General features: G+C 41.6%; 119 protein-coding genes, 2 tRNA genes and 2 pseudogenes (1 of these 123 running past the window's edge). 54 read left to right on the top strand and 69 right to left on the bottom strand.

Features of this window, described 5'->3' with window-relative positions:
• Both FTU72_RS05960 and slyD read left to right on the top strand, forming a co-directional pair.
• Positions 1–337: the 3' end of an NAD(P)/FAD-dependent oxidoreductase gene (locus FTU72_RS05960; RefSeq protein ID WP_180011663.1), read on the top strand. The gene continues 950 nt to the left of window position 1, outside the view; only the last 337 of its 1,287 coding nucleotides appear in the window; the start codon falls outside the window, past its left edge; the stop codon is at positions 335–337.
• A 136-nt stretch (positions 338–473) separates the two neighbouring features.
• Positions 474–956: a peptidylprolyl isomerase gene (slyD, locus tag FTU72_RS05955; protein ID WP_004784172.1), complete on the top strand. Its 483-nt coding sequence runs from the start codon at positions 474–476 to the stop codon at positions 954–956.
• Between the two features lie 138 nt (positions 957–1,094).
• On the opposite strand, the gene FTU72_RS05950 is transcribed toward slyD, so the two are convergent.
• The 5 genes from FTU72_RS05950 to FTU72_RS05930 form a co-directional block, all read right to left on the bottom strand.
• Positions 1,095–1,868 (bottom strand): M48 family metallopeptidase, encoded by a 774-nt coding sequence (locus tag FTU72_RS05950; RefSeq protein WP_125279059.1) that lies wholly within the window; start codon positions 1,866–1,868, stop codon positions 1,095–1,097.
• A gap of 112 nt (positions 1,869–1,980) precedes the next feature.
• Positions 1,981–2,289, bottom strand: a complete 309-nt coding sequence (locus FTU72_RS05945) for a hypothetical protein (RefSeq protein ID WP_180011665.1) — start codon at positions 2,287–2,289, stop codon at positions 1,981–1,983.
• 93 nt (positions 2,290–2,382) lie between these two features.
• Entirely contained in the window at positions 2,383–3,168 is a 786-nt protein-coding gene (locus tag FTU72_RS05940; RefSeq protein ID WP_179993213.1) for a M48 family metallopeptidase, read from the bottom strand.
• Positions 3,169–3,297: 129 nt separating this feature from the next.
• Positions 3,298–4,617 (bottom strand): adenylosuccinate synthase, encoded by a 1,320-nt coding sequence (locus FTU72_RS05935; RefSeq protein WP_004784184.1) that lies wholly within the window; start codon positions 4,615–4,617, stop codon positions 3,298–3,300.
• Positions 4,618–4,696: 79 nt separating this feature from the next.
• Positions 4,697–5,863 (bottom strand): ATP phosphoribosyltransferase regulatory subunit, encoded by a 1,167-nt coding sequence (locus tag FTU72_RS05930; protein ID WP_159123236.1) that lies wholly within the window; start codon positions 5,861–5,863, stop codon positions 4,697–4,699.
• Positions 5,864–6,402: 539 nt separating this feature from the next.
• Between FTU72_RS05930 and FTU72_RS05925 the strand changes: the two genes are divergently transcribed.
• Together FTU72_RS05925 and FTU72_RS05920 are read left to right on the top strand one after the other, a co-directional pair.
• The gene (locus FTU72_RS05925; protein ID WP_373684719.1) at positions 6,403–7,083 is read left to right on the top strand and encodes an AzlC family ABC transporter permease; all 681 of its coding nucleotides are present in this window, start codon (positions 6,403–6,405) and stop codon (positions 7,081–7,083) included.
• Positions 7,080–7,379 (top strand): AzlD family protein, encoded by a 300-nt coding sequence (locus FTU72_RS05920; protein ID WP_179993211.1) that lies wholly within the window; start codon positions 7,080–7,082, stop codon positions 7,377–7,379. Before FTU72_RS05925 ends, FTU72_RS05920 begins: the two co-directional genes overlap by 4 nt.
• A 36-nt stretch (positions 7,380–7,415) precedes the next feature.
• Here the strand turns inward: FTU72_RS05920 and FTU72_RS05915 are convergent, their stop codons facing one another.
• Positions 7,416–7,712 (bottom strand): hypothetical protein, encoded by a 297-nt coding sequence (locus FTU72_RS05915; protein WP_005236433.1) that lies wholly within the window; start codon positions 7,710–7,712, stop codon positions 7,416–7,418.
• Positions 7,713–7,891: 179 nt separating this feature from the next.
• Positions 7,892–8,920, bottom strand: a complete 1,029-nt coding sequence (locus FTU72_RS05910) for a type I glyceraldehyde-3-phosphate dehydrogenase (protein WP_179993210.1) — start codon at positions 8,918–8,920, stop codon at positions 7,892–7,894.
• 409 nt (positions 8,921–9,329) lie between these two features.
• Here FTU72_RS05910 and alaS point away from each other — a divergent pair, with 409 nt between their 5' ends.
• From alaS to csrA, 3 genes are all read left to right on the top strand, one after another.
• The gene (gene alaS, locus FTU72_RS05905) at positions 9,330–12,023 is read left to right on the top strand and encodes an alanine--tRNA ligase (protein ID WP_180052528.1); all 2,694 of its coding nucleotides are present in this window, start codon (positions 9,330–9,332) and stop codon (positions 12,021–12,023) included.
• Positions 12,024–12,087: 64 nt separating this feature from the next.
• Positions 12,088–13,368 carry an aspartate kinase gene (locus FTU72_RS05900; RefSeq protein WP_159123232.1) on the top strand — a complete coding sequence of 427 codons (1,281 nt, stop codon included), beginning with the start codon at positions 12,088–12,090 and terminating at the stop codon, positions 13,366–13,368.
• Between the two features lie 248 nt (positions 13,369–13,616).
• Complete coding sequence (gene csrA, locus FTU72_RS05895) at positions 13,617–13,874, top strand: carbon storage regulator CsrA (RefSeq protein ID WP_004784202.1); 258 nt, start codon at positions 13,617–13,619, stop codon at positions 13,872–13,874.
• 79 nt (positions 13,875–13,953) lie between these two features.
• On the opposite strand, the gene rnhB is transcribed toward csrA, so the two are convergent.
• The 6 genes from rnhB to yaaA form a co-directional block, all read right to left on the bottom strand.
• Positions 13,954–14,544 (bottom strand): ribonuclease HII, encoded by a 591-nt coding sequence (rnhB, locus tag FTU72_RS05890; protein WP_004784204.1) that lies wholly within the window; start codon positions 14,542–14,544, stop codon positions 13,954–13,956.
• Between the two features lie 57 nt (positions 14,545–14,601).
• On the bottom strand, positions 14,602–14,982 hold the full coding sequence (locus FTU72_RS05885) for a hypothetical protein (RefSeq protein ID WP_159123230.1): 381 nt from the start codon (positions 14,980–14,982) through the stop codon (positions 14,602–14,604).
• Positions 14,983–15,165: 183 nt separating this feature from the next.
• On the bottom strand, positions 15,166–15,510 hold the full coding sequence (locus tag FTU72_RS05880; protein WP_180011669.1) for a hypothetical protein: 345 nt from the start codon (positions 15,508–15,510) through the stop codon (positions 15,166–15,168).
• A gap of 82 nt (positions 15,511–15,592) precedes the next feature.
• The gene (locus tag FTU72_RS05875) at positions 15,593–16,594 is read right to left on the bottom strand and encodes an adenosine deaminase (RefSeq protein WP_180011671.1); all 1,002 of its coding nucleotides are present in this window, start codon (positions 16,592–16,594) and stop codon (positions 15,593–15,595) included.
• A gap of 77 nt (positions 16,595–16,671) precedes the next feature.
• A complete protein-coding gene (locus FTU72_RS05870) occupies positions 16,672–17,994 on the bottom strand; it encodes an NCS2 family permease (protein ID WP_004815389.1) in 1,323 nt (440 codons plus the stop codon).
• 1,101 nt (positions 17,995–19,095) lie between these two features.
• A complete protein-coding gene (gene yaaA, locus FTU72_RS05865; RefSeq protein WP_180011673.1) occupies positions 19,096–19,878 on the bottom strand; it encodes a peroxide stress protein YaaA in 783 nt (260 codons plus the stop codon).
• Positions 19,879–20,000: 122 nt separating this feature from the next.
• Here yaaA and FTU72_RS05860 point away from each other — a divergent pair, with 122 nt between their 5' ends.
• Positions 20,001–20,633, top strand: a complete 633-nt coding sequence (locus tag FTU72_RS05860; RefSeq protein ID WP_159123226.1) for an alpha/beta hydrolase — start codon at positions 20,001–20,003, stop codon at positions 20,631–20,633.
• A gap of 33 nt (positions 20,634–20,666) precedes the next feature.
• Here FTU72_RS05860 and FTU72_RS05855 read toward each other — a convergent pair whose 3' ends face one another.
• From FTU72_RS05855 to pheA, 5 genes are all read right to left on the bottom strand, one after another.
• On the bottom strand, positions 20,667–21,212 hold the full coding sequence (locus FTU72_RS05855; RefSeq protein ID WP_180004051.1) for a GNAT family N-acetyltransferase: 546 nt from the start codon (positions 21,210–21,212) through the stop codon (positions 20,667–20,669).
• Positions 21,200–21,565 (bottom strand): hypothetical protein, encoded by a 366-nt coding sequence (locus tag FTU72_RS05850; protein ID WP_166136040.1) that lies wholly within the window; start codon positions 21,563–21,565, stop codon positions 21,200–21,202. Before FTU72_RS05850 ends, FTU72_RS05855 begins: the two co-directional genes overlap by 13 nt.
• A 100-nt stretch (positions 21,566–21,665) precedes the next feature.
• Positions 21,666–23,912 carry a bifunctional prephenate dehydrogenase/3-phosphoshikimate 1-carboxyvinyltransferase gene (locus tag FTU72_RS05845; protein WP_180011675.1) on the bottom strand — a complete coding sequence of 749 codons (2,247 nt, stop codon included), beginning with the start codon at positions 23,910–23,912 and terminating at the stop codon, positions 21,666–21,668.
• A 3-nt stretch (positions 23,913–23,915) separates the two neighbouring features.
• Positions 23,916–25,007 (bottom strand): histidinol-phosphate transaminase, encoded by a 1,092-nt coding sequence (hisC, locus tag FTU72_RS05840; RefSeq protein ID WP_179993203.1) that lies wholly within the window; start codon positions 25,005–25,007, stop codon positions 23,916–23,918.
• A 66-nt stretch (positions 25,008–25,073) separates the two neighbouring features.
• The gene (gene pheA, locus FTU72_RS05835) at positions 25,074–26,183 is read right to left on the bottom strand and encodes a prephenate dehydratase (protein WP_125279073.1); all 1,110 of its coding nucleotides are present in this window, start codon (positions 26,181–26,183) and stop codon (positions 25,074–25,076) included.
• A gap of 487 nt (positions 26,184–26,670) precedes the next feature.
• Here pheA and FTU72_RS05830 point away from each other — a divergent pair, with 487 nt between their 5' ends.
• Positions 26,671–27,189: a DJ-1/PfpI family protein gene (locus tag FTU72_RS05830; protein WP_180004045.1), complete on the top strand. Its 519-nt coding sequence runs from the start codon at positions 26,671–26,673 to the stop codon at positions 27,187–27,189.
• Positions 27,190–27,271: 82 nt separating this feature from the next.
• Here FTU72_RS05830 and FTU72_RS05825 read toward each other — a convergent pair whose 3' ends face one another.
• Both FTU72_RS05825 and FTU72_RS05820 read right to left on the bottom strand, forming a co-directional pair.
• Positions 27,272–28,414, bottom strand: coding sequence for an acyl-CoA dehydrogenase family protein (locus tag FTU72_RS05825; RefSeq protein ID WP_180011677.1), 1,143 nt, complete (start codon positions 28,412–28,414; stop codon positions 27,272–27,274).
• 167 nt (positions 28,415–28,581) lie between these two features.
• Positions 28,582–29,925, bottom strand: coding sequence for a dicarboxylate/amino acid:cation symporter (locus tag FTU72_RS05820; protein ID WP_005236469.1), 1,344 nt, complete (start codon positions 29,923–29,925; stop codon positions 28,582–28,584).
• Positions 29,926–30,339: 414 nt separating this feature from the next.
• On the opposite strand from FTU72_RS05820, the gene FTU72_RS05815 reads away from it, so the two are divergent.
• Positions 30,340–31,341 carry a glycosyl transferase family protein gene (locus FTU72_RS05815; RefSeq protein WP_180011679.1) on the top strand — a complete coding sequence of 334 codons (1,002 nt, stop codon included), beginning with the start codon at positions 30,340–30,342 and terminating at the stop codon, positions 31,339–31,341.
• Positions 31,342–31,400: 59 nt separating this feature from the next.
• Here FTU72_RS05815 and FTU72_RS05810 read toward each other — a convergent pair whose 3' ends face one another.
• Together FTU72_RS05810 and FTU72_RS05805 are read right to left on the bottom strand one after the other, a co-directional pair.
• Positions 31,401–31,673 carry a YeaC family protein gene (locus tag FTU72_RS05810; protein WP_180011681.1) on the bottom strand — a complete coding sequence of 91 codons (273 nt, stop codon included), beginning with the start codon at positions 31,671–31,673 and terminating at the stop codon, positions 31,401–31,403.
• Between the two features lie 2 nt (positions 31,674–31,675).
• Complete coding sequence (locus FTU72_RS05805; RefSeq protein ID WP_125279078.1) at positions 31,676–32,614, bottom strand: NAD(+) kinase; 939 nt, start codon at positions 32,612–32,614, stop codon at positions 31,676–31,678.
• A gap of 191 nt (positions 32,615–32,805) precedes the next feature.
• Here FTU72_RS05805 and mrcB point away from each other — a divergent pair, with 191 nt between their 5' ends.
• Together mrcB and FTU72_RS05795 are read left to right on the top strand one after the other, a co-directional pair.
• Positions 32,806–35,196, top strand: a complete 2,391-nt coding sequence (gene mrcB / locus FTU72_RS05800; protein WP_180011682.1) for a penicillin-binding protein 1B — start codon at positions 32,806–32,808, stop codon at positions 35,194–35,196.
• Between the two features lie 14 nt (positions 35,197–35,210).
• The gene (locus FTU72_RS05795) at positions 35,211–35,759 is read left to right on the top strand and encodes a tetratricopeptide repeat protein (RefSeq protein ID WP_125279080.1); all 549 of its coding nucleotides are present in this window, start codon (positions 35,211–35,213) and stop codon (positions 35,757–35,759) included.
• Positions 35,760–35,800: 41 nt separating this feature from the next.
• On the opposite strand, the gene FTU72_RS05790 is transcribed toward FTU72_RS05795, so the two are convergent.
• Positions 35,801–36,700, bottom strand: a complete 900-nt coding sequence (locus FTU72_RS05790; RefSeq protein WP_125279081.1) for an NUDIX domain-containing protein — start codon at positions 36,698–36,700, stop codon at positions 35,801–35,803.
• A 138-nt stretch (positions 36,701–36,838) separates the two neighbouring features.
• On the opposite strand from FTU72_RS05790, the gene hemP reads away from it, so the two are divergent.
• Entirely contained in the window at positions 36,839–37,009 is a 171-nt protein-coding gene (hemP, locus tag FTU72_RS05785; RefSeq protein ID WP_004784247.1) for a hemin uptake protein HemP, read from the top strand.
• Positions 37,010–37,095: 86 nt separating this feature from the next.
• Here hemP and FTU72_RS05780 read toward each other — a convergent pair whose 3' ends face one another.
• From FTU72_RS05780 to FTU72_RS05765, 4 genes are all read right to left on the bottom strand, one after another.
• Positions 37,096–38,421 (bottom strand): HAMP domain-containing sensor histidine kinase, encoded by a 1,326-nt coding sequence (locus FTU72_RS05780; protein WP_180011684.1) that lies wholly within the window; start codon positions 38,419–38,421, stop codon positions 37,096–37,098.
• Positions 38,418–39,089, bottom strand: coding sequence for a response regulator transcription factor (locus FTU72_RS05775; protein ID WP_180011686.1), 672 nt, complete (start codon positions 39,087–39,089; stop codon positions 38,418–38,420). Before FTU72_RS05775 ends, FTU72_RS05780 begins: the two co-directional genes overlap by 4 nt.
• 138 nt (positions 39,090–39,227) lie before the next feature.
• Complete coding sequence (locus FTU72_RS05770) at positions 39,228–39,593, bottom strand: NirD/YgiW/YdeI family stress tolerance protein (RefSeq protein ID WP_034170733.1); 366 nt, start codon at positions 39,591–39,593, stop codon at positions 39,228–39,230.
• Positions 39,594–39,688: 95 nt separating this feature from the next.
• Positions 39,689–41,446: a GspE/PulE family protein gene (locus tag FTU72_RS05765; RefSeq protein ID WP_180011689.1), complete on the bottom strand. Its 1,758-nt coding sequence runs from the start codon at positions 41,444–41,446 to the stop codon at positions 39,689–39,691.
• A gap of 212 nt (positions 41,447–41,658) precedes the next feature.
• Here FTU72_RS05765 and FTU72_RS05760 point away from each other — a divergent pair, with 212 nt between their 5' ends.
• Positions 41,659–42,924 (top strand): MgtC/SapB family protein, encoded by a 1,266-nt coding sequence (locus FTU72_RS05760; RefSeq protein WP_179993303.1) that lies wholly within the window; start codon positions 41,659–41,661, stop codon positions 42,922–42,924.
• Between the two features lie 130 nt (positions 42,925–43,054).
• Complete coding sequence (locus tag FTU72_RS05755; RefSeq protein WP_179993302.1) at positions 43,055–44,047, top strand: hypothetical protein; 993 nt, start codon at positions 43,055–43,057, stop codon at positions 44,045–44,047.
• 102 nt (positions 44,048–44,149) lie between these two features.
• On the opposite strand, the gene tsaA is transcribed toward FTU72_RS05755, so the two are convergent.
• Positions 44,150–44,860, bottom strand: coding sequence for a tRNA (N6-threonylcarbamoyladenosine(37)-N6)-methyltransferase TrmO (gene tsaA, locus FTU72_RS05750; RefSeq protein WP_179993301.1), 711 nt, complete (start codon positions 44,858–44,860; stop codon positions 44,150–44,152).
• A gap of 105 nt (positions 44,861–44,965) precedes the next feature.
• Between tsaA and FTU72_RS05745 the strand changes: the two genes are divergently transcribed.
• The 3 genes from FTU72_RS05745 to FTU72_RS05735 all read left to right on the top strand — a co-directional run bounded on the left by FTU72_RS05745 (position 44,966) and on the right by FTU72_RS05735 (position 49,391).
• Complete coding sequence (locus tag FTU72_RS05745; RefSeq protein ID WP_005236496.1) at positions 44,966–45,745, top strand: ferredoxin--NADP reductase; 780 nt, start codon at positions 44,966–44,968, stop codon at positions 45,743–45,745.
• A 265-nt stretch (positions 45,746–46,010) separates the two neighbouring features.
• On the top strand, positions 46,011–46,757 hold the full coding sequence (locus FTU72_RS05740) for an IS5 family transposase (protein ID WP_179993300.1): 747 nt from the start codon (positions 46,011–46,013) through the stop codon (positions 46,755–46,757).
• 219 nt (positions 46,758–46,976) lie between these two features.
• Complete coding sequence (locus tag FTU72_RS05735; protein ID WP_180011693.1) at positions 46,977–49,391, top strand: membrane-bound PQQ-dependent dehydrogenase, glucose/quinate/shikimate family; 2,415 nt, start codon at positions 46,977–46,979, stop codon at positions 49,389–49,391.
• Positions 49,392–49,459: 68 nt separating this feature from the next.
• Here the strand turns inward: FTU72_RS05735 and FTU72_RS05730 are convergent, their stop codons facing one another.
• The 3 genes from FTU72_RS05730 to FTU72_RS05720 all read right to left on the bottom strand — a co-directional run bounded on the left by FTU72_RS05730 (position 49,460) and on the right by FTU72_RS05720 (position 50,725).
• Positions 49,460–49,642 carry a hypothetical protein gene (locus FTU72_RS05730; RefSeq protein ID WP_166136002.1) on the bottom strand — a complete coding sequence of 61 codons (183 nt, stop codon included), beginning with the start codon at positions 49,640–49,642 and terminating at the stop codon, positions 49,460–49,462.
• An 18-nt stretch (positions 49,643–49,660) separates the two neighbouring features.
• Positions 49,661–49,852 (bottom strand): hypothetical protein, encoded by a 192-nt coding sequence (locus FTU72_RS05725; protein ID WP_227607384.1) that lies wholly within the window; start codon positions 49,850–49,852, stop codon positions 49,661–49,663.
• A 249-nt stretch (positions 49,853–50,101) separates the two neighbouring features.
• Positions 50,102–50,725 (bottom strand): cation transporter, encoded by a 624-nt coding sequence (locus tag FTU72_RS05720; RefSeq protein ID WP_166135996.1) that lies wholly within the window; start codon positions 50,723–50,725, stop codon positions 50,102–50,104.
• An 85-nt stretch (positions 50,726–50,810) separates the two neighbouring features.
• Between FTU72_RS05720 and FTU72_RS05715 the strand changes: the two genes are divergently transcribed.
• From FTU72_RS05715 to FTU72_RS05705, 3 genes are all read left to right on the top strand, one after another.
• Positions 50,811–51,221 carry a Cd(II)/Pb(II)-responsive transcriptional regulator gene (locus FTU72_RS05715; RefSeq protein ID WP_180011695.1) on the top strand — a complete coding sequence of 137 codons (411 nt, stop codon included), beginning with the start codon at positions 50,811–50,813 and terminating at the stop codon, positions 51,219–51,221.
• 133 nt (positions 51,222–51,354) lie between these two features.
• Positions 51,355–52,764 (top strand): tRNA 5-hydroxyuridine modification protein YegQ, encoded by a 1,410-nt coding sequence (yegQ, locus tag FTU72_RS05710; RefSeq protein ID WP_179993296.1) that lies wholly within the window; start codon positions 51,355–51,357, stop codon positions 52,762–52,764.
• 3 nt (positions 52,765–52,767) lie between these two features.
• On the top strand, positions 52,768–53,022 hold the full coding sequence (locus tag FTU72_RS05705) for a YfhL family 4Fe-4S dicluster ferredoxin (RefSeq protein ID WP_159123203.1): 255 nt from the start codon (positions 52,768–52,770) through the stop codon (positions 53,020–53,022).
• A gap of 248 nt (positions 53,023–53,270) precedes the next feature.
• Here the strand turns inward: FTU72_RS05705 and ahpF are convergent, their stop codons facing one another.
• The 4 genes from ahpF to FTU72_RS05685 all read right to left on the bottom strand — a co-directional run bounded on the left by ahpF (position 53,271) and on the right by FTU72_RS05685 (position 57,959).
• Complete coding sequence (gene ahpF, locus FTU72_RS05700) at positions 53,271–54,836, bottom strand: alkyl hydroperoxide reductase subunit F (RefSeq protein ID WP_180011699.1); 1,566 nt, start codon at positions 54,834–54,836, stop codon at positions 53,271–53,273.
• 226 nt (positions 54,837–55,062) lie between these two features.
• Positions 55,063–55,980: a hypothetical protein gene (locus tag FTU72_RS05695; RefSeq protein WP_166135984.1), complete on the bottom strand. Its 918-nt coding sequence runs from the start codon at positions 55,978–55,980 to the stop codon at positions 55,063–55,065.
• Positions 55,981–56,017: 37 nt separating this feature from the next.
• Entirely contained in the window at positions 56,018–57,151 is a 1,134-nt protein-coding gene (locus tag FTU72_RS05690; RefSeq protein ID WP_179993421.1) for a toxic anion resistance protein, read from the bottom strand.
• Between the two features lie 16 nt (positions 57,152–57,167).
• Positions 57,168–57,959, bottom strand: a complete 792-nt coding sequence (locus FTU72_RS05685) for a tellurium resistance protein (protein ID WP_159124512.1) — start codon at positions 57,957–57,959, stop codon at positions 57,168–57,170.
• A gap of 399 nt (positions 57,960–58,358) precedes the next feature.
• Here FTU72_RS05685 and FTU72_RS05680 point away from each other — a divergent pair, with 399 nt between their 5' ends.
• Positions 58,359–58,847, top strand: a complete 489-nt coding sequence (locus tag FTU72_RS05680; protein WP_005236522.1) for a TIGR00645 family protein — start codon at positions 58,359–58,361, stop codon at positions 58,845–58,847.
• 63 nt (positions 58,848–58,910) lie between these two features.
• On the opposite strand, the gene rnk is transcribed toward FTU72_RS05680, so the two are convergent.
• From rnk to FTU72_RS05665, 3 genes are all read right to left on the bottom strand, one after another.
• Entirely contained in the window at positions 58,911–59,315 is a 405-nt protein-coding gene (rnk, locus tag FTU72_RS05675; protein WP_034171243.1) for a nucleoside diphosphate kinase regulator, read from the bottom strand.
• Between the two features lie 393 nt (positions 59,316–59,708).
• On the bottom strand, positions 59,709–60,962 hold the full coding sequence (gene glyA / locus FTU72_RS05670) for a serine hydroxymethyltransferase (RefSeq protein WP_004784306.1): 1,254 nt from the start codon (positions 60,960–60,962) through the stop codon (positions 59,709–59,711).
• A 154-nt stretch (positions 60,963–61,116) separates the two neighbouring features.
• The gene (locus tag FTU72_RS05665) at positions 61,117–62,346 is read right to left on the bottom strand and encodes an alpha/beta fold hydrolase (RefSeq protein ID WP_179993420.1); all 1,230 of its coding nucleotides are present in this window, start codon (positions 62,344–62,346) and stop codon (positions 61,117–61,119) included.
• Between the two features lie 351 nt (positions 62,347–62,697).
• On the opposite strand from FTU72_RS05665, the gene FTU72_RS05660 reads away from it, so the two are divergent.
• Together FTU72_RS05660 and FTU72_RS05655 are read left to right on the top strand one after the other, a co-directional pair.
• Positions 62,698–63,396: a putative quorum-sensing-regulated virulence factor gene (locus FTU72_RS05660; RefSeq protein ID WP_179993419.1), complete on the top strand. Its 699-nt coding sequence runs from the start codon at positions 62,698–62,700 to the stop codon at positions 63,394–63,396.
• 293 nt (positions 63,397–63,689) lie between these two features.
• Positions 63,690–64,040, top strand: coding sequence for a hypothetical protein (locus FTU72_RS05655; protein ID WP_159124509.1), 351 nt, complete (start codon positions 63,690–63,692; stop codon positions 64,038–64,040).
• 261 nt (positions 64,041–64,301) lie between these two features.
• Here FTU72_RS05655 and FTU72_RS05650 read toward each other — a convergent pair whose 3' ends face one another.
• The 4 genes from FTU72_RS05650 to FTU72_RS05640 form a co-directional block, all read right to left on the bottom strand.
• Positions 64,302–64,526, bottom strand: a complete 225-nt coding sequence (locus FTU72_RS05650; RefSeq protein WP_179993418.1) for a hypothetical protein — start codon at positions 64,524–64,526, stop codon at positions 64,302–64,304.
• A 620-nt stretch (positions 64,527–65,146) separates the two neighbouring features.
• Complete coding sequence (locus FTU72_RS16365) at positions 65,147–65,407, bottom strand: hypothetical protein (RefSeq protein ID WP_257218383.1); 261 nt, start codon at positions 65,405–65,407, stop codon at positions 65,147–65,149.
• Between the two features lie 151 nt (positions 65,408–65,558).
• Positions 65,559–65,801 carry a hypothetical protein gene (locus tag FTU72_RS16360; protein ID WP_257218381.1) on the bottom strand — a complete coding sequence of 81 codons (243 nt, stop codon included), beginning with the start codon at positions 65,799–65,801 and terminating at the stop codon, positions 65,559–65,561.
• 134 nt (positions 65,802–65,935) lie between these two features.
• Complete coding sequence (locus FTU72_RS05640) at positions 65,936–66,124, bottom strand: hypothetical protein (RefSeq protein ID WP_159124506.1); 189 nt, start codon at positions 66,122–66,124, stop codon at positions 65,936–65,938.
• Positions 66,125–67,155: 1,031 nt separating this feature from the next.
• Here FTU72_RS05640 and FTU72_RS05635 point away from each other — a divergent pair.
• Positions 67,156–67,329: a hypothetical protein gene (locus FTU72_RS05635; protein ID WP_179993406.1), complete on the top strand. Its 174-nt coding sequence runs from the start codon at positions 67,156–67,158 to the stop codon at positions 67,327–67,329.
• 62 nt (positions 67,330–67,391) lie between these two features.
• Here FTU72_RS05635 and FTU72_RS05630 read toward each other — a convergent pair.
• Positions 67,392–67,467: transfer RNA gene (locus FTU72_RS05630), tRNA-Arg, on the bottom strand.
• Between the two features lie 189 nt (positions 67,468–67,656).
• Between FTU72_RS05630 and FTU72_RS05625 the strand changes: the two genes are divergently transcribed.
• The 7 genes and pseudogenes from FTU72_RS05625 to FTU72_RS05595 all read left to right on the top strand — a co-directional run bounded on the left by FTU72_RS05625 (position 67,657) and on the right by FTU72_RS05595 (position 73,735).
• Positions 67,657–68,592 (top strand): ABC transporter ATP-binding protein, encoded by a 936-nt coding sequence (locus FTU72_RS05625; RefSeq protein ID WP_180052529.1) that lies wholly within the window; start codon positions 67,657–67,659, stop codon positions 68,590–68,592.
• Positions 68,589–69,362, top strand: coding sequence for an ABC transporter permease (locus tag FTU72_RS05620; RefSeq protein ID WP_159124083.1), 774 nt, complete (start codon positions 68,589–68,591; stop codon positions 69,360–69,362). The genes FTU72_RS05625 and FTU72_RS05620 overlap by 4 nt, the downstream gene beginning before the upstream one ends.
• Entirely contained in the window at positions 69,362–70,177 is an 816-nt protein-coding gene (queF, locus tag FTU72_RS05615) for an NADPH-dependent 7-cyano-7-deazaguanine reductase QueF (RefSeq protein WP_179993404.1), read from the top strand. The genes FTU72_RS05620 and queF overlap by 1 nt, the downstream gene beginning before the upstream one ends.
• Positions 70,178–70,196: 19 nt before the next feature.
• Entirely contained in the window at positions 70,197–70,850 is a 654-nt protein-coding gene (locus FTU72_RS05610; protein WP_004784477.1) for a hypothetical protein, read from the top strand.
• 290 nt (positions 70,851–71,140) lie between these two features.
• Positions 71,141–72,142, top strand: coding sequence for a lytic murein transglycosylase B (gene mltB, locus FTU72_RS05605; protein WP_159124080.1), 1,002 nt, complete (start codon positions 71,141–71,143; stop codon positions 72,140–72,142).
• A 289-nt stretch (positions 72,143–72,431) separates the two neighbouring features.
• Complete coding sequence (locus tag FTU72_RS05600) at positions 72,432–73,046, top strand: septal ring lytic transglycosylase RlpA family protein (RefSeq protein ID WP_004784482.1); 615 nt, start codon at positions 72,432–72,434, stop codon at positions 73,044–73,046.
• Between the two features lie 232 nt (positions 73,047–73,278).
• A pseudogene (locus tag FTU72_RS05595) lies at positions 73,279–73,735 on the top strand (DUF962 domain-containing protein).
• A 45-nt stretch (positions 73,736–73,780) separates the two neighbouring features.
• Here the strand turns inward: FTU72_RS05595 and FTU72_RS05590 are convergent.
• The 3 genes from FTU72_RS05590 to rpsB all read right to left on the bottom strand — a co-directional run bounded on the left by FTU72_RS05590 (position 73,781) and on the right by rpsB (position 76,125).
• Positions 73,781–74,287, bottom strand: a complete 507-nt coding sequence (locus FTU72_RS05590; protein WP_179993402.1) for a DUF3465 domain-containing protein — start codon at positions 74,285–74,287, stop codon at positions 73,781–73,783.
• Between the two features lie 74 nt (positions 74,288–74,361).
• Positions 74,362–75,237 carry a translation elongation factor Ts gene (gene tsf / locus FTU72_RS05585; RefSeq protein WP_004784491.1) on the bottom strand — a complete coding sequence of 292 codons (876 nt, stop codon included), beginning with the start codon at positions 75,235–75,237 and terminating at the stop codon, positions 74,362–74,364.
• A gap of 141 nt (positions 75,238–75,378) precedes the next feature.
• A complete protein-coding gene (rpsB, locus tag FTU72_RS05580) occupies positions 75,379–76,125 on the bottom strand; it encodes a 30S ribosomal protein S2 (RefSeq protein ID WP_004784492.1) in 747 nt (248 codons plus the stop codon).
• 207 nt (positions 76,126–76,332) lie between these two features.
• On the opposite strand from rpsB, the gene map reads away from it, so the two are divergent.
• The gene (map, locus tag FTU72_RS05575; protein WP_004784494.1) at positions 76,333–77,160 is read left to right on the top strand and encodes a type I methionyl aminopeptidase; all 828 of its coding nucleotides are present in this window, start codon (positions 76,333–76,335) and stop codon (positions 77,158–77,160) included.
• 253 nt (positions 77,161–77,413) lie between these two features.
• A complete protein-coding gene (locus FTU72_RS05570; protein WP_005236666.1) occupies positions 77,414–78,649 on the top strand; it encodes a pyridoxal phosphate-dependent aminotransferase in 1,236 nt (411 codons plus the stop codon).
• A gap of 44 nt (positions 78,650–78,693) precedes the next feature.
• Here the strand turns inward: FTU72_RS05570 and FTU72_RS05565 are convergent, their stop codons facing one another.
• Both FTU72_RS05565 and FTU72_RS05560 read right to left on the bottom strand, forming a co-directional pair.
• On the bottom strand, positions 78,694–79,956 hold the full coding sequence (locus FTU72_RS05565) for an MATE family efflux transporter (RefSeq protein WP_373684508.1): 1,263 nt from the start codon (positions 79,954–79,956) through the stop codon (positions 78,694–78,696).
• A 479-nt stretch (positions 79,957–80,435) separates the two neighbouring features.
• Positions 80,436–80,846, bottom strand: coding sequence for a GFA family protein (locus FTU72_RS05560; RefSeq protein ID WP_159124076.1), 411 nt, complete (start codon positions 80,844–80,846; stop codon positions 80,436–80,438).
• A gap of 161 nt (positions 80,847–81,007) precedes the next feature.
• Between FTU72_RS05560 and FTU72_RS05555 the strand changes: the two genes are divergently transcribed.
• Complete coding sequence (locus FTU72_RS05555) at positions 81,008–81,451, top strand: PaaI family thioesterase (protein WP_166138298.1); 444 nt, start codon at positions 81,008–81,010, stop codon at positions 81,449–81,451.
• A 12-nt stretch (positions 81,452–81,463) separates the two neighbouring features.
• Here the strand turns inward: FTU72_RS05555 and FTU72_RS05550 are convergent, their stop codons facing one another.
• On the bottom strand, positions 81,464–81,907 hold the full coding sequence (locus tag FTU72_RS05550; protein ID WP_180052530.1) for a hypothetical protein: 444 nt from the start codon (positions 81,905–81,907) through the stop codon (positions 81,464–81,466).
• Positions 81,908–82,143: 236 nt separating this feature from the next.
• Between FTU72_RS05550 and FTU72_RS05545 the strand changes: the two genes are divergently transcribed.
• A tRNA-Asn gene (locus tag FTU72_RS05545) sits at positions 82,144–82,219 on the top strand.
• 356 nt (positions 82,220–82,575) lie between these two features.
• Here the strand turns inward: FTU72_RS05545 and FTU72_RS05540 are convergent.
• From FTU72_RS05540 to FTU72_RS05490, 11 genes are all read right to left on the bottom strand, one after another.
• Positions 82,576–83,229 carry a tRNA-(ms[2]io[6]A)-hydroxylase gene (locus FTU72_RS05540; RefSeq protein WP_180010719.1) on the bottom strand — a complete coding sequence of 218 codons (654 nt, stop codon included), beginning with the start codon at positions 83,227–83,229 and terminating at the stop codon, positions 82,576–82,578.
• 15 nt (positions 83,230–83,244) lie between these two features.
• The gene (gene pdxJ / locus FTU72_RS05535) at positions 83,245–83,970 is read right to left on the bottom strand and encodes a pyridoxine 5'-phosphate synthase (RefSeq protein WP_180010717.1); all 726 of its coding nucleotides are present in this window, start codon (positions 83,968–83,970) and stop codon (positions 83,245–83,247) included.
• Between the two features lie 16 nt (positions 83,971–83,986).
• On the bottom strand, positions 83,987–84,694 hold the full coding sequence (locus tag FTU72_RS05530) for a DNA repair protein RecO (RefSeq protein WP_180010715.1): 708 nt from the start codon (positions 84,692–84,694) through the stop codon (positions 83,987–83,989).
• Between the two features lie 11 nt (positions 84,695–84,705).
• Positions 84,706–84,903, bottom strand: a complete 198-nt coding sequence (locus FTU72_RS05525; protein ID WP_034593121.1) for an NF038104 family lipoprotein — start codon at positions 84,901–84,903, stop codon at positions 84,706–84,708.
• A gap of 18 nt (positions 84,904–84,921) precedes the next feature.
• Positions 84,922–85,950 carry a GTPase Era gene (gene era, locus FTU72_RS05520; RefSeq protein ID WP_004784513.1) on the bottom strand — a complete coding sequence of 343 codons (1,029 nt, stop codon included), beginning with the start codon at positions 85,948–85,950 and terminating at the stop codon, positions 84,922–84,924.
• The gene (gene rnc / locus FTU72_RS05515; protein WP_004784515.1) at positions 85,950–86,648 is read right to left on the bottom strand and encodes a ribonuclease III; all 699 of its coding nucleotides are present in this window, start codon (positions 86,646–86,648) and stop codon (positions 85,950–85,952) included. Before rnc ends, era begins: the two co-directional genes overlap by 1 nt.
• A complete protein-coding gene (locus FTU72_RS05510; protein WP_034171224.1) occupies positions 86,620–86,991 on the bottom strand; it encodes a DUF4845 domain-containing protein in 372 nt (123 codons plus the stop codon). The genes rnc and FTU72_RS05510 overlap by 29 nt, the downstream gene beginning before the upstream one ends.
• 24 nt (positions 86,992–87,015) lie before the next feature.
• Complete coding sequence (lepB, locus tag FTU72_RS05505; protein ID WP_159124070.1) at positions 87,016–87,843, bottom strand: signal peptidase I; 828 nt, start codon at positions 87,841–87,843, stop codon at positions 87,016–87,018.
• 21 nt (positions 87,844–87,864) lie between these two features.
• Positions 87,865–89,682, bottom strand: a complete 1,818-nt coding sequence (gene lepA, locus FTU72_RS05500) for a translation elongation factor 4 (RefSeq protein ID WP_004784519.1) — start codon at positions 89,680–89,682, stop codon at positions 87,865–87,867.
• Between the two features lie 260 nt (positions 89,683–89,942).
• A complete protein-coding gene (locus FTU72_RS05495) occupies positions 89,943–90,428 on the bottom strand; it encodes a thioesterase family protein (RefSeq protein WP_179992701.1) in 486 nt (161 codons plus the stop codon).
• A 127-nt stretch (positions 90,429–90,555) separates the two neighbouring features.
• The gene (locus FTU72_RS05490) at positions 90,556–91,941 is read right to left on the bottom strand and encodes a Do family serine endopeptidase (protein ID WP_125279350.1); all 1,386 of its coding nucleotides are present in this window, start codon (positions 91,939–91,941) and stop codon (positions 90,556–90,558) included.
• Between the two features lie 236 nt (positions 91,942–92,177).
• On the opposite strand from FTU72_RS05490, the gene nadB reads away from it, so the two are divergent.
• Positions 92,178–93,806, top strand: coding sequence for an L-aspartate oxidase (nadB, locus tag FTU72_RS05485; RefSeq protein WP_180010713.1), 1,629 nt, complete (start codon positions 92,178–92,180; stop codon positions 93,804–93,806).
• 118 nt (positions 93,807–93,924) lie between these two features.
• Here nadB and FTU72_RS05480 read toward each other — a convergent pair whose 3' ends face one another.
• The 4 genes from FTU72_RS05480 to pabC all read right to left on the bottom strand — a co-directional run bounded on the left by FTU72_RS05480 (position 93,925) and on the right by pabC (position 96,934).
• On the bottom strand, positions 93,925–94,365 hold the full coding sequence (locus FTU72_RS05480) for a PaaI family thioesterase (RefSeq protein WP_180010738.1): 441 nt from the start codon (positions 94,363–94,365) through the stop codon (positions 93,925–93,927).
• A gap of 91 nt (positions 94,366–94,456) precedes the next feature.
• The gene (gene tmk / locus FTU72_RS05475) at positions 94,457–95,056 is read right to left on the bottom strand and encodes a dTMP kinase (protein WP_125279347.1); all 600 of its coding nucleotides are present in this window, start codon (positions 95,054–95,056) and stop codon (positions 94,457–94,459) included.
• A 2-nt stretch (positions 95,057–95,058) separates the two neighbouring features.
• Entirely contained in the window at positions 95,059–96,117 is a 1,059-nt protein-coding gene (gene mltG, locus FTU72_RS05470; RefSeq protein ID WP_180010711.1) for an endolytic transglycosylase MltG, read from the bottom strand.
• A gap of 1 nt (position 96,118) precedes the next feature.
• On the bottom strand, positions 96,119–96,934 hold the full coding sequence (gene pabC, locus FTU72_RS05465) for an aminodeoxychorismate lyase (RefSeq protein ID WP_180010709.1): 816 nt from the start codon (positions 96,932–96,934) through the stop codon (positions 96,119–96,121).
• Between the two features lie 161 nt (positions 96,935–97,095).
• Here pabC and FTU72_RS05460 point away from each other — a divergent pair, with 161 nt between their 5' ends.
• The 8 genes from FTU72_RS05460 (at position 97,096) to FTU72_RS05425 (ending at position 105,112) form a co-directional block, all read left to right on the top strand.
• Entirely contained in the window at positions 97,096–98,106 is a 1,011-nt protein-coding gene (locus tag FTU72_RS05460) for a sulfate ABC transporter substrate-binding protein (protein WP_034703949.1), read from the top strand.
• A 173-nt stretch (positions 98,107–98,279) separates the two neighbouring features.
• The gene (locus FTU72_RS05455) at positions 98,280–99,305 is read left to right on the top strand and encodes a sulfate ABC transporter substrate-binding protein (protein WP_179992694.1); all 1,026 of its coding nucleotides are present in this window, start codon (positions 98,280–98,282) and stop codon (positions 99,303–99,305) included.
• A 20-nt stretch (positions 99,306–99,325) separates the two neighbouring features.
• Positions 99,326–99,931: an alpha/beta hydrolase gene (locus FTU72_RS05450; RefSeq protein WP_180010707.1), complete on the top strand. Its 606-nt coding sequence runs from the start codon at positions 99,326–99,328 to the stop codon at positions 99,929–99,931.
• 86 nt (positions 99,932–100,017) lie between these two features.
• The gene (cysT, locus tag FTU72_RS05445) at positions 100,018–100,851 is read left to right on the top strand and encodes a sulfate ABC transporter permease subunit CysT (protein ID WP_004784537.1); all 834 of its coding nucleotides are present in this window, start codon (positions 100,018–100,020) and stop codon (positions 100,849–100,851) included.
• Positions 100,848–101,741: a sulfate ABC transporter permease subunit CysW gene (cysW, locus tag FTU72_RS05440; protein ID WP_180010705.1), complete on the top strand. Its 894-nt coding sequence runs from the start codon at positions 100,848–100,850 to the stop codon at positions 101,739–101,741. Before cysT ends, cysW begins: the two co-directional genes overlap by 4 nt.
• An 11-nt stretch (positions 101,742–101,752) precedes the next feature.
• Entirely contained in the window at positions 101,753–102,814 is a 1,062-nt protein-coding gene (locus tag FTU72_RS05435; RefSeq protein ID WP_159124059.1) for a sulfate/molybdate ABC transporter ATP-binding protein, read from the top strand.
• 52 nt (positions 102,815–102,866) lie between these two features.
• Entirely contained in the window at positions 102,867–103,790 is a 924-nt protein-coding gene (locus tag FTU72_RS05430; RefSeq protein WP_004784546.1) for a CysB family HTH-type transcriptional regulator, read from the top strand.
• A gap of 119 nt (positions 103,791–103,909) precedes the next feature.
• Positions 103,910–105,112, top strand: coding sequence for an outer membrane protein transport protein (locus FTU72_RS05425; protein WP_180010703.1), 1,203 nt, complete (start codon positions 103,910–103,912; stop codon positions 105,110–105,112).
• Between the two features lie 63 nt (positions 105,113–105,175).
• Here FTU72_RS05425 and carO read toward each other — a convergent pair whose 3' ends face one another.
• Entirely contained in the window at positions 105,176–105,910 is a 735-nt protein-coding gene (gene carO, locus FTU72_RS05420; protein WP_180010701.1) for an ornithine uptake porin CarO, read from the bottom strand.
• Between the two features lie 299 nt (positions 105,911–106,209).
• Here carO and dapD point away from each other — a divergent pair, with 299 nt between their 5' ends.
• The 5 genes from dapD (at position 106,210) to FTU72_RS05395 (ending at position 109,603) form a co-directional block, all read left to right on the top strand.
• Positions 106,210–107,031 carry a 2,3,4,5-tetrahydropyridine-2,6-dicarboxylate N-succinyltransferase gene (dapD, locus tag FTU72_RS05415; RefSeq protein ID WP_004784553.1) on the top strand — a complete coding sequence of 274 codons (822 nt, stop codon included), beginning with the start codon at positions 106,210–106,212 and terminating at the stop codon, positions 107,029–107,031.
• 131 nt (positions 107,032–107,162) lie between these two features.
• Entirely contained in the window at positions 107,163–107,873 is a 711-nt protein-coding gene (queE, locus tag FTU72_RS05410; RefSeq protein WP_159124056.1) for a 7-carboxy-7-deazaguanine synthase QueE, read from the top strand.
• Between the two features lie 33 nt (positions 107,874–107,906).
• Positions 107,907–108,575 (top strand): 7-cyano-7-deazaguanine synthase QueC, encoded by a 669-nt coding sequence (queC, locus tag FTU72_RS05405; protein WP_180010699.1) that lies wholly within the window; start codon positions 107,907–107,909, stop codon positions 108,573–108,575.
• A 27-nt stretch (positions 108,576–108,602) separates the two neighbouring features.
• Positions 108,603–109,064: a hypothetical protein gene (locus tag FTU72_RS05400; RefSeq protein WP_034171206.1), complete on the top strand. Its 462-nt coding sequence runs from the start codon at positions 108,603–108,605 to the stop codon at positions 109,062–109,064.
• 80 nt (positions 109,065–109,144) lie between these two features.
• A complete protein-coding gene (locus tag FTU72_RS05395) occupies positions 109,145–109,603 on the top strand; it encodes a peroxiredoxin (protein ID WP_180010697.1) in 459 nt (152 codons plus the stop codon).
• 75 nt (positions 109,604–109,678) lie between these two features.
• Here FTU72_RS05395 and FTU72_RS05390 read toward each other — a convergent pair whose 3' ends face one another.
• A complete protein-coding gene (locus FTU72_RS05390; protein WP_166138351.1) occupies positions 109,679–110,278 on the bottom strand; it encodes a LysE/ArgO family amino acid transporter in 600 nt (199 codons plus the stop codon).
• Positions 110,279–110,385: 107 nt separating this feature from the next.
• On the opposite strand from FTU72_RS05390, the gene FTU72_RS05385 reads away from it, so the two are divergent.
• A complete protein-coding gene (locus tag FTU72_RS05385; RefSeq protein WP_180002801.1) occupies positions 110,386–111,288 on the top strand; it encodes a LysR family transcriptional regulator ArgP in 903 nt (300 codons plus the stop codon).
• A 46-nt stretch (positions 111,289–111,334) separates the two neighbouring features.
• Here the strand turns inward: FTU72_RS05385 and FTU72_RS05380 are convergent, their stop codons facing one another.
• Positions 111,335–111,898 (bottom strand): YceI family protein, encoded by a 564-nt coding sequence (locus FTU72_RS05380; RefSeq protein WP_180010736.1) that lies wholly within the window; start codon positions 111,896–111,898, stop codon positions 111,335–111,337.
• Positions 111,899–111,945: 47 nt separating this feature from the next.
• Entirely contained in the window at positions 111,946–112,515 is a 570-nt protein-coding gene (locus FTU72_RS05375) for a nicotinate-nicotinamide nucleotide adenylyltransferase (RefSeq protein WP_004784571.1), read from the bottom strand.
• 101 nt (positions 112,516–112,616) lie between these two features.
• Here FTU72_RS05375 and FTU72_RS05370 point away from each other — a divergent pair, with 101 nt between their 5' ends.
• The 3 genes from FTU72_RS05370 (at position 112,617) to FTU72_RS05360 (ending at position 115,132) form a co-directional block, all read left to right on the top strand.
• Entirely contained in the window at positions 112,617–113,417 is an 801-nt protein-coding gene (locus FTU72_RS05370; protein ID WP_180010693.1) for an enoyl-CoA hydratase, read from the top strand.
• Between the two features lie 73 nt (positions 113,418–113,490).
• Positions 113,491–114,285 (top strand): nitroreductase family protein, encoded by a 795-nt coding sequence (locus FTU72_RS05365; protein WP_180010692.1) that lies wholly within the window; start codon positions 113,491–113,493, stop codon positions 114,283–114,285.
• Positions 114,286–114,538: 253 nt separating this feature from the next.
• Positions 114,539–115,132: a hypothetical protein gene (locus FTU72_RS05360; protein ID WP_180010690.1), complete on the top strand. Its 594-nt coding sequence runs from the start codon at positions 114,539–114,541 to the stop codon at positions 115,130–115,132.
• A gap of 100 nt (positions 115,133–115,232) precedes the next feature.
• On the opposite strand, the pseudogene FTU72_RS05355 reads toward FTU72_RS05360, so the two are convergent.
• A pseudogene (locus tag FTU72_RS05355) lies at positions 115,233–115,343 on the bottom strand (IS701 family transposase); the annotation flags it as partial.

Genomic DNA, 115,343 nt, shown 5'->3' with positions numbered 1-115,343 from the left:
GCCTGAAGCAGATCAACCGGTTTTAGGCCCCCGTGCACAGGTCGCCAGCCAGCAGGCCGCTTTTCTGGTCAGAGCCTTAAAAGCACGCATTAATGGTGAAAGCTATTTACCGATGTTCAAGTTTTCTGACAAAGGCTCATTAGTGTCTTTAAGTCAAAACAGTGCTGTCGGTGAATTATTGGGTCAGGTCAATGTTCAAGGCTTTGTCGCGAAATCCATGTATGTATCCCTGTACCGGATTCATCAGGCCACCATTCATGGCTATACCCATGCTGGCCTGTTAACTGCCAAAGACTTTGTTACACGAAAAATTGCACCCAAGCTGAAATTGCATTGAAATTGTAAATATTGTCCTCATATATGAAAAAATCGTCATTAAACATGTCAAATTGCATTTTTTTGCTATTTTTAGTCTACAAAAATACAATTTCACTTTATGATGTACCCTTAAAAAATTGAATGGATCAATTAATATGACTGCTATTGCAAATAACCTCGTGGTTTCTTTCCACTACACATTGACTAACGCAGAGGGTGAAACTCTCGACAAATCTCAAGGTGAACCACTTGCCTATTTGCACGGTGCAGGTAACATCATCCCTGGTTTAGAAAAAGCTTTAGAAGGCAAAACTGTTGGTGAAAAATTCACTGTAAATGTTCCTGCTGCTGAAGGCTATGGCGAATATAACCCAGAGCTAGTGCAAGAAGTGCCTAAACAAATGTTCCAAGGCGTAGACAACATCCAGGCAGGCATGCAGTTCCAAGCACAAACTGATGACGGCGTTCAAATCGTAACTGTTAAAGCAGTTGAAGGTGACAACGTAGTTGTTGATGCTAACTTCCCGCTTGCTGGTCAAGATTTAACTTTCGAAGTTGAAATCGTGTCTATCCGTGAACCTTCTCAAGAAGAACTTGATCACGGTCACGTACACGGTGCGGGTGGTCACCACCACTAAGACTTCCCGGTCTTTAGCACAAAAAGGCAAAGTGAAAACTTTGCCTTTTTTATTGCCTTAAGATTTTAAATATAAAAAAGCAGGACTACTGCCCTGCTTTTCATCATTAAAATCGCGAATCCCTCAAATTATGCAATCTTAACGTTTGTTATAGATCTGCATTGCTGCTGGCAGATTTTGACGCATTGCTGCGATACGCTGACTGTTCGATGGGTGAGTAGACAGGAAAGTCGCGCCAGTGCTACCACCTTCAAGCTTGTTCATTTTTTCCCAAAGAGTAATCGCTGCATTCGGGTTATAGCCAGCACGCGCCATGAGAGTTAAACCGCCCTGATCAGCACGGCTTTCCAGGTTACGTGAGTAAGGCAAGCCGATACCAATCTGGCTACCCAATTGTGCCACTGCAGCACCACCTTGTCCTACGCCCGCTGCATTTAAACCAATACCCAATGCCAGATCAGTCAGGGCTTGTGCACCAAGTTTCTGTTTCGCATGCTCTTCCAGGGCATGGACCATTTCATGACCCATAATGGCTGCAATTTCAGCATCGGTCAGATTCAGCTTGTTCACGATACCGGTATAGAACACCACTTTACCACCAGGTGCCACAAAAGCGTTGACCTGATCAGATTTCAATACGGCCAACTGCCATTGGAATGCAGTACCCGTCTGGTTCAGCTGGTTGGCATAAGGTTTTAAACGGTTAAAAACAGCATTAATACGACTGTATGTCGCTGAACTGGTATCCAGCTGGCCTTTCGCTTTAGCGTCTGCCACCATGGCATTGTAGCTTTGGCTGGCTGAAGCATTTAAAGTCGCAGTATCTGCACCTGCAATATCGGCAATAGTTGTACAACCAGACAAAGTAATGGCTGCGGCTGCACCCATACCTAACAAGAATTTATTTTTCATTATAGTGACTCCACCATAAGCAAAAGGTTAATTTACATTGTAAAAAATTATAAGTTAAAGGCCGGATCAACTAAATGTACAATTACTTCATCTTGTTATATTTTATGTAATTTTAACCCCAATACTGTATCGCAAGCCAATAAATCAGACAGACAATATTTAAACCTAAATATAAATAACACAAAGGTTTAATTTTTTCTTCTAAAATTTCACTTTTACGCTTAAAAAATAGAAAAGCATTCTGTAACAAGATGACCGGTACCAATACACAGGCAATGATCACACTCAAGCCAATAAATGCACCGTAAATAATGTCAGGATCCCGAGTTTGGGCACGGATAATCAGCATCGCAATGGTCGGTGCGCCACCCATCGCGAATAACAAGGAATAGAACATCGTTCCCGAGATATTTTTATGCATCCTGCATACTCATATTTTATTTTGTTTTATTCTAGCAAGCGCCATGCCACTGCACAGCACTTGCCGTTAAGACTTTAGTCCTGAGTTTCGAAATTATTTCTTAGCCTTATATACCGTCATCGCTTCAGGCATCAGCTGTTGCAAGGCTGCAATTCGGTCATCATTCGTTGGATGCGTAGAAGTAAATTTATTCAGGACGCTATTGCCACGGCTGTCTTGTGCATTCATTTTTTGCCACAACGTAATCGCTGCATTCGGGTTATAGCCTGCTCGTGCCATCAGCATGAGCCCGCCTTTATCGGCACGGCTTTCCAGATTACGTGAGAATGGCAAGCCCACACCAAATTGAGCACCCATATCCAGCAGTAGCCCGCCATAACCACCAGCGGACTGCCCGACGTACTTGCTACCGATACTTACTGCCAGATCAGTCAGTGCTTGCGCTCCTACCTTATTCTTAGAATGTTCCTCAAGCGCATGCACCATTTCATGTCCCATGATGGCAGCAACTTCATCGTCTGTAAGTTTTAGTGTGTCGACAATACCCGTATAGAACACCACCTTGCCACCTGGTGCGACATAGGCATTAATCTCGTTAGATTTGATCACAGCCACTTGCCAGTCAAACTTCTGCCCAGTCTGATTCAGTTGATCCGCATACGGCTTCATTTTCAGGAAAACCCGATTTACTTTTTTATAGGTGGCAGAAGTCGTATCCAGAATCTGTTTCTGCTTGGCCTCTGTCAGCATCTGATTATAGCTTTGTGCTGCACTCAGATTTAATGTAGCTGAATCAGCTCCCATCAAATCTGCAACCGTAGTACACCCCGTTAATGTGGTCGCAATGACCATCCCCGCCAATAAATTTTTATATTTCATGACCTTCTCAAATATATAAGGTCAAAACATCATAAAGAATCCAAACAGGTTTTCAATCATTTTTATAAGCTTTTCCAAATAAAAAACCCTGTGAAATCACAGGGTTTTTATCATTTTCAGCTTAAAGGATTAAGCATCAAACGGATGGCGAAGAATAATGGTTTCTTCACGGTCTGGACCAGTTGAAATGATGTCGATTGGACATTCAATCAATTGTTCAAGACGTTTCACATAGTTAATTGCCGCTTGTGGCAATTGATCTAGTGATTTCGCACCGAAAGTAGATTCTTTCCAGCCTGGCATAGTCTCGTAAATTGGTTTTAAAGTTTCAAATGCAAGCGCATCAGAAGAACCAACACAGCCAGAATCAGCAGCTTCGTAACCTACACAGATTTTCACTTCTTCCAAACCGTCAAGAACGTCAAGTTTAGTCAAGCAAATACCAGACAGTGAGTTCACTTCTACTGAACGACGCAGGATTTCAGCATCGAACCAGCCACAACGACGTTGACGGCCAGTAGACGCACCAAATTCTGAACCTACAGTACCCAGGTGTTTACCAATTGCATCACCTGTATCTGTTGCAGCGTCATACACCAACTCAGTTGGGAATGGACCTGAACCTACACGAGTAGTATACGCTTTAGTAATACCAAGAACGTAGTCAAGGTGTAATGGACCAAGACCTGAACCTGAGCTTACGCCACCAGCAGTCGTGTTTGAAGAAGTCACGTACGGATATGTACCGTGGTCAACGTCAAGCAATGAACCTTGTGCACCTTCGAACATGATTTTCTTGCCAGCTTTACGGTAAGCGTGAAGTTCACCAGTCACGTCCATAACCATAGGCTCGATCACTTTGCGCCATTCGTCGCAAAGCGCAAGTACGTCTTCAACTTTAACTGCTTCAACACCGAAGAATTGAGTCAATTGGAAGTTGTGGTATTCAAGCAATTCTTCAAGCTGAGCTTTCAGATGTTCGCCACCACGTACCAGGTCAGCAACACGGATTGCACGACGCGCTACTTTATCTTCATAAGCAGGACCAATCCCACGACCAGTTGTACCGATTTTCGCATTACCACGTTTTTTCTCACGAGCTTGGTCAAGTGCGATGTGGTGTGGAAGAATCAATGGACAGTTTGGAGAAATGCGTAGACGTTCACGTACTGGCACGCCTTCTTTTTCAAGAATATCCATCTCTTTGATGAGCGCTTCAGGTGAAAGAACCACACCATTACCAATTAAGCACAATACGTTTTCACGTAAAATACCTGATGGAATGAGGTGTAATACAGTTTTCTTACCACCAACCACGAGAGTATGACCTGCGTTATGTCCGCCTTGATAACGAACTACTGCAGCCGCTTGATCTGTGAGCAGGTCGACGATCTTACCCTTACCTTCGTCGCCCCATTGGGTACCAAGTACCACAACATTCTTGCCCATAATAGCCTCATTACATCATGCTGTTAAAGTTGAAAGTCCCACTCAGCGACATGAACACTGAGTAAAACAATTAAAGCGATTAAATCGTTTTGATGGTCCACTCACCGTCCACATTCACCAGCTGGTGAGTTGCATACGGTACTGAGTTTAAATCATCATTACCTAATAACTGAATTACACTTAAGCCTTGTGCACGGGTTGCCTGAATCGCATTTAACAGCGCAGCATCTGTACCCTTAGGTGCTACCACAACTTTAGCTGTAGCAAACTTGCCTGCACTTAAAGCATATAAGTCACAAGAGAAACCAGTTGCCGGACGTGCACGACCAAAATGCTCACCAATGCCATCATAACGGCCACCTTGTGCCAGTGCCGCAGCACGGTTTGGTGCATAAACTGCATACATCAGGCCGGTGTGATAATGGTATGAACGTAACTCGACGACATCAATCCCAATATGCAGATTCGGCCAGCGCACCTGAACTTCATTTTTGGTGGTTTGCAGTGCATCAAATGCCTGTTTGAAGGCTGGATTTTCTAATACTTCAGCACTTAAATTCGTTTTTAAGGCATCCAGATCACTTGCAAAGCGGCCAAGCGTATAGAAGTCTGAACCAAACTTAAGATTTGCAGTAAATTCAGCTAATTCTGGCAACGCTTTACGTTGATAAAGATCAGACAATTGGCGTTCGGTTGCCTTACTTAAACCCGCTTGTGCAATCAGACTACGGAACAGCCCCACATGACCTAAATCAAGGTGGATACCGTCGGCCAGACCTGCTTCCTGAATCAGGCTGATCATCAAGTCAACCATTTCCACGTCAGCGTCAATGCTGTCTGAACCAAATAATTCTGCACCTAACTGCAATGGTGCACGTGTGGTATTAAATCCTTGAGGTTTCGTATGTAAAACCGTACCCGCATAACAATAACGAGCCACACCTTCCACTGGATGTACATGCGCATCGATACGAGCCACTTGTGGTGTCATATCGGCACGCACACCAAGCAAGCGGCCAGACAGCTGGTCGATCACTTTAAAAGTGGCTAAGTCTAAATCCTGATTCGATTCTGAGAGAGAAGATAGAGATTCAATGTATTCAATAAATGGCGTGTACACCAGCTGATAACCTCGAGATGCGAGGAAATCCAGTGATTGACGGCGCAGGCTTTCGATGACTTGCGCTTGTTCTGGTAATACATCAGCTACACCATCAGGTAATAACCATGTCTCTGAAATGGGCATGTTGTAAACCTAAATTCTTGTCAGCGCGGAATAAACCGCATAAAAAAATCGGGAGCACACCCGATTTCTCCTAGTCTAGCACGATCGTTTAGGCTGTGCATCGCAATTTTGATAATTTTCTCTGACTGAACAAAGGACTTAGATAGATAAACCAAACCATCTCCCTCTTATCAAGAGAAAATAGGCTGAATAAAATTTAATAACCAACATATCAACTTGATTTTCTAATATATTTCCCTAACCAAAACAATGACGAAAAACTTATTCTTGATTCAATCCTCATCTATCCAAGGGTAAAAATTTATAAGATATCAGTACTAGATGCTTAAAAATAATCCTATACAAAAACCTAATATGGGAACTTAAATGACCAAGAAAACAGCACCATTCTGGTAGAGTTTAAAGGGACTGCAAAGACTTCTGTATTTCTTATAAACTTTCCTTCTCCTTCTAGAATAAAACCCGATCATCTCATGCCTCCCTTTCAGCCAAGTATAACGCCTTCTGATGCCACTCCTCTGAGTGAATTCTAGCGTGGTGTGAAAGACTGCATACCTTTATTATTAGGTGTAATTCCTCTCGCGCTAGTCTTGGGCGCAACAGCAGCACAAAAAGATTTTAGCCTGCTTGAGGTTCCCTTGCTGACCGGGCTGAACTTTGCTGGCGGTTCCGAGTTTGCAGTTTTAGAAGCCTGGACTGATCCACCGCATCTGCTTACCTTAATCTTTATTAGTTTTCTCATTAACAGCCGCTATATTCTGCTCGGTGCCAGTTTAGTACCTTATTTAAGACATCTTCCAAATCGAAAAGTCTTTCCGGCATTATTCTTTATGGTCGATGAAAACTGGGCCTTAAGCCTGACCGATGCACAGCGTCGACTGGCACAGTTTGGTTATCGATATGCTTTTAGTCTGCCTTATTATGCCGGGCTATGTATTGTTCTTTATCTGGCCTGGGTCGGCTTTACGACACTCGGTGCCCTGCTTGGACCTGTGCTAGGTGATATTAACCGTTTTGGTTTTGATATGGCTTTCCCCGCCATTATGCTGGTTTTGCTGAAAGGTATGTGGAAAGGCTTTATTGAAGCCAGACCTTGGCTAATCAGTTGTATTTGTGCTGCACTGGCTTATAGCTATCTACCGGGAAACTGGTATGTGCTGATTGGTGCGCTTGCAGGCATTGCCTCTGCCTTCTGGCTCATTCAGGAGAATGAAGCATGATCCAGATGAGCACTTTTATCGCCATCTTATTGGTGGCGCTAACGACTTACTGCACTCGGATACTTAGCTATGTCCTACTCAAAAATAAAACTTTGAGCAAACGTCAGCGTAAAATTCTGGAAGTGATTCCGGGTTGTGTACTGATTTCGATGATCACCCCATATTTTTTACGAGATGATCCAGCTGATCTGATCGCTATAATGGTGACACTATTCGTTGCATCACGCTTTGGCATGCTGCCGACCATTTTGATTAGCATGGCCTCGGCAGTTATTTTAAGAACGTTACTGGTTTAAATCCTTTATATAAGGCTAGGCCAGCATAAAAAGGTCTTATGACTTTGGTTCTACTACTTTAGCGAGCAGATTTACCAGTTCTGCATTTTGCAGTTCAACTTTTTGCAGTTTGGCTGTAGTCTGATCCAGTACTTCCTGCTGCACATGCATCTTTTTCGCCAGATCCTGCATAATTTCCAAGGTCTTTTTTAAATTTTCTTCCAGATGCGCCACTTTTTCCTCAACTGGCACGCCTTCCACACTTTGTGAACTCTCATTATTATTAAATTGCAGCCAGATCAAAAAGATTACAGCCAAGGTTAGTAATATAATAAATCCCCAGATCAACATCATGTGCTTGCTCTTATTCCATTTAATTATCTTTATCTTAACGAAAAAATATCCAGATCATAGAAATATTCGGCATAAATCCGGAGCTTTTCGATCAATTACGTCCAAGTTCTTATTCATTTTCCTCTAATTTTTTAATCTTGCATAAAAAAGCACCCCATTTGGGATGTTTTCAAAATAGCTTAATCTGTATAAAAGGATTCACAGAGATCCAGTAACCGATTGGCATAACCCCATTCATTATCATACCAGGCAAATACTTTAGCCTGATGCCCCACCACCATGGTCTGGGTCAGATCCACAATCAATGAGTAAGGCGAATGATTAAAATCGCTAGAGACCAAAGGCTCATCTGTCACAGACATGATTTCAGCAAAATCCTGACGTGCAGCGTTCATTAATACTTCATTCAACTGATGATCAGTAATGGGTGACTGAGAAATAAAAGTCAGATCAATTGCTGCGACATTAATGGTTGGCACGCGAATCGAATAACCATCAATCCGGTTCTCCATCTTCGGCATTACGCGTTTTAAAGCACCCAAAGCTGAAGATGTGGTTGGAATAATATTTTGCCCGGAAGCACGGGCACGTCTTAAATCACGATGGGCATGATCCAGTACTGACTGATCCGCTGTCACCGCGTGAATTTCAGTCATCAGTGCAGTTTCAATCCCAAAGGCATCATCAATGATTTTGACTAGCGGTACCAATGCCTGCGTAGTACAGGAAACACTGGAAATAATCTGGTCACTTTCTTTGACATCTCGATGGTTGACGCCATAGACAATTGCGGCATCCACTGTATCAAACGGTGCAGCACCGATAATGACCCGTTTTGCCCCGGCAGTAATATGCTGAGTCGCAGCCTCACGCGAACGGAACAGGCCGGTACATTCCAATACCACATCAATATTCAGTTCATGCCAAGGCATTTCTATTGGATTGGCTTGTCTTAAAACCTGAACTTTCTGATAAGCATCGCGATAAGTGACATGCAGGTAGGCATACTCATCTTCATACGTCAGATCAACCTGCCCCGGGAAACGACCATGAGTAGAATCATATTTAAATAGATGCAATAAGGTTTCAACGTCGGCAACGTCATTAATGGAAACGATGTCAAAATTAAAATCTTTCGGATTCTCAAACCATGCACGCAACACATTGCGTCCGATTCGTCCAAAACCATTAATTGCGATACGTTGCATCGACGTTCCCTACTGCGGCATAAAACTTTGTGCGCCTATATTAATGGAATTATCCAGCTGACTGATAACTATTCAGCTAAATCCACTAAAAATTACACAGAATGTCCAATATTTCATCGAAAAATTCATGCTTTGCTTGAAGTAATCCAGTCTTTCTATCAGCGAGAATTAAGATAAATTGCTGTAATGACAATAGCTTTTGATTTTGCAGGGCATTTTTCTGATTTTTCTAATATTCATTCCTTATAGTTTTATGATCTATAAATATGAAAATCATTGGTTGAACAGGCATTTTCCGTTATAATTTGGCGTTTTTAAATATTTAAGCCCCGCATTGCAGCAGAGAACCAACCTTCTTGTCAGACTGTGATGTTTTTAGCCAAATCGGAAATTATGGAGTGACTTGGTTGTGAGTACTCGTTTTATGACATCAGCTGAAATTCGCGAAGCTTTTTTAAGCTACTTTGAATCGCAAGGGCATACACGTGTCGCGTCGAGTTCTCTGGTTCCTGCCAACGACCCAACATTATTGTTTACCAATGCTGGTATGAACCAGTTTAAAGACTGCTTCCTGGGTCTGGAAAAACGTGACTACGTTCGTGCAACATCTTCACAAAAATGTGTACGTGCAGGTGGTAAACACAACGACTTAGATAACGTTGGCTACACAGCTCGTCACCACACATTCTTTGAAATGCTGGGTAACTTCTCGTTTGGTGATTACTTCAAACGTGATGCGATTAAATTTGCCTGGGAATTTCTGACCGGCGACAAATGGCTGGCACTGCCTAAAGACAAATTGTACGTAACTGTGTATCACACTGATGACGAAGCGTTTGATATCTGGAATAAAGAAGTTGGTCTAGATGCCAGCCGTATTATCCGCATTGGTGATAACAAAGGCGAAAAATACGCATCAGACAATTTCTGGGCAATGGGCGATACTGGTCCTTGTGGTCCATGTTCTGAAATCTTCTATGATCACGGTGAGCACATTTGGGGTGGCCTGCCTGGTACACCTGAAGAAGATGGCGACCGTTTCATCGAAATCTGGAACAACGTATTCATGCAGTTCAACCGTACTGCGGATGGCGTCCTGCACCCTCTTCCAGCACCTTCTGTTGATACCGGTATGGGCCTTGAGCGTATTTCTGCGGTTCTGCAACATGTCAACTCTAACTATGAAATCGACCTGTTCCAAAATCTGTTAAAAGCTGCTGCTGAAATCATTGGTCTAGATACTTCAGACATTGAAGCGAAAGCACAAGCTGAAAACAAACCGGTTGAATACCCTGCTTCTCTTAAAGTGGTTGCTGACCATGCACGTTCATGCTGCTTCCTGATCGCAGATGGCGTGAACCCTTCTAACGAAGGCCGTGGTTATGTACTGCGTCGTATCATTCGTCGTGCAGTTCGTCACGGTAACAAACTGGGTGCGACTGGTTCATTCTTCCACAAAATGCTTCAGCCTTTAATTGATGTGATGGGCGCAGCTTATCCTGAACTTGAAGCAAACAAAGCACGTATCGAAGCCGCTTTGCTGAAAGAAGAAGAACAGTTTGCTAAAACACTTGAGCAAGGTCTGAAATTGCTTGAAGGCGAACTGGCAAATCTGAAAGGCTCTGTGATTCCGGGTGAAATCGTATTCAAACTTTATGACACTTATGGCTTCCCAACTGACCTTACAGCAGATATCGCACGTGAACGTGACTTAACCATTGATGAAGCTGGTTTTGAGAAAGAAATGGCTGCACAACGTCAACGCGCACGTGATGCAGGTAAATTCGCAATCGACTATAACAGCGTTGTTAAAGTTGAAGGCGAAACTCAGTTTGAAGGTTATGACGCAACAGCAGGTCAAGGTCAAATCATCGCAATCTATAAAGATGACGAACAGGTTGACGAAGTGGTTGAAGGCGACGAAGCATTAATCGTTCTTAACCAGACTCCTTTCTATGCAGAAAGCGGTGGTCAAATCGGTGATACAGGACTCTTCAAAAACGATACCGGTATTTTCGAAGTTCAAGATACCAAAAAATCTGGTGGTGCATTCGTTCACCAAGGTATCGTGACTATGGGTAACTTGAAAGTTACTCAAAACGTGGAAGCAACGGTTAAAGCCGACATTCGTGCCGCAACTGCACGTAACCACTCTGCAACTCACTTGCTACACGCTGCCCTACGTCAAATCCTGGGTTCACACGTACAACAAAAAGGTTCATTGGTTGCGTCTGACGTATTACGTTTCGACTTTGCTAACGATCAGCCTGTAACGTTTGAGCAACTGCAAGAAATTGAACGTCTGGTAAATGCCGAAGTGATTGCCAACACGCCTGTTACCACTGAACTGCTCGACATCGAATCTGCGAAAGCCAAAGGTGCGATGATGCTGTTCGGTGAGAAATACGGTGAAGAAGTTCGCGTATTGTCTATGGGTTCAGTGATTGACGAAAAAAACTTCTCAATCGAGCTGTGTGGCGGTATTCACGTGAAACGTACAGGTGACATCGGTCTGTTCAAAATCACTTCTGAAGGTGGTGTCGCAGCAGGTGTACGTCGTATTGAAGCCGTAACCGGTACTAAAGCGGTTGAAGCCGTACAGAAAGTCGATCGTGATGTTCAATATATCAATGGTTTGTTAAAAGCACAGAACCATCAAACAGTCGAAAAAGTTGAAGCTGTGGTGGACACTGCGCATCAATTGCAAAAACAGATCGAACAGCTGAATCAAAAATTGGCAAGCCTACAAGCCGGTGAACTTTTAAGCCAGGTTCAAGAGCTTGCTGGTCGTAAAACATTAATCACGACTGTTCAGGGTATGGATGCGAAAGCACTACGTAACCTGCACGATGGTGTGAAATCAAAATTAGAAAATGCAGTCATTGTTCTTGCAGGTGTAGAGGGTGACAAGGTTAGCTTGATTGCATCTGTAGCTAAAGACTTTACTGCTTCTATTAAAGCGGGTGACATCATCAAACACTTGGCAACTGAGCTAGGTGGTAAAGGTGGTGGTAAACCTGACTTGGCACAAGGTGGCGCGCCACTTAACGAGAAGTTTGCTCCAGTGATGGCTGATTTAGCAGCTTGGCTTGAAGCAAAATAAAAACTTCATTTTGTGTAACTGACCCTGATCGGAAAATCAGGGTCATGGTTTATATGGAACAACTATGGCATTAATCGTTCAAAAATATGGCGGTACCTCAATGGGTACTCCCGAGCGCATTCTCAATGTTGCTCGTCGTGTGAAGCGCTGGCATGACCATGGCCACAAGATGGTTGTAGTCGTATCTGCTATGAGTGGTGAAACCAACCGCTTGCTTGCTCTCGCGAAAGCCATTACCGAAACCCCTGACCCACGTGAACTTGACCAAATGGTTTCTACGGGTGAACAGGTAACGATTTCCATGTTAGCTATGGCGCTGAATTCAATTGGCGTTGAAGCTAAATCTTTAACTGGTCGCCAGGTTGGTATTAAAACTGACAGTGCATTCACCAAAGCACGTATCGAATCTATTGATACCGATGTATTGACTGAAAACCTGGATGCAGGCCGCGTGATCGTGGTGGCTGGTTTCCAGGGCTTTGATGCTGATGGCAATACCACAACTTTAGGCCGTGGTGGTTCTGATACTTCAGGTGTCGCACTTGCTGCAGCGCTTAAAGCGGATGAATGTCAGATTTACACAGACGTTGATGGCGTATATACGACTGACCCTCGTGTTGCGCCTAAAGCGAAAAAAGTAGACCGTATCTCTTTCGAAGAAATGCTGGAAATGGCATCTTTAGGTTCTAAAGTTCTTCAAATTCGCTCTGTAGAATTTGCAGGCAAGTACCAAGTGCCTTTACGCGTACTCTCAAGCTTCGATAATGACAATGATGGCGCATTTGACGAAGACTTCAAAAACAACGTCGGAACTCTTATTACTACTGAACTGGAAGACAACATGGAACAGCCAATTATCTCTGGTATCGCGTTCAACCGCGACGAAGCTAAACTGACTATTCTGGGTGTTCCAGATGAGCCAGGTATTGCATCTAAAATTCTTAAACCAATTGGTGATGCCAATATCGAAGTGGATATGATTATCCAGAACGTTGAAGAAGATGGTACAACTGATTTCACGTTTACTGTAAACCGCGGTGAACTTGCTAAAGCCAAAAAAATCCTTGAAGAAACTGCTCAAGCGATTGGCGCACGTGAAGTTGCAACTCGTGATGACATCGTAAAAGTGTCTATCGTAGGTGTAGGTATGCGTTCTCACGCTGGTGTAGCGAGCAAAATGTTCACTGCCCTTGCTGATGAAGGCATCAATATCCTGATGATCTCTACTTCTGAAATCAAGATTTCAGTAATTATCGAAGAGAATTATCTTGAGCTTGCAGTTCGCTCACTTCACACTGCGTTCGGTTTAGACCGTGAACATGGTGAATCTAGCGCACGCGCTTAAGAGAACTACAAAATACCGTCATTGTCTGACAGTATTTCATTAAATCTCTACAAAAATGCAGGGCCACTATAGTTTTTTTTATAGTGGCTCTGTTATATTAAGCCTAAGGATTTTCAACAGCCTGGATAGTTAACCTCTTCATTTCATGGACAGGACTTTCTATTCAAACTTTAATTATATAATTTTAGGTTGTGTTTTTTTATTACATTCAATAGATTGCAGGTTTTGCATTTTGCAAGGAGAGAAACATGCTGATTTTGACTCGACGCGTCGGGGAAACTTTAATGATCGGAGACCAAGTCAGCGTGACTGTACTTGGTGTAAAAGGCAACCAGGTTCGTATTGGGGTAAATGCTCCGAAAGAAGTCTCTGTACACCGTGAAGAGATTTACCAGCGTATCCAGCATGAACGTGCAATGCATGAACATCTTCAGCATATTGACCAGGATTATCAGCCTTCTTCTTATGAAGATGATAACCAGACACAAAATAACTTTAACCGTTAATTTTGTATGAATATAAAAGCGGCGTTTAAGCCGCTTTTAATTTGCCTAATTTTCAACTGCATAGCAAAATAATCAGACTTTATCCCGCCTGCTGCTGATCAAGTAACGCTGCCAGCACTTTTTTCACCGGTCCAAAACTACGACGGTGCTCATCAATTACCCCATGTAACGCTATCGCTTCAAAATGTGCTTTGGTCGGATAACCCTTATGCTTGGCAAAGCCAAATTGCGGATACTTCTGATCCATCTCCACCATCTGGCGATCCCGGGTCACTTTTGCCAGAATACTGGCTGCCGAGATTTCAGGATGCAAGGCATCCCCACCTACGACGGCATCACAGCTCATCGCAAGGCCTTGAGGAATCTTGTTGCCATCGACCAGTACATGTTCCGGCTGAATGCTTAATGCTTCCACAGCGCGGCGCATTGCCAGCAAAGAGGCCTGCAAAATATTATGCTCGTCGATTTCTGCCGCAGAGGCTTCAGCGATGGCCCAAGCCAGTGCTTTTTCCTGAATCTCAATAAAAAGTTTTTCGCGCTTCTTCTCGCTTAGCTTCTTGGAATCATTTAAGCCCTCAATCGGGTTATTCGGATCCAATATCACAGCCGCAGCGACCACCGATCCTACTAATGGCCCACGCCCTGCTTCATCTACACCAGCAATATTCATTTTATTTCCCATAAAAAATAGGCTGAACCAGTCAGCCTATTCAAATTTGATTTTGACTTAGTTTACCGCTTCAGCCACGCAAGCGTTAATAGTATTTGCAACGACATTGCCTACAATAGTTGCACGTGCTGCTGGGTCAATTGCTGCAGTCGCCAAATCTACCGCAGTCACGTTTTGTGGTGCCTTTTCACTCACGCAACCACAAATTTCAGACTGGATATTCTGTTTTTGTGTTTCTGTCATTAAACGTGTTGCAGTTTGCCAAGCCGGAATATTATTTAGTTCAGTAACACATTTTGCATTGATGGCAATTTTAATGGCTGCAGAACCGAGTTGCTGACCTGTACTTGCTTGAGTTGGGGTGCCTGTACCTTGGGGTGCTACGCAGGCAGAAAGAACAAGTGCTAATGGAGCAACAACAGCCAATAATTTTTTCACGGATTTTATCCTTTTTTCAACTTTTAAAATATGCAGCTATTGTGCCGAAGTTTATCGCAATAAGAAATCTAAAAATGCGCCATGATGTCTAATCTGCGCACAGCCAGATTCACAGCCATCACAGAAAGAAGACTCACTATTAATTTAAGGGTAAGGCCTGAATAAGCCAGCACCCAAAAATCCTTAATTGATAAACTCGCCCATACAGCCTTTTAAGCTATTGGCAATTGCTTTACGGGTCAGCTCTTTTTTAGTTTCTTCATCAACGGTTGCTTTTAACAGGGTTTTAGCCGGAACACCTTCCAAGGCATGCTCACCTACACAGCCACATACTTTTTGCTGTAAATGCTGTTTATTGGCTTCAGCCATGAAATAAGTACCCATTTTCCAGACTTTGGAATCTTTCAGCTCTTGGCCACACTGATATTCAATCACAGGTTTCAGGGCTTTCTGAGTCATTGAGGTATCTGCACAAGCAGGATTGATTAAGCTAACAGCCAGAACAGGCCACAGGAATTTTAATTTCATCTTTGGTTCACAGATCAGATTAAATAAAAAGGCAGAGCGAACTCCACCCTCTTTGGGCTAACAAATTTACTGGAATGATATTTTAAACGAGTGCCTGAATCAGGCTGATCCATTTCTGTTTTTCAGCATCAGAAATAAATGAAGCTTCAAAAGAATTGATCGCCAGCTGTTTTAGCTCATCATTGCTTAGGTCCAAAGCTTCAGCAATGGCAATGAAATTGTCATTCATATAACCACCGAAATACGATGGATCATCTGAATTCACCGTGACATGCACGCCCTGCTGCAACAGGCGACGGATATTATGCTGCTGCATATCATCTACCACACACAGTTTCAGGTTTGAAAGTGGACATACTGTAAGCGGCATCTTCTCTGCAATCAAACGCTGCATCAATTCTGGATCTTCCTCAGAACGTACCCCATGATCAATACGGTTTACTTTTAATAAATCCAAAGCTTCCCAGACATATTCTGCCGGACCTTCTTCACCCGCATGTGCAACCACCAGAAAACCGGCTTCACGCGCTTTGGCAAAGACACGTTCAAACTTAGATGGTGGATGCCCGACTTCACTTGAATCCAGCCCTACTCCAATGATTTGATCTTTATAAGGCAGTGCTTGCTCTAATGTCTCAAATGCCGCTTCTTCACTAAGATGACGCAGGAAACACATGATCAGATGTGAAGTAATGCCTAATTTAGCTTTCGCATCATCGCAGGCTTTCTGCAAGCCATTAATCACGGTTTCAAAGGCAATGCCACGATCAGTATGCGTTTGCGGATCAAAGAACATTTCAGTATGCACGACATTGTCATCTGCGCATTTTTCAAAATACGCCCAGGCCAGATCATAAAAGTCCTGTTCATGAATCAGAACATTGGCGCCCGCGTAGTAGATATCTAGGAAAGATTGCAGATTATGGAAATTATAAGCCTGCTTTACTTCCTCAACCGATTTATAAGGAATGCTAATTTCATTACGCTGTGCAATTGCAAACATTAACTCAGGTTCAAAGGTACCTTCGATATGCACATGCAGCTCAGCCTTTGGCAAGGCCTGAATCAATTCAAGACGGTTCATCGCTACTCCTGATTAAACCTGAGAAAAATAAAAAAGGGTGCAAACTGAGTTTACACCCTTTTGATATTCGACAAAAATTAGCCGCCAAACATCCAGAACTTCAATGCCCACAGTACTGCGATGATCCATACCATGTATGGAACAGTTTTCGCTTTACCTGTCAACAGTTTAATCAGCGCATAGCTGATAAAACCCATTGCGATACCATCTGCAATTGAATACGTAAATGGCATGAATACAATGGTCAGGAATGCCGGAACCGCTTCAGTAATATCATCCCATTCAATATGGACAATACCCTGAATCATCAATACACCGACAAATAGCAATGCTGGTGCAGTTGCAAAGCCTGGTACAGATTGAGCCAATGGAGCCAGGAACAGGCAGGCAATGAACAGCAAGCCAACCACAACTGCAGTCAGACCGGTACGACCACCTGCTGCAACACCCGCTGATGACTCAATATAAGGTGTAGTTGAAGAAGTACCCAAAGCAGCACCTGCAACAATCGCAGAAGAATCGGCAAATAATGCTTTTTTCAGACGCGGCAATTTACCATCTTTTAACAAACCTGCACGATGTGAAACACCTACTAGCGTACCAGTAGAGTCAAACAGATCGACCAAGAAGAATACGAAGATCACACCGATCAGGCTGGCTGTAAACAGACCTTGAAAGTCCATTTGCAGGAAGGTTGGTGCCAGTGAAGGAATTTGACCCACTACACCTTGGAACTGGTTATAACCTAAAGCAGTAGAAATCGCAGTGATTACCAAAATACTGATAATGATCGCACCACGTACTTTGAAGTGATGCATTACCACCACTAACAGGAAGCCAAGTAGCGCAAGCATAACAGTTGGCTGTTTCAAATCACCCAGACCCACCAAGGTCGCTTGATTATCAACAATGATGCCAGCATTTTTCAGTGCAACCAGGGCCAGGAACAGGCCAATACCACCGCCAATCGCCAGTTTGAGTGACATTGGAATGGCATTGACAATCGCCTCACGTATTTTGAACATACTGATGGCAATGAAGACCAGACCAGATACAAATACTGCACCTAATGCAGTTTGCCAAGGCACACCCATTCCCAGACAGACTGAGTAGGTAAAGAAGGCATTCAGGCCCATACCCGGTGCAAGTGCGATTGGATAATTGGCAATTAGCCCCATCACCAGACAGCCAATTGCGGCTGCAAGACAGGTGGCTACAAAGACAGCCCCATGATCCATCCCGGTTTCGGATAAAATCATCGGATTAACAATAATGATGTAACACATTGTCAGGAACGTGGTTACACCTGCCAGAACTTCTGTACGGAAACTGGTTTTGTTTTCACTCAGTTTGAACAGACGTTCCAGCATATTTTCTGAAGATGGATTAGGAGTCGTCATGACCTAGCCCCTATTGAGTAAACTTTATGCTTTAAGCATGCCGCCGAATCCAGGAAATTTTATAGAAAACTTCATGAATTTTAAGGATCTGTTAGCAACGAATATGCCAGCTTCGCCATTTAGCGGGTCAAAATGTTTCAATAGCGAACAGTAAGAAAACTGCGCTAGAAAAACTCAAAAAACAATCTAAACAAAAAAGCTGCATAACCCCTATGCAGCTTTTTTCATCATTAGAATCAAATACTTAATTTAAGTAAATTTGATCTAACTTTATCTTTTGCAAATTATAACACATTGATTTCTGATTGCTTCTTAGAATTTATATTTTATTAAAAATTAATATAATCTAGTTCTACTATTATTAAATTTTCTTTTATTTATTATAATTTTATTTTTATCTTTTTACCTGTTTCCCTAATCAAAGAGCTTAGTACAAATCTATTAAGGTCGGGGCCGATTTGCATTCAGCAATTTAGTTGAATGTTGTACTTCTTTCAGAATCTGATGAAGCTCTTCATGTTTTCTTGTTTCGGCCTGTTGGTGAACACAATAACCGAGTAAACCCACCATCAGCACAAAAATAGGAATTGTATAAATTTTCATTTTTGTAGTTGAGTTATGTAACAGCATTGAAATTATGCTAACAAAATAACAATAAAATTGTGACATAGTTTACAAATAACCCGATAAAATGCAGTTTTTTCAAATATTTAGGGTCTTTTCATTCTTCGTTTTTTTATACTTCTTATTCAATTAATCATAATTTTCTGAGCCATATTTTTTTATTTTTTAGTCATTTTTTGAATATTAAAAGAAATTAATTGATTGATTCTATTTTTTATTTTTTTAGAAATTTGTCTTTACTATATAAATTTATCGAGTGAAAAATATCTTTTAAAGCTCCCTATAGCTTTCATTATTTTATTTAGCTTTTCTTCTAAAAAATTTATCCATTTCCTGTTAAAAATTCTTCTAAATAAATGATATTTTGGAAGTTCCTTCCTTTTTTTTAATTTTTATTCAATTCAATATTGCTAAACTTAAATTCACCCAAGACTTTTAAGAAAATTTCTTCATTCAGCCTTGGGTAAATCTTTTACCTTAAGCAGCTAGCTGCTCATCACGTCTAAATACCAACTCACCTTTTAATGAACTTTCAGCATCAAAATAATACCCATCGGTATTAAAGGCTTTTAAGTCTTCAGTTCGTTTGATCTTGTTTTCAATGATAAAGCGCGCCATTAATCCACGAGCTTTCTTGGCATAGAAGCTGATGACTTTATATTTGCCATTTTTCTGATCTAAAAATACCGGCTTGATGATTTCAGCCTGAATTTTGCTTTCTTTCACTGCCTTGTAATATTCATCAGAGGCAATATTGACCAGAATTTCAGACTCTGCTGCTGCCAGATCATGATTGATCAGGTCAGTAATGGTTTGTCCCCAGAACTCATAGAGATGAGCACCACGTGGGTTAGTCAATTTGGTTCCCATCTCCAGACGGTAAGGCATCATCAGATCCAGCGGACGCAATAAGCCATATAGGCCGGATAACATACGCAGATGGTTCTGTGCGTAATGAATCTGATCCTGCTTTAACTGGTAAGCATCCAGACCGGTATAAACGTCCCCTTTAAAGGCAAAGATTGCCTGACGAGCATTGGAAAAATCAAAATCTGGCTGCCAGTCTCTAAAGCGTTCCGCATTCAGATTGGCAATTTTTTCACTGACGCTCATTAAGCTGGCAATTTCAGTTGCGGATAACTGGCGGGCAACTTCTATCAATTCCTGGGAATGTTCCAGCAATCTTGCCTGAGTAAATTGATCGGTAGGTAAAGGTGTTTCGTAATCTAAAGTCTTGGCTGGTGAAATTAAAGCAAGCATAGCAACCTGGTTAAAAAATGATTAATCAAACTATATCAGTAGACTTATTTTAATTCCAATTCATGTTTTTATTTATCATAATCGTTAAAATAGAAAATTCTCCTGCAATTTATCGGTTTTCTATGTCCGAACCAATCTTCCTCCAAGGCCCTGCTGGCCAACTTGAGGTTTTTGTGGATTATCCTCAGGGTGAAGTGAAAGGATTCGCGATTGTTTGTCATCCCCATCCATTACAAGGTGGCACACCACAACATAAGGTTCCGGTGTTACTGGCACAAATGTTTTTAGAGCGTGGTTGTGTTGTCTATCGTCCAAGTTTCCGTGGTTCTGGTCAAAGTGCCGGTCTGCATGATGAAGGCTTTGGTGAAACGGATGATATACTTGAAGTCATTAAATATGCGCGTCGCCAACATATTGGCCTGCCTTTCTTTGCAGGCGGTTTCAGTTTTGGCGCACATGTCATGGCCAAGTGTTACGCTGCCCTGCCCGTTGAACTGCAACCTTCAAAAGTGATTTTGTGTGGCCTACCGACTGCGACCGTAGCTGGCCTACGTCACTATGTTACTCCACAGATCAAAGGTGATATTTTATTTATCCATGGTGAAGCGGATGATGTCACGCTTTTATCCGACATGATTGAATGGGCCAAGCCTCAACGTCATCTGGTCACGATCTTGCCTGGCGCAAATCATTTCTTTACCGGTTATTTAAAACAGCTTCGGATTGCGATGAGCCGTTTCCTCGCATTAAGCTGATCAAAAAAAACCTCATCGAATGATGAGGTTTTTTTATTCAGAAATAAAATCTTTAGCATGAATTTCATAAATTACAGCCCGATATTTAGGTTTATCTAGGTGGTTGGTAATTTTTCCACCTACACGTTCTGCAATTTTTCGGCTAGCCCAGTTTTCTTCGGCTACCGGATAGCTCAAAGCTTTGATCCCTAATGTATTGAAAGCATAGGCCACAATGCAACGTACTGCCTCATGTCCATAATGATGACCATGCGCCTTTTCACGAATCCAGATACCCACTTCAGGTATTTCATCATGCAGTCGATGTAAACCACATAGTCCGATAAATTCATGTCTTTCAATATGACGGATCACAAAGATATATTCTTTATGATCAGCCATATTGTTTAGCCAGTTTTGCCAGACTGTTGCAAATACCTGTTCAGATTCCGGTGCATCCCATGCCATAAAACGGGTCAGACTCGGGGTAATCGAGGCATAGGCTTCCGCAGCATCAGATGGCTTAAAATAATCTAAAACAAGACGTTCACTTTGTAGTATGGGCAAAACCCTTTGCATTTGTTGAACTAGTTCTTCCACTCAAACTCACTAAAACTTTCTTGTTCTTTCAATGATGCTTCAACGGCTTGTGCCAACTGATTTAATAAACTTTGTTCTGTAATCCGGTCCAGCCAGTCCTGTTCTTCATCCGGATAAGAAGCAATTTCACAAATCAGGTGCCCTTCCTGGTCTCGTGTCTCACAGCTCACTGATAATGGCAACTCATGTTCATCGACACTTACGGCCACTTGTGCACCACTTTGCGCCAAAGTCTTAAAGCCATATTTACCGAGCTCTTCCGTCAGCAGATGTGCCACATATTCCTGAGTCTGCTGACTGCCCTGTAATTGTTGCTGGCTCTGAGGATTGGCCATAAATTTTAATTTTCGCATTGCTACATCCAAATGGCTTTTTTGTTGTATGGTTTTAGCATAAGCCAATATAAACAAAACAGCCAAGCAAAAGCTTGGCTGTTTCATGTAAATTTTAGAATTATTCTGTCACTTCAATCGCCAGACCAGCTTGAGAAGTCAGTTCAGTGAAGGTTGGGAAACTGGTTGCGACAGTTTCAGTCCCAACAATCTTAATTTCACCTGAGTTACGCAGACCTGCGATTGAGAAGCTCATGGCAATACGATGATCATGATGCGATTCAATTTCACCACCGGTAAAGATTGGTGACCAGTCACCTGCCTTGCCCTTACCTTCAATGATAATGCCATCATCAGTTGGCGTACAATCAATGCCCATGGTTTTCAGACCATCTGCCATCACCTGAATACGATCCGATTCTTTGACACGCAGCTCAGCAGCACCAGTTAGAATCGTTTGGCCTTCAGCACAAGCTGCCGCGATAAACAATGCCGGGAATTCATCAATTGCTAGTGGCACTTGGTCTTCCGGCATATGAATGCCTTTTAAGGTACGTGTACCGCGAATACGAATATCTGCAATCGGTTCACCGCCCGCAATACGTTCATTTTCAACAGCGATGTCGGCTCCCATCTGTTTTAGGATTTCGACGACACCAGTACGAGTTGGGTTAATCCCCACAGCTTCCAAAGTCACATCTGAATTTTCAGTAATCGCTGCACCGACCATAAAGAAAGCAGCAGATGAAATATCCGATGGTACTTGGATATTGGTTCCGACCAGCTTACCACCACCTTGCAGGGAAATACGGTTAGCTTCAGTTTTTACGTCATAACCAAAAGCACGCAACATACGTTCAGTATGGTCACGGGTTGGTTCAGGTTCAGTCACTGAAGTTTCACCTTCTGCCCACAAACCTGCCAACAAAATCCCAGATTTCACCTGAGCAGATGCCATTGGCAAGTCGTATTGAATACCTTTCAGGTTTTGATTACCGGTAATTGATACTGGTGGTGTACCACGTTCACCCGTAGTTTGAATCTGTGCACCCATCAAACGTAACGGCTTAGCAATACGCTCCATTGGACGTTTAGACAGTGAAGCATCACCCGTCATGACAGAATCAAATTTTTGTGCTGACAGCATGCCAGACAGCAGACGCATCGAAGTACCCGAGTTGCCCATATACAGTGCAGACTTCGGTGCTTTCAGGCCGTGCATACCCACGCCATGAATGGTCACTTCACCATTTTTAGGACCTTCAATGCTTACACCCATATCACGGAACGCCTGTAAAGTTGCAAGGGCATCTTCCCCCTCAAGGAACCCGGTCACATGCGTTGTGCCTTCAGCGATGGCACCAAACATGATGGAACGGTGTGACACAGATTTGTCACCTGGCACGGTAAATTTACCCTGGAACGTCTTGGCACCTGGTTGAATGGTAAATTGTTGTGTCACTTTATTTTTCTCCATGAGAGGTTTCTTGGCGAGCATATGATTGAAGTGCTGACGCGCAGCCTGCGCATGCCCCAATAAGCCCATTAAGGCTTGTGAATCTTCATCTTCAATCAGCTTGCGGATAATCGCGAGTTGAGCTTCAAAGCCGTCCACGGCATTGAGAATCGCCTTTTTATTGGCAAAAAAGATGTCATGCCACATTTGTGGATCACTGGCAGCAATACGCGAGAAGTCGCGGAAGCCACCGGCAGCATAACGAAAAATATCCAGATTGTCTTCGCGCTTGGCCAGTTGTTCGACCAAGTTGAAGGCCATCAGGTGCGGAAGATGACTAGTATGTGCCAGCACTTCATCGTGCTTTTCCACATCCATACAAATCACTTCCGCCTTTGCCGCCTGCCACAGTTGAATCAGTTTCTCGACCGCCCATTGTCCGCTGCTTGGCAACGGTGTCAAAATCACCTTGTGATTAGCGAACAGATCCACCTTACCCGCATGTACACCAGTATGTTCTGCACCCGCAATTGGATGCCCCGGCACAAAACCGGCTGGTAGATTTTCACCAAATACGGCTTTGGCTGCTTCTACCACATTACCTTTGGTACTACCCACATCGGTGATAATGGCGCCCTCAGCCAGATATGGCTTGACGGTTTCCAATACCTTTTGCGTTGCACGAACAGGTAAAGCCAGCACCACCAGGTCTGCACCTTGAACAGCTTCTACAGGATCTGCATAGCCGTCTGAAATCAGACCAAGTGCCTTGGCATCTTCCAAGGTTTTTTGTGAGCGGGTCGATGCCACGATGTCATTGGCTAAATGCTCGGCCTTAATGACACGCGCCAGGCTTGAACCAATCAGTCCAAGTCCGATAAAGGCAACTTTTTCAAACAGTGGCTGCGACATAACTTAAGCTTTCGCCTCTAAGCCAAGTACTTTACCTAATGCAGCAAGAAATTTGGCATTTTCAGCTTCAGTACCAATCGATACACGCAGGTGATTTGGAATACCCACTGGACGTACGATCACACCTTCTTTCAATAACTTGTTAAATGTTTCAGCTGGATCAGCCTGTACATCAACCAAGATGAAGTTTGCGCGTGAAGGTACATAGTTCAGGCCTAAAGCTTTGAAGCCGGCTTCTAGCTGTGCCATACCTGCTTTATTTACTTCACGAGATTTCTCGATGAATGCTTCGTCTTTCAGTGCAGCCACTGCAGCAACCATCGCCAAGTGGTTCACGTTAAATGGCTGACGGATACGGTTCAGGTAATCAGTCACTTCAACAGAAGCCAGGGCAAAACCAACACGCAGTGCAGCCAAACCATAGCACTTAGACAGCGTACGGCTGACAATCAGGTTTGGATACTGTTTCAGGAATTTTAGGCTATTGAAGTTCTCTGGGAAATATTCCACATAGGCTTCATCTAGCACCACGATCACGTTCGCAGGAACTTTCTGCATGAATGCTTCAAATTCAGCTTCTTCAAACCAGGTCCCTGTCGGGTTATTCGGGTTTGCAATAAAGATCAGCTTGGTGTTGTCTTTTACCGCAGCCGCCATCGCTTCAAGGTCATGTGAGAAACCTTTAGCAGGTACTTCGATCGCTTCAGCGTTAATCGCTTGAGTCACCAGTGCATATACCGCAAACGCATGCTGGCTATAAATCACTGAATCTTTTTCAGAAACAAATGCACGGGCGAATATTTCCAGTAAGTCGTTTGAACCATTACCTAAAGTAATCTGGTTATGATCAAAACCGAATTGTGTCTTGATCTGATCTTTCAGGATAAAGCCACCGCCATCAGGATAACGACCAATTTCCGCCAGTTCCGCAGCCACTGCTTCTTTGACTTTATCTGAACAGCCCAGCGGGTTTTCATTTGAAGCCAGTTTTACGATATCAGTGATGCCCAACTCACGCTCAAGTTCACTGATCGGTTTACCTGGTTGATATGGCTTTAATTTAGAGATGCCTTCATTGGCTGGGACAAACGACATTTTATACTTCCGATTTACAGATGAAACAGTGGTTAGCACCCTCGCACTAACCACGAAAGGCTGCTTTTATAAAACAGCTGCAGGATATGAACCAAGCACGCGGACTTCTTTCACAAACGGACGAATTTCTTCGATCGCAGCTTTAACATTTTCCTGCTCAATATGACCTTCAAGATCGATAAAGAATACATAAGCCCATTTTTCAGGAAGTGCAGGTCGAGTTTCAATACTGGTTAGACTAATGTTGTGTTTGGCAAATGGAGCTAAAATTTCCAGCAATGCACCGGCACGGTCATGCGCAGACACCAATAATGAAGTTTTATCATTACCGCTTTGTGGCACTTTCTCGCGACCAATCACCAGGAAGCGTGTTGTGTTCTCTGGATTGTCCTCAATATTGCTGTGCATAATCTCAAGATTATAAATATTCGCAGCAATTTCAGAAGCGATCGCAGCAGAATGCCATTCATTCTGAATACGGCGCGCAGCTTCAGCATTTGAACTGAGTGCCACACGTTCTACACCTGGATAATGGGCATCCAGCCATTTACGGCACTGAGCCAGAGTTTGCTGATGTGCATAGATCTGCTTAATACTGTCTTTACGGGTATTTTCAGAGATCAGGAACTGGTGATGAATGGGTAATTCTACTTCGCCAATCACATTCAGATGCGAAGTCTTGAAACAGTCTAAAGTGTGGTTCACTACCCCTTCAGAGGAGTTTTCAACAGGCACCAGACCATAATGTGCACTGCCCGCTTCTACTTCACGGAATACTTCATCAATGGTGGGTAATGGACGAACCACAGCATCATGACCAAAATGTTTCAATACTGCTGAGTGTGTGTAGGTACCAACAGGTCCCAAGAACGCAATACTTTGCGGTGCTTCAAGCGCCAAACAAGCCGACATGATCTCGCGGAACAGACGTGCCATCGTCGTATCTGACAATGGTCCTTCATTGCGCTCCATAACATTGCGCAAAACCTGTGCTTCACGTTCCGGACGGTAAAACAGCGGATTTTCTTCAGATGCGAATTTCGCTTTTGCTACAGCCTCAGCCAAACGTGCACGACGGTTAATCAATTGCTGGATTTGTTGATCAACTGAATCGATATCTTCACGAATTTTAGCCAAATCTAAAGAAGCCGTTGTGTTTTGATCGTCGTTGATCATCGTGATGTCGCCCTTCATAAACCTTATCTGTGCAGTATAACAATTAGTGCGCTGCAAATGTTACACAATATAACTTTAGTAGATTAATTCTTAAAAACAGGGATTTGATTTTAACCGTTCATCGCTTTAGTCATATCTGGTAACATTTCTTTCAGCATTTTCGCATCTTTTACATTATCAAATTGTAAACTTTGCCCGCCCATCTTAACTGATTTTTATCAAGATGAAATATCACTATTTCTTAATCTACATAACGATTTTAAGCATAAGAAAATAAAAATAAAGCCATCTCGATTCCTCTAGTTTAACTACTTAAAATCTGAGTGACAGTTCACAATAAAATGCACATAGAAAACTGTTTTTTTGATCATTTTCCTTTGATTTAATTGGATTTTTTACACTAAATCACTATTTGGTTACAAAGCAGAGACGTTTTTTAAACCTTAAATCGCTAGTCTAATTTAAAACTATATTGGGGGTGCCTATAATGCCAAAAAGAATAGCGGTACTTGTAACGAATAATTTTGAAGATCTTGAATATACTGAACCTGTTGCAGCCTTACTTGCTGCAGAGCACAGTGTCTGTAATATTGAACTGCATGCCGGAAAAGTCGTACATGGACTACATGGCCAGTCGAGTGTGACCATTGATCGGGGAATTGATCATATCAGTATTGATGATTTTGATGCCCTGCTCATTCCGGGCGGTGAATCACCAGTGTCCCTCGCCAACGATACGCGAGTCTTACATTTCATTCAGGCTTTTAATGAGGCCAAAAAGACCATTTTTAGTCTTTGTGATGCCTCCTTACTCCTGAGTGAAGCCGATGTTTTAAAGAACCGCATCATTACCAGTATCCGTGCGCATGCACCTAGGGTACAACATGCGGGTGCGACGTATTATGATGTTGAACTGGTCAATGACAATAATCAGCTGATTTCATCTCGAGTGCCAAATGATTTGCCAATTTTTATTCATGAATGTCTGGATGTACTAAAATCTTAAAATACTAAAATATCTAGATTTCAAGAATATTCTTTCTATAAAAAAAGAGTCCATTTCGGACTCTTTTTTTATCTGTTGATTTTTAACGTCCAAGCAGACCACGTGCAACAATTTCTTTCATGATTTCATTGGTACCGCCATAGATCCGTTGAATGCGGGCATCAACAAAGAAACGCGAAATCGGATATTCCGTCATATAGCCATAACCACCAAAGAGCTGAAGCAGATTGTCAGCAACTTTCATCTGCATATCAGTAGAGAAACTCTTTAGCGCTGCTGCAGTTTCAACATCCAGCTTGCCTTGCATATACAACTCAACATTCTGGTTATAGAAAGCTGCTGTTGCCAGCTCGTCAATCTTGGCCTGTGCCAGTACAAAACGGGTATTCTGGAACTGGCCAATCGCCTGACCAAAGGCCTGACGCTCTTTGACATATTGAGTCGTTACATCAATCGAGCCACGAATGGCGCCCAGTGCAGTAGCAGCAATAGCGGTACGTTCACGTGGGAGTTCCTGCATCAGATAGACGAAGCCCTGACCTGGCTGACCCAGCAATTGATCTTTCGGTACTTTGACATTATCGAAGAACAGCTCTGAAGTATCCTGTGAATGCAGACCAATTTTGTCCAAGTTCTTGCCTTTTTTAAAGCCTTCCAGATGCGTATCCACCAGCATCAAAGACACACCTTTGGCGCGTGCTTGTGGATCTGTTTTCACGGCTAATACGACTAAGTCAGCATGCTGACCATTGGAGATAAAAGTTTTAGAACCATTCAACAGATAATGGTCACCCTGCAAGATGGCATTGGTTCGCATGGCTTGCAGATCAGAACCTGCACCCGGCTCAGTCATGCCAATCGCACCGACCACTTCACCAGACACCATTTTCGGTAACCAGTATTTTTTCTGCTCTTCTGTACCGATATGCAAGATATACGGCGCTGCGATATCCGAGTGACAAGACAGGCCGGTTGAGATGGCACTATAGCCTGCTCGAGCTGACTCTTCAATCAACATCAGGGAATAGTGAGTCGGAACACCGTAGCCACCATATTCTTCCGGGACATCGACACACAAGAAGCCATTTTCACCCATCGCATTCCAGACTGAACGCGGCATCATGCCTTCATGCTCCCACTGTTCATAGTAAGGCGCTACATGTTCATTCATAAAGCGTTTGAAATTGTCGCGGAAAAGTTCCAGGTCAGCATCGTAAGCCAGCATTCTTTTATCCTTATCGTGTTTATCGTTTTATTTCCTGTGCACAGGCTAACTATTTTTAGAAAGGCTGTCATGTACCTGACTTATTTTTTTGCTAACTTCACAGTCAGATAAAAATAAAAAAGGAAGCCGAAGCTTCCTTTTTTATGACCTATAAGACAAACTCAAACTTAATGAGCATTGTTGCCTTCTTGCGCCATTTTTTCATCAATTTCAGCCGGATTTGCTAATGCATAGTTCAGCTTGTCCATATCTAACTGACCGACCCATTTTGCTACAACCAGAGTTGCCAAAGAGTTACCGACCAGATTGGTCAAGGCACGGGCTTCAGACATGAAGCGATCAATACCGAGAATCAAAGCCAGACCTGCAACCGGAATATTACCTACAGCCGCTAAGGTTGCTGCCATCACGATAAAGCCTGAACCAGTTACACCCGCTGCACCTTTAGAAGAAATGAGCAATACGAGAAGCAAGGTAATCTGGTGAGACAAATCAAGTTGCGTATTGGTCGCCTGTGCAATGAAGATTGCCGCCATTGTCAGGTAAATCGAAGTACCATCCAGGTTAAACGAATAACCTGTTGGAATGACCAGACCCACCACTGACTTTTCAGCACCTGCCAGCTCCAGTTTTTTCAGCATACGTGGCAATACAGATTCAGACGATGAAGTACCGAGTACAATCAACAGCTCTTCACGAATCAGGCGAATCATCTTGACAATGCTAAAGCCGGTAAAGCGTGCAATTGAACCCAGCACAATAAAGATAAACAGCAAACAGGTGATATAGAAACAGATGATCAACTGGGCCAATTGCGCCAGAGAACCGATCCCATATTTACCGATCGTGAAAGCCATCGCACCGAACGCACCAATAGGTGCAAGTTTCATGATCATGTTCACGATGTTAAAGAACACATGTGAAATCTGATCTACCAGTTTAAGAACTGGCTTACCTTGTGCACCCAGTTTGTGTAATGCAAAACCGAACAGGATCGCAAATAAAAGGACTTGCAGGATTTCACCTTCAGCAAATGCACCAACCACCGTATTTGGAATGATATTCATAAAGAAATCAACGGTAGACTGAGAAGCACCCGACTCTACATATTTAGAAATCCCGGCCGTGTCCAGCGATGCCGGATCAACATTCATCCCAACGCCTGGCTTGGCAATATTAATCACCAGAAGACCAATGATCAGCGCCATTGTTGATACGATTTCGAAGTAAAGTAGCGCGACACCACCAGTTTTACCGACTGATTTCATGCTCTCCATACCTGCGATACCGCTAACCACGGTACAGAAAATCACAGGTGCGATGATCATTTTAATTAAACGGATAAATGCATCACCCAGCGGCTTTAGTTGTTCGCCCAGACCTGGAACATATTGTTCTGCACCATTAATGATTTGTGTACCACTTGGCGAGAAATGTCCGACGAGGATACCCGCAATAATGGCTACAATCACTTGAAAATAAAGCGACTTATAAATTGGTTTTTTAGCCATAACCTTACTTCACTATATACTTCTAACCAGAAGCAATATTCAGTTTTCACTTATTTTTAAAAAACAAGCGTCCAATACTTCATTGTCTGAAACAAAAAAGTGCCTATGTATCAAAAAATTAATCTGATACTGAAATTAGAATGTGTATGTACATTTAACAATCACAGGAACACCGATCTTTAAGAAAAGTCAGTGCATTGATCAGGAGATAAAGCAAACACAAGAATTGCGTGAAATTTTAACCGCTTTTTAGACTTTTGTTTAACCCGAAATGTTAAATTTGCCTAAATACTAAACAATACCTCTTAGACTATAGTCTTATAAAACTATAATAATTCTGCAAAATAAGAAGGTGAAATACCAATATCAGCGTAAAATATGCCAATACTTGATGAACATGATTGATCTATGCCCATGACCACAAAGCGAAATATTTATAAAGATGCCGAACATCCTTTTGCCCAGTTTATTCGTATTATTGGCAAGGGAAAAAATGGTGCACGTTCTTTAAGCTATGAAGAAGCCTATCAGGCTTTTAGCATGATCCTGAAAAATCAAGTACTGGACGTACAACTGGGCGCTTTTCTGATGCTATTACGTGTCAAGGAAGAATCTGTTGATGAACTCGCAGGCTTTGTGCAGGCGACCCGTGACCAACTGAATTTTAAGGCTCTTGATGTTGATCTGGACTGGTCATCTTATGCAGGTAAACGCAAACATTATCCCTGGTTCATTCTGGCTGCGCTTACCCTTGCTAAGCATGGCTATAATATCGTGATGCATGGTGCTTCAGGTCATACCTTGAATCGGGTCTATACCGAACAGGTACTTAACTACTTAGGCTATCCGATCTGCCAAAATGATGTTGAGGTGGAACAGCAGCTTAAAGACAAACATTTTGCTTACCTGCCATTGGAGGTGATCTCTCCAATTCTGGCTGAGTTGATCGGGCTACGTAATGTCATGGGCTTACGCTCTCCGATTCATACGCTGGCACGCCTAATTAATCCATTTAATGCCAAAGCGACTTTACAAGCCATTTTCCACCCTGCTTATCGTAGTTCACATCAGCAGTCCGCTTATAAGTTAGGCTATCAAAATAGTGCAGTCATTAAAGGTGAAGGTGGTGAGTTCGAACGTAACCCGGATGCCAAAACTTTAATCTGTGGAATTAAGAATGGCGAACTTTATGAGCACGAATTACCAAAACTGACTGACAACCGTAGTCCGATTGAAGAAGAGCTGGATCTAGCTGTGTTTAAGCAAGTATGGGAAGGTCAACGCTCACATGAATATGGGGAAATCGCAGTGGTTGAAACTATGGGCATTGCACTGTATACCATGGGCGAATATGACAGCTATGAAGCGGCGATGCAAAAAGCCAGAGAACTCTGGAATAGCCGTCTTTCAGTTTGATCAAACCAAAAAACAGACATTAAAAAAGACCACATTTGTGGTCTTTTTTTCGGTTTCAATTAAACAAAACGGATCGGCTTGAATTCCGGCTCATTTTTGTGATGATCATCATCACATTGTTCGCCTTCTTCTTTAGTGCCACGATCGATATAACCGCTACGTTCGGTTTCTGGCAGATTTTTCATTTCCCAGGCATAGACAGCCTGCATACAGGTATGACGCTGCTCCTGAGTCAGCACTACACCATTTGGCCACTTGCCAATTTCAATGGCTGTTCTTAAGCGTTCTACAATCTCAGGATTGAGTACGGCAAGCATTTGTTCAATATTCATATTTAATCCTGCTTAAGATAGTCGAAGTCCTGATTCCAGCCCAGTTTGGTTCGACATGCATTATAGAAGTCATAACCCGGCGGATGCAGAAGATTCAGTTTAAAGGGATGCTTACGAATATGGACGCTATCGCCAACATTCAAAGACACACTGTGTTGTCCATCCGCACTCACCATCGGCAGTACGCGATTTTCACGAATCATCAGTTTAATTTCACTATGCCCTCCGACCACAATCGGACGTGAAGACAAGGTATGCGGATGCATCGGCACCAGCACAATTGCATCCATACTTGGATGCACAATCGGCCCACCACCGGACAGTGCATAGGCTGTTGAACCGGTCGGTGTAGATACAATCAGACCATCACTATGCTGGCGATAGACATATTGTCCATCAATATTCAGTTCGAAATCAATCATGTGTACCGATTTGCCCGAGTGCAAGACCACATCATTCAGGGCAATCGCATCATAGATGATTTCACCTTTGGAGCGAACTTCCATTTCCAGCAGGAAACGGCGTTCTGCCTGAAAATCACCTTTTAATACCTGATCCAGTTTAAAGATGACTTCAGTTGGCTTGATATCGGTCAGGAAGCCCAAACGACCACGGTTCACCCCGATCACTGGCGTATTGTATTTTACCAATGCCCGCGCTGCATGTAACAGTGAACCATCCCCACCTACCACAATCACCAGATCAACCACTTCGCCCAACAAGGCGCGGCTAACTGTTTGGGTATTCTGATAAGGAACCAGTTCAGCTGTATCTGCATCAAAAACAGGATGTAGACCTAAATTGAGCAGATGATCGTGGATCAGGCATAAGGTTTCAACCACTGAAGATTTATCCGGGCGTCCAATCAACCCGATATTTCGAAATGTCTTGTGGGAAATTTGCACCAGTGTCGTCGCTCCGCTTCGAATCCTGCTTATCATAACATTAAGCTTGAATAGGATGACAATTTATAACATGACAAAGCTGTGCAGGATTGAATTGAAATAGATTGAAATTAAGGAGAAAATGTGAAGTTTAATTTTAATTTTAATCTCAATAATTGATTAAATATTGCAAAATAATGAAAAGCTTCGCATGATTAGCACAATTTCACAGGGTCTTATCGTCATTTATGAAATCTGAACGAGGTATGGGGTTCATTGCCTTAATCTTCTCCATTCTAGTCATTTCTGCATTTGTAGCATTTAGTATCTATTTGATTAAATTAGATAATATTGTGCGTGAAAAATTTGAAGGTCAACGCTGGGATATTCCGGCCAAGGTTTTCGCACGCCCGATGGAAGTGTATGTAAATGCCCCGGTCAGCCAGCAGGATTTCCAACAAGAATTAAAATTACTGGGTTATAAAGGTTCAGACAGCTATACCAAATCGGGCAGCTTTGTCAGCACTGGCAATACCATGTATGTGCATACCCGTGGCTTTGATTTTGGCGATCGCGTTGAACCTGAACAGGTATTGAAAGTCAGCTTTAATGGCGATCAGATTGCTGAAGTAAGTGCGACCAAGCCCTCTTCTAGCGGGATCGCCCGTCTGGAACCTTTATTGATTGGCGGTATTTACCCGCAGCATAATGAAGACCGTGTGCTGATTAAGCTCAATAAAGTGCCTAAACCGTTAATTGACGCTTTAATTGCTACCGAAGACCGTAATTTCTACAATCACCATGGTGTATCTCCACGCGGGATTGCACGTGCAGTGGTAAGTAATATTACTGGTGGTAAACGTCAAGGTGGTTCAACCCTCACCCAGCAGCTGGTCAAGAATTTCTACTTAACACCAGAACGCACCTTAAAACGTAAGGTGAATGAAGCCTTTATGGCAATGCTGATTGAATTGCATTATGGCAAAGATGAGATTCTGGAAGCCTATTTAAATGAAGTGAATCTGGGCCAAAATGGCAACTATTCCGTAAATGGTTATGGTCTGGCTTCACAATTTTATTTTGGCTTGCCGTTACGTGAACTGAATATTTCTCAACAGGCCTTTTTAGTCGGTCTGGTACAAGGTCCAAGCCTGTATAACCCATGGCGTAATCCTGAACTTGCGAAAAAACGTCGTGATGTGGTTCTAAATAATATGCTGGTAATGGGTAATCTGACCCAAGATCAGTATGAAACAGAAACTGCCCGTCCGCTGAACGTCATTTCCAAACCAACTTTAGGCCCTGCTCGCTTCCCGGATTTTCTGGATATCGTTCGCCGTCAGTTGCGTACCGAATATCAGGAAACTGATTTAACCAACCAGGGTCTGCGTATTTTCACAACCTTAGATCCATTGGCACAAACCCGAATTCAAGACAGCTTTAAGGAAAGTGTAGCCCGTTTAAGCAAAGCCAATCCAGGCCGTCTAAAAGATTTGCAGGGCGCTGTTCTGGTCGCACACCCTGAAAATGGCGAACTGGTTGCAGCGGTAGGTTCTACCCAGGACTTTACCGGTTTTAACCGTGCTTTAGATGCCAAGCGTCAGGTGGGTTCATTACTCAAACCGGTGATTTATCTGACAGCGCTAGAATCGAATCGTTATCACTGGGCCAGTCCAATTGAAGACAGTCAGATCACCATTCAAAGTGATGGCAAACCCTGGACACCGAAAAACTATAGTGGTAGCGCACATGGTGTAGTACCGATGTCTCTTGCCCTGTCACAATCCTATAACCTGTCTGCGGTACGTTTGGCACAGGAATTTGGCCTGTCGACCTTTATTAACCATCTGCAAAAATTCGGTGTGACTTCTGACATTCCTTCTTATCCATCTATTTATTTAGGTGCAGTAGACATGTCACCGATGGAAGTGATGAATATTTACGGTAACTTCGCAACAGGTGGCTTTAAATATCCGGTGAAATCGATTCGTTCTGTAGTCGATGCGAATGGCCGCTCGCTTGAACGTTACAGCTTAAGTGTTCAGCCGACGATTGATCCAGCATCAGCCTATGCTCTGAATTATGGTTTACAACAGGTCATGTCGAGTGGTACTGGTCGTTCTGCCTATAACAGTTTGCCACGCAACCTGAATCTGGCGGGTAAATCGGGTACGACAAACGATACCCGTGATTCATGGTTTGCAGGTTATTCTGGCAACTATATGACAGTGGTCTGGTTAGGTCTGGATGACAACAAAGTCACTGGATTAACCGGTTCTTCAGGTGCACTTCCGGTCTGGACCAATGTCATGAAACAGCTGCATCAGAAGCCGGTGAATCTGGCTCAGCCTAATGAAATTGAATGGCACTGGCTGGACCGTTATACAGGTAAACTGACTGCCCAAGGCTGTGATGGTGCCATGTATATTCCGATTTCACGTCATGCCTTGCCTAATCAGGCAACTGCTTGTGGCATCTCGCATTACGCCACTGAACCTTATACGATTGATTCAGAACCTTCACCAGAAGATGAGGAAGATGATGATCTCAGTCGTTATATACAAGAAAGTGAAACAGAAATAGAACGCGAAGTTGCTAAACAAACCCGTATTATCGCGAGTGGAAGTTATAGCCAATAATTGAGTCTATGTTTATGTTAAGAAAATTGATTCCTGGTCTGCTCATCCTCGGTCTGGTGGGCTGCCAAAGCATGTCGGAGCCAGAACAGCCTGCGGCTCCTACTAAACCTCCGGTTCAGCAGAAACCAAAATCCTCTACACCTGATGGTGTAGTGATTACGCCCTATGATCGACCGGAGATTAAACGTCAGAAGATTGTGATCCCTGAGCAAAAGCCTCAGGCACAAAAGTTTGATGATGGACGTAACTTACCTGCATTTAAAAAATTGATGCAGCAAACTCAGCAGGCCTATAGCAAGCAGCAATATAATCAAGCTGAAACTTCTGCAGTACAAGCTCAGCGTTTGGCGCCCCAAGCTTCAGAAACTTATCTGTATCTTGGCTTGATCGCAAACCGTAAAAACCAGCCGGCCCGTGCAGATGCTTTCGCCTTACGTGGTTTGAGCTATGCGCAGACCAATGCAATGAAAAAGCAGCTCTGGCAGGTGCGCCTGAAAGCAGCTCAACTGCAAAAAAACACCAAAGCCATTCAGCAAGCTCAGCAGGCCTTAAAGAAATTTTAAGGCCCTGGCGTGAGCCCGGTTATTTATAATAAGTTTCTGACTTAAACATAACGGATCCCTGCAATCCCATAAGCATGCTGGTTTTGAGCATGGTCTAGATCTTCAGCTTTTATACCGCCTAAGGCAAATACAGGAATCTGTACCTGTTCAGCCATCTGTTTAAATTTTTCCCAGCCTAAAGCTGCGGTATCAGGATGTGTTTCTGTTGCCAGTACCGGGCTGAGTAAAGCTGCTTCACAGCCTATGTTTTCTGCATGTTTTAATGCTTCCAGATCGTGACAGGCTGCAAGATAACGATAGCCACCAGCTAACTCCCCTTTTTGCAGTTGCATCAATTGAGACTGTTTCAGGTGAAGCGTACGAATGGTTTGCTGCTGCAATTCATTCAATTGTGACCAAAGTTCCTGATTAATGATCAATCTGGATAACTGATCGACTGGAATCTGCTGTAACTGGCTAATGTGTTCAGGGCTGGCCATTACTCGCCAATACAGCATCTGGTCTGTTTCCAGATTATTCAGGTGACTCAAGTCTTCAGAAATTTTGATCTTTCTCGGCCATTGCAGCTTTTGAATCATGGCCTGATTGGCTTTAGGAAAATTTAGTTCACTGAGTTCATCCCGGCTATACCAGCGCCAAGGCTGCTTGATTCCAGCTAATTGTTCTGGCTGAACCGAAGCATGGAAAATATGCAGATTGACGATGACATCTTCATATTCATGCGAAATAAAATCAAAAGCCTGCCATTGTTCGATGTCAATTCCGACTTCTTCAATCACTTCACGTCGACATGCCTCTATAGGCAATTCGCCCTGTTCTACTTTTCCGCCTGGAAACTCATATTTATTGCCCTGATGCTGTTTAGCTTCACGCCAACCGACCAGAACCTGATTGTGATGAAATAAAATAGCGATTGCGACATGAATTGTGGCTTTAGACATAATGTTCTGAACTATTGAAGTTTTACAGATTGTAAGCAAATTAGAGTTTTTTATAAATGCAGCAATTATTCGTTGACAGATCCATTCGATAATGATTATCATTTAAATCAATCCAAAACACACCACGGAGTCGACGGAATGAACGCACCATTTAGCCTATTTACCCGCAATAATGATACTCAGCATGCGCTACCGATGTTGCATTCGAACAATTTATTTGCGCTAGGACGAGAAATCCGGATCATGCATGCGGGTGAAGAATACCGTCTACGTTTGACTCGTAACAATCGTCTCATCCTGACTAAGTAATTTAAATACTCCAAAAATAATAAACGTGGGAACAGGCAGTATGAATCAGCGCATACTGCTTTTTTTAATTGCTATATCTAATATCTTTATTCTTCAGATTGAAAAATTAATGAAACTTTAAGCCCACCCAAAACTGACGGCGCATAATCAATCTTGGCCGTATGTAACTGCATAATCTTTTGACAAATCGACAATCCCAAACCTGAACCTTGTGTTCGCGTGCCCAAGGCGCGGTAAAAACGCTCACCTAAACGTTGAACAACTTCTTCCTGAATTCCCTCTCCCGAATTTTCAATCATAAGTTGTAGATTCTGACCTTCAACTATCGTCCTGATTTCGACCTGTCCCTGCATCGGCGTATAACGAATGGCATTATCAACCAGATTGCGGATACAGCTAAAAATCAGCTCTGCATTTGCTTCAATCACTGCATCTTCAAGTTTTAAGTTCCAGTGGATCTCTTTTTCCTGAGCAAAAGGTTGTAAAGCTTGTAAGACCTCCTGAACCAATACTTTAAGATTCACCTGCTGTTTGGGCAACTGCTCTGCATGTTCTGGATCAAGCCGAGCCAATAGCAGTAAGTTTTCCAGAATCTGCGTTCCGCGGTTGACGTCATTCTGGATCATCTGTAACGCTTGCCTAAGTTGGGCATCTTCCTGATATTTACGTTTAAGCACCTGTAAACGCATTTGAATGGCAGACAATGGGGAACGCAACTCATGCGAAGCATCGGCAGTAAAACGTTGCTCGGCAGCCAATGATTTTTCTAAACGGCTCAGCATTGCATTCAGCTGACGGACAATCGGTTGCAGTTCAGTAATTTCAGGATCAGGACTTTGAACCGGACTAAGATCCAGTGCAGATTTAGAACCAATTTCTCGGGAAATTTTATTTAAAGGTTTTAATTGCCGCTTAATGGCAAAACGTAAAATCAGCCACTGTAATATCCATAGGATAAATAAAATCCCGCCGAAACCTAAAGTTGTTTGCCAAAGCTCATCAAAGCGTACCGAAAGCGGTTGTACCACTTTCACTTTCAAGTCTTGATCTTCAGCAATCAGAATTCGAATAAAATGACCTTTTTCATAATCAAAGTGAAACCCGTTTTTTTGTGCAAGTGGTATCTCATTAATCAGTTCATCATCAATTGAAGTGGTCAGTACCCGCTGATTCAGCAATAAGGCATATTGAATATCAAACTGCTCACTGATTTCATCAACCTGCGTATTTTTGGCCTGGTTCACATCTCCTAAAAGTAACTCTGAAATTTCCTCCATCAGGTCATCATGCAGATCAATCGCCTGATAGCTGGAAATTCCCAATAACAGCAGCCACGCCAGAAATCCTGCCAGTATGGAACTGAACATGGCATGTTGAATCAGCCGACTTTGCAGGGAAATGGGTGCCTTCATATGGAGGCCTCGGGTTTATGCATCCGGTAGCCCAAGCCACGAATGGTTTTAATCATCTGACTGCCAATTTTTTTACGTAGCTGATAAATAAAGACTTCAATCGCATTGCTTTCGATTTCATCTCCCCAGGCATAGAGTGATTCTTCCAGCTGTTCTCGGGTAATGATATGTTCTGGTTTTTGCATCAGCTTATATAAAATCTGGAATTCTTTTGCAGTCAGATTAATGCTCTGTCCCGCCTTCATTACGGTCTTGGCCTGAGTATCCAGACTAAGATCCTGCCATTGCAGGATATGATTTGGCGTTTGCTGTTTTTGTCTGAGCTGGGCACGTACGCGAGCGGAAAGTTCTTCCAGACTGAAAGGTTTTACCAGATAATCATTGGCCCCCAGATCGAGTCCTGCAACCCGATCATGAATACTGTCCTTGGCGGTGATAAATATAACGGGCGTATCTTTCTGTTTATTGCGCAAGCTTTTAAGAATGTCATCTCCAGTTGCATTCGGCAGGCCACGATCCAGCAAAATACAGTCATACTGATGCTGTTGAATCGCCAGAATGGCATGATCCCCACGATCAACCCGATCAATCACATAACCGTCCATTTCCAGCCAGGTTTGAATACTTTCCGCCTGAGATTCATCATCCTCTGCCAAAAGAATACGCATGCTATGCTCCGCTTATTTTATCTTTCTATCTTGCCTTGAAAAAGTTCCAGACTCAAAAAAAAACCACATGCTTTTTGGTAACTTGCATGTGGTTTTTTGTTGCTGTCTTCAGATTCAGTTCAGGAAATCCTGCTGAAATTAGAACTGAACTTGGTCGACATCAATTTCAACACGTTTCGCAGGTTTATAGTCAATGTCCACTTCACCAATGATTACCACAGGTGTTTTAGCTGATACTGGTTTACCTTGCCAAAGTTCATCATCAATTTCGACAGTGATGGTGCCAGTATTGTCACGGAACTGGTATTTTTCATCACCGACAGCTTTTACTACATACCCTTTCAGCTGAACCTTGCTGTCATCTTTCATGGTCAATGCTTGCTTAACTGTAGTCGTTTTAGCAAATGCAGCCTGATTCACCGCAGTTTCACTACTCGCAACTGCGACAGTCCCAATTGAACCCATTAATGCTGCTGCTAAAACAGTATTCATCATCATTTTCATTGCAGTTACCTCTTTTTAAAGTCTTGCCCTGTTTCGATAATGCTATTAAAACAGCCGAAGATGAATTGAATCTTAAGATCGCTTCATCTTTAGAATTAATTTAATGGCACAACTCTTAAGACCTCTTCAAGCGTGGTGACCCCTTCCAGAATCTTGCGAGCACCGGCAATCCGTAAAGGTTCTACCCCTTCTTTTTTTGCCTGCTGACGTAACTGATTCAGGTTAGCATCCGCTCCGATCAATTGCTTGGTGGTCAGGCTAAGCGGCATAAACTCATAAATCCCGATTCGGCCTTTATAACCGGTATGGCGACACTCTTCACAACCGACTGCTTTAAAAACAAATTCCGGACGTGGTAAAGGATAGTCCACTGCCAGATGTTGCCATTCCTGCTCATCCAGAAAACTCTCCTGCTTGCAGTGTGGGCATAGCTTACGCACCAGACGTTGGGCCAGAACCCCCAGGATAGTCGCTGCTGTTAAAAATGGTTGTACGCCCAGATCATGCAAACGGGTCAGACTCGACGGCGCATCATTGGTATGCAAGGTAGAAAGTACCAAGTGACCGGTTAATGCTGCCTGAATCGCCATATTGGCCGTATCTTGGTCACGAATCTCGCCGACCATAATAATGTCAGGATCCTGACGCATCAGTGCACGTACACCATCTGCAAAGCCCAGTTCAATTCCGTTATTGACCTGCATCTGGTTAAAGCTTGGTTCCAGCATCTCGATCGGATCTTCAATCGTGCAGACATTCACCTGCTCAGTCGCAAGCTGCTTTAAAGTGGAATACAGTGTGGTGGTTTTACCAGAACCGGTCGGTCCGGTGACCAGAATAATACCGTGACTATGGCTGGTCAGATTATTCCAGTCATTGAGCAGATGCCCTTCGAAACCGAGCTGCTGAAAACTTCTGACCAGAACTTCTGGGTCAAAGATACGCATTACCAGCTTTTCACCAAATGCGGTGGGTAAGGTCGATAAACGCAGTTCTGTTTCCTGCCCTTTTGGAGTCCGAGTTTTTAAACGACCATCCTGTGGTTTACGTTTTTCTGCCACATTCATCCGGCCCAGAATCTTAATTCGGGAAATAACTGCGGTCAAGGTATTGGCTGGCATGTTATAGATGGTATGCAATACTCCATCAATCCGGAAACGGATCTTGCCGGTGTCTTTGCGCGGTTCCATATGAATATCACTGGCACCCTGCTCAAAGGCAAATTGCAGCACCCAGTCTACCAGTTTCACGATATGCTGGTCATTGGCATCCGGATTCTGTGAATCACCCAGTTGCAGTAAGGCTTCTACGCCTTTATTTTCCCGGTCATAAGCAGATGATTTTTGTGAGCCACTGACTGCACGACTCACCTGATAATATTCAACAATATAACGCTGGAGCTGTTCCGGATTGAGCAATACCCGTTCAATTTTTTTTGGTGCAATATTCTGTTCGAGGTTTGAGACCCATTCAGTTTTATAAGGCTGATCTGTAGCAATCAGAACTTTATCTGGTTGAATTTCTACTGCCAGAATACGGTTACGCAATGCATATTCCTGTGACATAACATTGGTCAAGGCCTGCACATCAGCTTTGAGCGGATCAATAATATAGAATATTAAACCGGTTTTTTCTGCCAGCCACTGGCATAAGCGGTTGAGTGTCAAAGTACTTTGAGGATGGGACTGATCAACCAGACTAAAGTGCGCGATCCATTGCAAGGGATGCCATTTTATTTGTTCACGTTGACGATGTGTGGTCTGAACTCGCATCCGGTCACGTTCAGTTATTTTTCCGTCTTTTAAAAGCTGATCCAAACACCAGCCTGTATCAATTTCAAAATCAAATTTCATGATCGATGGTCCCCAAAACTGCCTCCACTATAACAAGTTTTTCCTGTTTTTCGCATTCCATCGCGACTTCCAAACTTAAAAGCAATATTGTTTCTCATAAATGATAAACACATCACATGGGTTTTAGGTCATAACCTTTTTCTGCTTGTCGATGTGTCAATTTTTCGCCTATATTTCAATCAGGATATCTTATTCAATCGCTGAGACCGGGTATGGATTTAAACGTAGTTCCCTTAAATGAAAGTAGTTCCTTTCATGAGCTGCTTACCCTCCTGACCGCCGCCTTAGGATGTGGCTTATTGATTGGTCTGGAACGTGAACGGCATAAACAGCGTGAAGAACAGGCCAGTTTTGCCGGGCTACGCTCTTTTGCGATCTGTGCTTTATTAGGCGCATTGTGCTTTTTATTCGGAATGGCAATGGGTCTGGCCGGTGCACTCATTATTGGCGGTATTGTCATTTTTTCTATTAGAAACCAGATAGAAGATCCGGGGATTACCACCGAATTGGCCTTTATCATGACCTATTTTATTGGGGCGATTTGTCTGTGGAATATTCCTCTGGCTGCAGGACTAGCAGTTCTGATCACGATAATTTTAATGGCCAAACACTCTATGCATAATATTGCCGGACAGTGGATTACTGAGGCTGAATTTAGGGATGGATTACTATTATTAGCCTTGATTCTGATTGGTTTACCGCTAACCCCTGACCGGCCTTTATGGGGTGAAGTGCTGAACCCTTATCTGATTTTAAAATTAGTAACTCTGATTCTGGTAGTTCAAGCTTTGGCACATATCGCTAAACGTTTCTTCTCGACTAAAAATGCCTTGATATTGTCTTCAATTGCCTCGGGTTTTGTTTCCAGTACAGCCACTATTGCTCAATTAGGGATACAGGTCCGTAAAGGTGAAATGGATGCAAAATCCAATGCTGGTGCTGCCCTGATGTCCTGCATTTCGACATTAGTTCTATTGTTTATTGTAGTGGGAGGCGTTTCTTGGGACTGGCTAAAAATTCTGCTCTTACCGTCGTTGGTCGCTATGCTTATTCTGGCTGCATGTGCATTTATATTATTACATAAAGCTGAACCTACTAAAAATCAGGAGTCTCCTGAATCTTCTGACAGTAAGATGTTTAGCCTCAAGGAAGCTGTGATTATCTCTGCCGCATTAACCCTTATTCAGGCTGGAGTTTACGGACTGGAAATATTACTGGGCAATGCTGGTCTCCTGGCTGGTACTATATTTGCGTCCTTATTTGAAATTCATGCCGCAATGGCCAGTGTGGTCATTCAAGGAGATCCCTCCAATACCCGTTTGATCTATGCCTTACTCTTAGGTTTAGGCGCACATGCTTTGGCTAAGTCGGTCAATGCAGCCTTAACAGGTGGTTTTAAATTCGCGTTATATTTTGCACCGATACAGATTTTACATATGGCTGTGTTGATCGGTATTTTTTGGTGGATGTATTTTTGACTATTAAATTTATTCAAATAATTAATTTTTATATATTTTACAAGTTTAATTCTAATATTTTCTCGCTATAATCAGTTTGCTTCAATTAAGAAAAGCAATATTTAAATTAATTATTTTAATAAGGACTATTATGAAATTAAAAAATTTATCGCTCGCTATTTTCAGTGGATTAATGCTAAGTGCGTGTGGTGGGGGTTCATCTTCTGATTCAAATGGCGGTAATACTGGAACTGGAAATACTACCCTTACAAAACCTGACTTCCAACAATGGTCATCATTCTATATTGATGAATATTCCGACTCGGATCTAAATTATGAAATTGAACAGCTAACCTTTGATCAAGGGAATGTCTATATTAAAGTTGATGAGACAACAGGCTGGGATGAAAGTGAAACTTTCTATCTAACTGAAAATGGATTATATGATCACGGTTCTACACATGCGACCTATGGCAAATTGCAAGGGACTATTACGGCTAATGCAACCACTTGGAAGCAAGTTCCATATTCTCCAATTAATTCCACAGGATTAAGCAGTACACTTACATTCAAGGTCTTTGATATTAGTGGTAAAAATATTGCTCAAGTCCTCAGTCCAGAGCATTATGTCAATTTAAAATATAATTTACTCGATACCTACCCTATGGGAGAAAAAGGGGAAGATTTTTATCGAGTACTTTCTAATTCAATATTCCCTACCGGATCTACTTGTATTCAATTTCAAACTATTGATAACTCACAAAAATATATTGAGCTATATAAATATTCACTTGAAGATTATGTACAAGATTATTTGAAACTTGAATGGGCTGATATTTCAAAAGATAGTAAATATGCCAAACATACTTTCAAGGATGCTATAGCATATCTAGATCTTAGAGAAGATCAGCAATGGGGACTAGCTGAATATAAGAGCAAATATTATGAAGTTGATTATCATCCAGCTGGAGAAGAATATAATATTAAAAATATTTTAGCCGCATCTAAAGCACTGGTTAATTCAGCATCTGCTCAGGACAAACCAGCTCTACAGGAGTATGCAACTTTACAAGAGAATGCATGCACTTTATTTAATAATATTGCATCTGAAGAATTAAGAAAGCAAATTAAAAAATACTCATAATAACGTGATATAAAGTACTTCGAGTGCTTTATATTCATATTAAATAGGGACTCCAATTTAGTTGAGGTTCCTATTTTTAAATCAGTATTTCATTTTAAAAATTCAAAAAATTAACTGATCGACTACAATATCAGCTAAAGTAACTTTAAATTTCACATCCAAGTCCGCAAACTTCATTCCATAAACCCGGTTCTCATCATCCTGATATGCCGGTCTAGGATCGAGAGATAAAACGGCTTCAAGTTCTTCTAGCAATTGAGCAGATATTGTTCCTTTTTCTAATAATAAATTTTTTTGCTGTTCAGCGTCCTTACTCCACCTCACGGACTTACGTGCCGGCTCCTCCTGTGCATAGCCACTTTGTGCATCAATCACTGCATCCGAATATTGAATATAAGGTTTAATATCGACAATCGGAGTACCATCTAATAAATCACTGCCATTCACATATACACGTATCGATTTCCCTACTTTTCTAACTTCTTTAAGCTTTACCACAGATAAACCAATGGGTGCAGGACGGTACATACTACGTGTCGCAAACACCCCGATTTTCTGGTTTCCGCCTAAACGGGGTGGACGAACCTGCGGACGAAATTGCTGGCTCTGCTGATTTTTATTGTCATGAAACTGCCAGACTAACCAGAGATGACTAAACTCTTCGATGCCTTCAAATGCGAGTAAATCATTATATGAACCGGTCATTTCAATATAGCTTTCAACCTGTACCAAATTAGGCTGACGCGGGATGCCAAACTTTTCTTTATAGGGAGAATGCATATAGCCAATAATCGGCAGAGTGAGTTCGGTCATAATCACTTTTTTTGATAAGCTCAATTAAATATATTCAGTTTATAGAGAATGAATTTAGATTAGAATAGCAACCTGTTCTAATTTGATAACTTATTGAGACCTTTAATGGCTGCTTTTAACGTCGAAAAGATTACTCACGTCCACCATTGGAATGACACTTTATTCTCTTTTAAAACGACTCGTGATACTGCATTACGTTTTAAAAACGGTCAGTTTGTGATGATCGGTCTTGAAGTCAATGGCAAGCCTTTAATGCGTGCATATTCAATTGCAAGTGCAAACTATGAAGAAGAGCTAGAGTTTTTCTCTATTAAAGTGCCAGATGGTCCTCTTACTTCTATTTTGCAAAAAGTAAAAGTTGGCGACGAAATCTTGGTTTCTAAAAAGCCTACAGGCACGCTGGTTCTTGATGACTTAAACCCAGGTAAAAACTTGTACCTGCTTTCTTCGGGTACTGGTCTTGCACCTTTCCTTTCTGTAATCCGTGATCCAGAAACTTATGAACGTTTTGAAAAAATCATCGTGGTTCACGGTACACGTTTCATTTCAGAACTGGCTTATCAAGATTTGATTCTTAACGAAATTCCAAACCACGAATTCTTTGGTGAATTGGGTGCTAAAGAAAAATTAGTGTATTACCCAACTGTTACTCGTGAAGAGTTCCATACGCAAGGTCGTGTAACCACTGCGATTGAATCTGGTCAATTATTCGAGAAAATCGGACTACCACGTTTCAACCCTGAAACTGACCGTGCAATGCTCTGTGGTTCTCCTGCATTCCTGGACGATGTTGCTGCACTGCTAGATCAACACGGTCTGAAAGAATCTCCACGTATGGGTGTTTTGGGTGACTACGTAATTGAACGTGCATTCGTAGAAAAATAATCTGCAAAAAAACCTTTTGCAACCTAAAACGCATGCTTTAAGCATGCGTTTTTTATATCCAGTAAGTCTTAATCTGAAAGAATTAACTCAACCTACTCTCTACTTAAAATTTCTTATAATTAGCGTATTTATAAAAATGTAATTACTTAAAAAAGTAAAATAAATGATAAATATCAATATTCACATTAGGGTGTGTTGACACTTTTAGCTTAAAAAATAGCGAAGTAGCAAAATCAAATCGCCAAACCCAATTTTACTATTCGCTATGCCTCGTACCATGCTGACAGATCAACACTGGCAAAAGTTGAAAACTATTTTGCGTAATTTATCTATTCATCACAACTCAAACTTACGTAATTTTATTGAAGCTATTCTCTATAGAATTAGAACAGGTTGTCCGTGGCGAGATATTCCTTCTTGTTTTGGTCATTCAAACTCTATTTTCAAACGTTTTAATCGTTGGTCAAGCAGCGGTAAGTTACTTAGATTATTCAAATTACTAGCCTCATGCCCCGATATGGAATGGATTTTTATTGATGGCTCTCATGTACGTGCTCATCAACATTCTGCCGGCATAGCGAATCAATCTATTTCTAAAAGTGTAGGAGGAAACTCCTCAAAAATACATTTGATTGTTGATGCAAATGGCAATCCTGTTGATTTCATGATTACCGATGGAACCACACATGACGTCAAAGTTGCACCTGATTTAATATCAACATTAGACTTAAAAGAGACAAAAGTGGTCTGCGCAGATAAAGGCTATGATTCAGAACCACTGCGTGAACAGATCAGAAAAACAGGGACAAAAGCGAATATACCAAAGAAAATAAATAGCCAATCGAACAATGATCATATGGACTGGTATTTATATAAAATCAGGCATTTAGTTGAAAATATGTTTTGTAGATTAAAGCAATTTAGAGGAATAGCTACTCGATATGACAAGCTCAAAAGAAATTATCAAAGTGCTGTTGCCTTAGCCTGTATATTTTTATGGCTACCTTTATAGGTTTAATTATGAACAGTAAATGTCAACAGACCCTATATTTTTTAGTCAAAAATTCATTCTTAAATGTTAGAATATGTAACTGTAATTGATTTCTCATGAGGATTTATCCTCGCTAAAGACTTAGTTACATAAACTCTGTAAACTTTTAATTCGATCTATTTAGATCCCATTCTCCTGTTTCACCGTTTATGCAACCAAGCCGTTTTCTATAGGCAAGGTATGAGCACTGAACAACCCTCCTCTATCGAGCGTACAGGGTCTAAAGTCTATCGCTATTTTGTAGTGGTATTAACTTTACTCGTTGCGCTGTACTTGATCATTCAAGGCGCTAAATTACTCAGCCTCGGTGGTACAAGTTATTATCTCATCGCAGGGATTGCCTATGTTGCAATCGCCATTTTATATGCGATGAAAAAAGCCTTTGGTTTCTGGCTTTCTATTGTTACTTTTATTGCAACCCTCCTCTGGTCTATTGCTGAAGTTCAAGGTTTGAGCTTCTGGCAATATATCCCACGTCTGGTGGTTCCAACTATTCTGTTTGTCCTCAGCATGTGGGCAAGCAAAAGCCTGCCAGCACTCAATGCTGCAAAAATCAAAGCTGCCAATCTTGTTGGCTTTGCCGGTTTCTTTGCCTGTGTCGCAGCCCTGATTGCTGCGTTCTTCCCACACGGCAAAATCCTCAATCCTGTTGATATCGTACAAGACCCTGCACTGGCTAAACCGAATGCAGAAAACCCAGACAACTGGGAATATTTCGGTCGTAATGGTAACGGTACCCGCTTTGCACCGTACACTGACATTACCCCTGAAAATGTCAAAGATCTAAAAGTGGCTTGGACTTATCACACTGGTCGTGATACTTCTGCCGGTGTCGATGAAAATACACCAATTCAAATTGGTAGTACTTTATATTCATGTACACCGACTAACATCATTTCAGCAATTGATGGTGACAGTGGTAAAGCACTTTGGAAATATGATCCACATGCAAAAACTGCAGAGCATATCACTTGCCGTGGTGTTGGTTACTATGATGCAACTAAAGACAAATCTTTAACTGCAGCAGACTTACAAGCACCAGGTATTAAAGCTTGTCCACAACGTATCCTGACTTCTACTGTTGATGGCCGTTTAATTGCCTTAAATGCCAAAACTGGTGCTTTATGTCCAGAATTTGGTACTAACGGTCAAGTCGATGTTCTGCATGACATGGGTCCTACTGAACAAAGTAAACGTTACCATCCAACGTCTACTCCACTGATTGCGGGTCATGTTGCCGTATTAGGTGGCTGGGTACGTGATATTGTGCATGGCGAACCGTCTGGTGTCGTACGTGCCTATGACGTTCGTACTGGTAAATTGGCCTGGGCTTGGGATGTCGGTAATCCTGAACTGGTTGGTGAACCTAAAGATGGCAAAGGCTTTACTTTAGAAACACCAAACATGTGGACCATCCCGACTTATGACAAAGACCTGAATCTGGTTTACTTGCCTACAGGTAATGGTCCTCCTGACTACTGGGGCGGCGACCGTAACGGAGCCAAAGAAAAATTTGGTTCTGCAATTGTTGCGGTAAATGCTTTGACTGGTAAAACTGTTTGGTCTTATCAAACTGTTCACCATGATGTCTGGGATTATGACTTGCCGTCACAACCTGTGCTTTACGACATGACTGATGATCATGGCAAAAAAGTGCCTGCGTTGATTCAAACTACCAAAATGGGTCAAATCTTCGTTCTTGACCGCCGTACTGGTAAACCAGTCACTAAAGTTGAAGAACGTCCAGTCGACACCAATGGTGCTGAAGGTGAAAAACTTTCTCCTACCCAACCATTCTCTGTTGGCATGCCACAAATTGGTAATGCAACATTGACTGAGCAGGATATGTGGGGCATCTCAACCTTTGACCAACTGGCTTGTCGTATCGACTTTAAAGATTCTGTCTATAACGGTCTATACACTGCACCTGGTGAAAAACCATATATCGAATGGCCTAGTCTGCTTGGTGGTTTCAACTGGGGTGGGATCTCCATTGATGAATCGACTGGCATGATGTACGTCAACGATATGCGTATGCCACTTCGTATGTCATTGGTTCGTAAAGAAGATATGCACAAATACCATATCTCAACTGACGAAGTCCCTGGCTTTATGGGTACAGTACGTCCTCAATTGGCAGGTCCTTATGCGGGTGTAAAAATCGACATCATGCAATCTAAATTGGGTGTACCTTGTAATAAACCACCATTTGGTACGATGACTGCCATCGACTTAAAATCTAAAAAAGTCGTTTGGGAAGTACCAATGGGTACAGCCAAAGAATTGGGTCCATTAGGTGTGAAAACCCATATGCCAATTCCTTTAGGTATGCCGACATTAGGTGGTCCTACTTCAACCGCTTCTGGTCTGGTGTTCTTCGCAGGTACTCAGGATTATTACCTACGTGCGCTGGATTCAAAAACTGGTAAAGAAGTGTGGAAAGCTGAGCTTCCTGTTGCTGCTGTTGCTGCACCGCTGATTTATAAATCTCCAAAAACTGGCAAACAATATGTTGTGATTTCTGCAGGTGGTGCAAGCCATTCTAAAGATGTTGGCGACTATATTATTGCCTTTGCTTTACCTGATCAAAAATAATTTTTTGATGGATAAAGAAAAAACCGAAGCTTAGGCTTCGGTTTTTTTATTGCAATCATCATTAAAAATTAACGATCGCGACCTTCCTGGTTTGCAGAACCTGAACAGCCTGCACCACCACCGATAATAAAACCGCTTTCTGCTTTGCATGAACCAATCATACGGCCATGTGAGTCAAATGTAGTCACTGTTGATGCACAACCAGTTAGTACAATAGTCGCTGCTAATGCAATAAGTGTTGATAATTTCATGATATTCCCCTCTAAGATTTATGGTGCTAAATGAATCTGATTTTGACTTGGTGGTACTGGCAATAAACCTGTCTTGGCATCCACCGTATTGTAGTTCACGCCAATTGCATTGCCTGATCCATTACAATGAGCACTAGCAGTTGAAAGCAGACCACGTGTAGCTTTACATGATCCAATCACCTGACCCGATGCATCATAAGTGACGACCATAGAACTACACCCAGTCATCAGTATAATAGTTGAAAGTGAAAGTAGTTTTATGAAGCTCATTGCTCCCCCTCAAAAACACTAAAAAATTTAAATTGTTTAGTTATATGAATCTTTTCTAAATTTCGCGCATGATTCTTCCTAAATTTATCGCATTTGTAAAGCTTTATTTTTCATCTATTTTTTAGACTTAAGGCTAATAAAAAGCTGCCTGATCAGCAGCTTTTTCATAATTAAATTTAATATTAAGGATCAGGCTGACTCATGCTTCAATACTCGTTCAGCTAGAGCCTGTTTCACCACATGATATCCAGCGCTTAAGCCTAGACTTGCCATAATGAATGCAACAATAACATCTGGCCATAGACTGCCAGTGCCAAAGACTCCCACTGCTGCAAAAATGACGGCCACATTGCCGATTGCATCATTACGGCTGCACAACCAGACTGATTTCATATTGGCATCGCCATCCCGGAAAGCATATAAAATTATGGCTGTGACAACGTTTGCGATTAAGGCCAATACCCCGATGATCCCCATCGTAATGGCTTCAGGTGGAATACCTTGCATAAAGGCATAAATTACTTTGCCAATGACGACCAGACCAAATACTGCCATGGTCAATCCTTTAATCAGAGCAACTGTTGCACGCCAATACAGACTTGCACCAATCACCGCCAGAGAAATACCATAATTCACAGCATCTCCAAAGAAATCTAGCGCATCTGCCCATAACGCTGATGAATGTGCATAAGCACCGCCGATCAGCTCCACACCAAATAAGGTCAGGTTAATCAATAATGCAATCCATAAAGCTGTTCTAAATTTGCTATTAGATTTGGGCGGCGCGGGTTCATGACTACAACTACAGGCCATATTATTCTCCGATGATTTTTTATCCTGAATGCGATAAAGTCATTAGAAACTATAGAGTCACTCCAAGGTCAAGCCTGAGGTATTTATGTCACATTATTTGATTTCTGATATAGCCAAGAAAGCTGATTTAAGCACTGATACCATTCGATTTTATGAGAAAAGAGGTTTGATTCAGCCGAATTTTCGAGCAAGTAACCAGTATCGTTATTATGGCGACGAGACCTTAAAACGCTTGATTTTTATCAAACGCTGTCGTGCTTTAGGCATGTCTTTAAAAGAAATCGAATACCTGATTCAGCTGGAACAGAATCCTGAACAGGATTGCTGTGAAGTTAACCAGATGATTGATCAGCACCTTATAGATATTTCAAATAAAATTAAAGAATTACAATTATTTAAACAGCAGTTAATGGCGCTTCGCGAAAGCTGTAATACCCCAACCACGATTAATCATTGCCAGATTTTAAAAACACTGGAATCTATTGAAAATAGCTGAAATATTTATGGATATTTTAAATCGTTTACTGTTTATCTTTTAACTTGAAATTGAGTTAAATTATGCCAATTCCGAGTTATTTACTAGGTTGAATCCTGATTTCAGATGACTAGAATAAAGACGTACTTTTTATATGTCTTTCGATTTCATCATGAGCATTTCTCACGTTACCGAACTTCTCTCACCTGCTGGCTCCCTAAAAAACATGCGTTATGCCTTTGCTTATGGTGCAGATGCAGTCTATGCCGGCCAGCCGCGTTATAGCTTGCGTGTTCGTAATAATGAATTTGACCATGACAATCTGGCGATTGGTATCAAAGAAGCGCATAAGCTTGGCAAAAAATTCTATGTCGTGGTGAATATTCAGCCACATAACTCCAAACTGAAAAATTTTATTCGTGACCTTGAACCCGTCGTAGCAATGCAGCCAGATGCGCTGATCATGTCCGATCCTGGTCTGATCATGCTGGTGCGTGAGCATTTCCCGCACATGGACATTCACCTGTCTGTACAGGCCAATGCTGTGAACTGGGCAACTGTAAAGTTCTGGAAGAATATGGGACTTACTCGCGTAATTTTGTCACGTGAACTGTCCATCGAAGAAATTGAAGAAATCAAACAGCAAGTTCCAGATATGGAGATTGAAGTCTTTGTTCATGGCGCACTGTGTATGGCCTACTCTGGCCGCTGCATGCTATCTGGCTATATGAACAAACGCGATGCCAACCAGGGCGCCTGCACCAATGCCTGCCGCTGGGAATACCAAGTACTGGATGCCAAGGAAGATGAAACGGGCGATGTGATCCCGGTTAAAAATATTGATTCCGGCTGTTGTTCAAAAGATGCTGATGAGTCACATATGCAAGTACAACATCAGTTTGATGAACCCGTGTTATTGCAACGTAATGACGAAGATATGTTTGCTGCTGAAGAAGATGAGCACGGCACTTATTTTATGAATTCCAAAGACCTGCGTGCTGTACAGCATGTGGAACGCCTGACCAAGATTGGCGTGCACTCCCTGAAAATTGAAGGCCGTACCAAATCTTATTTTTATTGCGCGCGTACTGCCCAGATTTATCGTAAAGCCATTGATGATGCGCTTGCTGGTAAACCATTCGACCCTTCATTGATGACTCAACTGGAAGGCTTGGCAAACCGTGGCTATACCGAAGGGTTCCTACGCCGTCATGTACATAGTGAATATCAAAACTATGAAAATGGTTCATCGAGTTTCGATCATCAGCAGTTCTGTGGGGAAGTGTTAGAGCGTAATGGTGACTATATCAAGATTGATGTGAAAAACCGTTTTGTCGTTGGTGATTCACTAGAGCTGATGACCACCAAAGGCAATATCACCTTTACCCTGACTGAGATCAAAGACCGTAAAGGCAATCTGATTGAAGATGCCAAAGGTTCGGGTCATATCGTTGAAATTCCAGTTCCAGCAGATGTCGATATGCAGTATGCCCTGCTGATCCGTAATCTGCCATCATCATCTGTAGACATTTCAGCCTCTTCATTGGCTTATCAGGCGAGTTAAAAAATGGCGCTCTTGATTACCGATAAATGTATCAACTGTGATATGTGCTTACCGGAATGCCCAAATGAAGCAATTTATGAGGGCGAGAAGTTTTATGAAATTGATGTCAATCGTTGTACCGAGTGTGTGGGTTTCTATGATCATCAAACCTGTATTGCCGTCTGTCCGATTGAATGCATTGTGCCGCATCCCGAGCATCGGGAAACGCAAGAACAGTTAATGGAGAAATTTAAAGGTTTGAATCTGTTCAAAGCTTGAATGATGCATGAAGTCTGATGACTTCATCTAAGAACAACCTTGGGGAAAGATAAAAATAAGGGTTGAAAACAAAAACTGTCCAGAGGAAAGGAACAGCTAAAAGCGATTGGGGACGCTTTTGGCTGATCTTACAATAACTAAAAAAAGGAACCCGGGTGTTAGCATCCTGAGTTCCTATAAAGCGAAAATAATAATAGGTGTTTGAGATTAAGCACCTGGAATGTGGGGATTCCAGGTGCTCTTTTTTTTTACTGACCAGAGCGAATGATGTAATCAAAGGCAGATAATGATGCTTTGGCACCTTCACCAGTCGCGATGATGATCTGTTTGTAAGGAACAGTGGTACAGTCACCTGCAGCAAACACACCTTTGACATTGGTTTCATTGCGCTCGTTAATCACAATCTCACCACGGTTAGTTAGCTCAACATCGGTTCCATTCAGGAAGTCAGTGTTCGGCAACAAACCGATCTGAACGAAGATACCTGCCAATTCAACAGTGTGCTCTTCATCAGTTGCACGGTCTTTGTATTTCAACGCTGTGACTTGTGAACCATCACCGATCACTTCGGTAGAAAGTGCATTTTTGATCACAGTCGTATTTGGCAAGCTGTTCAGTTTGTCCTGCAATACCTGATCCGCACGAAGTTTAGTATCGAACTCAACCAGCGTTACATGCTCAACAATACCTGCAAGGTCAATCGCAGCTTCTACACCGGAGTTACCACCACCAATTACCGCTACACGTTTACCTTTGAACAATGGACCGTCACAGTGTGGGCAGTACGCTACACCACGAGTTTTGTATTCTGCTTCACCCGGAACGTTCATCTCTCTCCAGCGTGCACCGGTAGACAGAATGACTGTTTTAGATTCAAGTTTCGCACCATTTTCTAAAGTCACTTCTACCAGACCATTGGCTGTACTATCTGCACCTTTGATGTCAGACACACGTTGCAGGTTCATGATGTCAACACCGTATTCACGAACGTGTGCTTCCATTTCAGCGGCAAATTTCGGACCTTGGGTTTTTTGCACTGACGTATAGTTTTCGATGTCCATGGTATCCATCACCTGACCGCCCATGCGTTCAGCCACGATGCCAGTTTTGATGCCTTTACGTGCTGCATAGATCGCTGCAGTATTCCCTGCAGGTCCACCACCAATCACCAACACATCAAATGCATCTTTGGCATTTAGTTTTTCAGCATCTTTGGCTGCGGCATTGGTATCCAGTTTGGCAATGATTTCTTCCAGTGTCATACGACCCTGACCGATATGTTCATTGTCCTGGAAGACCATTGGTACGGCCATGATTTTGCGTTCTTCCACTTCGTCCTGGAAGAAAGCCCCATCAATCATGGTTGCTGTTGTACCCGGGTTATAGATAGCAATCAGGTTCAATGCCTGCACCACATCAGGACAGTTATGGCAGCTTAAAGAGACAAATACATCAAAGTCAGATTTAATGCCTAAACCTTTAATCGATTCCAGAACTTCGGCAGAGACTTTTGGTGCATAGCCTGAAGTTTGCAGCAATGCCAGAATCAGGGAAGTAAACTCATGGCCCATCGGCAAGCCTGCAAAGAACACACGAGGCTGTTCACCGGCTTTTGCCACACCAAAGCTTGGTGCACGTTTGTTGGTACCATCAAAACGCGCAGTGACTAAATCAGAAAGTTGCGCGATTTCCTCAACCAGTTCTTTGATTTTGGCTGATTTGTCAGAGCCATCCAGAGTTGCCACTAATTCAATCGGGCCTTCCAAACGTTCAAGTAGTGTTTTTAATTGAGCTGAAGTATTTTGATCTAACATTGCTAACGTCTCCAAGGGAGTAAATATTTATTCGATGAAGCTATATTAAGTGAATAAAAAAAATAGGTAAAACAGTTTGTTTTTATCTTAATGATCGTTTTTATAGATCAAAAACCATCTCCTCATTTTATTTTTTATTATCGCTAGAATTTATGCCTTTTATCCCAAAGAAACCGAATATAGATTGGAAAATAAAAATGCTCCTTTTAAAGGAGCATTTTTAAGTTTAGAAGATTCGCTGTTCAATACGTAGCGAACGCCCCTTAATTGAATTAGCTAGTACAAATATGATTAAGCTAAGCAAGGCAAATAAGATGGCAATGCCAATAATGATGACATTGGTAATCTTGCTGACTTGTTCGGCTTGCTGGGCTTGACGATCTACACTTTGTGCCACAGGCGTTAGACTTTTGCCATAGACCTGTTGCTGCATGGTCCAGATCTGTTCCGGTTTAAATCCGTATTGTTCAAACTTGTTATCCTGCCGCTCTGCTTCAACTACTTGTGCGACATAAGGTCTGGCTGCGGATAGATCCACAGGCTTATGCAAGAGTGCAGTTTGGGCAAGTAAATAAGATTTCACCGGTGAAGCAATATCGGAATCAACCAGATAACGAGCCACTTCACTATCATTGATATTACTATCGTAATAGACCACTTGCTGATAAGCGTCTTCACGGTCATTTCTCAGGTCATATTGCCAATAAGTCAGTCCTGACCAGATCACGATAAAGGAAATCAGCCAGCCTACAAACTTCAATATGAAAGACTGAAAGCGCACATAGAAGAAGCGAAACTTCTTCAGCAATCCAACCAGAAAAAATGCACCAATAAAAGAGGCAAAGATTTTCAGAATCAGCCAGCCAAACCAGCTTAATAGAGCAAAGAAATAATCCGGACTATCCCCAATACTGGCCAGATTAGCATCGACACTGACTGGTAAATGCAGCTGTTGAAGCTGAGTACTCAGGCCAAAAAAGCCATAAACCATTTCCTGCTGAAAGAATAGACCTATCACGGATGCAATACAGACCGTAGAGGTGGTCAGTCCCAAAAGCATCAAATTACGTTGACGCTTTTTGAGTGCGACGACCCCTTGCTTGATTTCCTGAGGATTTACAGCATATTCATCTAAGGGCGGCAATCTCTACTCCTTTTTTTAGATCTTGGCCCTACTGCATTTAGTTGGGTTTAGATCCACTGGTACTTGATTCAATCACCAAATGATTCAGATTATCTTGTAAGGCTCTTAAACGTACCGTTGCTTCAGTACGTTTCTGTACACCTTCTTTCTGGATCTGAATCACATCATTAACAGTTTTAATGAGGGTATTTTGCACATGTTCAAGCGTTTCAATATCAATAACGGAACGCTGGTTGGCTTTTGCCGTATCGACCGAGTTCTGATGCAATAAATCTGCATTACGGCGTAAAAGCTCATTGGTCGCATCATCAATGGTATTGGCCAGCTGTACGCTGTTCTTCTGTTCATTCAGTGAAATGGCCAGACTGATCTGGTTTTTCCATGCTGGCAATGTGATATTTTTAATGGCATAGAATTTATCCACCAGCATCAGGTTATTGGACTGAATAATCCGGATCATAGGCAAAGTCTGCATCGCAGATTGCTGCAATACCTGTAAATCACTGATGCGTTTTTCCAGATTATTGGCTAGATGATTTAGGTCATAGATTTTTTGCGTGGTGCTCTGATCTTGTGGCAAAGCTGTGAGCGCAGCAATTTCCTGCTGTAATTCCTGTTCACGTAAACGTCCAGCTGCAATATGAATACCCAGCTGTTTATATTCTTCCTGTACCCCATCGAACATTTTATCCAGCGTATCAACGCGGGCTTTTAATCCGGATTGCGATGTTTCAATTTCCTTGACCAGCACATCAATCTGTTCTTTGGTGGTATTGAAATGCGAGTCAAAGTTATCTTTAACCCCTTTAAACTTGCTGATGATATTGCCCAGAAATCCTGAACTTTTTTTCTTGTTCAAGATACTGCTGGTATTCAGTTGCTGTGCCACCTGCACCACCTGATTCAGCTTTTGACCGGTTGCATCCAGATCTTTATTTTGTACCAGATTCAGCAATTCATCGGTATAGCTTGAAGTTTTGGTGGCTATATTTTTGCCATATTCGGCCACACTATTATGACTCATATTCTGCAGTTCTTTACGTGCTGCCAAGACCCCCTGAAAATCGGCAGGCTGCAAGCCCAGCTCTTTGAGATCCATTTGCTGAAACTTCTGTTCAGTCAGTTCAGTTGAGCTTTCGACAGGTAAATTTACTACATCAGATTTGGTCATGTTTCACCTTATATTGTTATGTATTCGAGGGTTTCTCGAGTGACTTTTTTAACGTTTTAATCAAATTGTCCCGGCTATTATCAAGTTTTTCCAGATCACTTGTCGAGTGTTTCGTCTGGCTTTGTTTGACATGATATTGCCAGGCCGGAATCAGCACCTGTTGCGCTTCTTTAAACCGATCCAGTAGGCTATAAGACAGTTGCTGGGATAATTGCATCTGGGTAATGGCAATGTCATTACTGCTTTGCAAGGTTCTTAAGGTATGCACCTTTTTTGACAGCCGCTCAGAAAAATTATCCAGTGGATGCTGATTCCTGACAAACTGCGGATATTCAGATAAAAATTCTTCTGCTGCCACAATATGCTTGGCCATTTGCTCACGTAAACCGATCAGCTGCTGGAATCGCGATTGGGATTTCTGGATTTCAATTTGCAACTTACGGCTAAGGTGATCTGCCTGATCCAGTAAATAGTCCAGTTTTTTATAGTATTCAACCTGACTTGAGCCATAGTCCAGATCAATACCCAGCCATTTCTGCAAGGCATTAAATTTACGTTTTTTAAAATATTTTTTTGATTGAGCCAGCATGTGAATCAGCTGTTCAATAGTATGGCTCAGTTGTTGGGTCAGATGGGGATCTACCCCATTTAATAGTACTGCCTGCGCCTGAATAAGTGAGTCCGCATAATGATTCAGCTTGTATTGATCGTGGAGTAAAGGCACAAGTTCGTTGCGCTTGATACTTAGAATCTCGCTCTGCTCTACTGCAATGTCTTGGATTGGAATCAAAACATCTATCTGTGACATGGCCCTTTAAACTCAATGAATTCGATTTTTATAGTACGTCTTTTCATTCAACATAACATGTAGCATTTTGCAAAGGAATGCTTCAAGCCATAGAATTTTCTTTATATACGTTGAAGATATTGTTGGAATTAAGTTTGGCCTACAGTCATTTCTTGTATGAATCATTTTGCTTCTAGCCTGCTGTTGCTCTATAACCTTTCCCATCAGCCTCAAATAGGCTAATAATCAACCAAATAAGGATAAGTACAATAAATGCCAAATTAATTTATGGTCTTAATTAAGCTTTTTTTAAACTTAAGAATACTTATAAGGCATTATAAAACATAAATAATTCTCGAATTTTAAGCATGAATTATTTATGATCAAGATCAACAATAAAGTAGGTAACCTGAGAATAAAATGGAACGTTTTTTTCATAATACGATGTATGCCGCACGCTGGATCTTGGCACCTGTCTATTTTGGTTTATCATTCGCTTTATTATTGCTGGCCTTAAAATTCTTTCAGGAAGTCATTCATGTCCTGCCGCATATCTTTGAATATACTGAAGCTGACCTGATCTTGGTAATTCTCTCCCTGGTTGATATGACCATGGTTGGTGGACTTATTGTGATGGTGATGTTTTCAGGTTATGAAAATTTTGTTTCACAACTCAAAATTGATGAAAATAAAACCCGCCTGAACTGGCTCGGCACTATGGATGCCAATTCGCTTAAACTCAAAGTTGCGGCTTCCATCGTAGCTATTTCTTCGATTCATTTACTGCGTATTTTTATGGATGCCCGCAACGTCGAGAATGACAAAATCATGTGGTACATCATTATGCATCTGACTTTTGTGATTTCTGCATTTATTATGGGTTATCTGGATAAACTCACAAAGCATTAAAACATGGATATTAAAAAGCCCCGATTATAGGGGCCTTTTTATATTGGCGAATTAACTAAAAAATTATAGATAGTCACCTTCTCGTTCCGGCTGATACAGCACTTTTTCAATCGTGACTTTCATCAACTGACCATCAGGTTGTGGCCATTCAATGGTCTGTCCTTCTGCCAAGCCCAAGATTGCAGTTCCAATCGGTGCTACGACATTCACTTGCCCTTTTTCACCTTTAAACTCATGCGGGTAGACTAAGGTGATTTCTACAGGCTCCGTTGATGGTGCAATCGTCAGCAATGCACGCGCATGCATGGTCACCACATTGCTTGGCATGTCCTCTGGCTTGACCACTTCAGCACGAGCCAGTTCATCTTCCAGTTGAAGCATGGTCTCACTGAGCTTGTCTTGATTTTCAAGCATGGTTTCGAGACGCTCCACATCCTGTTCAGATAAAATAATTTTTGGTTTAGCCATTCTTACTACCTTGTTTAATGAATGATTGAATAGTCTTTAAAAAGCGAATGAATCTAGGTTCTAAGTGGTTAATCAGATTAAATTAAGTTCAAATATAAAAAATCTATTTTTAGCTGCTAAAAAAATTGTGTCTTAACTCAACTTATAAAGCTGTTTTTCAAAGAATGTAACCAGTTTTAGAAAAACTCAATACTCTTTTCGAAATCAGATTTATAGGATCTGTATTTCTCAACTTTGTTTTATAAAAGGATAAGTATTTTCTATATAGGATTGATTAAGCTTTGATCTTATCTTCCCTTTTAACTCATCGTAAAAGCTAGCAGCAGAAGATGAATCAGAAAAAATATCACCCAATAAAAAAGCCCCCTTGAGGGGGCTTTTCTCAAGTTAGGCTTATTTTGCGTAAACAGGGAATTTAGCACAAACAGCAGCAACTTTTTCTTTAACAGCAGCGATCACAGCTTCATCGCCTTTAGCATCAAGGATATCAGCGATCCAACCAGCAAGTTCACGAACTTCTGATTCACCGAAACCACGAGTCGTTACAGCAGGTGTACCGATACGGATACCTGAAGTCACGAATGGAGAACGTGGATCATTTGGTACAGAGTTTTTGTTCACAGTGATGTGTGCAGCACCCAACCAAGCGTCAGCATCTTTACCAGTGATGTCTTGTTTGATCAGAGACAACAAGAACAGGTGGTTTTTAGTGCCGCCAGATACAACATCGTAACCGCGTTCGATTAGAACTTCAGCCATTGCTTGAGCATTCTTAACCACTTGTTGTTGGTATGCTTTGTATTCAGGTGCCATTGCTTCTTTGAAGCAGATTGCTTTAGCAGCAACCGCGTGAACCAGAGGACCACCTTGGTTACCCGGGAATACAGCTGATTGAAGTTTTTTCTCGATTTCTTCGTTTGCTTTTGCAAGGATCAGACCTGAACGTGGACCACGAAGAGTTTTGTGAGTAGTCGTTGTTGTTACGTCAGCAATTTGAACTGGGCTTGGGTAAACGCCAGCAGCAACCAGACCAGCAACGTGAGCCATATCTACAAACAGGTAAGCACCAACTTTATCCGCGATGTCACGGAAACGTTGCCAATCTACGATTTGGCTGTATGCAGAGAAACCAGCTACGATCATACGTGGTTTGTGTTCTACAGCTAGACGTTCAACTTCTTCATAATCGATCTCACCAGTTTCTGGATTCAGACCGTATTGAATTGCATTATAAGTTTTACCTGAGAAGCTTACTTTCGCACCGTGAGTCAAGTGACCACCGTGAGCCAAGCTCATACCCAATACTGTGTCGCCTGGGTTAAGCAGCGCTAGGTAAACTGCAGAGTTTGCTTGAGAACCAGCATGTGGCTGAACGTTAGCATAATCAGCACCAAATAATTCTTTAGCACGGTCAATTGCCAATTGTTCAATGACATCTACATATTCACAACCGCCATAGTAGCGTTTGCCTGGGTAGCCTTCTGCATATTTGTTAGTGAGTTTTGATCCTTGAGCTTCCATTACTGCTGGTGAGCAATAGTTTTCAGAAGCGATCAACTCGATGTGCGCTTCTTGGCGAGCATCTTCGTTAGAGATTGCTTGAGCGATTTCTGGATCAAATTCAGCAATAGAGATATTGGCAAACATTAGCGAGGTCCTATTAAATTAGGGCTTTTAAGCCGTGCTAAGATTGGCGCGTATTGTAACATGAACTTTGCCAATTTCGATCATGAACTTTATTCAGTTTGCAATAAAAATAGCTCATGCTTAAAAAAACATGAGCTATAGAGATAAAAATAAGTTATTGAATTGGCATTAGAGATTTTACATCTGAAATAATATTAGCGATATTCAGTGCATAGACGCTACCATGATCCCATGAACCGTCCGTAATATAGCGTACCGAGGTTTGTTTCTGATTCGCTAAGCTCACTAAAACATCTGTTGCAGCCTTTGGAACAGTAGAATCCGCCTCTCCCTGATAAATAATCACAGGTGTAGACACTTTAACCTGTAAAGGCTGAGAGTCTTTATCCAGGAAATTCTTCACTACTGGAATACTCATAAAATTAGCTTGAGTACGCGGATATTCTTCCAGATTCCCATTGGTTTGGGCATAAGCTCCCATTGCCGTACCGAATTTGTTGCCTAATACATCATAACAATCTGTTTCGGCATTCTTGGCAATCTCGTCTGTTGGTGTTTTAAAGACCTGAATATATTGCAGATTTGGATTCGGATTACGCAATCCCGCGACAATCAGCGCGGTAAAAGTATCTAAAGAGGCTAGAGTTTGAATCTTTTTATTCAGATCTGGTTCTTGTCCAGCTTGAGCCTCACCACCTGCCAGAATCAGACTGAAATTAGAAGCAGGTGCTAAAGCTACCGTACCTTTATAAGTCATTTGAGAAGCACGTGCTGCATATTGGGCAGCGCCTAAAGCCGCTTGACCACCTTGAGAATGACCGACAGCCATCCATTGATTAGAGGCTTCCGAACCTAAATAGTCTTTTGCTGCGACGACAGCATCGGTAATGGAATAGGCTTCACTCTTAAGATTAAGGAAAGGATGAAGTTCTTTTCCACCCGGCTCACCCAAACCTTCATAATCAGGCGCAACGACCACATATCCCGCTTGAAGGAATCCGGCAATCATATTTTTGATATAAGAATTTATTTCATTGCGACTTGGTGCACACTGATCGGCCACACCCGTCGTACCATGTGCCCATGCCACTATCGGCCAACCTTTTGCAGGAGGCGTTCCTTTTGGAGTGAAAAGCAGTGCCGTCGCTTGGGTTTCCTTATTATTAATACCTAACATCTTATAGGTCATGACCACGCTCTCATCGGCAACAGCAGTCAGATCTGTTTTGGTATAGGCTACAGGTGTGGTTACGACTGGATTGTCAATATTATTTACGGGAATAGCGGGTTTGGATTCATAATAACGATCATCATCGCTATCATTACAGGCAGTTAAAGCTACGCTTAGCGCGAGTAGAGAACCAGTCAATACATGACGTTTCATCGATCTTATCCTTGTCTTAATTATTATCTCTCATAATTTTTATAGTTTTATCTTTATCAGTTGATAAAACTAGACAATAATTTCCCAAGTTATTTCATTAAATACAAGAGATTATTTTGTTATTTTTCTAATAAATAGCGATTTAATTTATGACCATTCCAACACGATAAATTTAAGTTTTGGAAATATTTACAGAAACTTTGAAAACTTTTATTTATAAGTGTAGATTACAAATATTCTATATCAGTCAAAAAGTCTGCAATTAAAGTTGAAATCCGGCATTTCAATTGTCAGGATCGAAACAATAATGTTAGATTTTGATATCCACTTTTTTTCAGGCATATTCTCGTCATGCAGGCTATCATTCTCGATACTGAAACCCATACCTTGAATGGTCAACCCATTGAAATTGCCTATGCGCCTGTAGAGATCATAGACCATAAAATCAGTCTGGATAAAAGTCGCTTGTTTGATCAGCTTTATTCATGCGACGAACCGATTTCCTTTGCCGCAATGGCCGTACATCATATTCTGCAGTCCGATTTGGAAGGACAACCGCATTACAGCAGCTTTGAACTCCCGCAAGAAACCACTTATATCATTGGCCATAATATTGATTATGATATTCGTGCCTTAGAAAAATGTGGCGTCGATTCATCGAATATTAAAGCAATTTGTACCCTTGCCCTCGCCCGCCGTGTTTGGCCAGAGGCTGAAGCACATAATATCTCTGCATTAATCTATATGATTACCAAAGGCAGCGAACGCGCCCGGGAAATGATCCGTAAAGCCCATCGCGCCGATATGGATATCATTTTGACAGCAAATATCCTGATGCATATTGTGCATCACCTGAAAATCAGCAGTATTGAAGAACTCTATGAGGCATCTGAAGATGCGCGTATTCCACGGACCATCAATTTTGGTAAGCACCGTGGCACTGCGATTGCCGATCTTCCTGCTGACTATGTTCAGTGGTTACTTCGCCAGGATGACTTAGATCCTTATCTACGCAAAGCATTGGAAAATACGGCGATCCTTACGCTGTAAATTAAATTTTTTCGTCCCTCTTTAAATATTGAGAGGGGTTTCTAACTAATAATGTTTTTTTATTCAGCAAGTGAAACAAAGTATTTTATAGATGACTACCTTAGTCTTTAAAGCTCTTAACTAATCGCTATTCAGAATAAAAATAGATGCAAATCAATATTAATTTATTGATTTTTAATAATTTAATATTTAATCCTTTCTCACGCCTAACCGTTCTTATACTTTAGCGTGATAGAACATACCTCTAAACAGGCGCATATAGGAAATAATATAAATTAATCCTCTTTCTTCCCATGCAATACTATCTTGAATTCGATGCCTTTGATAATCCCATGCAGCTCAGTAAAGTGGGCAATTGGGTAATCACTTTTTTAAGTCCAGCTGAAGAATTGGACACTATACAACTTGCGATTACTTATGTACTACCACGCCAGATCAGTGATGTATTACAGCCACGACGGGTATTAATTCAAAAGAGTTCAATCGAACATCATTGGCTAATTCAAACCATTGAATGTTTTGACAGCGGAACCAATCAGGAAGTACATATTAGGCCTGCAGATGAACTGGGACAGCAAACCTTGTATCAAATTCTGGACGAGTTTGACCGTTATGATGTAAATGTCACATTAAAAGTTTTCTGAAATAATACTTTTCTCAGAGCGTATTTTGAAGAAGTTCATTTAGATCATCTATGTAGATAGCTTGATGTTATTTAATATAAAAAATTAAGAAACTGAGAAAAGATAAGAATTTATCCAATCTCTTCGAATTAAATTTATCAGTTTTTATTCTGCATCAAATATTTATAAAGAAGCTGAACTCAGATATCAAAATCAAGCTCATCATTGGATGAGCTATATCTTTTTTAAGGGTCGCAAAGCAGCTTAATGAATCCCGAATCCTTATTTAGGATCCAAAACACGATAGATACAGTCGGTCTGCTCACTGGCAAATAACAGTTCAATTGTTGGTCTGATAATTTCATCATCCACGACAATATAGTCGACTTGCTGTTCCAAACGCTGGGACGGATCACTATGCTGAGCGCCAGCACGTAGTAATGCTTTTACATTCAGGATTTTGCCATACTGGTTTTTGACTTGCACTTCAATTAAATCTTTTGTCATCGTCATACCTCCCTTTATTGGCATTATTAAATTTGCTTGTCTGAATTCTTATAACATAGTTATTTGAAAGGCTTTCAAACGAATATGTAAGATTTTTTAGCGAGCACTTTTTATCGACTATATATTGCCGCTAATGAAGAATGTGCCATACAAATAAAAGAGTCGAAATGATTAACAACTCTCGCTTAGAATTTTGTATTAAAAAGCCCGCATCACTGCGGGCTCTGTGTTGGATGGCTAGTGCTAGATTTATTGCCTGAACCTAAGTTCGAGCTCAACTAACTGTCATTGATCCGTCCAACTTATTGGTAGCGTCGTTTCGTTTTATGACCTACCATGAGTTCAATATAGCAGGATTTTTTTTACCAACAATACGCTTTTACACTTCTAAAAGAAGACTTATACAATATTTAAATTGTACTTTTTCAAAAGCAGATTAGAATATTTTGGCTGGATCAATAAAGCACTACAAACAATTCTATTCTTTTCTATCCCTACATCCTATCTATTTAAATTTTAATAAAAATATTCTTTATTTATGTGAAAAATGAATAATTTTATCTAAATATAATTTCAAGTCTTAAGTAAAAGAGTTCGCTATTAAGGCGATTGATTAGCCACTAAAAGTAATAGCGAAAACTAAATTGATAAGTAACCCCATTCAAATCCAGATCATCACTCTTGCCAGAGACACATGCGCCATTCATGCAAATCTTGGCATCACGGTTAAACATCCATTGATAACCAAAAGATCCAATTAAATCTGCTTCAGGAGCAACTTTATAACCGACCTCCAATGCAACGGGAATTGTAAAATAATCCAATTCAAGATCGATTCGACCAAGATCTGCATCCGTTTCACTTTCATCTACCCAGCTCATTCCTAAGCCTATAGAAACTGCTGAATAAAGCTGATCATTTTCCAGAAATTTATTTTTTATCCCAACTGCAACTTGATTGTAATCAATATCTGAACTTTGAAATTTATATTCGGCCCATAAGCTGGCCGTTGGATGGGATTGATATTCACCATTAATAAACAGCCCATCGAATGATTCGGTACCAAAAAAGCTGTCTGCCCCCTATTTTTGAACCGGCATAGCCAAAAGCTAAATAATACTGACTTATTAGGTTTTCTTGAGCATGATAAGGTGTAGTCGTAATAACTGCTTTATCTTTTGGAGCAGGATTACCATGTTGAATAGCTAAAGGTGTATTCGCTCCAGCAACTGAAGAAGCCCCAATCATCAACCCAATGAATAATAATTTTTTCATATCTATGTCTCATTTTTATTATGAGAATAAGATACTAATTTTTAAGAGAAAAACCACTCTATGTGACTAGATTCCTATTCTTTCCCCTGTACTCAAATATACATGAGAAGATAAATGCTTTTGGTCAATATATGCTATTGACCTTTAATCATGAATAATTGTTTTGCATTTTCTTTAGCCAAGATTGACATGAGTAGTGATGCTACAATTAATAAAATTCCAATAATTACTAAACGCACTTCTTGATGAATAAATCCTGTAATCAAGGCAATTACAGCAAGAAGGATGAAAACACCAACTGATCCCATTTTTAGTATGTTCATTATTAACCCCTTATTATTTCTATTTTTTAGATTTATTTTCTTCATCTTATTAAATGATGCATTACTGATTTTAAGAAGCCTCTTTCCCCCTCCCTAGTATTTTTATCTTTACATGAAATAGATCATCTTTCCTTCGTCCTGAAAGGATCTTTTAAGCTGTTTTTACACGCTTGTAAGACTAGGCTTGCAGCCACAATGGACAATAGACCGATTATTCCAAATATAAAATCACTGAGGATTACACCTACAATAATGGATGTGAGAGCACATATAAGAAGAATTAACAACAGCCCAATTTGTAGAATTTGCATAAAAAATCCCCTAATTAATTGTATAATCATTCCACTTTGTATGCAATTTGTAAATAATATTTTTAAAATTTTATAAATTATTATTTGATAAAAATTTTCTGCTGAGGATATTCCTTCTAAAATTTTAGCTATCTAACTTTCTTTCCAAAAATAAAATTTTCAATATTAAATTATTATTTTCAACAACTTAAATCAACATATCATTTTTTTATTTAAAGATTTTTTCTTTTCATTTTCTCAAATGAGATATATAAAGTTAGAATTCTCAAATGTGTATCAATTCTTATGAAAAATTCCAATTTTTAGCTTTAAAAAATTGGCAAAATACATCATTTAAGCATGCAAAAAATTTAGGATAATTATGATTGGGTCGTAACAAAGGCTTCATCATATAACGACTTATTTCTAACCGTTGTGTTAAATGATGAAAATAGTGGCATATATATTTATAGCATGATGAATTACATGAACTATGAACTTAGAATAAATTAATTTATAAAACTTATATTTTTACTTAAATCTTCATTTACTTCTATCTACCTTGAAGAATTTTTCAATTACAAAAGTAATCTTACATTCGCAACAATACCTAGAATCAAATCATTTCTAAATACAACAATGTAATTCATCCACTTTTATAGAATTAAAGGACTAGGGTATAGAATTAAAGGACTAGGGCGACTTATACATATATATATTCTCAACAAGAGGTAATTCCCGATGGCTAAACCAGATGAAGAACTGAATGAAGAGTTTCCAGAAGAAGAATTAGATCCACAAGAGAAACAGGATCGAGAGATTCAACGCGGTCAGTTAGGCGTGAATCAAGACCCTCAGGTTAAAAGAGATCAAATACGTCAAAAACATCAGGATGAAGAGGAAGAGAATCCATAATTTATTTTATAGATCTGAAATTGATTTTTTAATCTAATGAGGAAAGTGAACTTATAAAATGATGGTGCGGCCAGCGGGACTCGAACCCACGCCACAGGCTTCGGAGACCTGTACTCTATCCAGTTGAGCTATGGCCGCAGCTTTTTGGAATGCGCACATCATAACAAAAATTCGCATAAGGTAAAGCAACTATCTATAACTTCGTTATTTTTATGCCTATCCTTTATACAGTGTGCCAAAACAGCAACAGAGAATTCCATGTGAATGACTTGGTTTATTCTGCAAGATCACTCACAATATCTCAACTTTTCACCATTTGAGATCTCTATGACTGATGCGCTGACATTAAGGGATTTGTCGAAGACCTATGGAAATGGTTTTCAGGCACTTAAAGGAATCAACTTAACTGTACCTGAAGGTGAATTCTATGCCCTGTTAGGACCTAATGGCGCGGGCAAGTCCACTACTATTGGTATTATCAGTTCATTAACAAGAAAAACCTCTGGAACCGTTGAGATTTTTGGCCACAATCTGGATACCCACCCTTCTGAAGCCAAACAATGTCTAGGTGTGGTGCCCCAAGAATTTAACTTTGCCCAGTTTGAAAAAACCTTTGATATTCTGGTCACTCAAGCCGGTTATTACGGTATTCCTAAAAAAATTGCCCAAGCGCGTGCTGAAGAATATTTAAATAAACTGGGTCTTTGGGAAAAACGCTCTACCCAAGCTCGTATGCTTTCAGGGGGTATGAAACGTCGCCTGATGATTGCCCGTGCGATGATGCATGAACCAAAATTACTGATTCTGGATGAACCGACCGCCGGTGTAGATATCGAATTGCGTCGTTCCATGTGGGATTTTCTTAATGAAATGAACAATAATGGTACTTCTATTATTTTAACGACTCATTATCTGGAAGAAGCAGAGATGTTGTGTCGTCGGATTGCGATTATCGACCATGGTGTGATCAAAGAAGATACCACCATGAAGAACTTCCTGAATCAGCTTAATGAAGAATCCTTTATCTTCGATCTGGCTGCGCCTATTGAGCCATTAAATATTGAAATTATTGGTGTGAAATTTAATTTAGTTGATCCAATGACCCTAGAAGTGACACTGGATAAAGCTCATAGCATGAATGACCTGTTCCAGTTACTGGAATCTCAGAATATTCAAGTACGCAGTATGCGTAACAAGTCAAATCGCTTAGAAGAACTGTTTGTGAAAATGGTCGAGAAAAATCTGGATGGAGCTGCACAATGAATATAAATCAGCTCGGCGTCGCCTTATATACCATCGTTCATAAAGAAGTTCGCCGCTTTATGCGGATCTGGCCACAAACCCTGTTGCCACCTGCCATTACCATGAGTCTATATTTCGTGATCTTCGGTAATCTGGTCGGTTCACGTATTGGGGAAATGGGCGGCTATAGTTATATGGAGTTTATTGTCCCTGGTCTGATTATGATGGCGGTGATTACTAATAGTTATGCCAACGTTTCTTCCAGCTTCTTTAGCTCAAAATTTCAGAAAAGCATTGAAGAGCTAATTATGAGCCCTGTACCTTTACATGCCATTTTATGGGGCTATGTATTGGGTGGTGTAATTCGTGGTCTGTTTGTTGCCATTATTGTCAGTGCCATGAGCCTGTTTTTTGCAGACCTTTATATTACTAACTGGTTTGTGACTATATATACAGTACTCATTACCTCGCTATTATTCTCTCTAGGCGGTTTTATTAATGCTGTCTATGCCAAATCTTTTGATGATATCTCGATCATCCCGACTTTTGTACTTACACCACTGACCTATTTAGGCGGTGTATTTTATGCGATTTCAGCCTTAAGTCCGTTCTGGCAAAATCTCTCTTTAGTTAACCCGATCGTGTATATGGTCAATGCGTTCCGTTTCGGCATTTTAGGTCATAGTGATGTCAATGTTTCCGTTTCATTGGTCGTGATTACTTTCTGGTGTGCCGTGCTTTACGGTATTGCTTACTATTTATTGTCTCGTGGTTCAGGAATGCGTGAATAATGAGTGTAGAACATTCTCTCCTTGGTAAAGACACCAACTACCCAACAGAGTATCAACCCGATATTTTGTTCCCGATTTCTCGTGCGCCTGCCCGTGAAAAATATGCCCATGTTGAAGCTATTCAGCAAGGCAAAGACTGGTGGCATGTTTTTGAAATTTCTTGGTTAAATGCTGCCGGTGTGCCTCAAGTGGCGATTGGTCGGATTACCCTGCCAGCATTTTCCCCAAATCTCATTGAATCAAAGTCTTTAAAGCTGTATTTCAATAGTCTGAACTTTACCAAGTTTGATTCGAAAGAGGCCTTTATTGCAACTGTAGAAAAAGATCTCTCAAAAGCTGCCGATGCTGAAATTACTTTAGATCTTTTCCATGTCGATGAACTGGAAATTTCCAAGCCTGAAGGTATCTGTATTGATGACCTGACTCCGGAACGCCTGGAAAATCATCCAGATGCTTCTTTATTGTCTTTAGATCAGCAAAGCGATGAAAATATCGAAGTGCAACTCTATTCACATTTATTAAGAAGTAACTGTCCAGTCACTGGACAACCGGACTGGGGTACAGTATTTATACGCTATCAGGGCAAAAAACCTTGTTATAAGAGTATTTTGGCTTATATTATTTCTTACCGTCAGCATAACGGTTTCCACGAACAATGTGTGGAACAGATGTTTGCCGATATTTGGCAAAATCTGAAACCGGAAAAGCTGATGGTATATGCGACCTATACACGCCGTGGTGGATTGGATATCAACCCTTGTCGTGTATCGGATTCCACATGGATGCCTCGCCCTATTCGTTTAGCGCGACAATAAAAAACATTGAGGTTTAAGAATGCCTTTTTTTGGTTTTATTCCTTCTGCAGAACTATTAAATACAATTCAGACTGCACAGAAAAATAAAAACTCGAGTGAACCACTTTATCCACTGCGTGATAAAACCGCATTAATGATTAATGATGAAATTATTGATGCGATTCTCACGGAACTGGTACGCCGTTTTCCTGCAAGCGAAAAACGCGATACGGCAGAAAAACTGGCGGGCTATATCAAGTCCACTGTAGCAGTGTTACTGAAACAGTTGCTGGGTAAAGCACCAAATGAAGTCGTCAAGGAGTCGATTGCTTTTTCTGAGCGCAGCCTGTTTAAAGATCCGGAAGGAAATTTCCGTATTGGTGAACCTCTGGATGCCAATTTGGTCACCAATCTAAAACACCATTATGCAGAATTAAAAGCTGGCCAAAGTGTCGATAAGCAGAGTCTCAGCAATCTGTACAAACAGTTTGGTGAAGCGACTGTACGTCATTTCATGGTCGACTTTAATAAAACCTTAGATTTAGGCATGATTAAACGCAAGGCTGCTGATATTGGTGCTTCAGCGGTAATCAAAGCGATTAATATTGCAGCAGATAAAATCATCCTGAATTTAAATAAGGATGAACTTCAGGCAATGGCAGAATATCACGACACCCTATTCTTTACTGAATAAAGCCGCATATTTATTCAAATAATGCAGATTAAGCCTGACTTCGGTCAGGCTTTTTTTGTGGCTTAAGAAATAGCTTGTTACAGTTATTGTGAACTAAAATACAAAATGCTGAAAAAACAACCAACCCTTTCCTGTTTTTAAGGGAGTTTATATGACTCCTATTCATCAGAATGTTATCTTTAATATTGCCTCTAATGCCAGAAAATTGAGAAAAGTGAATTGATCTTTTTCATGGCACGATTCAAATGACATAGCCACAAACCTATCAAAAAATTGGAAATCATACCAAGATGTTGAAATCGAATTTTTATAAAAAATTGAAGCAGCTTTCGATCCTTGTCAGTGCATTCGGACTCAGTAGTTTAAGCCTGGCCAACGATTTTCAATATCATCCCTCTTATGCCAGTTTCAAGCAAAACACTATGCAGACCTATGGTCTAAGTGCCCAGCAAGTAGACAGTGCAATGACGGGAGCAAAAAATCTTCCAAATATTATCAATATCATGAATCGTCCAGGTGAAAGTAAGCCTTGGTATGCCTATAAGACCAATTTTCTGTCTGAAGGTACGATTCAACGTGGTGTACGTTTCAAGCAGCAATATGCTGCAACACTAAATCGCGCTGAGCAGCAGTTTGGTGTACCACAATCGATCATTTTGGGTATTTTGGGGGTAGAGACCGGTTTTGGCAGCAACAAGGGTTCATTTGTGACCCGTGATGCACTGGCAACTCTTGGCTTTGGTTATGAACGTCGTGCGCAATACTTCCAGGATGAACTGGCGGCATTGATCGCATGGTCATATAAAGATGGTGTGTCAGCATCCTCGATCGTGGGTTCTTATGCAGGTGCTGTGGGCTATCCGCAGTTTATGCCAAGTAATATTCCAAAGTATGGGGTCGACTATGATGGCAATGGCCATATCGATCTGCGCAATTCTGCGGTAGATGCGATTGGTTCAATTGCAAACTATCTGGCTCAAAATGGCTGGCAACGTGATCAGCCAATTGCCTTCCCTGCCCGTTATAGCGGTTCGAATCCTGATTCTGTCATCGCCAAAGATCTGACTCAGCCAACACCTTATGGAGTAATCAAAACCCAAGGAATCAGTCCGATGAATCCGATTGTTCGTATTGATGATCTTGATATGGTCAATGTCATTCAATTACAAGAAAATTACGGACCGATTTACTATATTACTTATCCGAATTTTCAAGTGATTACCACGTACAATCGTAGTCGTATGTATGCCACTGCATTGTGGCTTTTAGGTACAGAAATTACGAGCCGATAACAGTAAAAATTACTACATACTATTAAAGTCAAGATTTTTATTAAACAAAATGCCTAAATTTTAGGCATTTTTTACGCCTTGTTACAATATTGATTATTTTTTAATCACTCATTGTTTATTTTGCGTACTTTTTTTAACTATTTTAATTAAATACTAGACAGCCAGTTGCCAGCATGAATATTATCCAATTCGTTAAATGTAGTTGCATAAGTTAAATATCAGGCATGTTTATAGGGTTATCAGCTACTTAGGCCCAATCTAATGAAACATGCTGTTAGGAGTTGATTCAATGCATTCTTCTTTTCTGAAGTACTTTATGGCCATTGCCGCGACCGTTACCCTAACGCAATCGCAAGCAGATATGGTTCAGTCGTCATCATTCAATAATGATCATGACAATTCGCGTCTTGCAGCGCGTGTATTAAATAAAGAAGCTCAAAGCTTCAATTCAAATTTCACAAATTTGAACAGCCTTTCAATCACTGAGCGTTCTGGCGATAAAGTTCGTCGTCAAACCATTGCAGCAAAAATTGCAATTCCTGCAGAAGAGCCTTCAGTGATTGAGAAACTGAACAATGTTGCTTCAAACACAGTTCGTAAATTCAGTCAGACAGGTACAGCATCTTGGTATGGTCGTCAGTTCCATGGCCGTAAAACTGCCAGTGGTGAAACATTCGATATGAATGCAATGACTGCTGCACACCGTAGCCTGCCATTAAACTGCTTTATCCGCGTGACTAACAAAAACAATGGTAAGAGTGTTGTTGTGAAGGTGAATGACCGTGGTCCATTCCATGGCAACCGTGTTCTAGATTTATCTTACGGTGCTGCTAAACAGCTTGGTATTACCAATGCGGGTACTGCACATGTCAATATTGAGCGTGTAGATGGGCCAAACTCATAAGATTTGACCGCTCTACATTTAACTCAAAAGCCACAGTCATGTGGCTTTTTTATTTGGTGATGTAGAGCAAGCATTCGACTTGCTTTTATCCTTAATACTGGCGATGTTATTCCATTCAGGTATAAGCCTTCTCTAACCCTTATCAACCCACTATCGATTTCATTTTGACCATACCTCCAAACTGTTTTATATTTTGAAAACTGACAGTACGTTCATGGATGGGAGCGATAGAATGAAAACAATATCCGAATGGTTAGATGAATATAGTGAAAGTCATCAAAACAAAACCAACAAACTGATCCATTGGGTCTGCGTGCCTGCCATCTATTTTTCCATTATTGGCATCATGGCGCACTTTAGCGCTTTACTGACTGCCCTGCTCCTGGTTCTGGCTTTTGTGTTTTATGCACGTCTAGATATTGTACTGGCTGTAGCAATGGCAGCTTTAACCCTGATGATGGCTTGGTTCATCTGGGTTTTACCTGTAGGTGTGGGCTTCTTTATAGCCTTGTTTGTTTTTGCCTGGATTGGGCAATTTTATGGACATAAAGTTGAAGGTAAAAAGCCTTCTTTCTTCAAAGACCTTCAATTCCTTCTCATTGGCCCGTTATGGTGCATGGATGCCTATTTAGGCAAAAGTCCTACCTAAATGGAAATCTCGTCAATCTGAGGCAATACAGTGCGCTTAAAGCGTATGTAATATCATTACATTTATAAAACCAAGGAAAATTCCCTTATTGATAGGTTTTTCCTTGGTGTTTTAACCAACCGCTGATGTGCTTATTAGATGGATCATGATGGGTCCAATGAATCACCCCACCTTTGTCGCTATATTCATACTCACCAAAAAACTCAACCTGATCCCCTTTTTGCATATTCTGGATGCGTGGCGCCAGATCAATATTGTGCGCAACTAATACAGTTTGACCAGTGGATAATTCCAGAATAAATTTCTGATGACGGGAACCTTCATTATCATCTTTTAATAACACTACCACCTTACCGCTCGCCTGAACCTGAAGATCACTTTGTCTTTGCTGGTAAGCTTGCTCTATACGCTGGGTATCATCAGAAACCTTATGGGTACTTTTTTGAACATGAGTCTGCTCTCGAAACGCAACTTCTGCTGAAGGTACAAAAGTATTGGTCGGTTGTTTAGATTCTGATAAATCCAGACCTAAATAAGCAGCCAACAAAAGTGCAATGACAGCCCCGATCCCCATATTGGTTTTATTTGCCATAATTTCTCTTTGATTATTCTTTATTTAGTCACAAAAAAAGCCCCATTCGGGGCTTTTTCTAATTCGTTACTGAATTATTTTGCAGCAGCCTGAGCAGCAGCAACTTCTTCAGCGAAAGAAAGCTCAGCTTTTTTCTCGATACCTTCACCGACTTCGAAACGAACGAAGTTAGCAACAGTAGTACCAGTCGCTTTAAGAACTTCAGCAACTTTCTTGTCGTTGTCGATTACGTATTGTTGACGCTCAAGAACAACTTCGTTCAGGTATTTCTCAACAGAACCTACAACCATTTTCTCAACGATGTTTGCTGGTTTGCCAGATTCAAGTGCTTTTGCTTCAGCGATTTCTTTTTCTTTCGCGATAAGGTCAGCAGGAACTTGTTCAGCATTTACAGCAACCGGGTTGAATGCAGCAATGTGCATTGCCAAGCCTTTACCAGTTTCAGCATCACCTGAGTAAGATACAACAACACCGATACGAAGACCGTGTTTGTAAACAGCAAGGTTTTCACCTTCAACAATTTTCGCACGACGTACTTGGATGTTTTCACCGATTTTTTGAACTAGCGCAATACGAGCTTCTTCTACAGTAGCGCCATCTTCAAGTTTAAGTTCAGCGATTTTAGCAGCGTCAGTTTCGTTTGCAGCAAGTGCAGCAGCAGCAACTTTCGCAGAGAAACCAGCAAAGTTTTCGTCTTTAGCAACGAAGTCAGTTTGGCAGTTTACTTCTAGAAGGATTGCTTTGTTGCCTTCTTGAGCAATTGTGATCGCGCCGTCAGCAGCAATGTTACCAGCTTTTTTAGCTGCTTTTGCTTGACCAGATTTACGAAGGTTGTCGATCGCTAATTCGATGTCACCACCAGCTTCTGTCAAAGCTTTTTTACATTCCATCATTGCTAGACCAGTACGATCACGCAGTTCTTTAACCATGCTTGCTGTAACTGCAGTCATGTTTATCTCCTAAATTCGGTAGAAAATGAATTCTTTTTAGAACAGAAACGGCCCAGAGGATTCTCATGGGCCGCCTGCATACATAACGCTTACTTTGCCACCATCACGTGTCGCAAAAATGACAAGCTAGCGTCTAACGCATTAAGCCTCAGAAGCAGGAGCTTCTTCTGCTTTAGCTTGTGCATTTGCTTGTGATTGAGCATATTCTTTACCAGCAAGAATCGCATCAGCCATAGCAGAAGCATAAAGTGTTACTGCACGGATCGCATCGTCGTTACCCGGAATAACGTAGTCTACGTTGTCTGGGTTAGAGTTAGTATCAACGATACCGATTACAGGAATACCAAGGTTTTTAGCTTCTTTAATTGCAATCGCTTCGTGATCAACGTCGATTACGAATAATGCGTCAGGTAAACCACCCATGTTTTTAACGCCGCCTAAAGCACGTTCAAGTTTTTCCATCTCACGGCTACGTTCTAAAGCTTCACGTTTAGTAAGTTTAGCGAAAGTACCGTCTTGAGATTGAGTTTGAAGGTCTTTTAAACGGTTGATAGATTGGCGAAGAGTTTTCCAGTTCGTCAACATACCACCTAACCAACGGTGATCTACGTATGGTTGACCAGCGCGTTGAGCTTGTTCACGGATGATTGCAGAAGCAGCACGTTTAGTACCAACGAACAAAACTTTGTTCTTTTTGCTAGCTAATTGGTTAGCGAAGTTCAAAGCATCATTTAACGCAGGAACAGTGTGCTCAAGGTTGATGATGTGAATTTTGTTACGCGCGCCAAAGATGTATTGACGCATTTTTGGGTTCCAGAAACGAGTTTGGTGACCAAAGTGCGCGCCAGCTTGTAGAAGGTCGCGCATGCTTACGTTGTAATCTGCCATTTTCTTTACCTTAAAGTTTGGGTTAGGCCTCCATATATCCGCATTCTCCACCCTTGCGGGCACCCAGAGTAATGTGACGATATATGTGCGGATTTTTAATACACCATTCAATCAGCCTCGCAAATATATTCACGAAAAAGCATTTGATAAAATGGGCGGCTATTTATACCATAGTCACATACAAATTTCCAAAAGTTTTTAGAGATCATGAACACTACTTATCAAGCTCCCCGTCGTTTAATCAAATCCGCTGAAGATATCGAAAAGATGCGTATCGCTGGACGACTGGCTGCAGAAGTGTTGGATATGATCAAACCGCATATCAAACCCGGCGTAACGACACTGGAATTGGATACGATTTGTCATGACTATATTGTAAATGTGCAGAATGCCATTCCTGCATGTTTAGGTTATGGTGCAGCGCCTGGCCGCCCTGCTTTCCAGCATACAATCTGTACATCTGTAAACCATGTGGTCTGTCACGGGATCCCATCTGAAAACAAGATCCTGAAAAAAGGCGATATTTTAAACATTGACGTCACTGTCATCAAAGATGGTTTCCATGGGGATACCAATATGATGTACATCGTGGGTGGTGAAACTTCAATCCTGGCAAACCGTCTGTGCAAAGTCGCTCAAGAAGCCATGTATCGTGGTATGGCTGTGGTGAAACCAGGTGCTACTATTGGTGACATTGGTCATGCGATTCAAAAATATGTTGAATCTGAACGCTTTAGCGTTGTCCGTGAATACTGTGGCCATGGCATCGGTACGACTTTCCATGATGAACCACAAGTTCTGCACTATGGTCAACCAGATACCGGTATGGTTCTTGAAGAAGGTATGACTTTTACGATTGAACCAATGGTGAATGCCGGTGTTTGGCAAACCAAACTGCTGGGTGATAAATGGACTGTGGTCACTAAAGACCATAAATTATCGGCTCAATATGAGCACACTCTTTTGGTAACAAAAAATGGCATTGAAGTGCTGACTGCCCGTCCTGAAGAAGATTTGTCACGTTTTAGTGCATAACAACAACACTTTCTCACATAAATGGCCACTTTAAAGTGGCCATTTTTAGTTTATATTTCCCCTATTATTCTCATCCTCAAAGCATATTCTTAGTTCATGTCTATCTAAACTACCTATCGATGTTCAAGATAAGGTTGCACTGATTCAGCATTTTTTTCGTATATTTTTCCAAATTCTTTTGCCCAATGTGCACCATTTTAGGCTAAGATAATGTGCTTTTTATTTTTTAATCCCTATAAGAAGGAATACTGCCGTGGACGTACGTCTCTCTGATCGTGTGAATGCCATCAAACCGTCCCCTACGCTTGCTGTGACAAATAAGGCTGCTGAACTGAAAGCTGCTGGTCACAACGTTATTGGTTTGGGCGCAGGTGAGCCAGATTTTGATACCCCTCAACACATCAAAGATGCAGCAATTGCAGCAATTAACAACGGTTTCACCAAATACACCGCTGTTGATGGTACGCCAGGTCTTAAAAAAGCAATTATTGCTAAATTAAAACGTGACAATAACCTTGACTATCAAGCAAACCAAATCCTGGTTTCTTGTGGTGGTAAACAGTCTTTCTTTAACTTGGCACTTGCTTTGTTAAACAAAGGTGATGAAGTGATCATTCCTGCTCCATTCTGGGTAAGCTATCCAGATATGGTGATCATTGCTGAAGGTACACCAGTAATCGTGAAATGTGGTGAAGAACAACGTTTTAAAATTACTCCTGAGCAATTAGAAGCTGCGATCACTGACAAAACTCGTCTAGTGGTATTAAACAGCCCTTCTAACCCGACTGGCATGATCTACACTAAAGCTGAATTAGAAGCTTTAGCTGCAGTACTGCGTAAATACCCAGAAGTATTCATCGCATCTGATGACATGTACGAACCAATCCGCTGGGAAGATGAATTCTACAACATCGCAACTGTTGCCCCAGACCTTTACGACCGCACTATCGTATTAAACGGTGTGTCTAAAGCATATGCAATGACAGGCTGGCGTATCGGCTATGCAGCGGGCCCTGCTAAACTGATCGGTGCGATGAAAAAAATCCAGTCTCAGTCAACTTCTAACCCAACTTCTATTTCACAAGTTGCTGCAGAAGCTGCATTGAATGGTCCTCAAGACGTTCTTGTACCAATGGTTGAAGCATTCAAACGTCGTCATGACCTGGTTGTGAATGGCTTGAATGACATTAAAGGTATTTCTTGCCTACCTGCTGATGGTGCATTCTATGCATACGCAAACATCAAACCATTGATTCGTGCGAAAGGCCTGAACTCTTGCACAGAATTCTCTGCTTGGTTACTGGAAGAAACTGGTGTTGCAGTCGTTCCTGGTGATGCATTCGGTCTAGGTGGTTTCATGCGTATCTCTTACGCAACTGCTGACGAAGTATTAGTTGATGCGCTTGCACGTATCAAAAAAGCTGCTGATTCTATCGAAGGCGTTGATGAGGCGATTGCTTCTATCGAAGCTGAAAAAGCTGCGAAATAATCTAATTGATTAGATAAAAAAACCCGCGATGATCGCGGGTTTTTTTATGCAGTTTGTAGATGCTTACGGTATTTAAGTCCCAAGCAAAGCAAGCACATCAATGCGGCAAAGGTATAGGAAATAGCCAGCATCCACCAGAAACCACTTATTCCTGAGACGTCCAGATTGAGATTGAAGAGCAATACTGGATGATAAGCCAAATACCAGCCTCCGCCCAATCCACCTAATAGCAGTACTCCACTAAAGATAAACATGGGGAATACCACCACTTTCCAGCAGCGCAGCATATTGACGCTAACCACCAGAATCGCATCAAAAATATGCATCCAGCACAATAAGAACATCAATGCCAGACTCACCGCAAGTACATCCTTATTATCACTAAATAGCGCCACAATCGGTTTTTGAAAAATTGCGATCAAGATCGCCAAAACAACTGCGCTTGCGACCACCACACGTAACGCTTTAAAAGTTAAATCCCAGGCAGATTGCACTTGATTTGCACCAATCCTGGTAGAGACCAGAATGCTAAAAGCAGAGCTCATCGAAAATGGCACCATAAACAGCAGGCCAGCCAAACCCATCGCTACTTGATGCGCATTCACCATTATCTCCCCCAAAGGCAAGATCAATAATGCAATCGCACTAATTGTAAAGACATCAATAAATACGACAATTGCTGAGGGTAAGCCGATTCTTAAGACTTTTAGCAAAGTTTTAAAATGGAAGAATTGTCCGGACCAGTGCACACGCAACTGCTTTTCTAGAAATATTAGGTAATACACCACTAATAGTGCCCATTGAACAGTCAGATGAGCAATGAAAGCTCCCTTAACCCCATAGGCAGGTACATAACCCTGAATCCCAAAAATCAGGCAATAGGCCAAACTCACTTTGAATATCAGATAAAAAATATTGGCATAGAACACACGCTTCGCCTCACCACAGGCTTGCGTTAAAATATATAAAATACGTACTAACAAATGCGCTGGAAGCGTCCAAGCTAGTAACCATAAACAAGGTTGAATCAAAGCCTGTAATGCACTATCTGCTTTTAACAGATGTAGCAAAGGATCTGCATGAGTTAATAGCCATCCTGCAAATACAGACAGGACGATGACAATAAGGATGCTCTGTTTCAGAATTTTTTGAATATTATCAAAAGCACGTCGCCCATATGCTTCAGCAAGTTCCTGCATCATACCCTGCAAAATCCCCGTCCCCGAAACAAATAATAAAGAATAAATAGATAAACACACAGCCATAGCAGCCACATGTTGCGGTGAGTAATGAGACAGGAAAATCATGTCAAATATTCCGACCAACATTATGATGCTATTACTCAAAAAAATCGGTACCCAAAGATGCAAAAACTGTTTCATTGCAAAATCACTCTATTCTTAATTCTTTTCTCGGGTTTTATTTTTAAACTGAATTATTTAAAACCGAGATATACAGTGGAAATCACATACAATCCTTGTGCCATAAATCTTTATATTTATTGATTTTTATAGAAAAGTTTAGTTTCTATCTTTAGTTCGCTTATAGAAAATAATAATTTATTGAGCTCAGAAACTATGAGTTTTTTTCGTTCCAATTTAACAATTTAATCAAAAGAAAGAATGATCATGACATGAAAAGCAGGATGCTATTTGAAATACGAACCTGCTGATCAGTATTTTTTAATGAGATATATGCACTTATATAGTGTTCTTAGTTTTAAAAAGATTATTTTCATCAGATCAAATTATGAGACTTACTCTTCCTTTATCTGATTATATTTATTTCAAGAATCAGGTTGCTGAAACATGGCAATGACTTCAGCTTCTGTCATTTTTTTGGTTTGATTGTTAAATGAATAAAATGCTGGCTGATGATCTATATAAATTTCTAAATTGAAATCCAGATCCTCTGGCAGTTGCTCCAAAGTAAATACATTAATATTGGCAAAGGAATGATCTTTGGTCCGCCAGAAAATAAAAGTACCACAGGCATTGCAAAAACCACGCTCTGCCCATTCAGAAGTACTTGCAACAGATAAATGCTGCTGATCAATAAAGTGAATATTTTCTATATCAATCGACATTAATGGTCCACTTGTCTGGCGGCGGCACATGGAACAATGACAGGCAGCAACTTCATGATTTCTGAGCTGAACTTCAAATCGAGTCGCTCCGCATAAACATCTCGCTTTCATGATTATTCTTCCTCGGTATTATTATTTTTAATCATTTTACCGGATTCATCATAAGTAAAAGGCTTTGTACATTTCCTCATACAATTTTTTATTGCTGATCGAAGCACCATCTGCCTAAACTTGTCATTCAAATCCAGTATTTAAAATAATAAGGACAAGCTATGGATCTCAAGAATCTTTCAGGTTTGCAGATTATGCAAAAGATGCTTAAGGGCAATCTGTCTATGCCTTCTATGGCAACCACCATTCCCATGTCTGCTGGCGAAGTCGAACCGGGACATGTGACCTTTGTTGTAAAAGCAGATGAACGCCATCTGAATCCTATGGGAGGTGTACATGGCGGTTTTGCTGCAACTGTTTTAGATACGGTAACAGGCTGCGCGATTCATACTTTACTTGAAGCCGGTGTCGGTTATGGCACAATTGATCTGAATGTAAAAATGTGCCGTCCAATTCCTCACAACCAAGAACTAAAAGCGATCGGAAAATCAATTAATCTCAGTAAAAACCTAGGTATTTCCGAAGGTCAAATTCTGGATGACGAAGGTCGTATTTATGCCCATGCCACAGCAACCTGTATGATTTTTCGCAATTCCGACCATTAACGTGTTTAAGGCTTAAAGTACGCCCCATTTCCCTTGCGGTGCTTTTACCAGCTTCGGTTGGGTCAAAGCCCGATATTCAAAATAATGCTTGGAAACATTTGCCACACTCAGTTCCCGAATTTCTTTACCAGAAGCTTGCCACACTTTAGACTGGTTCGATCCGGTCAGAAGATTACCAGCAAACGCATAGATATAAAGATCTTTTTGCTGTGCTTCAGGCGTGTTCAGAAAGATCTCAAAGCTAAATTGGCGTTCTTGTTCGACCAGCCACTTTTCTGCAAACCATAATTGCAGCAAGTCACCCAGATACAATTGTTTGGTCGCTAAGGGCCATAAACGGATTTCTGCACCAGCCACAGGGGTAAAGTATTGAGCTGAATCTTGAATAATATCGAGATAATGATCTTGATAAAAAGGCAGTTGAGAGAAGATTTGAGGGATAGTGAGCGTATTCATTCGCTTTCTCCGGTTTAGCCATTTTTGTGCTGGCAAGTAGGTTTAAATCCACACTGTTTGACCATTTGGTCAAACGACTTTATGTTTTCAATCTAGCAAGTGAAATTTGTTCTGACAAGCATTTTTTAAGAATTTAATGCAATCGTTTAAATTAAAATCAGATAAGTGCAATTTGTAATAAATATGACAGTTTTTGCTTGACCCTTTGCAAAATCTCTCTATAATCTCATTCAGATTCTCCCATAGCTCAGTCGGTAGAGCGACGGACTGTTAATCCGCAGGTCCCTGGTTCGAGCCCAGGTGGGAGAGCCAAATTCAAGCAAGCCCAAGCATTTAAGACTTGGGCTTTTTTATTGCCTGAAATTTCATTTATAAAATGATTCGATTCTTCTTTTCTCTTATATATTCTTACTCTGCCCTTTTATTTACCTAGTTAGATTGGCTTATATTCTCGTTTAATCAAATGTGCTGTTATAAGCCGTTATTCTAAAATTGACGACAGCTTTTGCTATCTTGCACTTCAAGTTTTTCCTTCTAATCAAATTATAAAATGCTTAGGCTATTTTAAATCCTTTCAATAGATAAATAAGCTAGGTAGCGAATCTTATATTTATAAAAAAATCCCCCGATTTGGAGGATATTTTTTAATGTCTTAATTGAGTAGCTTTTTAAGCTGCTTTTGCAGGTACACCACTGTGGAAACGGAACATTTCATCTGGACTAAGAATCAGATTCTTTTCTACTTCACGGATATGCTCAATTCGGCTTTGAATATCTTCTTGTGGATTTTTCAGTTTTGCAGTTTTAGCCACATCTAAAGCTAAGGCCAAGTAGTCCTCAAAATGGCGAGATTCAGATTTAAGCAAATAACGGTAGTAACGTCCTAGCTCATCATCCACCAGCGGCGCAAGCGCATAGAATCGCTCACAAGAACGTGCTTCTACAAAAGCACCAATCACCAGCACATCAATCAGCGCCTCTGGCTCATAGGTACGGATTTCTTTGCGTAAGCCACCTGCATAACGTCCTGCACTGAGTCCAATCCATTGCTGGCCACGCTTATTCATGAATTCCAGCACCTGCTCATAGTGCAGCATTTCTTCCCGTACCAGTTGCGCCAGTTTCACCTGTAAATCTACAAAGAAGCTATAGCGGAACATCAGGTTCATTGCTGTACTGGCTGCTTTCTTCTCACAGTTGGCATGATCCTGCATCAGAATTTCCAGATTCTGTAATGCCTCATCGAGCCAGGCTTTTGGTGTTTCACAACCTAAGAAGCTAATGACAGGCTTCATCAGTTCATCATAATCAATATTTGACATATATCTTTTGCAATCTTAACGCGCAGCTTTAATTGCAGCCTTCATTTGTTGTACAGCTTGCGCCAGTCCAACAAAAACTGCATCTGCAATAATCGAGTGACCAATATTTAATTCATGAATTTGAGGAATCGCAGCAATTGGAGTGACATTATCCAGGTTCAGACCGTGACCTGCATTGACCACCAGACCTTTAGAAGCCGCATACTCTGCCCCTTTGATAATGCGATCCAGCTCAACTTGCTGTGCTTCTGGCGTGTCAGCATCGGCATAAGCACCTGTATGAAGCTCAATTGTAGGTGCGCCACAAGCGACTGCCGCATCAATCTGGGCAATGTCTGCATCAATAAATAGCGACACGTCACAGCCAATCGCAGACAGTTCCTGGGTGGCTTTTTTCACATCTTCAAAATGACCAACGACATCCAGACCACCTTCAGTCGTCACTTCCTGACGCTTTTCTGGTACAAAGCAGACATGCTGCGGCTGGATTTCTTTAGCAATCGCCACCATTTCATCAGTTACGGCCATTTCCAGGTTCATATGGGTAGTCAATACCGAACGCATACGACGTACATCTTCATCCTGAATATGTCGACGGTCTTCGCGCAAATGCAGGGTAATTCCCTCTGCACCGGCCTGCTCACAGATCAATGCAGCATTGACTGGGTCTGGGTACGTCGTACCACGTGCTTGTCTTAAAGTTGCGACATGGTCAATATTGACACCAAGTAATGCAGCCATACTATTTTCCTAACTACTATTGAGATTGAGAATTTTGGATCCACAATTGTCGACTTTTCAGTGGTCGGTCACCAAGTAAAGCAGTGATCACCTGTCGATATAGCTTCGTCAGTAATTGTAACTGTTCTGGATTAAAATCCCTACCATTTTCATAGTGCTGCATTGTTAAAATCTGCTGACCTGACATGGTTGAGCGCAAGGCCTTGGCCGAAGGCATAAAACCTTCATTCAACTGAAAATAGTAATGTTGCAAGGGATTGATTTGTGCCTGATTGGCATCGACCGAAAAATCCAGTTCATAGCCAAGTTCTTCCAATAAAATATGTTCAAACTGACGCAAAACCTGTTTTAAATAAGTATTGGGATTTTCCTGATCGGAGAGTTTTTGCAAGGCATTCAACGTTTCGCCATATTTGGCAAAGGTCAGCGGCATTTGCACTTCAAGCGGACATAAACGCAACAGGATTTCATTCAGATAAAAGCCAGAAAAGAAGGCATCGCCGAAAAAAAAGATCGGCTGATTAACAATTTCTAATTTGGTGAAATTTTTAAGTTCAGATTTGCCCGAGGCCAGCAAGCTAATGGGTTGATATTGGGGTGGAGGATTTTGTCTCAGTATCCCGTCGATACGGCCATATTCCTGGGTAAATAAATGCACAATATGACTGCGATCGCGATATTTACGATGATGAATCAGGTATCCATGCAGCACTTCATTACGCATAGGCTGCTTCTTTAATCTTTATTCTTTTTTGAGTTTTTCTCGTCTTCTTCGTCATCCCCATCAGGAATGGCGGCACCCACAACAGCCGCGGTCCCTTTGACCGCGTACTTTGTGGTTTTATAGGCAACTTTGGCAGGAACGGTCACTACTTTATGAATACAGCCCTGCAAAAATAAAACACATGCAATGACTGCCAGAAATTTCATCATGATCCGTTCCCGTCCAATTTAAATGTCGCTATAACCTAGACTTTTCAGTGCCCGCTCATCATCAGACCAGCCGCCTTTGACTTTCACCCAAAGCGTTAGCATGATTTTCTGCTCGAACATTTTTTCCATGTCGACACGAGCATCCATACCGATTTTTTTCAGCTTGGAGCCTTTTTCACCAATCACAATGGCTTTTTGGCCAGCACGATCAACGAAAATGGTGGCATCAATATAAGTACATGCCGGCTTCATACGACCTGTTTTTTCGTTCAGGGTCGGCTCTTCAGTTTTGAAAGATTCGATCTGAACAGTTAAATCGTATGGCAGTTCTTCACCTAACTGACGCATGATTTTTTCACGGATAATTTCAGAAGCCAGAAAACGTTCTGAACGATCGGTAAGCTGATCCAGTGAATATAGCGGCGGTTGGAATGGCAGGTACTTGGCAATCGTATCGCGTAAGTGTTCGAGGTTGGCACCACGAAGTGCAGACACCGGTACGATTTCAGCAAAGTTCATCAGTTTGGCACGTTCACGAATCAGCGGTAAGGCCTCATTCTTGTTCTCGAACGTGTCCAGCTTGTTGATCACCAGAATGACTGGCATATCCGCATTTTTTAATTTCTCCAGAACAAGCTCATCGTTCTGGGTCCATTTTTGTGCATCAACTACAAACAGCACCAGGTTCACGTCACGCAATGCAGAGTGCGCAGCTCGGTTCATCATTTTATTGATGGCACGCACTTCTTTTTTATGCATCCCCGGTGTATCAACAAATACCGCCTGAGACTTTTCACGTGAATCAATCCCTACGATTTTATGACGTGTGGTTTGTGGTTTACGTGAAGTAATTGAAAGTTTCTGGCCCAGTAAGTGGTTCATCAAGGTTGATTTACCCACGTTTGGACGTCCGACAATCGCCACGAAACCGCTACGATAATCAGAAGGAATTTCAGTACCCTGTGCACTGAAAAATTGACTAATCAAGTCATTGCTGTCGCTTTGCGACTCGTGATCAGCATCAATGTGATCGGAATGAGTAGTCATTAAGACTTATGCTCCAAATGTTTTAAAATATCTGCCGCAACCGCCTGTTCAGCGAATCGTCGGCTTGAACCTTCACCGGCCATGACCGGCAAGCCTTCTACCTGGCATTCCACTTTGAAATGCTGGTTCGGGGCATCACCTTGAATATCTACAACCTCGTAAACTGGGAGAGGTTTTTTACGTGCTTGTAAATATTCCTGTAGGCGTGATTTAGGGTCTTTCAGCTGGTCAGTTGGCTCTATATTGTCTAAATACGGCTCGTACCATTTTAGCACAATTGCCTGTAATACAGTGAGATCACCGCAATCCACATAGATCGCACCAATGATGGCTTCGACCGTATCCGCAAGTATAGACTCACGATGATGACCACCCGATTTCAGCTCACCCGTACTGAGAATCAGGTTCTGACTCAATTTTAGATCATTGGCAATTTTCCCTAGCGCTTCCTGTCGGACAAGAGTCGCACGCATACGCGTCAGACGGCCCTCATTTTCCTGCGGGTAAGCAGTAAAGAGATAATTGGCTATGATCATTCCTAAAAGAGAATCGCCTAGAAATTCTAGGCGTTCATAGTTGTGTTTATGACTGACTGAACGATGGGTCAATGCCAGTTTTAACAGATCAGCTTGTTTAAACTGATAGCCGATCCGTTTGGCAAGACGCTCATCATTTAGTTTTGACTGTGCTTTGATCAAAATCTTTCTCAAACTTCATCACTAAATCGATATTCATTATAAAATTCTTGCGAATTTCATAATTCTTGTGCACCTGTAAACCATCAGTGTTGGTTACCTTGGCAATTTCATCAAATTTCAGATCGCGAATATTGTTCATTTCTAAACGCTGACCCATCTGTTGACGAAATTTTTCTGGCGCAATATTTGCCGGAGAACTCTTTAAAAGTTCCTCAATCTGATTGTCCACCATACGATCATCAAAGTATGGCCCCCACACTGCAATCGCCACTTTGGCAAGAAAAGCAAACCCCACGATTGCAAATAAAATTCCAATATACGAAGCACCTTGTTGATGTTTCATTTTTTATTTTCCTGACTGAAATAATTAATCGATTATTCCGTTTCGACTAAACGATGGCAGTTTAAAGCCAGGTTCTTTATGCATCCAGATATAGAATGCGCGACCTGTTAAGTTTTCTTCCGGAACAAAGCCCCAGAAACGACTGTCAGCACTTTGATCGCGATTATCCCCCATCGCAAAGTAATGACCTTCTGGAACTTTCACTTCCCAATATAAACCATTTTCAGTTGAAAACTTACCATTTTCTATATAGTTAAGGAATGGAGCCTGACGAGCTACATTGACTCCTTCCAGCTCACGCATAGTGAAAGTATGTTCGCCAATGGTTTCTTTATGATAAATCGAATTTGGCGTATCCAGGCGATCTTTTTCACGACTGAATTCTACTGGAACTTTTGCTACTTTCTCACCATTAATGGTTAACTGACCATGATCATAAACAATATGATCACCTGGCAAACCAATTACACGTTTAATATAGCTAATCGTTGGTTGTGGCGGATAGCGGAAGACCACGACATCGCCACGTTCCGGACTACCTGTATCCAGAATTTTTGTATTTACAATCGGTAATTTCACACCATAGTCAAATTTATTGACCAGGATAAAATCACCGGTTTCCAGTGTTGGAACCATAGAATCTGATGGAATATTGAAAGGTTCGTACAGGAAAGAACGCAATACTAAAACGACGGCCAAAACCGGCCAGAAATCATAAGCCCAGGTAATAATGAAGTTTTCATTGCCCTTGCCTTTGGTCTGTCGTTGTTTCAGAACAAACTTATCCAGCAACCAGACCGCGACAAAAAATAAGGTCGCAGGAACAAGAATCAAATTAAAATCAAAATCCATGGGCTTATTATCCTTATAGTATTAGCGTTCGACTTTCAGTACAGCTAAGAACGCTTCTTGTGGAATTTCAACACTACCCACCTGTTTCATACGTTTCTTACCTTCTTTCTGTTTTGCAAGAAGTTTCTTCTTACGTGATACGTCACCACCATAACATTTTGCCAATACGTTTTTACGCATTGCTTTTACGGTAGAACGGGCAATAATTTGCGCACCAATAGCCGCCTGAATTGCCACATCAAACATCTGACGAGGAATCAGGTCTTTCATTTTTTCAACCAGTGCAATCCCACGGTGACGTGCATCCTGACGGTGGCAGATCATTGCGAGTGCATCGACTTTTTCACCATTGATCAGGACATCCACTTTCACCAGTGATGAACTTTCAAAACGCACAAAGTTGTAATCTAGTGACGCAAAACCACGTGAACAAGATTTCAATTTATCAAAGAAATCCATCACCACTTCAGCCATTGGAATTTCAAAAGTAACAGAGACCTGGTTCGCCATGAACTTCATGTCTTTTTGTACGCCACGGCGCTCAATACATAGGGTCATGACATTACCCAGGTATTCCTGTGGCACGAGGATATGACATTCTGCAATTGGTTCACGCAGGTCTTCAACAGTTGAACCATCTGGCATTTTTGATGGGCTGTCGATGTAAATGGTATTGCCATTTTTCATCACTGCTTCATAAATTACCGTTGGTGCTGAAGAGATCAAATCCAGATCGTATTCACGTTCTAGACGCTCCTGTACGATCTCCATGTGCAGCATACCTAAGAAACCACAGCGGAAACCGAAGCCTAGAGCATCAGAACTTTCTGGTTCAAAGAACAGCGCAGAGTCATTGATTTGCAGTTTATGCAATGCTTCACGGAAAGGTTCAAAATCACTGGAATCGATTGGGAACAGGCCCGCATATACCTGTGGTTTTACTTTTTTGAAACCAGGTAATGTTGGAACTTCTGGAGTAGTTGCCAGTGTAATGGTATCACCCACTGGTGCGCCAAAAATGTCTTTAATACCGGCAATCACGAAACCAACTTCACCCGCTTCAAGGATATCGGTTTCAGTATGCTTCGGATTGAAAATACCGACTGAAGTGATGATATGTGTCTGACCAGTCGATTTCACCAGCATCTTGTCGCCCTTGCGAACACGACCCTGTTTCACACGAACCAGAGATACTACGCCCAGGTAGTTATCGAACCATGAGTCAATAATCAACGCTTGCAGCGGTGCATCACGTTCACCTGTTGGTGCAGGAATGACATTCACCAGCGTTTCAAGCACACCTTCAATACCTAGGCCAGTTTTTGCTGAACAGGTCGGTGCTTCAGTCGCTTCAATCCCGATAATATCTTCAATTTCCTGAATTACACGTTCGGGTTCAGCTTGTGGCAAGTCAATTTTGTTCAGTACTGGTAAAACTTCCAGACCCTGCTCAATCGCGGTATAGCAGTTTGCAACAGACTGCGCTTCTACACCTTGTGCTGCATCTACCACCAGTAGTGCACCTTCACAGGCCGCCAAAGAACGTGAAACTTCATAAGAGAAATCCACGTGTCCCGGGGTATCAATGAAGTTCAACTGATACTCTTGGCCATTTGGATGGGTATAGTACAAGGTGACCGAAGCCGCTTTGATGGTAATCCCACGTTCGCGTTCAAGTTCCATAGAATCAAGAACTTGAGCCTGCATTTCACGATCCTGCAAACCACCACAAGTTTGAATAAAACGATCTGCCAGAGTCGATTTACCGTGGTCAATATGCGCAATAATCGAGAAGTTACGAATGTTTTTAATATCAACAGATTTTTTAGCTTGCGCCATGGGCTACCTTGAGAAAAAAACGCGTCATGCAATTTAAAAAGTCATTGCATAACAAAAGCCGAATAGAAATTGCCGAGGATTATAGCAGAATGGAGATACAGAAAAAGAATTATCTTTCTTCTCTCTCGCCTATCTTAAATACGTAACCGCTTTATGTTTTATTTTCTTTTCCTCAGCTTTTTTCTCAGAAAACAGCTTGTTAAATGAGCTGCTTCCTATTTGGTAGCTCCCCTCTATTCAATCTCGATATCATCACCTTATTAGATTGATTCTTCTCTTATCGCCTTTGCTTCTTCGCTCAAATATAAAGTAGAAAAATCATAAGGGTTAATACTGTCTGAGAGGGGCTGATAAGCTTGGGTAAAACTTGGCGACATACGCTTCGGTCGACCCGACGCAATTTCGATACAGGCCCACTGCGTGTTACCGGTAAATAGGATATTCTGATCCTGCGGACGATAAAATACATACTGTCTGAATGAATACAAGGCATTTAGATCACTTAACCAAGTTCGTAGAATCAGCTCATCCCCTTCAAATGCCGCCTTGCGATACTGGACATGATGTTCAACTGCAACCATGGCATGTTTAAGTTGCAGATACTCATTTAAACCGAGTCCTAATTGCTCGATATGCGCCGAGGCCACATCCTGCATCCACTGCACATAAACTACGTTATTCACATGTCCTAGACGATCAATATGTTCAGGTTGTACCTTTAAAACTTGGTCAAAAATACCGGTCACTTTTCTCTAATCCTTTATCGCAATTTTTTCTATATACAGAGTCTACAGAAATTATGCCTCGGGTAAATTGCGAAAAATAAAAAACCGCCTATACAAGCGGTCTTTTATTATTGAAGATTCATTTATTTTATGAAATGCGCATCCCGACAATGGCACGTTGACCCTGACGAATCAGACCGACACGGGCAACACTACCTTTTTTCAAATCTGCCACAGCTTCCACAAACTGGTTACTGTTCAAGATTGCTTTACCATTGATTTGAGTCACGACATCATTTGGCATAATCCGTGCCTGAGCTGCGATCCCATCTCTACGAACATCCTGAATGACTACACCACCCTTAATCTCTAAACGCTCTTTTTCAGCCGGGCTTAATTCCCGAATAGTAACGCCTAATACCGGACCTTTATTTGGCTGAGCCTGGTTACCTGCTTTGGCTGGCGTTTCATCTGGTGCAGTCGTGAGTGTTGCATTGATACTACGGCGTTTATCATCACGTAGTACTTCTAGCTGGATCTGCTGTTTAGGTGCAGAACGGTTCAAATAGTTCAGCAACTGACTAGTGCGTGAAATATCAGTACCATTGTATTTTAAAATCACATCACCGGCTTGCAGACCCGCTTTAGCCGCTGGCGAGTTTGGTGCCACCTGGGTAATTAAAGAACCTTCTGGCTTAGATAATTTATAAGATTCAGCCAAAGTACGGTCGATATCTTGCAGGCTTACACCCAGATAAGAACGGGTCACCTTACCATCACGTTTCAGCTGGTCAGCGACTTCCATAGCGACATCAATGGGAATCGAAAATGACAGGCCCATATAACCGCCAGTACCACTGAAGATTCGTGAGTTCACCCCAACCACTTCACCGCGCTGGTTAAATAGTGGTCCACCCGAGTTACCTGGATTCAGGGCCACATCAGTCTGAATAAATGGGACTGCGGTTTCGCCCATCATATTACGCATCTTGGCACTGACAATCCCGGCAGAAGCGGAGTAGTCAAAACCAAAAGGTGAACCGATTGCTAATACGGGTTCACCTACACGTAATTTATCGACATCACCAGTACGCAGTTCCGGGAAACCTGAACCATTGACTTTCAACAAAGCGACGTCGGTACGCTCGTCGCTTCCCACGACTGTCGCATCAATTTCCCGACGATCATTCAAGGTAATTGTCACTTTAGACGCATCTTCAACTACGTGGTGGTTGGTCAGCAGATAGCCATCCTTACTAATGAAGAAGGCACTCCCATATCCGGTTTTTTCCTGCGGTACACGTGGCTGCGGAATAATCACCTGATTACCAAAGAAACGGCGTAAAATTTCAGGAACCTGTTGTTGCAAGAGCTCTTCTTCGCTCATTTTCTTGACAACACTCACACTGACAACTGCCGGACTGACCTGATCAACCAGGTTAGAAAAATCGACGGGTGTTACTGCCTGTAACTGAGCAGCACTCATGGTAACAGTCGCTGCAAATAATCCTTTTTTTAAATCCAGAATTTTCATATAAATTATTCACCCAAATTGTTGATAAATTTATGTAAATAGGTTTTATCACAAACTTCATATATTTTAAGTAACAATATGTTCGAAAGCTTGAATGTTGGCAACCTTTAATTTTTCTAAAGCATTAAGTTAAAGCTTTTATTAATTTTTTTCATCAATAAATGAGCACTTAAACGCTTGCCTTTTGTACAAAAAAGCGCTCTGATTAACGGACTTTTTTCAATTAGCTGATGGACATGTCTAATTTTCCCCTTACCCATCATTTTGACGTGATCATTGTGGGCAGTGGTGGTGCCGGTCTTAGTCTAGCACTTTCTTTGCCTGAACATTTTAATATTGCAGTTCTTGCCAAATCCACCCTGACCGATGCCAGTACCTATTATGCACAAGGCGGCGTTGCAGCAGTACTGGATGAGACAGACTCGATTGAACAGCATATTGATGACACCATGATTGCAGGTGTACATCTGTGTGAAATGGATGCGGTGAAGCAGACGGTTGAAGGTGGTAAGCCTTCGGTGGATTTTCTGCTGAAACACGGCGTCCAATTTACCCTGGATGAGCAGGAACAATTACATTTGACCCGTGAAGGCGGCCATTCACAGCGCCGAATCATTCACGCAGCTGATGCGACTGGGCGTGCCATTTCTACCACGTTGGTACAGCGCGCTCAGGAAAAAGAAAATATTACCATCTTTGAAAATTACATTGCGATTGATCTAATCTGCTCACAAAAACTGGGCTTAGATGGTGAAAATCGCGCCTTAGGTTTATATGCACTCAATGAAGAAAGTGCACAAGTCCATACTTTCTTAGCACCATTTACTGCCCTGGCTTGTGGCGGTGCGATGAAAGCCTATCTTTATACCTCGAACCCTGATATCGCGACCGGTGATGGGATTGCGATGGCTTATCGTGCCGGTTGCCGGGTTGCCAATATGGAATTCAACCAGTTCCATCCGACCTGTTTATATCATCCACAAGCCCGTTCATTTCTGATTACAGAAGCTATGCGTGGTGAAGGCGCCTATTTACGCCTTCCTGATGGTGAGCGCTTTATGCTGCGCTTTGATGAGCGAGCAGAACTGGCACCACGTGATATTGTGGCGCGTGCAATTGACTATGAGATTAAACGTCTGGGCATTCGTCATGTCTGGCTGGACATTACCCATAAAGATGAAGGCTTCATCAAGGAACATTTCCCGACCCTGTATGCACGTCTGCTAGAGCTTGGCATCGACATCACCAAGGAAATGATTCCTGTGGTTCCTGCTGCGCATTATACCTGTGGTGGTGTGGTCGTAGATGAAAATAGCCAGACTGATATTGTCGGACTCTATGCCATTGGTGAAACGTCCTATACTGGCTTACATGGTGCTAACCGCATGGCCAGCAACTCACTTTTAGAATGTTTTGTATATGGCATGAGTGCTGCCAAACATATTCAGGAAAATTTCAAGGCAGATCAAGCTATCCCTGAAGTACCAGAATGGGATGATTCTCAGGTGACCAATCCTGATGAAGATGTCGTCATTCTGCAAAACTGGGACGAGCTGCGTCAGACCATGTGGAACTATGTGGGTATCGTCCGCACGACTAAACGTCTAGAACGTGCCCTGCACCGGATTGAGATGTTAAAGAAAGAAATTACCGAATACTATCAGGATTATCAGGTGAGCAAAAACTTGATCGAGCTGCGTAATCTGGTACTCGTTTCAGAGATGATTGTGCGTTGTGCCATGCAACGTAAAGAATCCCGTGGCCTGCATTTCACCCTAGATTATCCAGAATTGCTGCCTGAACTACGTAAAACTGTACTAATTCCACCAAGTTTTGAAGTAGAAACTCCTTTGGTGAATGCTTAAAGATATAAATAAGGCAGATCATATTTTTAAATGTTATCTGCCTTTTCTTTGGCTGTGATTTTTTTAAGTTTTTAGAATAATCCGGATTTAAATAAAGCATATGATTTGTATGAGTTAATCAGCATTTTAAGGAGTGTATGGGTTCTTTACGTGGTGGAACCGAATAGGTCGCTGTCACATGGGCAACCGGCTCTTCCTGATCAATCGAATAAATCCAGACTTCTCCCACAATAAGCGCCTTCCCCACTTTCATCAATTTACTTTCCCCTCGCAGATCAACACCACCCGAAGGTTTACGCAGAAAATTGATATTTAAGTTCGTGGTCACTGCCAGGCCAACTAGTCCAATCTCACCGAGGATCGCAATATATAAAGCCAGATCAGCCAAGGTCATCATAGTAGGGCCAGATACCGTGCCGCCGGGACGTAATTCCTGCTCACTCACTCGATACAATACAGTTGCACCCTGAGGCACTACAACTTCGATCTGGCACTTTTCCAGGCTCTGCGGAAATTCCTGCTGTAAAAACTGGATGATTTCTTCTCTTGTACTTTTCATCATGTTTTATCTTCCTGATTTATTTCAATATAGAAGATTCTTTCTTGAAATAACTAGAGAAAAGTATGCCAAAAATGTCTTTAGAATAAAATTATTTTAAATAAGACAGTGCCTGTTCAAACACCTGATCCGGTGTTTGAGTTGCATCCAGACATTTAATCCGCTCTGGATGACGCTGGCATAGTGTTGCATATCCAGCGCGAACTTTCTCAAAGAAAGTAACTTTCTCTTGCTCAAACCGATCCAGCGCACCTCGGGCACGAGCGCGATTCATACCCAGTTCAATCGGTGCATCCAGCCAGAACGTAATATCTGGCATACGTTCCACAAAATTTTGATTTAACAGATTCAGCTTGTCTTCACTGAGTCCACGTCCTGCACATTGATAGGCAAAACTGGCATCACTGAAGCGATCACATAAGACAATTTTTCCAGCATTTAAAGCGGGTAAAATCACTTGTGCCAGATGCTGGGCACGTGCCGCATACATCAGCAATAACTCTGTATCATGGCACATCGCTTCTTCGTGGTTTACGGCCAACAATAGTGAACGAATCTGTTCTGCCATTGGTGTGCCACCCGGCTCGCGGGTCAGCACGACCTCTTTACCTTGAGCAATAAAATCATCATAGATACGACGAATGAGTGTGGTTTTCCCTACACCTTCAGTGCCTTCAAAGCTGATAAACATGCTCATTCCTTATTTTTTGAACGTAAAACAGAGAGATATTCTTGCACTGCTCTATTGTGGTCTTGCAGACTGCTGCTGAATTTATGCCCACCATTACCCGTTGCAACAAAATAAAGATTTTGTGAATTGTCCGGATGCATTGCTGCTTCAATAGCTTTTTTGCTTGGTAAGGCAATCGGTGTTGGTGGTAAGCCAGCCATGGTATAGGTGTTATAAGGTGTTGGAGTGCGTAGATCCTGACGAGTAATATTACCTTTGTAATTCTCACCCATACCATAAATCACGGTTGGATCTGTCTGTAGACGCATGCCGATTTTCAAACGGCGTACAAATACACCTGATACCTGTTGTAACTCGCTATCCAGACTGGTTTCTTTTTCAATGATCGATGCCATGATCAGCGCTTCATATTTATTCTGATATGGCAGATCTGAAGCACGTTTTTCCCAAGCCTGATCCAGAGACTTCATCTGGCGCTGATAAAGATCGGTCAGAATCTTGCGATCCGTTTCGCCTTTGGCAAAGAAATAGGTATCCGGAGCAAACAGACCTTCAGGATGATTAAATGGAATATTGAGTTCTTTGAGCAATTGATCGGTTGGCAAATTCACCACTTCTTTAGTTACCAGATCATCTTTCTTTAAGGCATCAATCAGCTGTTTAAAAGTCGTACCTTCAATCACCAGAATCCGGTTCATCTGAGCATTTTCTGCATTGGAAATCATGTCCAGCACTGCACGGATACTCATACCTTGAGGAATTTCATAGACACCCGCCTTCATGGTGTCATGAATCATGATGCGCTGATACAGCTTTAAAATAATCGGAAAGCTGACATAATTTTCTTTGGCCAGCCGATCAATAAATCCAGAATAGGTTTCACCGTTACTAATTGCCAGTAACTGTTTTTGACTTTCTACAGGATAATCTTTCCATAGGCTAGCTTTCAGGATCAACCCTAGAACCAAGAGTATCCCGATTAGAAATAAAACTATCCCTTTCATGAAACCAGGGCGTTTGGCATTATTTTTCTTTTTGGTTTTAGACTTGGAAGCTGACATATTAATAAGGCATCTGATTCAATCGAAGACGGTTAAAAAGTTCAATACAAGCATCTACATTTAAAGCACGCTGCTCAAATTGAGTGGCAATTTTCATCGGACTGAGCGCATTGCAGAAAAACAGACTGTCGATATGGGGAATTTCATCCATTTCCACATCACGCTGCTGACAGATAATGCCCTGATCCTGCATACGTTGCAAAATTTCTGCACGCATCACACCGAAGACGCCATTATAACGAAGTTCTGGTGTAATCCATGTATTGTTTATACGAATGAAGCAATTACTGCTCACCCCTTCAACAATTGTACCCTGCACATCAGTTACCAGTGCTTCCGGCCAGCCATGCTGATCCGCTTCCTGTTTAAGCAACACCTGTTCCAGACGGTTTAAGGTTTTCAGCCCCACCAGATTCGGCATACTGAGGCCAATGGCCTGTTGCAATACACCCGTCTGAATCTGCTCATAACTGAAGTCCTGTACTGTTTTCGGATAATAGAACACCCAAAGATCTGCCGGATGCTCTGGCAGGCTATAACCACGCTGTCCTATACCACGACTCAGTACAATCTTTAAGGTTCCGTTCAATTCATCTTCTGATTTCAATAACGCTTGCAAACTTTTTTCAATCAGGTCCAGATCAGCCTGCAAACTTATTTTTTGCTGGCTCATCCTTAAACGGGCTAGATGACGGTCTGCTAACTCGATCCGATTTCGACGGATGCGCGCGGTAGTAAAGCAACCATCACCATAATGAAAGGCACGATCCAGCACATCTATATCTTTGACGGGTTGAGCATTTTTTAAATACAACATGCTTTTAAGGCCTCTCTGATGACGGATAAAGCGATGAAATATAAGCTCCGTCTATATATCTGTTTTACTCACATAAAATTCGTTTTTAATTATTTTTTATGCAAAAAATCTCCAGCTATTCTTGCCCCATCCAACAAAACAAAGAAACATTTGAGGCAAATATGAACATCCGTAAATTAAAAATTGGGGTATTGGCAGCACTTATTTCAGCAACCGCTTTTAGCGTATCTGCAAAAGACTTCCTGAACGTGTCTTATGACCCAACTCGCGAATTGTACGATAACTTTAATAAAGAATTCAGTGCTTACTGGAAAAAATCTACTGGTCAGGATGTGAACTTTAAACAGTCACATGGCGGTTCAGGTAAACAGGCACGTGCTGTCATTGATGGTCTGGATGCGGACGTCGTGACTTTGGCTCTAGCTGCAGACATTGATGAAATCGCTGCTCGTGGCCTGCTACCTAAAGACTGGCAAAAGAAATTCCCACAAAACTCAACACCTTATACCTCAACCATCGTTTTCTTGGTGAAAAAAGGCAACCCTAAAGGCATTAAAGACTGGGGCGATCTGGTGAAACCTGGCGTAGAAATCATTACACCAAACCCGAAAACCTCTGGTGGCGCGCGCTGGAACTATTTAGCAGCTTGGGCCTGGGCGAAACATCAGCCAGGCGGCAATGATACTAAAGCTCAAGACTTTGTTCGCCAGATCTACAAACAAACTAAAGTACTCGACTCAGGTGCACGTGGTTCAACCACCACTTTTGCTGAACGTGGTATCGGTGATGTATTGCTGGCTTGGGAAAATGAAGCACATCTGGCGATTCGTGAACAGCCTGGCAAGTTTGAAATCATCACCCCTTCTTTGTCGATTCTGGCTGAACCACCAGTAGCAATCGTTGAAAAAAATGCTAAAAAAGATGGCAATGAAAACCTTGCAAAAGCGTATCTGAATTACTTGTACTCACCTGCAGGTCAAACGGTTGCTGCAAAGAATTTCTATCGCCCACGTAATGCGGCAGTATTAAAACAATATAGCAATGTCTTTAAATCGCTGAAGCTGGTGACCATTGATAAAGAGTTTGGTGGTTGGGACAAGGTACAGAAAAAACACTTTGCCAATGGCGGTATCTTTGACCAGATCGTAAAGGCAAATAGCACAAAATCGTAATAATAAATGTCTATACAATGGCCTTATTGAATAAGGCCATTGTTGTTTCAAATACTTATAAAACCTTTTATCTTATATTTTCATATAAAATTCATTTTTAATTATTTTTTATGCATAAAGAATAGGTTTATTCTTCACTCATGTTACAAAACGTGTAAGAGTTTGAGGTTCACATGAGCATTTCAACAAAACTAAAACTAGGGGTTCTGGCTGCTGTTATTTCAGCAACTTCGTTTTCTGCTGCAGCGCGCGACTTTCTGAATGTCTCTTATGATCCGACGCGTGAACTCTATGAAGACGTCAATAAAGAATTTGGTAAATACTGGAAAAGCCGTACTGGCCAAAGCATCAACTTTAAACAGTCACATGGCGGTTCAGGTAAACAGGCACGTGCCGTGATTGATGGTCTGGATGCCGATGTCGTAACTTTGGCATTAGCCGCTGACATTGATGTACTGGTCGAAAAAGCCAAACTGTTACCTGCAGACTGGCAGAAAAAATTACCACAAAACTCAACACCATATACTTCTACTATTGTATTCCTGGTACGTAAAGGCAATCCAAAGGGCATCAAGGATTGGGGTGATCTGATAAAACCAGGTGTAGCGATTATCACGCCAAATCCTAAAACTTCAGGCGGTGCACGCTGGAACTATTTAGCAGCTTGGGCATATGCAAAACACTTACCGGGCGGTAACGACAAAACTGCACAAGAATTTGTTCGTAAAATCTATAAACAAACCAAAGTACTTGATTCAGGTGCGCGTGGTTCAACCACCACTTTTGCTGAACGTGGCATCGGTGACGTATTACTGGCTTGGGAAAATGAAGCACATTTAGCCCTTCGTGAACAACCGGGCAAGTTTGAAATTGTGACTCCTTCCCTGTCAATTCTGGCTGAGCCACCCGTGGCGATTGTTGAAAAGAATGCCAATAAAAAAGGCAACAAATACCTGGCCCAGGGTTATTTAAACTTCCTTTACTCACCACTGGGTCAGGAAATCTCAGCACGTAACTTCTATCGCCCACGTAATGAAAAAATACTGGCGAAATATAACCAAGTCTTTAAGCCATTAAAACTGGTGACTATTGATCAGGAGTTTGGTGGCTGGGATAAAGTACAGAAAGCCCACTTTGAAAATGGTGGTGTTTTTGACCAGATCGTTAAAGCTAACAGCGCAAAAAATAATTTAAGCTGATTTCATACAGGAGCATCGACATGACTCATACGCTTATTGTTCCCGGTGTAGGTGGCAGTGAATACAATCACTGGCAAACCTGCCTGCAACACCGGCTCATGCGTTGCTCCCGGGTGCAGCAAAAAGACTGGAATCATCCGGTACTGGATGTATGGGTCGCAGAATTTGTTAAAACCCTGCAAGCCATTCCAGATGATGTACAAATTGTGGCACATAGCTTTGGCTGTTTGACCAGCGTGGCAGCACTGGCCCAGCATCCTGAACTGAATACTAAAGTCAAAAATCTGGTGCTGGTTGCACCTGCCAATCCGGTACGTTTTGGGGAAAATGGTTTTGCCCGTGATAACCAGACAGATTACAGTGCCTATTTTCAGCAGCTCAAGATTCAGGCTCCAACGACTTTGTTGATCAGTGAAAATGATCCATGGCTAAGTTTTGAAGATGCTCAGGTTCTGGCGAAAGCCTGGAAGATCAAACCGATTAATCTGGGAGCTGTAGGCCATGTCAATGTTGCTTCCGGTTTTGGTTCTTTCCCTGAAATTGAACAATATTTGATTTCAGAAAAGGCTATGCACCATATCAGCAAAGTTGATGAGAGCAAGTATTATTTTAAATTTGCATTTTAGTCCCTGCAAATTATGCTTGTGCCGATTCTATTTTCTAATTTTCGCTGGTTAACTTTAACCAGCATTCTCTCTTTTGAGGAGTAATCATGTCGCAGCGATCCCGAGTGCTGCCAGGATTTGGTCTTTCTCTAGGCTTTACCCTAGCGTATTTGTCATTAATCGTTCTGATCCCGCTATCTGCCGTTTTTATTAAATCACTCGGCATTGGCTGGGAAGGCTTATGGGAAATCCTGAGCTCTGAACGTATCTTGAAATCATTACAGCTAAGCTTCAGTTCAGCCATTATTGCTGCTTTGATTAATGTAGTTTTTGGCCTGTTACTGGCATGGTGTCTGGTGCGTTATAGCTTTCCGGGCAAACGTATTGTCGATGCACTGGTCGATCTGCCTTTTGCCCTGCCAACCGCAGTTGCCGGTATTGCTCTGACTTCTTTATATGCACCGACTGGCTGGATTGGTCAGTATTTAGATCCAATCGGCATCAAGGTGGCTTATACCCCGATCGGTATTACCCTGGCCTTGATCTTTATCGGTATTCCTTTTGTGGTCCGTACGGTACAGCCGGTTCTTTCTGATTTAGAAACTGAACTGGAAGAAGCGGCTTCTGCACTCGGTGCAAACCGTTTTCAGATCGTCACCAAAGTCATTTTCCCGATTCTGCTGCCAGCACTGATCACAGGTTTTGCTTTGGCCTTTGCACGTGGTGTCGGTGAATATGGCTCGGTCATTTTCATTGCCGGTAATCAGCCCTTTGAAACTGAAATTGCGCCATTAATGATTATTTCCCGTCTGGAAGAATATGACTATGCCGGTGCGACCACAATTGCTGTAGTGATGCTGCTCATTTCCTTTGTAATGCTCTTCCTGATTAACTTATTGCAAGCTTGGGCGAGCCGCCGTACCGGGAGAACTGCACGATGAGTTTAAATACCAACAGCAATGCGCTGGCTGAAAAGCTGCAATCCCGCGATGCGACTCGTGAGCCGACCTGGGTACGTTATACCCTGATTGCGATTGCACTAATCTTCTTTTTAAGCTGCCTGATCCTGCCTTTGGTTCTGGTCTTTGTTGAAGCATTTAAACAAGGGGTTGGCGTATATACGCAAGCCCTTGTTCATCCAGATACTTTATCTGCGGTCAAACTGACTTTACTAACGGCTGTGATCGCAGTACCGATGAATGTAGTATTCGGCGTAGCTGCAGCCTGGTCAGTGGCGAAGTTTAACTTCCCAGGTAAATCAGTTTTAACCACCATTATCGATATGCCTTTCTCGGTATCACCTGTTATTGCAGGTTTGATGCTGGTATTGATTTTCGGTACTCAAGGCTGGATGGGTGGCTGGTTGATGGATAATGACATCAAGATCCTTTACGCCGTTCCTGCGATTGTTTTAGCGACTGTATTTATTACCGTACCTTTTGTAGCACGTGAGCTGATCCCTTTAATGGAAGCGCAAGGTACTGAAGAAGAAGAAGCTGCGATTGTACTCGGTGCATCTGGCTGGCAAACCTTCTGGAAAGTGACCCTGCCAAATATCAAATGGGGTCTGATTTACGGCGTAATTCTGTGTAATGCCCGCGCCATGGGTGAGTTCGGTGCAGTATCAGTGGTTTCTGGCCATATTCGTGGTGAAACCAATACTTTGCCGCTACACGTCGAAATTCTATATAACGAATATACCTTTAGCGCTGCGTTTGCCGTGTCATCGCTCCTGGCTCTCCTCGCAATTGTGACTCTGGTTCTGAAAACCTGGGTCGAACTGCGCCAGGAAAAACAAGACAAACGTAATGATGATTCAACAGTTTCTTAAGGAATGCCCACATGAGTATTCAAGTTAAAAATATTGAAAAACACTTTGGTGCATTCCATGCACTGAAAAACATTTCTCTGGATTTCCCGGATGGTCAGCTGGTTGCCCTGCTCGGCCCGTCAGGCTGTGGTAAAACTACCCTATTGCGTATCATTGCAGGTCTGGAATCTGCTGACGGTGGTCAGGTGATTCTGGAAGGTCAGGATGCAACCAATGTTCACGTTCGTGAACGTGAAGTGGGTTTTGTATTCCAGCACTATGCCCTGTTCCGTCACATGACTGTGTTTGACAACGTGGCATTTGGTCTACGTGTCCGTCCACGCTCTACTCGTCCATCAGAAGCTGAAATTAAAAAACGCGTGACCCGCTTGCTTGATCTGGTACAACTTGGCTTCCTGGCTGACCGTTATCCGGCTCAGCTTTCTGGTGGTCAGCGTCAGCGTATTGCTTTGGCTCGTGCACTAGCCGTTGAGCCACGTGTACTGTTACTGGATGAACCGTTCGGCGCGCTAGATGCCAAAGTCCGTAAAGAACTGCGCCGCTGGTTACGTACCCTGCATGATGAACTGCACATTACTTCAATTTTCGTCACTCACGATCAGGAAGAAGCCTTAGAAGTTGCAGATCAAATCGTAGTGATGAACAAAGGTAATGTGGAACAGATCGGTTCACCACGTGAAGTGTATGAAACACCGAAAACACCATTCGTGTTTGACTTCCTGGGACAAGCTAACCGTTTCGAAGGCCAGAATAATGGCGGCATCATTCAGCTAGGTGAAGACCGTATTCAGTTCGATGCCGCTAAACAGGCAGCTCAGGGTAATGTCATTGTCTTCGCTCGCCCGGATGAACTGCGTATTCATGTACAACCACAAGAAAATGCGATTCAGGCCACGTTCATTCGTGAACTCTGGATTGCAGGAAAAGTCGTTGCAGAATTGAATGACCGCCAAGGCAATCTGATTGAAATTTCACTGACACCAGAAGAAGCCCGCGCTCATCAATTCCGTCCGGATCAAACTGTTTGGTTGAGTGCATTAAATCTGCATTTATTTGAAAACCAGGTCGCGTAAGGCTGCAAGATGGGGCTTTTAAATGCCCCATCCTCTTATAGGGTAAAGAATTATGAATTTCCAACAATTAAGAATTATTCGAGAAACTGTTAGACAGAATTTTAACTTAACTGAAGCTTCAGCCGCGCTTTACACTTCGCAGTCAGGTGTCAGTAAGCATATTAAAGATTTAGAAGATGAGCTTGGTGTACAGCTATTTATCCGTAAAGGTAAACGCCTATTAGGACTGACTGAACCAGGTCAGGCACTTCTTGGTATTGTAGAACGTATGCTGGTTGATGCAGACAATATTAAACGTCTTGCAGATGACTTTAACAAGGTCGATGAAGGTACATTAACGATTGCAACGACGCATACCCAAGCACGTTATGTATTACCGCCGATCGTGAATCAGTTCAAAAAAGAATTTCCGAAAGTTCATCTGATTTTGCAACAAGCCAGTCCAATGGAAATTACTGAAATGCTACTTCAGGGTGAAGCAGATATCGGGATTGCGACTGAAGCCTTAACGACTGAAGAAAATCTGGCGAGTGTGCCTTATTACAACTGGCAGCACAGTATTATTACGCCGCAAAATCACCCGCTAAATAGCAAAGAACAGGTACGTATTGAAGACCTCGCTGGCTATCCGATTATTACTTATCATGGTGGTTTTACTGGCCGTTCTAAAATCGACTCAGCCTTTGAAGAAGCCGGTGTAGATGTTGATATTGTCATGTCAGCTCTGGATGCCGATGTGATTAAAACTTATGTCGAGCTCAACATGGGTGTCGGCATTGTCAATGATCTGGCTTATGATCCAGAACGTGACTATCGTCTGAAACAGATTAAAACCGATATTTTCGGAGTAAATACTACCTGGATCGCCGTACGTAAAGGCCACTTATTACGTGGTTATGGTTATGAGTTTATTTCTTTATGCTCACCAGATGCGGACATCAAGGCACTGAAAAAAGTGGCTTATCCAGATGAATAATATGGATTGAATTTTCTAACTTGAAGAGGCGTATTGCCTCTTTTTTTAATTTTAACCGTAGATTATTTCATTAAAAATCAAGCATAATTACAATATAATTCAATAAATAAATTATATTAATGATGAGCTACAAATTTTCCCTCTTGGGATGTGGACTGATTTTTTCCGGGACAAGTTTCGCAGCAGCTTTTGAACAATCCAATCAAACCATCCAGTCCTTTTTTGAAAAGGATCATTATGCCGAAGTCTCATTTGCCTGGACGAATCCTAATGTTAGCGGTCAAGTACAGCATACCGAAGTATTAGAACAATTAGGTATTCAGGATTTTTCCACGGGTCAGCTTGCGAATAATCAACTGGTTGCGAATGCTGCATTAAAATTACAACTTCATCCAAAGATCTCTTGGGGACTCATTTATGATCAGCCCTTCCATGTCGATATTGCATATCAATATAGTCCAATTTTTGCAGGTGAACCTACAAAGATTGAAGCAGCCGATATTGAGTTTGATAGTCATAATCTGACTTCCATTCTTGGATATCAGCCTGATCCAAACTGGAATCTCTATGCAGGACTGAGTTATCAGACCTTAGAAGGTAATTTAAGTTTGGTAGGTGAATCTTTTTCAGTCTTTAATGGTTATCACGTTCAGCTTGAACAAAATGCTGACTGGGGTTGGCTCGCTGGAATGAGCTATCAAACTCCTGAGTATTTCTTTAGAAGTTCGCTGACTTATCGTTCAGCCATAAATCATCAACTGCAAATCACAGAATCACTTATAGTCGGCACAACTACGCCCAGCTTTACGAAAATACAAACACCTCAATCTATTAATTTAGATATTCAGAGCGGACTTCCCTCCCAGAATATTTTTTATGCGGGTTTACGGTGGGTAAATTGGCAAGATTTTGTCATTCAACCGCCGAAATTCGGTACAGTGATTGATTATGCCGCCCTGGAGTTTCCTGAAGTGAAAGATATCAAGATGATCGATTATCAAGAGGATCAATGGTCGGCCAAATTTGGAATCGCCCATCAATGGCCTTCTTCTATGATTAATTCTTTTGAAATTCTATGGGACTCAGGTACGGGAAATCCAGCTTCTACCTTGAATCCGAGTGATGGTTATTGGGGAGTTGGTTTAGGCTATTTTCAGAATTTTCAAAAACACTGGGATATTGCTACAGGACTGTATTATTTAAAATTCCAGAAGCCTAAAACAAATTCAAACGCTGTTATACCCCAGTTCGTAGGCTTATCTGCAGTGGATGATAATGATGTTTGGGTCGTCGGTATGAAGTTGGGCTATCATTTTCAATAGCTTTTAATAAACAAAAAAAACGAGCCGAAGCTCGTTTTTTTTATTAGGCTTAGCAGCTACAGCTTAGAAGCGGAAACTTACACCCAGTTTCGCTACTGGAAGCCATTCGTATTTATTATCTTCACGAATTTCACGACGTTCTTCAGCTAATGCTTCTGCTAAAGTACGGCCATCATCACCAACCAAACCTAAAGCTGCTGTATTAGCATCTAAACTTACAGTAGGATTACCATTGTAGTATGCACCGATTTCACCAAATACACCCCAACGGTTAGTGATTGCTGGAGAGAAACCAAGACCTACATAAGGTGCGATATTGTTTTTGTAAGATAAATCACCATTAATACGAACATCTGTTGTGCCTGCATTAAAACGTGAACCATCTACAGTAAATGACGCATTAGTACCCGGACGACGTTCTAGACCATAATCATTATCGATATAAGCCACACCTGCTGCCATATAGAACCAGTTCGCCCAAGGACGAATTTCAGCGTTCAAATAAGTCAGGTTATTGTCCATATCCAGGTCATATTTATTACCGTTGATTGATAAATCATCAGTCCAAGAAATATCACCACCATTATAACCTAGAGTAACACCTACATAAGGGTTAGCATTCCAAGAGATCGCGCCACCGTAACCGGTAGTACCGACTTCAGCACGAACAGCTGCAGGTTTAAAGAAAGAGAATTCAGCTACGCCTTCATCTGTTACGATTGTTTCATCAGCAGCCATGACAGATCCAGCTGTGGCAGCTAGAACGGATACTGCTAAAAGTTGATATAAAGCTTTCATTATTTCTCTCCTCAAAAGAACTTTTTTTTCATCATTAGTTATTCGTGATGAGCTCAATATAAAGGAGTCAATGAATATTTTTTATTCGTGTTTTGCTGAGCTTTTGTTATTTTTTGATACATATTAATTTTTCTTGTTGAATGATAAGCCTTTTTTAAACAATGTTTGTACATATCTAAAATACGAAAAGGATACTAATCACTTTACTTGCGAATTTAATTCAGCACCCTTCCTAGTTTTCCATCTTTTTAGAGCAATATAGTGTAAAATATCGGAAATTTTTTTCTGGAAGGAAGATCATGTCTCAGCTTTCAACAATCATTGAACAAGCGTTTGAAGACCGTGCGAATTTCACAGCAGCAGACTGTCCTGCTGAAATCCGTCAAGCAGTTGAGGAAGTAATTGCTGGCCTGGACAATGGTACTTTACGTGTTGCTGAAAAAATCGAAGGTGAATGGGTTGTTCATCAATGGATTAAGAAAGCGGTATTGTTATCATTTAAATTAAACGATAACAAACCAATGGAAGCTTGTGATCTTCGCTTCTACGACAAAGTAGATACTAAATTCTCTGACTGGACTGACGAGCAGTTTAAAGCTGCTGGCGTACGTGTTGTTCCTCCGGCGGTAGCGCGTAAAGGTTCTTTCCAGGCGAAAAACGTGGTACTGATGCCTTCTTATGTGAACATCGGTGCTTATGTAGATGAAGGTACAATGGTCGATACTTGGGCAACTGTAGGTTCATGTGCTCAAATCGGTAAAAATGTTCACTTGTCTGGTGGTGTAGGAATCGGTGGTGTTCTTGAACCGCTTCAAGCTAATCCAACTATTATTGAAGATAACTGTTTCATCGGTGCACGTTCTGAAATCGTTGAAGGCGTAATCGTTGAAGAAGGTTCTGTCATTTCAATGGGCGTATTCATTGGTCAATCCACCAAGATTTATGACCGTGAAACTGGCGAAATTCATTATGGCCGCGTACCTGCTGGTTCTGTTGTGGTATCAGGCAGCCTGCCATCTAAATGCGGTAAATACAGCTTATATGCAGCTGTAATCGTGAAAAAAGTAGATGCGAAAACTCGTGCTAAAACTAGCCTGAACGATCTGCTTCGCGAAGACTAAGATGTCTTAACCTAGAGGACACATTTGTGTTCCTCGGAGCTTCAACCGCTCCTCGTCTCTACGGTCAGCAATGATCGTAGGGATTTTTATTTTTATACATTGTTATTTATTTTTCAGTGGTTAATGTTGTTATGAATACGCTTCGATCTTCCGCAATTCCAGTTTCTGATCCGTCTGCGGGCTTACGCATTACGGAGATCTTCTATTCATTACAAGGTGAAGCCAATACTGCAGGTTTACCGACCGTATTTATCCGCTTAACCGGATGTCCACTGCGCTGTACGTATTGTGATACTACCTATTCTTTTGAAGGTGGCGAGCGTAAATCTTTAGATGACATCATCCAGACCACGCTTGATTTTAAAACGCCTTATGTCTGTGTGACCGGTGGTGAACCATTAGCGCAACCGAACGCCCTACCTCTGATACAGCGACTTGCAGATTTAGGCTGTGAAGTCTCTTTAGAAACCAGTGGTGCATTAGATGTTTCTAAAGTGGATGCACGGGTATCCAAAGTTCTGGATTTAAAAACGCCAACTTCAGGTGAAGTTGCACGAAATTTGCTTACAAATCTGGATCATTTGACTCAGCATGACCAGATTAAGTTTGTGATCTGTAATCGTGAAGATTATGAATGGTCAAAACAGCAGGTAGAACAGTACCAGTTGAATGAAAAAGTCAGTACAGTCTGGTTCTCCCCTGCATTTGCAGTTGAAAAAGGAGCTGCACGCTTGCCACAATTGGCACGTGATCTGGCTCAATGGATTTTAGAAGACCATCTCCCTGTTCGTTTCCAGCTGCAGCTGCACAAGTTGTTATGGAATGATGAAACTGGTCGTTAATTTTTGTAAATTTACTATATTGGAGTATTTGTTATGCGCCCTCGTGCCATTGTATTGTTATCTGGCGGATTAGATTCAACAACCTGTCTGGCTTGGGCGCAGGCACGCTATGAATGTATTGCACTGAGTTTTATGTATGGCCAACGCTCTACTACAGAACTTGATGCAGCTCGTGCACTGGCTCAACGCTCGGGTGTAGAACATCGTGTCATCAATATTGATTTAGGTAACCTAGGCGGCTCAGCCCTTACTGATCATAGCATTGAGGTACCAGACCAATTGCAGGAAGGTATTCCGGTAACCTATGTACCTGCACGAAATACCATCTTCTTATCTTATGCTTTGGCTGCTGCAGAAGTGTTCGGTGCTGAGGCAATTGTGATCGGGATTAATGCGGTGGATTATTCAGGTTATCCAGACTGCCGCCCGGAATTTATCGAAGCTTTTGCCAACATGGCACGCCTTGCAACCAAGGTTGGTGTCGAAGGTCAGGCCCTGAAATTTGAAACACCTTTGTTACATTTATCCAAAGCAAATATCATTCGCTTAGGCCTAGAACATGGCGTAGACTACAGTCAAACGGTATCTTGCTACCAAGCAGATGCCCAAGGACGTGCGTGTGGAACATGTGACAGTTGTCGTTTACGCAAGCAAGGTTTTGCTGATGCAGGTGTTGAAGACCCGACACGTTATTACCTTTAAAATCGATCAAGGTTATAAATCCATATTATGAATATTAAAGCCAAATTACTTGCGACTAGCCTACTCTCTTTGTCTGCCCTATTTTCAACTGCATCTTTTGCAAATAATGATCAAGCTAAGGCAAAAGCAGAATTTGAGGCGATGAAAAAAGAATACACAACTGCCATGAAAAATGCTGGAAGCAGTTCAAATGTACGTGACGGTTTAATTAAAGCCTGTGCTATTCCATACAAACAGGCAGTGAAGTACAAAAAACTGACTCAGTCTGATGTGAACAAGCTTTGTACATGTGAAGTAGATGCGGAAGGTAAATTGACTCAAGCCCAAAAATGGCAGATTCAAAGTACCATTAACCAGAAGAAAAACCCTGCTACTTTAGACTTTGTTAAAAAACAAAGCCAGAACGTGCAGTCTTGTGTAGGCCCACAGCTCGCAGGTAAATTAAATTCACTTGCTGCAGAAGCCAATAAAGCCGCTCAAAAGAAATAATCCTGACGGATGTTTTTCTAGGATAAGCCACTATAATGTGGCTTATTTTTTTGAAAAAATTTAGAAAAATTGGAGAGATCATGTCTGAGATCAGCTTACTTGAGCACACTTTTCCGACCACTACAGGTGAAATTAATCTGGCCCAACTGGATGCAGAATGGCTGGTGATCTATTTTTATCCTAAAGATTCGACACCTGGCTGTACCACTCAGGCAGTCGGTTTTTCTTGTTTAAAAGATCAGTTTGATGCGCTCAATACGACTATTCTGGGCGTATCACGTGATTCGGTTAAAGTGCACCAGAACTTTACTGAAAAACAGAATCTGACTATCAATCTGATCAGTGATAAAGAAGAAGTGTTATGCAAACACTTTGATGTCATTAAAGAAAAGAATATGTATGGTAAGAAAGTGATGGGCATTGAGCGCTCTACCTTCATTTTCCATAATGGCAAATTGGTCAAAGAATACCGTAAGGTAAAAGCCGCTGGCCATGCTGAACAGGTCTTAGAAGATTTGAAAGCTTTACAGGCTGCTTAAGATCTTTCATAAAATCAAAGAAGGCATGAATAGAAATATCATGCCTTTTTCTTTAGAGTTGCTGCAAAGAACAATTCAGTTCACTAAAGAAACTGCAATTGACCACATTACACAGCCAATGAGTACATCCAGTATTTTCCAGGCTTTTGGACGCTGAAAAATAGGTTGCAAATAACGTGCTGCATAGCCCAATCCAAAAAAGAATACAAAGGACGCACTAATCGCTCCCAAGGCAAATTGTATCTGCGCATTGGAATATTGGGTGGAGATAGAACCAATCAAGACCAGTGCATCCAGATAAACATGCGGATTGAGCCAGGTCAGCATCAAACAAATCAGCAAAACCTTATATAAAGAAGGCACATCTTTTTGATCTGTGTCCAGACGCTGCTCATTCTTCCAGGCCTGATAAAAATGCTGAGCGCCATAGATCGCCAGAAAAGTTGCACCCAGATATTTCGCCATATTGATCCAGTGCGGATTGACCAGCATCAATTGTGAAAACCCCAAAACACCGGCAAAAATTAATATTGCATCAGATAAGGCACAACACATACAGATCGCAAAGACATACTGCTGTTTCAAGCCCTGCTTCAATACAAAAGCATTTTGTGCACCAATGGCAATAATCAGGCTAAAGCCTACTGCAAGACCTTGTATATATGCATTTAACATTGGAATATCATGGAATTATAAAGATGGGGATCATTATCTATGTTATTCTTTTCAATTAAATATAATTAAGAAAATATCATTTAGACTAAATTTTATTTAGGTAAGCTATGCCACTTAATTCTAAAAACTGTGATGCTTTTCTGGCTGTTGCAGAAACCCAAAGTTTTGATGCTGCCGCAAAAGTATTAAATATAACGGCTTCGGCAGTCACTTTAAGAGTGCAAAATCTGGAAAGAGATTTGGGGCAAGTTTTGGTGCTACGTGAGCGTCCTTGTAAAGTGACCAATGCTGGTCAAACCTTACTGAATTATTTGCAGCATCAACGCCTGTTACAGCAGCAATTGATCCAGCAATTAAATGGTCAAAATAAAGCAGAATTTAGCTCGATTCATATCGCGGTAAATGCGGATTCACTCGCGACCTGGTTATTTCCCTGTCTGAACACCACCCTGCTTGCAGAGAAAATCACTTTGAATCTTCAGGTTGCTGTTCAAAGTGAAACTCATAAGCTTCTGGAGCAGGGCCAAGTCAATGCCTGTATTAGCAGTGAGAGTGAAGCCATGCCGGGCTGTAAGGCTTATTTTATTGGGCAGATGCATTATAGAATGGTCGCAACACCTGCTTTTGTGCATTCCTGGTTTAAACAAGGCATTCACCGGGAATCACTGCGTAAGGCACCCGCTGTGATTTATAATGATCAGGATCATTTACATAGCCATCTACTGTTAGCTCAATTTGGCTTAAACCAGCAATGTTTTCCTTTTCACTATATTCCCTCCTCGACCGCCTTTGCGGACGCTATTTTTTCTGGATTAGGATATGGTTTGGTGCCGGACTATCAAATTGCGGACCGGATTCAAAATGGGACACTGATCGAAATACTGCCTGAATGCTGTTGTGATGTACCTTTATATTGGCATCACTGGAAACAGCAGTCTCCCGCTCTAAAACAGTTAACCAAAGTCATTCTGGAACAGGCAGAACAATGTATGAATAATCCAATTCAATAAGCAGTTCTATGATGTCCTGCCGAATTCACAGAAATTGAATATCAGATTATTGGGTTTTCCACTGTCCCATTAGGTGAATATTAACTTTTTCACCCACGCCTGCAGTGGCTTTCTTCATCCCAAAATCTGAGCGATTAATTACCGTAGTGGATTTCACATCGAGTAGATTAGGATTAGCCTTGTTCGGTGTCAGAGTGGTATCGAAAACTACTGGTCGAGTAGCCCCTCTTAGAGTGAGTTGACCCATGACCTGATAACGATTCGTACCATTTGGCTTAAACTGGGTACTTTTGAAATTGACTGTTTTATAGCGCGATGCATGAAACAGATCCTCACCCATAATCATATTTTTAAGGCTGGGCTTGGAAACCTCCAGGCTATCCACCTGCATAGTGAACTCAGTAGATGACTGTTGTGGCCGATCGGGATCAAACTGCATGGTTGCCTTGAACTCTTGAAAATTTCCCTTTACCACATTTAAACCCAAGGAGTTAATGCTAAAGCCGACACTACTTTGAGGCGTCAATGTCCAGCTTTTAGCATACGCAGCCGATATACACATAGCAGATAGAGCACCCGCATAAGCTATATTTTTCAGGAATAGATTCATTGTGTTCATCCTTAACAATCAAATGAACTCACTACCTTAAAACGGTTTTAGCCCAGATTTGTTTTATCATTTAGTTCAAACTTGTTGACCAATTGTTGATAAATCTCATTATTTTTAAATTTATGTAAAAACTCACTGGTGCCTAAAGGAAAAGCCGATTCCACCACTTCACCGCGATAATACGCTTCACGTAAAGGAGTGGCGGATATAGCGCCAACCAAGCTATCCAGTTCCACCATTTCCCATTCCGGGAACAAACTTAAATAATAAGAAGATTCATCTTTAAAGTGTCCAATTAGACCAACTTTTGCTTCTGCTTCAACTACTTCAGACACCAGCGATTTCACCAGTTTTTGCCATTTTTCATCATTATAGACGTCAATGACATGGACAAATTTAATCCGTTTCTGATCTGCTTCAGAAAAATTCGACAGGATCATTTCTTCACGCTCAGTGGCCAGAAATGGATTTTTAATATTGCGTTCTTGCTGTGCTGAGCCTAATGCCAGAATCACCTGCTGGCTCTGCTGCAAGGCAATTTTAATCGTTTGCATATGGGCCAGATGGAAAGGTTGAAAACGACCAATAAACACCAGGTAATCAAATTTATACTTCATAGCACATCTTACTTTTATGAACGCATCAGTTATGCCGCAGGGAAGTTTTTGCGACATAATAAGCGCCAATAAATTCATATTAATAAAGCAAGGATAGTACGATGACACTGAGCTGTATTCAACAACCGCATCAGCATTTAAATGCGAATTTAGACCATGGCGTATTGACCTTAGCCATTCACCGTCCTGAGGCAAAAAATGCGCTTTACGGCGAACTATATCTATGGATCGCACAGGCACTGGATGAAGCGGATCAGGATAGTAGTGTGCGTGTCGTGATTCTACGTGGTCAAGACGCAGACTTTAGTGCCGGCAATGACATGCAGGACTTCATGAAGTTTATTCAGACACCTCTGCAAGCTAAGGCTGGCGATACCCCTCCTTTTGTCCTGTTGAAGTCCGCTGCAAAATTTTCCAAGCCTTTAATTGCAGCCGTTCGTGGCGTTGCGATTGGTATCGGGGTAACGATTCTGCTGCATGCTGATCTGGTTTATAGTGACAATACTGCCCTGTTCCAGATTCCATTTGTTAGCCTTGGCCTGTCGCCTGAAGGCGCTTCAAGTAAGCTGTTAGTACAACAAGCTGGCTATCATAAAGCGGCTGAGTTACTGCTTACTGCACAGCGATTTAATAGTCAAAAAGCATTGGGTGCAGGTCTGGTAAATAGCATTGAGGAAGATGTCTATGCCGCTGCTGAAAAACAGGCAAAAACTCTTGCCGCTTTACCCCTGGCTTCTATTAAACAAACCAAAGCACTGATGAAGCATAATCTGGCTGAAATTATCGAGTGTATTGATGATGAAGCGGAGATCTTTATGAAACGTGTGGGTTCACCTGAAATGACGGAAGCCGTTCAGGCGTTTATGCAAAAACGGAAACCTGATTTCACACAATTCAACTAATTCTGAAACTTATCTTTTAATTGAGGCAGTTTAGACTGCCTCAATCTTTTATTTTTTTGAAAGAATCTAGCTTATGACTAATGAAAACTCCCAAACGACTTCTCAAACAACCGATAGTTCAAATCCTGAAAAGAAACGTTACTACGAACCTGCACCTCAGGATATTGATGTAGACAATTTCCGAAAGGTCATCGAAAGCCGACGTTCTGTACGTAAATTCACTAAAAAGCCAATTCCTGCCGAGGTCCTCGATGCCTGTCTGGATTTGGCCTTGCTGGCACCAAACTCTTCAAACCTGCAGCCATGGACATTTTATGTGGTGCAGAACTCCTCCAAGAAAAAACGTCTGGTTAAAGCATGTATGAGCCAGCTTGCTGCTAAAACAGCTTCAGAACTGATTGTCTGTGTGGCACGTACTGACCGTGTAGATGAAATGGCAAAACTGAATATCAGCGAGTTTCCATTTCCTGAGGCTCCACCAGCCATTAAAAAGTACTATAAGTACATTCCCTATAACTACAAGACAGGTTATCTGAATGCCTTTGGTAACTTTAAGAAAGTCGCTTTCAAAGTAGCCCGTACACTCGATAAACAAATGCCGGTTTCTGCATTTAGTCCTGCCGATGCCAAGCTATGGGCAAGTAAAACCACAGCACTAGCATGTGAAAATCTGGTACTGGCTTTACGTGCTTATGGTTTTGATAGCTGTATGATGGAAGGTTTCGATGAACCAATGGTTCGTGAAATTCTGGACCTGAATGATCAGCAATATCCGGTGATGGTGATTGGTGCTGGTGAACGTGCCAAAGATGGCGTGTTCTTCCCGCAGTATCGTTTTGATCGAGAGCTGTTTATTCAGAAGGTTTGAGTTTAAAAATAGTATTTAAAGGATTTAAGAATATTAATTTACTTAATATTTGATGACATGGATGTCGCTTAATTAAGTATATTAGAAAAATCTAAATAATAATTTTATAGTTTCCTCATACAAGTATTTCATAATGATTTTATTCTTATAAAGAATCACTTAAAACAAAAATTTTCAATCATCAATTATCTCAACCAAATTAAAACTAACTACGAAATAGCCTTAACCTTCTCATCTAAGACAGGCGTTTATAATGGTCAAACTTATTAAAACGAGCATACTTATAAATATAATAATGTTAGCTACAGGATGCTCATCAATGATGAAAAATAGTATTAGTTACGCTATACATTATGAGACAGGAAAATTTATATATAAAAACAATTGGCCCGAGTGTAGAAATTTAACAATGACTCCAGATTTAATAAAAAATCAAAAATATATTACAACTTATAGTAGCTGTAAGGTATCTCCTGAAGGGTATGTTCCTCAACAAATTATTATTGAATATGTACCTTGGTTGACTTATGAAGAGCAAATAAAAAAAGGATATGGTGTTCCTGAAGAATTACGTTACGCTCAAGGAGAAGCAGCAGCAAAAAAAAGACTAGCGATAATGAATGCAGAACAAGAGGGTATAGATAAAATTCCAGCCACAGCATGGAAACGTATTATATTAAATCCCCCTAAAGAAGTAGAGAAATATAAGAATCAGGTTCCAGAAGGCAAAGGTAATCGTAGTCGAGGTAAAGAGATTCATTACCTCATTTCCCTTAATCCTGATGGTAGTTACAGTATAGAAACCAAACTGTATTGGGTTGAGAAATATCAAGAAAAGTGGAATTGAAGATTTATTTAAGCATCTAGTCAAGTCCGTTTGATTTCACACGGACTTAAATAAACTAAAATTTTTCCTAAATATAATTTTATATAGGACTTACGCACTATTATTTAAAGATTCTCTGTGGTAGCAGATGATTTTTATCGAGAATAAAGTCATCAATGAAGCTTTTGATAATTGGTCTAAATAATTTCTTCTGCCAACGATATACATTTTC

The sequence above is a fragment of the Acinetobacter sp. YH12137 genome, assembly GCF_013418535.1.
Taxonomy (GTDB): Bacteria; Pseudomonadota; Gammaproteobacteria; order Pseudomonadales; family Moraxellaceae; genus Acinetobacter.
This window is presented reverse-complemented; position numbering and strand designations above follow the sequence as displayed.

Bases quoted from the DNA above. Each gene is read 5' to 3' on its own strand.
- slyD (WP_004784172.1), top strand. From the start codon at position 474: ATGACTGCTATTGCAAATAACCTCGTGGTTTCTTTCCACTACACATTG.
- FTU72_RS05950 (WP_125279059.1), bottom strand. From the start codon at position 1,868: ATGAAAAATAAATTCTTGTTAGGTATGGGTGCAGCCGCAGCCATTACT.
- FTU72_RS05945 (WP_180011665.1), bottom strand. From the start codon at position 2,289: ATGCATAAAAATATCTCGGGAACGATGTTCTATTCCTTGTTATTCGCG.
- FTU72_RS05940 (WP_179993213.1), bottom strand. From the start codon at position 3,168: ATGAAATATAAAAATTTATTGGCGGGGATGGTCATTGCGACCACATTA.
- FTU72_RS05935 (WP_004784184.1), bottom strand. From the start codon at position 4,617: ATGGGCAAGAATGTTGTGGTACTTGGTACCCAATGGGGCGACGAAGGT.
- FTU72_RS05930 (WP_159123236.1), bottom strand. From the start codon at position 5,863: ATGCCCATTTCAGAGACATGGTTATTACCTGATGGTGTAGCTGATGTA.
- FTU72_RS05920 (WP_179993211.1), top strand. From the start codon at position 7,080: ATGATCCAGATGAGCACTTTTATCGCCATCTTATTGGTGGCGCTAACG.
- FTU72_RS05915 (WP_005236433.1), bottom strand. From the start codon at position 7,712: ATGATGTTGATCTGGGGATTTATTATATTACTAACCTTGGCTGTAATC.
- FTU72_RS05910 (WP_179993210.1), bottom strand. From the start codon at position 8,920: ATGCAACGTATCGCAATTAATGGTTTTGGACGAATCGGACGCAATGTG.
- FTU72_RS05900 (WP_159123232.1), top strand. From the start codon at position 12,088: ATGGCATTAATCGTTCAAAAATATGGCGGTACCTCAATGGGTACTCCC.
- csrA (WP_004784202.1), top strand. From the start codon at position 13,617: ATGCTGATTTTGACTCGACGCGTCGGGGAAACTTTAATGATCGGAGAC.
- rnhB (WP_004784204.1), bottom strand. From the start codon at position 14,544: ATGAATATTGCTGGTGTAGATGAAGCAGGGCGTGGGCCATTAGTAGGA.
- FTU72_RS05880 (WP_180011669.1), bottom strand. From the start codon at position 15,510: ATGAAATTAAAATTCCTGTGGCCTGTTCTGGCTGTTAGCTTAATCAAT.
- FTU72_RS05875 (WP_180011671.1), bottom strand. From the start codon at position 16,594: ATGAACCGTCTTGAATTGATTCAGGCCTTGCCAAAGGCTGAGCTGCAT.
- FTU72_RS05870 (WP_004815389.1), bottom strand. From the start codon at position 17,994: ATGACGACTCCTAATCCATCTTCAGAAAATATGCTGGAACGTCTGTTC.
- yaaA (WP_180011673.1), bottom strand. From the start codon at position 19,878: ATGCTTGCTTTAATTTCACCAGCCAAGACTTTAGATTACGAAACACCT.
- FTU72_RS05860 (WP_159123226.1), top strand. From the start codon at position 20,001: ATGTCCGAACCAATCTTCCTCCAAGGCCCTGCTGGCCAACTTGAGGTT.
- FTU72_RS05850 (WP_166136040.1), bottom strand. From the start codon at position 21,565: ATGCGAAAATTAAAATTTATGGCCAATCCTCAGAGCCAGCAACAATTA.
- FTU72_RS05845 (WP_180011675.1), bottom strand. From the start codon at position 23,912: ATGTCGCAGCCACTGTTTGAAAAAGTTGCCTTTATCGGACTTGGACTG.
- hisC (WP_179993203.1), bottom strand. From the start codon at position 25,007: ATGTCGTTTGTCCCAGCCAATGAAGGCATCTCTAAATTAAAGCCATAT.
- pheA (WP_125279073.1), bottom strand. From the start codon at position 26,183: ATGATCAACGACGATCAAAACACAACGGCTTCTTTAGATTTGGCTAAA.
- FTU72_RS05830 (WP_180004045.1), top strand. From the start codon at position 26,671: ATGCCAAAAAGAATAGCGGTACTTGTAACGAATAATTTTGAAGATCTT.
- FTU72_RS05825 (WP_180011677.1), bottom strand. From the start codon at position 28,414: ATGCTGGCTTACGATGCTGACCTGGAACTTTTCCGCGACAATTTCAAA.
- FTU72_RS05820 (WP_005236469.1), bottom strand. From the start codon at position 29,925: ATGGCTAAAAAACCAATTTATAAGTCGCTTTATTTTCAAGTGATTGTA.
- FTU72_RS05815 (WP_180011679.1), top strand. From the start codon at position 30,340: ATGACCACAAAGCGAAATATTTATAAAGATGCCGAACATCCTTTTGCC.
- FTU72_RS05810 (WP_180011681.1), bottom strand. From the start codon at position 31,673: ATGAATATTGAACAAATGCTTGCCGTACTCAATCCTGAGATTGTAGAA.
- FTU72_RS05805 (WP_125279078.1), bottom strand. From the start codon at position 32,614: ATGATAAGCAGGATTCGAAGCGGAGCGACGACACTGGTGCAAATTTCC.
- mrcB (WP_180011682.1), top strand. From the start codon at position 32,806: ATGAAATCTGAACGAGGTATGGGGTTCATTGCCTTAATCTTCTCCATT.
- FTU72_RS05795 (WP_125279080.1), top strand. From the start codon at position 35,211: ATGTTAAGAAAATTGATTCCTGGTCTGCTCATCCTCGGTCTGGTGGGC.
- FTU72_RS05790 (WP_125279081.1), bottom strand. From the start codon at position 36,700: ATGTCTAAAGCCACAATTCATGTCGCAATCGCTATTTTATTTCATCAC.
- hemP (WP_004784247.1), top strand. From the start codon at position 36,839: ATGAACGCACCATTTAGCCTATTTACCCGCAATAATGATACTCAGCAT.
- FTU72_RS05780 (WP_180011684.1), bottom strand. From the start codon at position 38,421: ATGAAGGCACCCATTTCCCTGCAAAGTCGGCTGATTCAACATGCCATG.
- FTU72_RS05775 (WP_180011686.1), bottom strand. From the start codon at position 39,089: ATGCGTATTCTTTTGGCAGAGGATGATGAATCTCAGGCGGAAAGTATT.
- FTU72_RS05770 (WP_034170733.1), bottom strand. From the start codon at position 39,593: ATGAAAATGATGATGAATACTGTTTTAGCAGCAGCATTAATGGGTTCA.
- FTU72_RS05765 (WP_180011689.1), bottom strand. From the start codon at position 41,446: ATGAAATTTGATTTTGAAATTGATACAGGCTGGTGTTTGGATCAGCTT.
- FTU72_RS05760 (WP_179993303.1), top strand. From the start codon at position 41,659: ATGGATTTAAACGTAGTTCCCTTAAATGAAAGTAGTTCCTTTCATGAG.
- FTU72_RS05755 (WP_179993302.1), top strand. From the start codon at position 43,055: ATGAAATTAAAAAATTTATCGCTCGCTATTTTCAGTGGATTAATGCTA.
- tsaA (WP_179993301.1), bottom strand. From the start codon at position 44,860: ATGACCGAACTCACTCTGCCGATTATTGGCTATATGCATTCTCCCTAT.
- FTU72_RS05745 (WP_005236496.1), top strand. From the start codon at position 44,966: ATGGCTGCTTTTAACGTCGAAAAGATTACTCACGTCCACCATTGGAAT.
- FTU72_RS05740 (WP_179993300.1), top strand. From the start codon at position 46,011: ATGCCTCGTACCATGCTGACAGATCAACACTGGCAAAAGTTGAAAACT.
- FTU72_RS05735 (WP_180011693.1), top strand. From the start codon at position 46,977: ATGAGCACTGAACAACCCTCCTCTATCGAGCGTACAGGGTCTAAAGTC.
- FTU72_RS05730 (WP_166136002.1), bottom strand. From the start codon at position 49,642: ATGAAATTATCAACACTTATTGCATTAGCAGCGACTATTGTACTAACT.
- FTU72_RS05725 (WP_227607384.1), bottom strand. From the start codon at position 49,852: ATGGTCGTCACTTATGATGCATCGGGTCAGGTGATTGGATCATGTAAA.
- FTU72_RS05720 (WP_166135996.1), bottom strand. From the start codon at position 50,725: ATGGCCTGTAGTTGTAGTCATGAACCCGCGCCGCCCAAATCTAATAGC.
- FTU72_RS05715 (WP_180011695.1), top strand. From the start codon at position 50,811: ATGTCACATTATTTGATTTCTGATATAGCCAAGAAAGCTGATTTAAGC.
- yegQ (WP_179993296.1), top strand. From the start codon at position 51,355: ATGTCTTTCGATTTCATCATGAGCATTTCTCACGTTACCGAACTTCTC.
- FTU72_RS05705 (WP_159123203.1), top strand. From the start codon at position 52,768: ATGGCGCTCTTGATTACCGATAAATGTATCAACTGTGATATGTGCTTA.
- ahpF (WP_180011699.1), bottom strand. From the start codon at position 54,836: ATGTTAGATCAAAATACTTCAGCTCAATTAAAAACACTACTTGAACGT.
- FTU72_RS05690 (WP_179993421.1), bottom strand. From the start codon at position 57,151: ATGACCAAATCTGATGTAGTAAATTTACCTGTCGAAAGCTCAACTGAA.
- FTU72_RS05685 (WP_159124512.1), bottom strand. From the start codon at position 57,959: ATGTCACAGATAGATGTTTTGATTCCAATCCAAGACATTGCAGTAGAG.
- FTU72_RS05680 (WP_005236522.1), top strand. From the start codon at position 58,359: ATGGAACGTTTTTTTCATAATACGATGTATGCCGCACGCTGGATCTTG.
- rnk (WP_034171243.1), bottom strand. From the start codon at position 59,315: ATGGCTAAACCAAAAATTATTTTATCTGAACAGGATGTGGAGCGTCTC.
- glyA (WP_004784306.1), bottom strand. From the start codon at position 60,962: ATGTTTGCCAATATCTCTATTGCTGAATTTGATCCAGAAATCGCTCAA.
- FTU72_RS05665 (WP_179993420.1), bottom strand. From the start codon at position 62,346: ATGAAACGTCATGTATTGACTGGTTCTCTACTCGCGCTAAGCGTAGCT.
- FTU72_RS05660 (WP_179993419.1), top strand. From the start codon at position 62,698: ATGCAGGCTATCATTCTCGATACTGAAACCCATACCTTGAATGGTCAA.
- FTU72_RS05655 (WP_159124509.1), top strand. From the start codon at position 63,690: ATGCAATACTATCTTGAATTCGATGCCTTTGATAATCCCATGCAGCTC.
- FTU72_RS05650 (WP_179993418.1), bottom strand. From the start codon at position 64,526: ATGACAAAAGATTTAATTGAAGTGCAAGTCAAAAACCAGTATGGCAAA.
- FTU72_RS16365 (WP_257218383.1), bottom strand. From the start codon at position 65,407: ATGAGCTGGGTAGATGAAAGTGAAACGGATGCAGATCTTGGTCGAATC.
- FTU72_RS16360 (WP_257218381.1), bottom strand. From the start codon at position 65,801: ATGAAAAAATTATTATTCATTGGGTTGATGATTGGGGCTTCTTCAGTT.
- FTU72_RS05640 (WP_159124506.1), bottom strand. From the start codon at position 66,124: ATGAACATACTAAAAATGGGATCAGTTGGTGTTTTCATCCTTCTTGCT.
- FTU72_RS05635 (WP_179993406.1), top strand. From the start codon at position 67,156: ATGGCTAAACCAGATGAAGAACTGAATGAAGAGTTTCCAGAAGAAGAA.
- FTU72_RS05625 (WP_180052529.1), top strand. From the start codon at position 67,657: ATGACTGATGCGCTGACATTAAGGGATTTGTCGAAGACCTATGGAAAT.
- FTU72_RS05620 (WP_159124083.1), top strand. From the start codon at position 68,589: ATGAATATAAATCAGCTCGGCGTCGCCTTATATACCATCGTTCATAAA.
- queF (WP_179993404.1), top strand. From the start codon at position 69,362: ATGAGTGTAGAACATTCTCTCCTTGGTAAAGACACCAACTACCCAACA.
- FTU72_RS05610 (WP_004784477.1), top strand. From the start codon at position 70,197: ATGCCTTTTTTTGGTTTTATTCCTTCTGCAGAACTATTAAATACAATT.
- mltB (WP_159124080.1), top strand. From the start codon at position 71,141: ATGTTGAAATCGAATTTTTATAAAAAATTGAAGCAGCTTTCGATCCTT.
- FTU72_RS05600 (WP_004784482.1), top strand. From the start codon at position 72,432: ATGCATTCTTCTTTTCTGAAGTACTTTATGGCCATTGCCGCGACCGTT.
- FTU72_RS05590 (WP_179993402.1), bottom strand. From the start codon at position 74,287: ATGGCAAATAAAACCAATATGGGGATCGGGGCTGTCATTGCACTTTTG.
- tsf (WP_004784491.1), bottom strand. From the start codon at position 75,237: ATGACTGCAGTTACAGCAAGCATGGTTAAAGAACTGCGTGATCGTACT.
- rpsB (WP_004784492.1), bottom strand. From the start codon at position 76,125: ATGGCAGATTACAACGTAAGCATGCGCGACCTTCTACAAGCTGGCGCG.
- map (WP_004784494.1), top strand. From the start codon at position 76,333: ATGAACACTACTTATCAAGCTCCCCGTCGTTTAATCAAATCCGCTGAA.
- FTU72_RS05565 (WP_373684508.1), bottom strand. From the start codon at position 79,956: ATGATTTTCCTGTCTCATTACTCACCGCAACATGTGGCTGCTATGGCT.
- FTU72_RS05560 (WP_159124076.1), bottom strand. From the start codon at position 80,846: ATGAAAGCGAGATGTTTATGCGGAGCGACTCGATTTGAAGTTCAGCTC.
- FTU72_RS05555 (WP_166138298.1), top strand. From the start codon at position 81,008: ATGGATCTCAAGAATCTTTCAGGTTTGCAGATTATGCAAAAGATGCTT.
- FTU72_RS05550 (WP_180052530.1), bottom strand. From the start codon at position 81,907: ATGAATACGCTCACTATCCCTCAAATCTTCTCTCAACTGCCTTTTTAT.
- FTU72_RS05540 (WP_180010719.1), bottom strand. From the start codon at position 83,229: ATGTCAAATATTGATTATGATGAACTGATGAAGCCTGTCATTAGCTTC.
- pdxJ (WP_180010717.1), bottom strand. From the start codon at position 83,970: ATGGCTGCATTACTTGGTGTCAATATTGACCATGTCGCAACTTTAAGA.
- FTU72_RS05530 (WP_180010715.1), bottom strand. From the start codon at position 84,694: ATGCGTAATGAAGTGCTGCATGGATACCTGATTCATCATCGTAAATAT.
- FTU72_RS05525 (WP_034593121.1), bottom strand. From the start codon at position 84,903: ATGATGAAATTTCTGGCAGTCATTGCATGTGTTTTATTTTTGCAGGGC.
- era (WP_004784513.1), bottom strand. From the start codon at position 85,950: ATGACTACTCATTCCGATCACATTGATGCTGATCACGAGTCGCAAAGC.
- FTU72_RS05510 (WP_034171224.1), bottom strand. From the start codon at position 86,991: ATGAAACATCAACAAGGTGCTTCGTATATTGGAATTTTATTTGCAATC.
- lepB (WP_159124070.1), bottom strand. From the start codon at position 87,843: ATGGATTTTGATTTTAATTTGATTCTTGTTCCTGCGACCTTATTTTTT.
- lepA (WP_004784519.1), bottom strand. From the start codon at position 89,682: ATGGCGCAAGCTAAAAAATCTGTTGATATTAAAAACATTCGTAACTTC.
- FTU72_RS05490 (WP_125279350.1), bottom strand. From the start codon at position 91,941: ATGAAAATTCTGGATTTAAAAAAAGGATTATTTGCAGCGACTGTTACC.
- nadB (WP_180010713.1), top strand. From the start codon at position 92,178: ATGTCTAATTTTCCCCTTACCCATCATTTTGACGTGATCATTGTGGGC.
- FTU72_RS05480 (WP_180010738.1), bottom strand. From the start codon at position 94,365: ATGAAAAGTACAAGAGAAGAAATCATCCAGTTTTTACAGCAGGAATTT.
- tmk (WP_125279347.1), bottom strand. From the start codon at position 95,056: ATGTTTATCAGCTTTGAAGGCACTGAAGGTGTAGGGAAAACCACACTC.
- mltG (WP_180010711.1), bottom strand. From the start codon at position 96,117: ATGTCAGCTTCCAAGTCTAAAACCAAAAAGAAAAATAATGCCAAACGC.
- pabC (WP_180010709.1), bottom strand. From the start codon at position 96,934: ATGTTGTATTTAAAAAATGCTCAACCCGTCAAAGATATAGATGTGCTG.
- FTU72_RS05460 (WP_034703949.1), top strand. From the start codon at position 97,096: ATGAACATCCGTAAATTAAAAATTGGGGTATTGGCAGCACTTATTTCA.
- FTU72_RS05455 (WP_179992694.1), top strand. From the start codon at position 98,280: ATGAGCATTTCAACAAAACTAAAACTAGGGGTTCTGGCTGCTGTTATT.
- FTU72_RS05450 (WP_180010707.1), top strand. From the start codon at position 99,326: ATGACTCATACGCTTATTGTTCCCGGTGTAGGTGGCAGTGAATACAAT.
- cysT (WP_004784537.1), top strand. From the start codon at position 100,018: ATGTCGCAGCGATCCCGAGTGCTGCCAGGATTTGGTCTTTCTCTAGGC.
- cysW (WP_180010705.1), top strand. From the start codon at position 100,848: ATGAGTTTAAATACCAACAGCAATGCGCTGGCTGAAAAGCTGCAATCC.
- FTU72_RS05435 (WP_159124059.1), top strand. From the start codon at position 101,753: ATGAGTATTCAAGTTAAAAATATTGAAAAACACTTTGGTGCATTCCAT.
- FTU72_RS05430 (WP_004784546.1), top strand. From the start codon at position 102,867: ATGAATTTCCAACAATTAAGAATTATTCGAGAAACTGTTAGACAGAAT.
- FTU72_RS05425 (WP_180010703.1), top strand. From the start codon at position 103,910: ATGATGAGCTACAAATTTTCCCTCTTGGGATGTGGACTGATTTTTTCC.
- carO (WP_180010701.1), bottom strand. From the start codon at position 105,910: ATGAAAGCTTTATATCAACTTTTAGCAGTATCCGTTCTAGCTGCCACA.
- dapD (WP_004784553.1), top strand. From the start codon at position 106,210: ATGTCTCAGCTTTCAACAATCATTGAACAAGCGTTTGAAGACCGTGCG.
- queE (WP_159124056.1), top strand. From the start codon at position 107,163: ATGAATACGCTTCGATCTTCCGCAATTCCAGTTTCTGATCCGTCTGCG.
- queC (WP_180010699.1), top strand. From the start codon at position 107,907: ATGCGCCCTCGTGCCATTGTATTGTTATCTGGCGGATTAGATTCAACA.
- FTU72_RS05400 (WP_034171206.1), top strand. From the start codon at position 108,603: ATGAATATTAAAGCCAAATTACTTGCGACTAGCCTACTCTCTTTGTCT.
- FTU72_RS05395 (WP_180010697.1), top strand. From the start codon at position 109,145: ATGTCTGAGATCAGCTTACTTGAGCACACTTTTCCGACCACTACAGGT.
- FTU72_RS05390 (WP_166138351.1), bottom strand. From the start codon at position 110,278: ATGTTAAATGCATATATACAAGGTCTTGCAGTAGGCTTTAGCCTGATT.
- FTU72_RS05385 (WP_180002801.1), top strand. From the start codon at position 110,386: ATGCCACTTAATTCTAAAAACTGTGATGCTTTTCTGGCTGTTGCAGAA.
- FTU72_RS05380 (WP_180010736.1), bottom strand. From the start codon at position 111,898: ATGAATCTATTCCTGAAAAATATAGCTTATGCGGGTGCTCTATCTGCT.
- FTU72_RS05375 (WP_004784571.1), bottom strand. From the start codon at position 112,515: ATGAAGTATAAATTTGATTACCTGGTGTTTATTGGTCGTTTTCAACCT.
- FTU72_RS05370 (WP_180010693.1), top strand. From the start codon at position 112,617: ATGACACTGAGCTGTATTCAACAACCGCATCAGCATTTAAATGCGAAT.
- FTU72_RS05365 (WP_180010692.1), top strand. From the start codon at position 113,491: ATGACTAATGAAAACTCCCAAACGACTTCTCAAACAACCGATAGTTCA.
- FTU72_RS05360 (WP_180010690.1), top strand. From the start codon at position 114,539: ATGGTCAAACTTATTAAAACGAGCATACTTATAAATATAATAATGTTA.